Origin of the sequence: Streptomyces sp. Inha503 (genome assembly GCF_047215865.1) — a bacterium.
Taxonomy (GTDB): domain Bacteria; phylum Actinomycetota; class Actinomycetes; order Streptomycetales; family Streptomycetaceae; genus Streptomyces; species Streptomyces lycopersici.
The window spans coordinates 8,551,678-8,667,020 of the sequence record NZ_CP178360.1; the positions used below are offsets into that span (position 1 = coordinate 8,551,678).

The window sequence follows — 115,343 nt, forward strand, 5'->3', positions numbered from 1 at the left end:
CGGGCAACGTGGACCACGACGACGTCGTACGCCAGGTGCACGCCGCGTTCGACAGGGCGGGCGCCCTGTCCCGCGCCGACGCGGCCCCGGTCGCCCCGCGCGCCGGCACCCGTGCGATCCGTACGGCGGGCAGGGTCGGGCTGCTGAACCGCAAGACCGAGCAGGCCCATGTCGTCCTCGGCATGCCCGGCATCCCGCGCACCGACGACCGCCGCTGGGCGCTCGGGGTGCTCAACACCGCGCTCGGCGGCGGGATGAGCTCCCGGCTCTTCCAGGAGGTCCGGGAGAAGCGCGGCCTCGCCTACAGCGTCTACTCCTACACCTCCAGCTTCGCCGACTGCGGGCTCTTCGGCGTCTACGCCGGCTGCCGCCCGAACCAGGTGCACGACGTCCTCAAGATCTGCCGCGACGAGCTCGTCCAGGTCGCGGAGAACGGCCTGAGCGACGAGGAGCTGCGGCGCGCCGTCGGCCAGCTCTCCGGCTCCACCGTGCTGGGCCTGGAGGACACCGGCGCGCTGATGAACCGGATCGGCAAGAGCGAGCTGTGCTGGGGCGAGCAGATGTCGGTGGACGACATGCTCGAGCGGATCGCGGAGGTCACCCCGGACGAGGTGCGCGAGGTGGCGCGCGATGTACTGGGACGCCGTCCTTCGCTGTCCGTCATCGGCCCGCTGAAGGACAAGCAGGCGGCGCGTCTCGACGAGGCCGTCGCCTGACCCGTTGGTGCGTCAGTCCCCGCCTCCCGGATCGAAGGAAACAGGATCGATGAGCAAGCTGCGTGTGGCCGTCCTCGGAGCCAAGGGCCGGATCGGCTCCGAGGCCGTACGAGCCGTGGAGGGCGCCGAGGACCTGGAACTGGTCGCCGCGCTGGGCCGGGGCGACAAGCTCGATGCCCTGGTCGAGACGGGCGCCGAGGTGGCGGTCGAGCTGACCGAACCGGCCTCGGTGATGGACAACCTCGAGTTCTGCGTCCGCAACGGCATCCACGGCGTCGTCGGCACCACCGGCTGGACGGACGAGCGCCTGGCGCGGCTGCGCGGCTGGCTCGACGCCTCGCCGACCACCGGTGTGCTCATCGCGCCGAACTTCTCCATCGGCGCCGTGCTGACCATGCGGTTCGCCCGCCAGGCCGCCCGGTTCTTCGAGTCGGTCGAGGTCATCGAGCTGCACCACCCCAATAAGGTGGACGCCCCCTCCGGCACGGCCGCGCGCACCGCACAGCTGATCGCCGAGGCCCGGCGGGAGGCCGGCTGCGCCCCGCAGCCGGACGCCACCGCCACGGCGCTCGACGGGGCGCGGGGCGCGGACGTGGACGGGGTGCCGGTGCACTCGGTGCGGCTGCGCGGGCTCCTGGCCCATCAGGAGGTCCTGCTGGGCGCCGAGGGCGAGACGCTCACCATCCGCCATGACTCCACCCACCACAGCAGCTTCATGCCCGGCATCCTGCTCGGCGTCCGCCGCGTGGTGGCCACCCCCGGCCTGACCTTCGGTCTGGAACACTTCCTGGATCTGGACTGAGGGCACAGCGGTGCGCGCAAAGATCACATATTTCGTTCTCGCGGCCGTCCTGGTCGTCTACTTCGTACTGGTCGGCGACCGTGGGGTGCTACTGATCCGGGAGGGCACCCCGGTCACCGTCGTCTTCGGTGTGGCGGTGCTGGTGATGCCCCTCATCGGCGCCTGGTTCCTGTGGCAGACCACGCAGTTCGCGCGGAGCGCGGACCGGCTGGCCCGGGAGCTGGAGGCGGAGGGCGGCCTCCCGGTCGACGAACTGGTACGGACGCCCGGCGGGCGGATCGACCGGGACTCGGCGGACGCCGTGTTCGCCAAGCGCCGGGCCGAGACGGAGCAGTCGCCGGAGGACTGGCGGTCCTGGTTCCGGCTCGCCGTGGCGTACCACGACGCACGGGACACCGCGCGCGCCCGTAAGGCGATGCAGCGCGCCATCGCCCTGCACGACGGCAAGCCGGTGCGGGCGGCCGGGGGCTGACCCTGGTCGCCCGCGGTGCTGCGGGAGGCTCGGCGGCGGTACGGCTCAGCGGTGGGCGGCGGCCCAGCCCTCGATCGCGTCGGCGGCCCTGTCGAAGCTCTCCGCCTGGCCCAGGAAGTCGGCGTCATGGCTGGTGAACAGGGTGTCCGGCGTTCCGCCGCGCACCGGCTGGAGCAGCAGCGCCTGCCCTTGAACGGTGCGTGGCAGGCCCAGCCACCGGACCGGCTGCTGGGCCGTGCGTATCGCGCCGATGTCCTGCCAGCGCACCGTGGTGCTGCGCAGGAGGCCGATCCGGCGCAGCCCCTGGGCGTTCACCACGACACCGCTGCGCACCAGCCTTACGGCCGTCACGATCATCAGCGCCGCGACGCCGACGCAGACCCCCGCCGCGGACAGCGATCCCGCCATCGCGATGATCATCGCGGAGAACAGGACGTACGAGGCGAGCAGCAGCAGAAGAGCGGCGCCCCCGACCCTCCAGGGTCCCGGCCGGTAGGGACGGCGCCAGCGGTCCGGGTCCTCGTAGCCGAGCGGGTCCGCTCCGGCCGCCGCGTCGTTGTCACGGGCGCGGTCGGCGGTCAGGAAGGGCAGGGGCACGGGAGTTCCTCACTCACACACATGTCCGGATGGGCCTGTGCTGGGTGAGGCTATCCCAGCGGTGGTCAGCGTCCGTCGGACGCCTCTGACTGCTGGATCTGGTGGGTGGGGTGCGACTGGCTGTCGAGGGCGGGTATCCCGAACATCAACGAGCCGATGAACCCCGCGACGATCGTGAGCCCGATCAGGGTCCGTCCGGCGATCTGGGACGGTGTGGCGCGGGGTCGGGGCGGTGGGGTGACATTGCTGCGGAAACGGTCGGCTTCGGCGACGAAGGCGAACGGCACGGGCTCTCGCCGGCGGAACATTTGCGGGCTCTCCTTGGAACCTCGAACGTGAGTACTTCAATGTGTAGGACGTGTGAATGACCGATTGGGTGCCCGTATCCGGCGACTTCAGTCAAAAATTTCGGCTGAGCGGGACTGTCGGTGGTGCCCCGTAAGCTGGGCGCCGCCCTGAGCGACGCACCATGGAAGGACCCGCCCGGTGACCGAGACCCCCGCCGAGATCGAGAAGGCCAGTTTCCGCAGCGATGTGACCGTCGAACTGGTCAAGCACAGCGCTGCCGACTCCGACGTGTTGTGGGCCGCGCGGGTCTCCACCGCGGGTGAGCAGTCCCTCGAGGAGGTCACCAAGGACCCGGAGCGCTCCAAGGGGCTGATCAACTTCCTGATGCGGGACCGCCACGGCAGCCCGTTCGAGCACAACTCGATGACCTTCTTCATCAGCGCCCCGATCTTCGTCTTCCGCGAGTTCATGCGGCACCGCGTGGGCTGGTCGTACAACGAGGAGTCCGGTCGCTACCGCCGTCTGGAGCCGGTGTTCTACGTCCCGGGGGAGGCCCGCAAGCTGATCCAGCAGGGCCGCCCGGGGAAGTACGAGTTCGTCGAGGGCACCCCGGCGCAGCACGAGCTGACCGGCCGGGTCATGGAGGACGCCTACCGCCACGCCTATGAGGCGTACCAGGAGATGCTGGCCGCCGGAGTGGCCCGCGAGGTGGCCAGGGCCGTGCTCCCGGTCGGCCTGTTCTCCTCGATGTACGCCACCTGCAACGCCCGCTCGCTGATGCACTTTCTGGGCCTGCGCACCCAGCACGAGCAGGCCGCGGTGCCCTCCTTCCCACAGCGGGAGATCGAGATGGTGGGGGAGAAGATGGAGGCGCACTGGGCGGGGTTGATGCCGCTCACCCACGCCGCCTTCAACGCCAACGGCCGAGTGGCTCCGTAGCCGACCCCCGTAGCGCGGGGCCCGCGCCTCGGACGGATCATCGGGCGAAGTGTCCGTATTGCGGCGTTTCGAGAAGTTCATCTAGGCTGAACAAACGGGCCCGGCACTGCTTGAACCCCCGAGCAGGCAGTGCCGGGTCCCATCTCTTCGCTCCGTCCGCAGCCCCGAGCGAGCGCCGTGGGGCGCGCTACGAGTAGCGTGGAGCCCATGGCACCGACATCCACATCGCAGACCCCTTTCGGGCGGGTGCTGACCGCCATGGTCACGCCATTCACCACTGACGGCGCGCTCGACCTCGACGGCGCCCAGCGACTCGCTGCTCATCTGGTGGACGCCGGCAATGACGGACTGATCGTCAACGGCACCACCGGCGAGTCCCCCACCACCAGCGATGCGGAGAAAGCCCAGCTCGTACGCGCCGTGGTGGAGGCGGTCGGCGACCGCGCCCATGTCGTGGCCGGAGCGGGCACCAATGACACCCGGCACAGCGTGGAGCTCGCCCGCGCCGCCGAGCAGGCCGGTGCCCACGGGCTGCTGGCCGTCACGCCGTACTACAGCAAGCCGCCGCAGGAAGGCCTCCTCCGGCACTTCACCGCCATCGCCGACGCCACCGGCCTGCCGGTCATGCTCTACGACATCCCGGGCCGCAGCGGTGTCCCGATCGGCACCGAGACCATGGTCCGGCTCGCCGAGCACCCGCGCATCGTCGCCAACAAGGACGCCAAGGGCGACCTCGGACGCGCCAGCTGGGCCATCGCCCGCTCCCGCCTCGCCTGGTACTCCGGCGACGACATGCTGAACCTGCCGCTGCTGTCGGTCGGCGCGGTCGGCTTCGTCTCCGTGGTCGGCCATCTGGTCAGCCCCGAGCTACGGGCCATGCTCGAGGCTCATCTCGCGGGCGACGTCGCGAAGGCAACGGAGATCCACCAGAAGCTGCTGCCGGTCTTCACCGGCATGTTCCGCACCCAGGGTGTGATCACGACCAAGGCCGCGCTCGCCCTCCAGGGCCAGCCCGCGGGGCCGCTGCGCCTGCCGTTGGTCGAGCTGACCGCCGAGGAAACCGAACAGCTGAAGCGCGATCTCGCCGCCGGCGGGGTACAGCTCTAAGCAAAGAGGCGATTACTCGCACCTTCATACTTCACAACTGCATACAGACACATCAGCAAGTGCACGAATGTCACGCGCGCCATGTGCCCAGGGGGCATGTGGCGCGCGTGGTGAGGAGAGTCTTTTGAGTCATCCGCATCCTGAGCTCGGCCCTCCGCCGAAGCTCCCCGAGGGCGGTCTGCGCGTCACCCCGCTCGGCGGCCTCGGTGAGATCGGCCGGAACATGACGGTCTTCGAGTACGGCGGCCGGCTGCTGATCGTCGACTGCGGGGTGCTCTTCCCCGAGGAGGAGCAGCCCGGAGTCGACCTGATCCTGCCGGACTTCACATCCATCCGGGACCGTCTCGACGACATCGACGGCATCGTCCTCACCCACGGCCATGAGGACCACATCGGCGGCGTCCCCTTCCTGCTCCGCGAGAAGCCCGACATCCCGCTGATCGGCTCCAAGCTGACGCTCGCCCTGATCGAGGCGAAGCTTCAGGAGCACCGGATCCGTCCGTACACCCTCGAGGTCGAGGAGGGGCACCGCGAGCGGATCGGCCCCTTCGAGTGCGAGTTCATCGCGGTCAACCACTCCATCCCGGACGCCCTGGCGGTCGCCATCCGCACCCCGGCCGGCATGGCCGTGCACACCGGCGACTTCAAGATGGACCAGCTGCCGCTCGACGGTCGGCTCACGGATCTGCCCGCGTTCGCCAAGCTCGGCGAGGAGGGCATCGATCTGCTCCTGGTGGACTCCACCAACGCCGAGGTCCCCGGGTTCGTACCGCCCGAGCGCGATATCTCCGGTGTGCTGCGCCAGGTCTTCGGCAACGCGCAGAAGCGCATCATCGTCGCCAGCTTCGCCAGCCATGTGCACCGCATCCAGCAGATCCTCGACGCGGCGCATGAGTACGGGCGCAGGGTCGCCTTCGTCGGCCGCTCGATGGTCCGCAACATGGGCATCGCCCGTGACCTCGGCTATCTGCGGGTGCCCGCCGGTCTCGTGGTGGATGTGAAGACCCTCGACGACCTACGGGACGACGAGGTGGTGCTCGTCTGCACGGGCTCCCAGGGCGAGCCGATGGCCGCGCTCTCCCGGATGGCCAACCGCGATCACCAGATCCGGATCGTCGAGGGCGACACGGTGATCCTGGCCTCGTCGCTGATCCCCGGCAATGAGAACGCGGTCTACCGGGTCATCAACGGACTGACGCGATGGGGCGCCACGGTCGTCCACAAGGGGAACGCCAAGGTCCATGTCTCCGGCCATGCCTCGGCCGGCGAGCTGCTGTACTTCTACAACATCTGCAAGCCCAAGAACCTGATGCCGGTGCACGGCGAATGGCGCCATCTGCGCGCCAACGCCGAGTTGGGCGCGTTGACCGGGGTTCCGAAGAACCGTTGCGTCATCGCCGAGGACGGTGTCGTGGTGGACCTGGTCGACGGCATCGCGAAGATCGTCGGCAAGGTGCAGGCGGGATACGTGTACGTGGACGGCCTCTCGGTGGGCGATGTCACCGAGACCTCGCTCAAGGACCGCCGCATCCTCGGCGACGAGGGCATCATCTCGATCTTCGTGGTCGTCGACAGCACGACCGGCAAGATCGTGGGCGGTCCGCACATCCAGGCCAGGGGCTCCGGTATCGAGGACTCCGCCTTCTCCGCGGTCATCCCGAGGATCGAGGATGCCCTGGCCAAGTCGGCCTCCGACGGGGTCGTGGACCCGCATCAGCTCCAGCAGCTGGCGCGCCGCGCGGTCGGTAAGTGGGTCTCCGACAGCTACCGTCGCCGCCCGATGATCCTTCCCGTGGTGGTCGAGGTCTGACGTCATGCCTGACACACCCTCAGCCGCACACCGGCGCTGAACACCCGGCGGGGCTCCTCGATTTGCATCGAGGAGCCCCGCTCCAGTACGTTTACGGCTCCGCCAGAGGGGAACCCGGAGCACTCAACGGCCTTCGGGGGAGCCCACCGGCGGGGGTGAAAATCGACTCGGAGAAATTCTGATAAAGTCGATGAAGCCGAAAGGCAAGGCCCTCCAGCGGCCACCGGAAACGGAATTCGGATCGGAAACGACCGGAAATCGGGTCTGGTAAGGTTGGAAACACCGAAGGGAAGCGCCCGGAGAAGCCGGTGAAACGGTTTCGAAGGAAGCGTCCGTTCCTTGAGAACTCAACAGCGTGCCAAAAGTCAACGCCAGATATGTTGATACCCCGTCCACTCGTGGACGAGGTTCCTTTGAAGAAAAACACAGCGAGGACGCTGTGAACCATCGGACTATTCCTCCGGTGGTTCCGCTCTCGTGATGTGTTGCCGGGATAGCCCGGAAGCATTCACGGAGAGTTTGATCCTGGCTCAGGACGAACGCTGGCGGCGTGCTTAACACATGCAAGTCGAACGATGAACCGGTTTCGGCCGGGGATTAGTGGCGAACGGGTGAGTAACACGTGGGCAATCTGCCCTGCACTCTGGGACAAGCCCTGGAAACGGGGTCTAATACCGGATATGACTGCCGACCGCATGGTCTGGTGGTGGAAAGCTCCGGCGGTGCAGGATGAGCCCGCGGCCTATCAGCTTGTTGGTGGGGTGATGGCCTACCAAGGCGACGACGGGTAGCCGGCCTGAGAGGGCGACCGGCCACACTGGGACTGAGACACGGCCCAGACTCCTACGGGAGGCAGCAGTGGGGAATATTGCACAATGGGCGCAAGCCTGATGCAGCGACGCCGCGTGAGGGATGACGGCCTTCGGGTTGTAAACCTCTTTCAGCAGGGAAGAAGCGCAAGTGACGGTACCTGCAGAAGAAGCGCCGGCTAACTACGTGCCAGCAGCCGCGGTAATACGTAGGGCGCAAGCGTTGTCCGGAATTATTGGGCGTAAAGAGCTCGTAGGCGGCTTGTCGCGTCGGATGTGAAAGCCCGGGGCTTAACCCCGGGTCTGCATTCGATACGGGCAGGCTAGAGTTCGGTAGGGGAGATCGGAATTCCTGGTGTAGCGGTGAAATGCGCAGATATCAGGAGGAACACCGGTGGCGAAGGCGGATCTCTGGGCCGATACTGACGCTGAGGAGCGAAAGCGTGGGGAGCGAACAGGATTAGATACCCTGGTAGTCCACGCCGTAAACGTTGGGAACTAGGTGTGGGCGACATTCCACGTTGTCCGTGCCGCAGCTAACGCATTAAGTTCCCCGCCTGGGGAGTACGGCCGCAAGGCTAAAACTCAAAGGAATTGACGGGGGCCCGCACAAGCGGCGGAGCATGTGGCTTAATTCGACGCAACGCGAAGAACCTTACCAAGGCTTGACATACACCGGAAAACTCTGGAGACAGGGTCCCCCTTGTGGTCGGTGTACAGGTGGTGCATGGCTGTCGTCAGCTCGTGTCGTGAGATGTTGGGTTAAGTCCCGCAACGAGCGCAACCCTTGTTCTGTGTTGCCAGCATGCCTTTCGGGGTGATGGGGACTCACAGGAGACTGCCGGGGTCAACTCGGAGGAAGGTGGGGACGACGTCAAGTCATCATGCCCCTTATGTCTTGGGCTGCACACGTGCTACAATGGCCGGTACAATGAGCTGCGAAGCCGTGAGGTGGAGCGAATCTCAAAAAGCCGGTCTCAGTTCGGATTGGGGTCTGCAACTCGACCCCATGAAGTCGGAGTCGCTAGTAATCGCAGATCAGCATTGCTGCGGTGAATACGTTCCCGGGCCTTGTACACACCGCCCGTCACGTCACGAAAGTCGGTAACACCCGAAGCCGGTGGCCCAACCCTTGTGGAGGGAGCCGTCGAAGGTGGGACTGGCGATTGGGACGAAGTCGTAACAAGGTAGCCGTACCGGAAGGTGCGGCTGGATCACCTCCTTTCTAAGGAGCGCATAGCCGACTGTAGGCAAGTGTCCTGCACGGTTGCTCATGGGTGGAACGTTGACTACTCGGCATGGTTTCGGATGCTTTGTCTGTTAGTACTGCTTCGGCGTGGAACACAGAGCAAGCGGGCGGGATGATGTCGGGCACGCTGTTGGGTGTCTGAAGGTACGGGCAGGAACGCTCGTCTCTTCGGCCGGTCCCGGTGTACCACGCTGTAAGGGTGTGGGTGACGGGGTACGGGTCGTTGTTTGAGAACTGCACAGTGGACGCGAGCATCTGTGGCCAAGTTTTTAAGGGCGCACGGTGGATGCCTTGGCACCAGGAACCGATGAAGGACGTGGGAGGCCGCGATAGGCCCCGGGGAGCTGTCAACCGAGCTGTGATCCGGGGGTGTCCGAATGGGGAAACCCGGCAGTCGTCATGGGCTGTCACCCATACCTGAACACATAGGGTATGTGGAGGGAACGCGGGGAAGTGAAACATCTCAGTACCCGCAGGAAGAGAAAACAACCGTGATTCCGGGAGTAGTGGCGAGCGAAACTGGATGAGGCTAAACCGTATGTGTGTGATACCCGGCAGGGGTTGCGTATGCGGGGTTGTGGGAGTGAGCTTCAGTCGTCTGCCGGCGGCTGGGTGAGTCAGAAACCATTGCGATAGGCGAAGGACATGCGAAAGGTCCGGCGTAGAGGGTAAGACCCCCGTAGCCGAAATCGTGATGGCTTGCTTGCTCATTTCCCAAGTAGCACGGGGCCCGAGAAATCCCGTGTGAATCTGGCGGGACCACCCGCTAAGCCTAAATATTCCCTGGTGACCGATAGCGGATAGTACCGTGAGGGAATGGTGAAAAGTACCGCGGGAGCGGAGTGAAATAGTACCTGAAACCGTGTGCCTACAAGCCGTGGGAGCGTCGCCGTGTTCTTCGGAGCACGGTCGTGACTGCGTGCCTTTTGAAGAATGAGCCTGCGAGTTTGCGGTGTGTTGCGAGGTTAACCCGTGTGGGGAAGCCGTAGCGAAAGCGAGTCCGAATAGGGCGGTTGAGTAGCGCGCTCAAGACCCGAAGCGGAGTGATCTAGCCATGGGCAGGTTGAAGCGGAGGTAAGACTTCGTGGAGGACCGAACCCACCAGGGTTGAAAACCTGGGGGATGACCTGTGGTTAGGGGTGAAAGGCCAATCAAACTCCGTGATAGCTGGTTCTCCCCGAAATGCATTTAGGTGCAGCGTCGTGTGTTTCTTGCCGGAGGTAGAGCACTGGATAGGCGATGGGCCCTACCGGGTTACTGACCTTAGCCAAACTCCGAATGCCGGTAAGTGAGAGCGCGGCAGTGAGACTGTGGGGGATAAGCTCCATGGTCGAGAGGGAAACAGCCCAGAGCATCGACTAAGGCCCCTAAGCGTACGCTAAGTGGGAAAGGATGTGGAGTCGCAGAGACAACCAGGAGGTTGGCTTAGAAGCAGCCATCCTTGAAAGAGTGCGTAATAGCTCACTGGTCAAGTGATTCCGCGCCGACAATGTAGCGGGGCTCAAGCGTACCGCCGAAGTCGTGTCATTGCAGCATATGCCCCTAACGGGGGCTGTGATGGGTAGGGGAGCGTCGTGTGCCGGGTGAAGCAGCCGTGTAAGCGAGTTGTGGATGGTTCACGAGTGAGAATGCAGGCATGAGTAGCGATACACACGTGGGAAACGTGTGCGCCGATTGACTAAGGGTTCCTGGGTCAAGCTGATCTGCCCAGGGTAAGTCGGGACCTAAGGCGAGGCCGACAGGCGTAGTCGATGGACAACCGGTTGATATTCCGGTACCCGCTTTGAAACGCCCAGTATCGAATCCTCTGATGCTAAGTCCGTGAAGCCGCCCTGATCTCTTCGGAGTTGAGGGGAGTGGTGGAGCCGACGGTCCAAGGTGGTAGTAGGTAAGTGATGGGGTGACGCAGGAAGGTAGTCCAGCCCGGGCGGTGGTTGTCCCGGGGTAAGGGTGTAGGACGCTGGGTAGGTAAATCCGTCCAGTATGTGTCTGAGACCTGATGCCGAGCCGATTGTGGTGAAGTGGATGATCCTATGCTGTCGAGAAAAGCCTCTAGCGAGTTTCATGGCGGCCCGTACCCTAAACCGACTCAGGTGGTCAGGTAGAGAATACCGAGGCGTTCGGGTGAACTATGGTTAAGGAACTCGGCAAAATGCCCCCGTAACTTCGGGAGAAGGGGGGCCATTGCTGGTGATCACCCTTGCGGTGTGAGCTGGTGGTGGCCGCAGAGACCAGCGAGAAGCGACTGTTTACTAAAAACACAGGTCCGTGCGAAGCCGTAAGGCGATGTATACGGACTGACGCCTGCCCGGTGCTGGAACGTTAAGGGGACCGGTTAGCTCTGTTTCGATGGGGCGAGGCTGAGAACTTAAGCGCCAGTAAACGGCGGTGGTAACTATAACCATCCTAAGGTAGCGAAATTCCTTGTCGGGTAAGTTCCGACCTGCACGAATGGCGTAACGACTTCTCGACTGTCTCAACCATAGGCCCGGTGAAATTGCATTACGAGTAAAGATGCTCGTTTCGCGCAGCAGGACGGAAAGACCCCGGGACCTTTACTACAGCTTGATATTGGTGTTCGGTTCGGCTTGTGTAGGATAGGTGGGAGACTGTGATCTCTGGACGCCAGTTCAGGGGGAGTCGTTGTTGAAATACCACTCTGGTCGTGCTGGATGTCTAACCTGGGTCCGTGATCCGGATCAGGGACAGTGTCTGGTGGGTAGTTTAACTGGGGCGGTTGCCTCCTAAAGGGTAACGGAGGCGCCCAAAGGTTCCCTCAGCCTGGTTGGCAATCAGGTGTTGAGTGTAAGTGCACAAGGGAGCTTGACTGTGAGACCGACGGGTCGAGCAGGGACGAAAGTCGGGACTAGTGATCCGGCGGTGGCTTGTGGAAGCGCCGTCGCTCAACGGATAAAAGGTACCCCGGGGATAACAGGCTGATCTTCCCCAAGAGTCCATATCGACGGGATGGTTTGGCACCTCGATGTCGGCTCGTCGCATCCTGGGGCTGGAGTCGGTCCCAAGGGTTGGGCTGTTCGCCCATTAAAGCGGTACGCGAGCTGGGTTTAGAACGTCGTGAGACAGTTCGGTCCCTATCCGCTGTGCGCGTAGGAGTCTTGAGAAGGGCTGTCCCTAGTACGAGAGGACCGGGACGGACGAACCTCTGGTGTGCCAGTTGTTCTGCCAAGGGCATGGCTGGTTGGCTACGTTCGGGAGGGATAACCGCTGAAAGCATCTAAGCGGGAAGCCTGCTTCGAGATGAGGGCTCCCACCCACTTGATGGGTTAAGGCTCCCAGTAGACGACTGGGTTGATAGGCCAGATATGGAAGCCGGGTGACCGGTGGAGTTGACTGGTACTAATAGGCCGAGGGCTTGTCCTCAGGTGCTCGCGTCCACTGTGTTGGTTCTGAAGCAACGAACCGTCCGACCCCCACGCATATGTGTATGTGTGGGTCCGGTTTGAATCTTCATAGTGTTTCGGTGGTCATTGCGTTAGGGAAACGCCCGGTTACATTCCGAACCCGGAAGCTAAGCCTTTCAGCGCCGATGGTACTGCAGGGGGGACCCTGTGGGAGAGTAGGACGCCGCCGAACAAATTTTGCAGAGAGCCCTGCCGGGACTTCGGTCACCGGCAGGGCTCTTCTCTTGTTGTGTTGCGAGCCACTCGGTGTTCATGTTGCCTGGGCACGATGCCGCTCATGGGGACTCCTACGGATGAGCTGCTGCATGAGTTGACCCGGGCGCGTGTGCGACCGGGCGACGAGGTCATCGTGCCGTCCTACGGCACTCCCGCAGCCGCGGAAGCGGTACTGCTGGCCGGCGCCAGGCCGGTGTTCGCGGACATCGACGCCCATACCTACTGCATAGACCCGGCCGCGGTGGCCGGGGCGCTGACGCCCAGGACCGCGGCCATCGTGGCCATTCACACCTTCGGACATCCCGCCGACATGGCGGCCCTCACCGAGCTCGGCCAGCGGCACGGTGTGCTGGTGATCGGATACGGGGCTGCCTGCGAGCCCGCCGGGGAGATACTGCGGCGGCAGGCCAACGCGGCCTACCTGGACGGAAAGCTGCGTGGCGTCCTCACGCCGCCTGTCGCGCCCGGTGTTGAACACACCTACCAGCAATACGTCGTCCGGGTTCCCGGCAACGGCCGGCCGGACCGGGACGCCTTCGCCCGTACGCTGCGTTCTCGCGGCGTCGTATGCCATGTGCCCGTACAGACACCCGCGCACCGCACCGCGCGCTTCCGGCGCGATCTGTGGCTCGCGGAGACCGAGCGCGCGGCCGATGAGTGCCTGGCGCTGCCCGTCGATCCGACCATGTCGCGGCGGGAGTTGCAGCGCGTGGTCTCGGCCTGTAACGCGCTGGGCGGACTGCTGGAGTCAGCCGCCTGAGCCACGGGGCGAGTGGTCGGGAGCGCACCCGAGTTCGGGTATGATCGATCTCGTCGACGCGCCCCAATAGCTCAGTCGGCAGAGCGTCTCCATGGTAAGGAGAAGGTCTACGGTTCGATTCCGTATTGGGGCTCTCCTGCGAAGGCCCCCGCCAATTGGCGGGGGCCTTCGTCATGTCCGGGCGTCGCCGGAGGCCCGGCGACGCCCGGGCGCCTCAGGCGTCGGCGGGCTCGGGCTCCGGGACGCGCATCGCCAGGATCGCCATGTCGTCGGACGGCGGCTCCGCGGCGAAGCGCTCGACCGCCCGCAGCACCCGGGCGGCCACCGCGCCCGCCGTAAGGCCGGTGCAGGTCGTGAGGACGTCGATGAGGCCGTCGTCGCCGAGCATCCTGGTGCCCTCGCGCCGCTCCGTCACGCCGTCGGTGACGCACAGCAGCACATCGCCGGGGTCGAGCGTCACCGTCTGCTCGTACAGCTCCAGATCGTCCATGACGCCGAGCAGCGGCTGGGGCTCGGCCGCCGCCTCCACGCTGCCGTCCTGGCGCAGCCTGAGCGGCAGCGGGTGTCCGGCGCAGACGACCTTGAGCACCGCGCTGCCGTCGTGCTGCGGCCACAACTCGCCGTAGAGGAGGGTCAGGAAGCGGCTGCGGGCGCCCTCGTCGAGGATCGCCGCGTTGAGCCGCTCCAGGACCGCCGGGCCGCCGAAGCCCTCGCGGGCGAGCAGCCGCAGGGCGTGCCGGGCGAGCCCGGTGACCGCGGCGGCCTCCGGTCCCGTGCCGCAGACATCGCCGATGGCGAAGCCGTACGCCCCGTCGCGGATCGGGAAGAGGTCGTAGAAGTCGCCGCCGACCTCGTTGCCCTCGCCCGCCGCGCGGTAGATGACCTCGACCTCGACGCCGGGGACCTCGGGCTGCTCGGGCGGCAGCAGACTGCGCTGGAGGGACTGGCTGATCGCGGTGCGCTCCGAGTAGAGCCGCGCGTTGTCCAGCGCGAGCGCGGCCCGGCGGGAGAGGTCCTCGGCCAGCTCCAGGTTCTCCTGGCGGAAGTGCTCGTCGGTGGGCTTGCCGAGGATGAGCATGCCGATGACGCGGTTGCGGGCCACCAGGGGCAGTACGACCGTCTCCCCGCCGACCGCGGAGGCGGTCGCGAGCGAGGCGCCGGGGCCGGAGGAGGGGCGGGCGGAGTCGCCGAGGCTGAGGCTGCGCAGCGAGGTGCGCAGGGCGGCGGCGTGGGCCGCGTCATAGGGGCCGGACCAGCTGCGGGCGCCGCCGGTGGGGACCTGCTCCGGTGGGTCGATCTTCATCAGCAGGGCCTTGAGCCCGTCGATGCGGTCCTCGTCCTCATGCAGAACGTACGACAGCTCGGGTTCGGACACCTGGTCGGCGACCGTATAGACGGCACACCAACTGGCCAGCGTGGGCACCGTCATCTGGGCCATGAGGGCCAGTGTCTGATTGCGGTCCAGGGTGCCCGCGAGGAGGTCGGACGCCTCGACGAGGAAGGACAGGGAGCCGCGGCGCAGCCGCTCAAGCTCGGTGAGGCGGGCGCGCTCGACGGCGAGGGCGATGCGGTCGGCGGCGAACTGTAGCCGCAGGGCCTCTTCGTTGCTGTAGCGGGCGGGGGACTCGGCGGCGACGCCGAGTGAGCCGGTGAGCCGGCCCTCGACCTTGAGCGGGACGGTGACCACGGAGCGCATCCCCGTGTTCACCAGCAGGGGAACGGCGCCGGGCACCGCGGACAGATCCTCGTGGACGGCGGGCATCCGGGCCGAGCCGTAGCGCCCGGTGCCCGCTTCGACGGGGACGCGGGCGAAGCGCTGGCGGGCGGAGGGTAGCCCGGTGGAGGCGCGGACCTCCAGTTCGGTCTCGTCGTCGGTGGCGAGCAGCAGATAGGCGGCGTCGCCGTCGAGCATGTCGCGGGCCCGCTCGACGGTGCGCTGGAGCAGTCCGTCGAGGTCGTCGGGGGCCGGGGAGCCGATGAAGACCTCGAAGGCGTCGGTGGCCGGGCCCCGCTCGGCGGTTTCGGCGGTGTCCACGTTCGCACCGCGCATCGGGCTCTGGAGCACGGCGCGCTCGCGGTCGCGGACCAGCAGACAGACGGTGGACGGCTCGCCCTCGGCGTCGCGGATGCGCAGGTGGGAGGCGTAGACGGGGGAGACCCGGCCGTCGGCGCCGCGGATGCCGTAGGAGCCCTCCCAGCGGGAGAGCAGAAGCGCCTCGGCGACGCCGGTGCCGGTGCCGGGGGTGTGCGGCCAGGCCGCGAGGTCGGTCAGCGGCTTGCCGATGATCTGTTCCGGATGGTAACCGAACAGCTCCTGAGCGTCGTCGTTCCAGGCGCTGATCAGTCCGCCGCTGTCGACCTGGACGACGCCCACCCGGACCCGGGAGTCGGCGATGGGCAGGGCGCTGGAGGGCAGGGCGGGCCCGGCGGCCCGGGTGCCGGCCGGGCGGTCGGGGAAGTCGAGCTGGAACCAGACCTGCTTGTGGGTCGCGGTGTACTCGACGCCCCAGCGGGCGGCGAGCGCGGCGCACAGCAGCAGACCGCGGCCGCCCTCGCGGTCGGGGTGCCCGAAGTGGTGGCCGCCGTTGCTCTGGAGCGGGACCTCTCGCTCTGGGTAGCGGTCGGCGACCTCGACGCGCACTCCGGTGTCGGCGCGGATGCAGACCACATCGGCGGTGGTACCGGCGTGCACCACCGCGTTGGTGACGAGTTCGCTGGTCAGGACGACGGCGTCGTCCACGATGTCGGTGAGGCCCCACCCCTGAAGGGTGTCCCGGACAAAGGTGCGGGCGGCGGCGACCGAGCGTCCCACCGGCTCGAAGGTGGCGGCTGCCCGCGCGGTGATCACAGGTCTCCTCATAAATGTCTCGGCGAACTGCTCACCCATGTCGCAGCGCCCCTCCGATGCCCTGGCCGGTTGCCAGGTTACTTACCACCGATGCCTTCGCGAATGCCGGTCCGCTTCGATTCCACCCGGAGGTGCCTCGGCGGTGTGGGATGCTGCCGAACTGTTATGGCCTGGTTGGGGCATGGTGAAACACTGGGGAAGCTGGAAGAAGAACCCGACGAGGACGGTCAACCCTGCGGGAGGGACACGGTGGAGTCTGGCGCAGCGGCGCGGGGCACGAATACGCGCGCGAAAGGCGGACGGTCCCGGAGCAATGGGACGACTGAAGTGGAGACGGCGGCCCTGAACCGGCTGCTGACCGCGATGACGGCCATGCGGGACGGGAACTTCCGCAAGCGGCTCACGGTCTCGGGCGAGGGCGTGATGTCCGAGATCGCGGCCGTCTTCAACGAGGTCGCGGATCGCAATCTACAGCTCACGGGCGAGCTGACCCGGGTGCGGCGGGTGGTCGGCCGCGAGGGCAAGCTCACCGAGCGGCTGGAGACCGGCGCCTGTGAGGGGCAGTGGGCCGCGGCCATTGACGCGTCCAACGCCCTGGTGGACGATCTTGTACGGCCGGTGTCCGAGGTGGGCCGGGTGCTGTCGGCGGTCGCCGAGGGCGACCTGGAACAGCGGATGGACCTGCGGGCGCAGGGCTCCGACGGGTCGGCGCATCCCCTGCGGGGTGAGTTCCTGAAGGTGGGCCGTACGGTCAACGGCCTGGTGGATCAGCTTTCGGCGTTCACCGACGAGGTGACGCGGGTCGCGAGCGAGGTCGGCACCGAGGGCAAGCTGGGCGGCCAGGCCCGGGTCCGCGGAATGTCGGGTTCGTGGAAGGATCTCACGGAGTCCGTCAACACGATGGCTTCCCGGCTCACCGCTCAGGTCCGTGACATCGCTCTCGTGACCACGGCGGTGGCCAAGGGTGATCTCTCCCGGAAGGTCACGGTTCATGTGTCCGGGGAGATGCTCGAGCTGAAGGAAACCGTCAACACGATGGTGGACCAGCTCTCCTCCTTCGCCTCCGAGGTGACCCGGGTCGCCCGTGAGGTGGGCACCGAGGGTGAGCTCGGCGGCCAGGCGAAGGTGCCGGGCGTCGCGGGCGTCTGGAAGGACCTCACCGACTCCGTCAACCTCATGGCCGGGAACCTGACCGCGCAGGTGCGCGGGATCGCCCAGGTCACCACGGCGGTGGCCAATGGTGATCTGTCGCAGAAGGTGACGGTGAGCGCACGCGGCGAGGTCGCGCAGCTGGCCGACACGATCAACACCATGACCGAGACGCTGCGTACCTTCGCGGACGAGGTCACGCGGGTGGCCAGCGAGGTCGGCGCCGAGGGGCTGCTGGGCGGTCAGGCGCAGGTGCCGGGTGCGGCGGGGACGTGGAAGGATCTCACCGATTCGGTGAACACCGCGTTCCGGAACCTCACCGCTCAGGTGCGGGACATCGCCCAGGTGACGACGGCGGTGGCGAACGGTGATCTGTCGCAGAAGGTCACCGTCGATGTGGCCGGAGAGATGCTGGAGCTGAAGAACACCGTCAACACGATGGTGGACCAGCTCCAGTCGTTCGGCGCCGAGGTGACACGAGTCGCCCGGGAGATCGGCGTCGAGGGCGAGCTGGGCGGTCAGGCGCAGGTGCCGGGTGCGGCGGGGACGTGGAAGGATCTCACCGATTCGGTGAACACCGCGTTCCGGAACCTCACCGGACAGGTGCGCAACATCGCCCAGGTGACGACGGCCGTGGCGAACGGCGACCTGTCGCAGAAGGTCACCGTCGACGTCTCCGGTGAGATGCTCAAGCTGAAGAACACCGTGAACACCATGGTGGACCAGCTGTCCTCGTTCGCCGACCAGGTCACCAGGATGGCGCGGGACGTGGGCACCGAGGGCCGGCTGGGCGGTCAGGCCCGGGTGGACGGGGTCAGCGGCGTCTGGGCCGATCTGACCGACTCCGTGAACTCCATGGCCGGGAACCTGACGGCGCAGGTGCGCGGTATCGCCCAGGTGACGACCGCGGTCGCGCGCGGCGATCTGTCGCAGAAGATCGAGGTGGACGCGCGCGGCGAGATCCTGGAGCTGAAGAACACCATCAACACGATGGTCGACCAGCTCTCCGACTTCGCCGAGCAGGTGACCCGGGTCGCCCGCGAGGTGGGTACGGACGGCAGGCTGGGCGGTCAGGCGCAGGTGCCCGGTGTGGCGGGCGTCTGGCGCGATCTGACCGACTCGGTGAACGGCATGGCGGGCAACCTGACCGCCCAGGTGCGCAATATCGCGCAGGTGGCCACGGCGGTCGCGCGCGGTGACCTCTCCCAGAAGATCGACGTCGATGCGCGCGGCGAGATCCTGGAGCTGAAGAACACTCTGAACACGATGGTCGACCAGCTGTCGTCCTTCGCGGAGGAGGTCACCAGGGTCGCCCGCGAGGTGGGCACCGAGGGCCAGTTGGGCGGCCAGGCCGAGGTGCAGGGCGTCTCCGGGACGTGGAAGGACCTCACCCAGTCCGTCAACAGCATGGCCAACAACCTGACGTCCCAGGTGCGTTCGATCGCGGAGGTGACGACGGCGGTCGCCAAGGGCGATCTGTCGAAGAAGATCACCGTCGATGCCAAGGGCGAGATCCTGGAGCTGGTCACCACGGTGAACACGATGGTGGACCAGCTGTCGTCGTTCGCCGAGCAGGTGACCCGGGTGGCCCGTGAGGTGGGCACCGAGGGGCAGTTGGGCGGTCAGGCGCGGGTTCCGGGCGTGACCGGTATCTGGAAGGACCTGAGCAACAACGTCAACCTGATGGCCAACAACCTGACCATCCAGGTGCGGAACATCTCGCAGGTCTCGGCCGCGGTCGCCAACGGCGATCTGACGAAGAAGGTGACGGTCGAGGCGCGCGGCGAGGTCGCGGCGCTGGCCGACACCGTCAACACGATGGTGACGACGCTGTCGTCGTTCGCCGACGAGGTCACCCGCGTGGCCCGCGAGGTGGGCACGGACGGCATCCTGGGCGGCCAGGCCCGGGTGCCCGGCGTCTCGGGGACGTGGAAGGACCTCACCGAGTCCGTGAACTCGATGGCGTCCAACCTGACCGGCCAGGTCCGCAACATCGCCATGGTCACCACGGCCATCGCCCAGGGTGATCTGACCAAGAAGATCGACATCGAGGCGCGTGGCGAGATCCTCGAGCTGAAGACGACCATCAACACGATGGTGGACCAGCTCTCGTCGTTCGCCGACCAGGTGACCCGGGTGGCCCGTGAGGTGGGCACCGAAGGCCAGCTGGGCGGCCAGGCGCGGGTGCGGGACGTGGCCGGCACCTGGAAGGACCTGACCGAGTCGGTGAACGAGATGGCCGGGAACCTGACCCGTCAGGTGCGCGCCATCGCCGAGGTGGCCACCGCGGTGACCCGCGGCGATCTCAACCTCAAGATCGACGTGGACGCCTCCGGCGAGATCCAGGTCCTCCAGGACCACATCAACACCATGATCGCCAACCTGCGCGAGACCACGCTCGCCAACAAGGAGCAGGACTGGCTCAAGGGCAACCTGGCCCGGATCTCCGGTCTGATGCAGGGCCGTCGCGACCTGGAGGACGTCGCCCGGCTGATCATGAGCGAGCTGACCCCGGTGGTCTCCGCCCAGCACGGTGCGTTCTTCCTGGCCGTACCGCCCGGCGAGGGCACCGAGGTGGTCGCGGACAGCACCTCCGACGACGGCTACGAACTGCTGCTGGTCGGCTCCTACGGCTACACCCAGGGCTCGATGCCCAACCGCTTCAAGCCCGGTGAGACGCTGATCGGCACGGTCGCCGAGGAGAAGCGCCCGATCCTGGTGGAGAACGTGCCGCCGGGCTATCTCAAGATCGCCTCGGGGCTCGGCGAGGCGGCTCCGGCCCATGTGATCGTGTTGCCGGTGCTCTTCGAGGGGCAGCTGCTGGGCGTGATCGAGCTGGCGTCGTTCCAGCCGTTCGCCCAGATCCAGAAGGACTTCCTCAACCAGATCGCCGAGATGATCGGCACCAGCGTCAACACCATCAGCGTCAACACCAAGACCGAGGTGCTGCTGAAGCAGTCGCAGGAGCTGACCGAGCAGCTTCGGGAGCGGTCGGCCGAGCTGGAGAACCGGCAGAAGGCCCTCCAGTCGTCCAACGCGGAGCTGGAGGAGAAGTCCGAGCGGCTGGCCCGCCAGAACCGCGACATCGAGGTCAAGAACACCGAGATCGAGGAAGCCCGGCAGGTGCTGGAGGAGCGTGCCGAGCAGCTCGCCGTCTCGATGCGCTACAAGAGCGAGTTCCTGGCGAACATGTCGCACGAGCTGCGCACGCCGCTCAACTCGCTGCTGATCCTGGCCAAGTTGCTCGCCGACAACGCCGACGGCAACCTCTCGCCGAAGCAGGTGGAGTTCGCCGAGACCATCCACGGCGCGGGCTCCGACCTGCTTCAGCTGATCAACGACATCCTGGACCTGTCGAAGGTCGAGGCGGGCAAGATGGACGTCAGCCCGACCCGTATCGCCCTGGTCCAGCTCGTCGACTATGTGGAGGCCACCTTCCGGCCGCTGACCGCGGAGAAGGGCCTGGACTTCTCCGTAAGGGTGTCGCCGGAGCTCCCGGCGACGCTGCACACCGACGAGCAGCGGCTGCTACAGGTGCTGCGCAATCTGCTGTCCAACGCGGTGAAGTTCACCGACAGCGGCGCCGTGGAGCTGGTCATCCGGCCGGCGGGCGCGGATGTGCCGCACGCCATCCGGGAGCAGCTGCTGGAGCACGGTGCGCTGCGCGACGCGGACGCCGAGATGATCGCCTTCTCGGTGACCGACACCGGTATCGGCATCGCGGCGAGCAAGATGCGAGTGATCTTCGAGGCGTTCAAGCAGGCCGACGGCACCACCAGCCGTAAGTACGGCGGCACCGGACTTGGCCTGTCCATCAGCCGGGAGATCGCCCGGCTGCTGGGCGGCGAGATCCACGCGGCCAGCGAGCCGGGCCGCGGCTCGACGTTCACGCTCTACCTGCCGCTGCACCCCAGCGAGCTGCCGCCCCAGGGCTACCCGCAGCTCGCCCCGAGCAGCTCGGCTCCGCTGGCGCTCGAGGCGTTCCCCAGCGCCGCGGAGGAGACCGCGGAGAACGGTGCCGTGGCGGAGCGGGAGGAGGCCGCACAGGACGCCTCCGAGGGCTCTACGGCGGCGCGCGGCCGTGGCGGCTCCGGGCTGTTCCGGCGGCGTCAGCGGGCCGAGGAGGAGGCGTCGCGGACCGACGCGGAGCAGGCCCCGCCGCAGCCGGAGACGGAGTCGGGCGCCCGGTCGGCGGGCCGCCGGCCGGGACGGCAGGCTCAGGCCCCCGAGCCGTGGCTGCTGGGCGGCCAGGATCTGGTGGCCCCGGAGCCGGTGGGCGGCTTCCACGGCGAGAAGGTGTTGATCGTCGACGACGACATCCGTAATGTCTTCGCGCTGACCAGCGTGCTGGAGCAGCACGGGCTGCAAGTGCTGTACGCGGAGAACGGCCGGGAGGGCATCGAGGTCCTGGAGCAGCACGACGATGTCGTACTGGTCCTGATGGACATCATGATGCCGGAGATGGACGGATACGCCACGACGGCCGCGATCCGCAGGATGCCGCAGTTCGCCGGGCTGCCGATCATCGCCCTCACCGCGAAGGCGATGAAGGGCGACCGGGAGAAGAGCATCGAAGCGGGTGCGTCGGACTACGTCACCAAGCCGGTCGACACCGATCATCTTCTTACGGTGATGGAGCAGTGGATGTCGGTGGAGTGACCCGAGGTACGCGCGGGACAACCGTGGTGTTGACTGAGTGTCGCCGAACACGTGTGGGAACGCGGTATTCGGGGAACCTTCTGGTCTCCCACCGCGTTTCTGCTACGTGCACAGTGACATCGCGGTGACAGGGTGTGGCGAACAGCGGGGTGCGGCTACCATGACCGGCACAAGGACGGGCGGCGCAAGGGAGCCGTCCCCTGGGGCGGCGCCCGGTGCTTCCCCCAGCTCTGCGAGCTGGGGAGACCCCAAGCCGGGACGAGGAGGACGGGGCATGGTGCAGAAGGCCAAGATCCTCCTGGTCGATGACCGGCCGGAGAATCTGCTGGCGCTGGAGGCCATTCTCTCCGCGCTCGATCAGACCCTGGTGCGGGCATCGTCAGGGGAGGAAGCGCTCAAGGCGCTGCTGACGGACGACTTCGCGGTGATTCTGCTGGACGTCCAGATGCCGGGCATGGACGGATTCGAGACCGCGGCGCACATCAAGCGCCGGGAGCGGACCCGCGACATCCCGATCATTTTCCTCACGGCGATCAACCACGGCCCGCACCACACCTTCCGGGGCTATGCGGCCGGCGCGGTGGACTACATCTCCAAACCCTTCGACCCGTGGGTGCTCAGAGCCAAGGTCTCGGTCTTCGTGGATCTGTACATGAAGAACTGCCAGCTGCGGGAGCAGGCGTCGCTGCTGCGGCTTCAGTTGGAGGGCGGCCAGCCCGCCGCCGGGGAGGCCAAGGAGTCGGCGGGGCTGCTCGCCGAGCTGTCCGCGCGGCTCGCCGCCGTCGAGGAGCAGGCCGAGGCGCTGTCCAAGCAGCTGGACGAGTCGGCCGACGCCGCGGCCGTGGCCACCGCGGCCCATCTGGAGCGCAAGCTGACCGGTCTGCGGCGGGCGCTGGACGCGCTCGAGCCGGGTGCGGGCAGCGGCGCCGGCCAGGTCCCCTCGCAGAACTGATCCGCCCGCCCGCCCGACCGTCGCCGTCGGTCGGTCATCGCCGACCGGTCACCCGCACTTTGACGCGCCGTCACGGCCGTCTCACCGCCTCGTCGCCGTGGCGGCACCGGTGTGACGTCAGTGGTGCCTGATACCCCCGCCATGCGTGCTCCGTACGGCGGACGCGGGTAACCTCGCCTCCATGGCCTCTCGTACGTCCGGCAAGGGTTCCCAGAGCACGGCGGGCACCTCGAAGAAGCGCGCCGGGCAGTCCGGAGGCGCGGCGAAGAAGGCGGCCGCCAAGAAGGCGCCCGCGAAGAAGGCACCTGCCAAGAAGTCCGCCGCGCCCGCGAAGAAAGCGGCGTCGAAGAAGGCGGCGGCCAAGGCGGCGCCGGCACCCGCCCCGAATCCGACCAGCGGCGTGTTCCGCATCGTGCGCGCCGTGTGGATGGGCATGGCGCGCGGCCTCGCGGCGATGTTCCGCGGCATAGGACGCGGCGCCAAGGGACTCGACCCGGCCCACCGCAAGGACGGCAGCGCCCTGCTGCTGTTCGCGCTCGCCCTGATCGTCGCGGCGGGCACCTGGTCCAATCTGGACGGGCCGGTCGGCAGGCTGGTCGAGATGCTGATCACCGGCGCCTTCGGCCGGCTCGACCTGGTGGTGCCGATACTGCTGGGCACCATCGCGGTCCGGCTGATCCTCCACCCGGAGCGGCCGGAGGCCAACGGGCGGATCGTCATCGGGCTCTCGGCGCTCGTCATCGGCGTCCTGGGACAGGTGCACATCGCCTGTGGCGCCCCGGGGCGCGGCGAGGGCACCGAGGCGATGCAGGACGCGGGCGGTCTGATCGGCTGGGCCGTATCCCGGCCGCTGATCTACCTGATGGGCGACGTGCTGGCGGTGCCGCTGCTGGTGCTGCTCACCGTCTTCGGGCTGCTGGTGGTCACCGCGACGCCGGTCGCCGCGATTCCGCAGCGGCTGCGGCAGCTGGGCGTCCGGCTGGGCCTGGTGCGGGACCACGGGGACGCATACGCGTCGGAGGCCGGGTACGACGCGGCGGAGTACGCCGACGAATGGCGCGAGACGCCCGGCAGACGGCCTCGCGGGACCTCGCTCGCCAAAGAGGACCCGGACGGTGCCGGAGGCCCGGAGCGGGCCGAGGAGGAGGCGCTGCGCAAGCGCCGGCGCTCGCGCCGCTCGTCGTCCGCCCAACCGCCGCTCGACCGGCCCTTGGACGCGGTGGACGTGGCGGCCGCTGCCGCCGCCTCGCTGGACGGGGCCGTGCTCCACGGTGTGCAGCCCTCGCCGCTCGTCGCCGGGCTCAGCAACGGGCTTTCGGGTGACCGCGAGGACGGAGCCGCGAGCGGCGGGGTGCCGGGCGCGCGCGATGCCGACAAGGAGTCCGGGAAGGGCGGCGCCAAGGGTAAGGCGGCGGCCGGGAAGGGCCGTACGGACGGAGCCGGCGAGGCGGATCCGCAGCAGGTCCCCGATCTCACCCGGGCCGCGGTCGAGTCAGGCGCGCCGCTGCCGCCGCGCGCCGAGCAGCTTCAGCTCTCCGGTGACATCACCTACTCGCTGCCCTCGCTCGACCTGCTGGAGCGCGGCGGCCCCGGCAAGACCCGCAGCGCGGCCAACGACGCGGTCGTGGACTCGCTGACGAAGGTGTTCACGGAGTTCAAGGTGGACGCCGCCGTCACCGGCTTCACCCGCGGCCCGACGGTCACCCGTTACGAGGTGGAACTGGGCCCGGCCGTCAAGGTCGAGCGGATCACCGCGCTGACCAAGAACATCGCCTACGCGGTCGCCAGCCCCGATGTCCGTATCATCAGCCCGATCCCCGGCAAGTCGGCCGTCGGCATCGAAATCCCCAACAGCGACCGCGAGATGGTCAACCTGGGCGATGTGCTGCGCTCGGCGAATTCCGTCGGCGACGACCATCCGATGCTCGTCGGGCTGGGCAAGGACGTCGAGGGCGGCTATGTGGCGGCCAACCTGGCCACCATGCCGCATGTGCTGGTGGCGGGCGCGACCGGTTCCGGCAAGTCGTCCTGCATCAACTGCCTGATCACGTCGATCATGGTCCGGGCCACGCCGGACGATGTGCGGATGGTGCTGGTCGACCCCAAGCGGGTGGAGCTGACCGCCTACGAGGGCATCCCGCATCTGATCACACCGATCATCACCAACCCCAAGCGCGCCGCCGAGGCGCTCCAATGGGTCGTACGGGAGATGGATCTTCGCTATGACGACCTCGCGGCCTACGGCTTCCGCCATATCGACGACTTCAACGCGGCGGTCCGCAAGGGGAAGGTGAAGGAGCCCGAGGGGAGCGAGCGGGAGCTCAAGCCCTATCCGTATCTGCTGGTGATCGTCGACGAGCTGGCCGATTTGATGATGGTCGCACCGCGGGACGTCGAGGACTCGATCGTGCGGATCACACAGCTGGCGCGCGCGGCCGGGATCCACTTGGTGCTGGCCACCCAGCGCCCCTCCGTGGACGTCGTCACCGGTCTGATCAAGGCCAATGTGCCCTCACGACTCGCCTTCGCCACCTCCTCGCTGGCAGACAGCCGCGTCATCCTGGACCAGCCCGGCGCCGAGAAGCTGATCGGCAAGGGCGACGGCCTCTTCCTGCCGATGGGCGCGAACAAACCCACCCGGATGCAGGGCGCCTATGTCACCGAGTCCGAGGTCGAGGCGGTCGTCGCCCACTGCAAGGAGCAGATGGCGCCGGTCTTCCGCGACGACGTGACGGTCGGGACATCGAAGAAGAAGGAGATCGACGAGGAGATCGGCGATGATCTCGATCTGCTCTGCCAGGCCGCTGAGCTGGTGGTTTCCACTCAGTTCGGCTCCACGTCGATGCTTCAGCGCAAGCTGCGGGTGGGTTTCGCCAAGGCGGGGCGGCTGATGGATCTCATGGAGTCCCGGAACATCGTCGGCCCGAGCGAGGGATCGAAGGCGCGCGATGTGCTCGTCAAGCCGGATGAATTGGATGGCGTGCTCGACGTGATCCGCGGTAAGGCTCACTCATAAGGGTTTGGCGGGCAACCGTTTCCCCTACCGAAACGTCAAGTTGAGGGAGGTGGCGGAGTGAGATCCCAGAATCGTGATCGAACGGCAATCCCGATGGCGGACAAACTCCGTCCTCCCGCTTGCCCGACCCTTTCGCCCCACCCCTAGACTGAACCCCCAGCAGGTGGCTCACGCTCGAAAGGCGCCCCCGTGTCCATCGGCAACCTTCCCGAAGACGGCAACTCCCCCGAAGACGACCGGCCTTCCATCGGTCGCGCCCTCCAGCAGGCCCGTATCGCCGCGGGGCTGACCGTCGACGAGGTCAGTTCCTCGACCAGGGTGCGCACCCCCATCGTGCGGGGCATCGAGCAGGACGATTTCTCGCGCTGCGGCGGCGATGTCTACGCCCGGGGGCACATCCGGGTGCTCGCGCGCGCCGTGGGGCTCGATCCGGAGTCCCTGATCGCGCAGTTCGACGCCGAGCACGGCGGTCGGCCCGCGCCGACCGCGCCGGCGCCGCTGTTCGAGGCCGAGCGGATCCGCCCCGAGCCCCGGCGCCCCAACTGGACGGCCGCGATGGTCGCGGCGATCGTCGCCGTCGTCGGATTCGTGGGCTTCACCCTGTTCCGGGGCGGCGACGGCGACGGCTCGAGCGTCGCCGAGGACACTGCCTCGCCCAAGCCCAGCGCCTCCGCGCCCACCAACACCGCCGCCCCCTCCAAGCCCGCCACTCCGCACAAGCCCGACCCGTCCGACAGCGCCATCGCGGGCGTCCCGGCGGACAAGGTCACCGTCAAGCTGACCGCCGAGGGCGGCCAGAGCTGGATCTCCGCCCAGGACCACAACGGCCGGCTGATCCAGGAGGGCGTGCTGCGCGAGGGCGACTCCAAGACCTTCAGCGACAGCAGGCGCATCGACCTGGTGCTGGGCAACGCCGGGGCGATCAAGCTGTTCGTGAACGGCAAGGAAGTGAAGAACGTGGGCACCAGCGGGGCCGTCCAGCGGCTGAGCTACACCAAGGGGGACCCCGAGGCGGGCTGAGCCGCGCGAAGATCGGCAGCCCTGGCAGCGGGGGCTGTCGTGGGGACAAAGTAGTCTGAGCCCATGCCCGAACGCCGCACCGTCGCCCTTGTCACTCTTGGCTGCGCCCGTAACGAGGTGGACTCGGAGGAGCTCGCAGGCCGCTTGGCGGCGGACGGGTGGGAGCTCGTCGAGGAAGCCGCCGACGCGGACGTCGCCGTCGTCAACACCTGTGGCTTCGTCGAAGCCGCCAAGAAGGACTCGGTCGACGCCCTGCTGGAGGCGAACGATCTGAAGGACCACGGCCGCACCCAGGCCGTGGTGGCCGTCGGCTGCATGGCCGAGCGGTACGGCAAGGAGCTCGCCGAGGCGCTGCCCGAGGCCGACGGGGTGCTCGGCTTCGACGACTACGGCGATATCTCCGACCGCCTCCAGACCATCCTCTCCGGCGGCATCCACGCCTCCCACACCCCGCGCGACCGCCGCAAGCTGCTGCCGATCAGCCCCGCCGAGCGGCAGGACGCCACCTCGGTGGCGCTCCCCGGCCACGCCCAGGGCACCGCGCCCGAAGACCTGCCCGAGGGGGTGGCCCCGGCCTCCGGGCCGCGGGCCCCGCTGCGGCGCAGACTGGACAGCAGCCCGGTCGCCTCGGTGAAGCTGGCCTCCGGCTGCGACCGGCGGTGCTCGTTCTGCGCCATCCCGTCCTTCCGCGGCTCCTTCATCTCCCGCCGCCCCTCCGATGTGCTGGGCGAGACCCGCTGGCTGGCCGAGCAGGGGGTGAAGGAGATCATGCTGGTCTCGGAGAACAACACCTCGTACGGCAAGGACCTCGGGGACATCCGGCTGCTGGAGACGCTGCTGCCGGAGCTGGCCGCGGTGGACGGCATCGAGCGGATCCGGGTCAGCTACCTCCAGCCCGCCGAGATGCGTCCCGGGCTGATCGACGTGCTCACCTCGACCGAGAAGGTCGCGCCGTACTTCGATCTGTCCTTCCAGCACTCGGCGCCCGGGGTGCTGCGCGCCATGCGCCGCTTCGGCGACACCGACCGGTTCCTTGAGCTGCTGGAGACGATCAGAGGCAAGGCGCCGCAGGCCGGCGCCCGGTCCAACTTCATCGTCGGCTTCCCCGGCGAGACCGAGGAGGACCTGGCCGAGCTCGAGCGTTTCCTCGACGCGGCGCGGCTGGACGCGATCGGCGTCTTCGGGTACTCGGACGAGGACGGCACCGAGGCCGCCGGTTACGAGAACAAGGTCGACCCGGAGGTGGTCGCGGAGCGCCTGGAGCGCGTCTCGCGGCTCGCGGAGGAGCTGACCGCCCAGCGGGCGGAGGAGCGGCTCGGCGAGGTCGTGGAGGTCCTGGTGGAGGAGATCGACGACACCGGGGCGGTCCTGGGCCGTGGCGCCCACCAGGCGCCGGAGACCGATGGCCAGACGCTGCTGCGCACCGACGGGGAGCCGGAGGTGGGCCGTATGGTCGAAGCGAAGGTGATCGCGACGGAGGGAGTGGACCTCGTCGCGGAGCCGCTTGAACCGCTGGAGCGGCAGGGCGGCGGCGCGTCCACCGGAGAGGCGGGCAGATGACGGGTGTCCCGGCCTCCGCCGCGGGAGGTCACCGCCGACCGGCCGCCGCCACGGTCAGGCCCGCCGGTTTGTGGAACATCGCCAACATCCTCACCATGGTGCGGCTGCTGCTGGTGCCCGGGTTCGTGTTGTTGATGCTGCACAATGGCGGGTACGACCCGGCGTGGCGTTCCTTCGCGTGGGCGGCGTTCGCCATCGCCATGATCACCGACCTCTTCGACGGTCATCTGGCCCGCCGGTACAACCTGGTCACCGACTTCGGGAAGATCGCCGATCCGATCGCGGACAAGGCGATCATGGGCGCGGCGCTGATCTGTCTGTCGGCCTTGTCCGACCTCCCCTGGTGGGTGACGGGAGTGATCCTCTTCCGTGAGATCGGAATCACACTGATGCGGTTCTGGGTGATCCGGATCGGGGTCATCCCGGCCAGCCGGGGCGGAAAGATGAAGACGCTCGCGCAGGGCACCGCCGTCGGGATGTACATCCTGGCGCTGACCGGACCGCTGGCCTCGCTGCGGTTCTGGGTGATGGCCGTGGCCGTCGTCCTGACCGTGGTCACCGGCCTCGACTACGTCCGGCAGGCGATCGTGCTGCGCCGGGCGGGACGGACGACGGAGGAGGCCGCACAGTGAGCGACGGCGGGACGGCGGCCGATGTGCTGGCGCTGCTGGAGCGGCGCGGGCAGACCCTGGCCGCCGCCGAATCGCTCACCGGCGGTCTGGTGGCCGCCGAGCTGACCTCGGTGGACGGCGCCTCGCGCTCCTTCCGGGGCTCGGTGACGGCGTACGCCACCGACCTCAAGCACGATGTGCTGGGCGTGGACGGGGCCCTGCTGGCCGAGCGCGGCGCGGTCGACGCCGAGGTGGCCCGGCAGATGGCCCGGGGCGTACGGCGTGCGCTGGGCGCGGACTGGGGCGTGGCCACCACCGGTGTGGCGGGTCCCACACCGCAGGACGGCCAGCCCGTGGGCACCGTTCACGTGGCCGTCGCGGGGCCCTCGGACGCGGTGGCCGCGGCGGCGCTGCGGCTCGAAGGAGACCGCGCCGGAATCCGCGGCCAGACCGTTCATGCCGCCGTCAAGCTGCTGTTCAGCGAATTGATCGCGACGGCGGGGGCAAAGGATACGGAACAACACGACGAGATTTGATGTTTGCAGCCCTGAGTGAACACGACATCGCTCCCCGCACGGGCGCAGCCCGAGGCGGTACGGTGGGGCGTGAAGGATCCGGATCCGAGGTCCGAGGAGGGAGCCAGCGATGATTCTGCTCCGTCGCCTGCTGGGTGACGTGCTGCGCCGGCAGCGCCAGCGCCAGGGCCGTACTCTGCGCGAGGTTTCCTCCTCCGCCCGGGTGTCGCTCGGCTATCTGTCAGAGGTCGAGCGCGGCCAGAAGGAAGCCTCATCCGAGCTGCTGTCGGCCATCTGCGACGCCCTGGAGGTACGGATGTCGCAGGTCATGCGCGAGGTCAGCGACGAGCTGTCGCTCGCCGAACTGGCCGAGTCGGCCGCGTCCACCACCGAGAAGGTGCCGGCGCCCATGCGGCCCGTGCTCAACCCCGTGTCTGTGACGTCCGTTACGGGCGTCCCGGAGGAGCGGGTGACCATCAAGACGCCCAAGGAAGCCGTGGACGTGGTGGCGGCCTGAGAAGGCCCTCAGAAGTCGGCTCTCCGAGGCCCCGACCGGTAGTCATACCGGTCGGGGCCTCGATGTTTGTCCGACCGGATTCGGGTGACCCCAGAGGAAGAGAGGCAGTCAAGAGGGGCCAAACGGTCGAACAGGAGGAAGTGGATGTCTGTGGTGAAGAGCCCGCTGCCGGAGGAGCACCTCAAGATCGTCGCCGACGCGCTGCAAGGCGCCCTCGTCGACCTCGTCGACCTCCACCTGGTGGGCAAGCAGATCCACTGGACCGTCGTGGGCCCGCGATTCCGCACGGTTCATCTACAGCTCGACGACGTCGTGGCGTCGACCAGGGAGTATGCCGACACGGTGGCGGAGCGGGCCTCTGCGCTCGGGGTGCCGCCGGACGGGCGGGCCCAGACGGTCGCCGCGACCAGTGGTGTCGACACGGTCAAGGACGGCTGGACCGATGACGCGCAGGCCGTCCGGACGCTCGTGGACGCCCTCGGAGCGGTGATCGGACGGATGCGGGAGCGCATCAGGGCGACCGACGAGCCGGACCCGGTGACCCAGGACATTCTCATCGAGCTCACCCGTGACCTGGAGAAGCACCACTGGATGTTCCAGGCCGAGAACGGCGGCCATCGGGGCTAGAACGCGGCCGGTGCGGCTGAGAGGCGGACGTCGGGCCAGGTCGGGTGAGGCTGAGGCCGCCTCGCTCCGGCCCGGTGGCCCACTCTGGGTGCGCCGTATCGCCCGGCTGGGCAAACTGGGGGAGCACGAGTGTCCGACACGCGCCGATGTGCCACCTGTGCGCCCTCCCGCCGTGTGCGAACAGGCGTCTCAGCGGCCTCACTGAAGTCCGGTGCGGTTCGGCGCCCCGAAGGGGCGCGGGGCTGTGTCGATATGCGGCTCCGCCGCGGCTGTGTCGATATGCGGCTCCGCCGCGTGGGCGACCAGCCACGACGCAGCCGCGGATGAACGACCGCACCTCGCGCCACTTCCCGCGGAGCGGCTCAGCGTCGCCGAAGGAGGCAGTCATGGCAGCCGTCGGAAGGGCCGACACCCAGGGCCTCAGGCCGGTCCGATGGGTGCTCGCGCTCGCTCTGGGCGGCGTCTGGTGGTGGTCCGTGCTGCGGCTGGCGGTGCAGCCGGGGGAGGCCGGGCCGGTGGAGGGGGCGTTAGCGGTCGGCGGCTGGGGGCTGAGCCTGTTGCCGGTGCACTGCGGTCCCTCGCCCAGCAGGGGTGGCACCCGCCGCCGGGGAGGCCCTCCGCGCCGGGGAGGCCCTCCGCGTCAGGACGGGACGGGCCCCTGCGGTCCCGCCTGGCAGCTCGGGCACCAGAAGGTCGAGCGCTCCTGACCCGCGTTCCCCTGGTCGGCAGCGCGCACCGGTGTACCGCAGCGCAGACAGGGCCGCCCCGGGCGCCCGTACACCCACAGCCGACGGTCGCGGCGCGACTCGGCCGTGGTGACCCGGGCGCGCCGGTTCCTGTTGGCCTCCAGGAGCTTCTTGGCGTGGGCCACCAGGCGCTCGGGGGAGGACACCTCGCCGATCGGCAGCCAGGGTGACACGCGCAGCAGGAAGCACAGCTCGGACTTGTAGACATTGCCGATTCCGGCGAGGTTCCGCTGGTCGAGCAGCGCTTCGCCCACGGGCCGGGAGGGATCGGCGAGCAGTCGGCGCAGCGCCTCGTCCGGGTCCCAGCCGGGGCCGAGGAGATCGGGGCCCAGATGGCCGACGACACGGTCCTCGTCGCCGGTGCGGAGCAGTTCCAGGACGGGCAGGCGGTAGCCGACGGCGGTGTGGGCGGCGTTGGCGAGGATGGCCCGGATCTGGTGGTGCGGGCCGCCGCGCCAGCGTTCGTCCGGCCCGTACACCTGCCAGGAGCCGTCCATCCGCAGATGGGAGTGGAGGGTCAGTCCGCCCTCGACACGGGTCAGCAGATGCTTGCCGCGCGGGACGACCTCGAGGACTTGGCGGCCGGTGAGGTCGGCGGTCGCCAGACGGGGGACGCGCAGGTCGCTGCGGACGAGCGGGGATCCCGCGAGGGCCTGGTGCAGGCGCTGGGCGGTCTGCCAGACGGTGTCTCCTTCGGGCATGCCATCCATGATGCCGGTGGGCGAGGTCAGGTGGGAGCGCCCGGTGATCAGGGGGGCGGGGGCGGAGGCGGTTCTTCAAGGATGCGGGCGGAGGCGGTTGTTCAGGGATGCGGGCGGAGGCCGTTGTTCAGGTGCGCGGATGTCGGTTGTCGAGCAGAGGCGCAGAGGCGTAGGCGGCGGTGTTGATCACGGGCGCAGGCGGAGGCCCCGTGGGGTCGGATGGAAGCCCGCCGATTCCAGGAGCTTGCCGATCGGGGACGAGAGCGCTTGGGCGCCGTTGACGCGCTCGACGGTGACCGAGCCGAGCGCCCCCGCGCGGGCGGACTCGGCCAGCGCCTCCACCGCCGTCCACAGCCTGGTGTCGTCCTCCGGGGAGGCGGCCTCGGCCTCGCCCGAGGGCCAGGCGAGCAGGGTCTTGCCGCCCCGCTCCATGTAGAGCGTCAGCTCCCCGTCGACGAGCACCACCATCGCTCCCGCCTTACGGCCCGGCCGGTGGCTCGCGTCGGCGGGCGGATCGGGCCAGGGGAGGGCGGCGCCGAAGGCGTTGGCGGGGTCGGCCGAGGCGAGCACGAAGGCGCGCCGGGACTGCCCGCGCTGTCCGTCGAAGGCGGGGGCGGCCGCGCGGTCGCGGGCCGTGCTGACCGCGCGCAGCCGGTCCACCGCGCCGTCCATCGCGAACTGGGCGGCGCCGAGCCCCTCGACCACATAGCCGCGGCGCGCCTGGCCGGACTCCTCGAACGCGGACAGCACCCGATAGGCGGCGGAGAAGCCACCCTCGACCCCCTCGGCGGCGACCGCCCCGCGGGTGACCACGCCATGCCGGTCGAGCAGGGTGCGCGCCAGGGCGTGGGCGCGGTGGGTGGGCTCGGGCTCGCGCTCCGGCAGCAGGGACCAGCGCCCGGCGACGGTGGGCGGCCCGTTGCGCGACGCCGTGGGCCGGCCGGTGCGGCCGGTAAGGCCGCCATAGCGGCCCCGGGGGACCGTGCGCTTGGCGCGGTGGGCCGTGGAGCCCGCCGTACGGCCCGAGCCGAGCAGGGAGCGCAGCGGGGCGAGGGTGTCACCGGTGACCCGGCCCGCCCAGACCAGGTCCCACAGGGCCTCGGCGAGCTCGGGATCCAGGAACTCGTGCCCGGCGGCGCGGGCCTGCTCGGCGATCTGGCGGAAGAACAGCCCGTACCCCCCGGCCAGGGAGTCGAGGACGGCCTGGTGGAGCGGGCCCGCCTCGAGGGGGTGCGGGGTGTGCAGCAGCAGCGGGGCGGTGTCGGCCAGGTGCAGGGTGACCCAGCCGTCCTTGCCCGGCAGCGCGCCCGCACCGGCCCAGACGACCTCACCGGAGGCGCTGAGCTCGTCGAGCATCGTGGGGGTGTAGTCGCTCACCCGGGACGGCAGGACCAGCTTCTCCAGGGCGGAGGCGGGGACGGGCGCGCCCTGGAGCTGCTCGACCGCGCGCACCAGCCCGTCGATACCGCGCAGGCTGTGGGTGCCCAGATGCTGCCACTGCGGGAGGAAGGCGGCGAGCGCCGAGGGCGGCACGGGCTCCAGCTCATGGCGCAGCGCGGCCAGGGAGCGGCGCCGCAGGCGGCGCAGCACGGCCACGTCACACCACTCCTGGCCCAGCCCCGACGGGTGGAACTCGCCCTGGACGACGCGGCCGCTCGCCGCCAGCCGGTGCAGGGCGCCCTCGGTGACGGCCGCGCCCAGGCCGAACCGGGCGGCGGCCTGGGCGGAGGTGAACGGGCCGTGGGTGCGGGCGTAGCGGGCCAGCAGATCGCCGAGGGGGTCCTTGACCGGCTCGGTGAACGCCTCGGGGACGCCCACCGGCAGAGCCGTACCGAGCGCGTCCCGCAGCCGTCCCGCGTCCTCCACCGCGGCCCAGTGGTCCTCGCCCGCGATCCGGACCCGGATGGCGCGCCGGGCCCCGGCCAGATCGTCGGCCCAGCCGGGCTCGGCACCGCGCTCGGCCAGCTCGGCGGCGGTGAGCGGGCCGAGCACCCGCAGGGCGTCGGCCACGCCCTCGGCGTCCTTGATCCGGCGGTCCTCGGTGCGCCACTGGAGCTCCTGCTCCAGCTCGGCCAGGACGTCGGCGTCGAGCAGCTCGCGCAGTTCGGCCTGGCCCAGGAGCTCGGCCAGCAGCCGCGAGTCCAGGGAGAGCGCGGCGGCGCGGCGCTCGGCGAGCGGGGAGTCGCCCTCGTAGAGGAACTGCGCCACATAGCCGAAGAGCAGCGAGCGGGCGAAGGGGGACGGCTCGGGGGTGGTCACCTCCACCAGCCGGACCCGGCGGGCCTCGATGTCGCCCATCAGCTCGGTGAGGCCGGGGACGTCGAAGACGTCCTGGAGGCATTCGCGGACCGCTTCGAGGACGATCGGGAAGGAACCGAACTCGCTCGCCACCTGGAGGAGCTGCGCGGCGCGCTGGCGCTGCTGCCACAGCGGGGTGCGCTTGCCGGGGTCGCGGCGGGGCAGCAGCAACGCGCGGGCGGCGCATTCGCGGAACCGGGAGGCGAACAGCGCAGAGCCGCCGACCTGGTCGGTGACGATCTGGTTGATCTCGCCCTTGTCGAACGCGACATCGGCCGCGCCCACCGGGGACTGCTCGGTGTCGTACTCCACGCCCTGGCGCATCGGGTCCGCGTCGAGGAGGTCGAGGCCCATGAGGTCGGCGTCGGGCAGCCGCAGCACGATGCCGTCGTCGGCGTGCATGACCTGGGCGTCGATGCCGTACCGCTCGGAGAGGCGGGATCCCAGGGCGAGCGCCCAGGGGGCGTGGACCTGCGCGCCGAAGGGGGAGTGGACCACCACGCGCCAGTCGCCCAGCTCGTCGCGGAACCGCTCCACCACGATCGTGCGGTCGTCCGGCACATGCCCGCAGGCGCGGCGCTGCTCGTCCAGGTACCCGATGACGTTCTCGGCGGCCCAGGCGTCCAGACCGGCGGCCAGCAGCCGCAGTCGGGCGTCCTCCGGCGGCAGCGCGCCCACCTCGCGCAGGAACGCGCCCAGGGCGCGGCCCAGCTCCAGGGGGCGGCCGAGCTGGTCGCCCTTCCAGAAGGGCAGCCGGCCGGGGACGCCAGGGGCGGGGGAGACCAGGACCCGGTCGCGGGTGATGTCCTCGATCCGCCATGAGGTGGTGCCCAGGGTGAACACATCGCCCACCCGCGACTCGTAGACCATCTCCTCGTCGAGCTCCCCGACCCTGCCGCCGCCCTTCTTGGGGTCGGCGCCCGCCAGGAAGACGCCGAAGAGCCCGCGGTCGGGGATGGTGCCGCCGGAGGTCACGGCGAGCCGCTGCGCCCCCGGGCGGCCGGTGACCGTATGGGCGACGCGGTCCCAGACCAGGCGCGGCCGCAGCTCCGCGAAGGCGTCGGAGGGGTAGCGCCCGGCGAGCATGTCGAGGACCGAGGTGTACGCCGACTCCGGGAGCGAGGCGAACGGCGCGGCGCGGCGGATCAGGGCCAGCAGCTCGTCCACGTCCCAGGTGTCCATGGCGGTCATGGCGATCAGCTGCTGGGCGAGCACGTCCAGCGGGTTGGCGGGCACCCGCAGCGACTCGATGGCGCCCTCGCGCATCCGCTCGGTGACCACGGCGGCCTGCACCAGGTCGCCGCGGTACTTGGGGAAGACGACGCCGGTGGAGACCGCGCCCACCTGGTGGCCGGCCCGGCCCACCCGCTGTAGCCCGGAGGCCACCGAGGGCGGCGACTCGACCTGGACGACCAGGTCGACCGCGCCCATGTCGATGCCGAGTTCGAGGCTGGAGGTGGCGACGACGGCGGGCAGCCGGCCCGCCTTGAGGTCTTCCTCGACCAGCGCCCGCTGCTCCTTGGAGACCGAGCCGTGGTGCGCGCGTGCCAGCAGCGCGGGCGCGCCCCGGGCCGCACCGGCCTCGGCCATCACCTCGGCGGGGGAGTGGTCCTCGGGCAGGGCCTCGCCGGTGGCCCGCTCGTAGGCGATCTCGTTCAGCCGGTTGCACAGCCGCTCGGCCAGCCGGCGGGAGTTGGCGAAGACGATGGTGGAGCGGTGGGCCTGGACCAGATCGGTGATCCGCTCCTCCACATGGGGCCAGATCGACGGCCGCTCGCCCGCCTCACCCTCCTGGGCGGGGGCACCGCCCAGCTCGCCCAGGTCCTCCACGGGCACGACCACCGACAGGTCGAACTCCTTGCCCGACGGGGGCTGGACGATCTCCACCTTGCGCCGCGGCGACAGGAACCGCGCCACCTCGTCCACCGGCCGTACGGTCGCGGACAGGCCGATGCGCCGGGCGGGGCGCTCGAGCAGCTCGTCGAGGCGCTCCAGGGACAGCGCCAGATGGGCGCCCCGCTTCGTGCCCGCGACGGCGTGGACCTCGTCCAGGATCACGGTCTCCACCCCGCGCAGCGCCTCCCTGGTGGCGGAGGTGAGCATCAGGAACAGCGACTCGGGGGTGGTGATGAGGATGTCCGGTGGGCGGGTGGCCAGAGCGCGGCGCTCGGCGGCCGGGGTGTCGCCCGAGCGGGTGCCCACCCGGATCTCCGGCTCGGGCAGGCCCAGCCGCACCGCCTCCTGGCGGATACCGGTCAGCGGGCTGCGCAGATTGCGCTCGACGTCCACCGCCAAGGCCTTCAGCGGGGAGACATAGAGCACCCGGCAGCGCTTCTTCGTCTCGGCGGGCGGCAGCGCACCGGCGAGCTTGTCCAGGGCCGCCAGGAAGGCGGCCAGCGTCTTGCCCGAGCCGGTGGGGGCGACGACCAGGACGTCCGACCCCGCACCGATCGCCCGCCACGCGCCCTCCTGCGCGGGCGTGGGCGCGGTGAACGCACCCGTGAACCATCCGCGGGTGGCCGGGGAGAAACCGTCGAGCGCCGAGCCTGCCATGCCCTCCATCGTGCACCGCACCACTGACAATGGACGGAGCCGCAGGTCAGAGGGTGCCCGGGCGGGGCGCACAATGGTGCCATGGTCAACCGGGAGAGCGCGCGGCACTGGCGGTACCCCCAGCTTCCGGGCGTCGACCTGCTGCGTGCCCGCTACATCGACAAGACCTTCGTCTGGCACACCCACGAGACCTTCGTGATCGCCGCGATCACCGAGGGGGTCGAGGAGTTCCACCACCGCGGCGCCATCGAGCGCACCGGGCCCGGCGGGCTCGCGCTCATCAACCCGGAGGTGCCGCACACCGGACGGGCGGGGGCGCCCGAGGGATGGGCGTACAGCGTGCTGTACCCGGCCCCGGACCTGGTCGCCGGTATCGTCGCCGAGACGAGCACGCTCCGGGGCACGGCCGGGTTCCGGATCCCCACCGTCGACGATCCCCAGGGGGCACGGCTGGTCACCGCGGTGCACCGGGCCGCCGAGGAGGGCAACGCGCTCGCCGCCGACAGCCTGCTGCGCGTCGCGCTGGCCCGGCTGCTGCGCGACCACGGCGGCCCGCTCCCCGAGCGCACGGCGCGCACCGCGGGTGCCCGGACGGCGGCGCGCGCCCGCGCGATCCTCCAGGAGCGGATGGCGGACCCGCCGTCCCTGGAGCGGCTGGCGGCCGAGCTGGGCACCGGTCCCTTCGCACTCCTGCGTGCCTTCCGCGCGGTCTACGGGATGCCGCCGCACACCTGGCTCACCGACGCACGGGTCCGCCGGGCCCGGCGGCTGCTGGACGCCGGGAGCGCGCCCGCCGAGGTGGCCGTCGCCGTCGGCTTCACCGACCAGTCCCACCTGAACCGTCACTTCACCCGGATCGTGGGGGTGCCACCGGGCGCCTACCGGCGCGAGCGCGCAAGAACGTACAAGACCGGAGCCGAAGCGTTCTCCTAACGTGCACGCCGTGTCAGAACAGAACGTGCATGCGGCGTCAGAACAGACAGAGATACAAACCGATCCTGCCGCGCCCCCGGCGGACTCGGCCGTCGTCCGCGACGCCCTGGGCGTCGGCGTCGCGGTCGGACTCTCCGGCTTCGCCTTCGGGGTGACATCGGCGGGCGCCGGGCTCGGCCTGCTACAGACCTGCGCGCTCAGCCTGCTGGTCTTCACCGGGGCGTCGCAGTTCGCCCTCGTGGGCGCGCTGGCGGCGGGCGGCAACCCGTTCACCGCCGCCGCCGGGGCGTTCTTCCTCGGGGTGCGCAACGCCTTCTACGGACTGCGGTTGTCCGGACTCCTCGGGCTGCCGCGCGCGGTGCGCCCCCTGGCGGCCCAATGGGTCATCGACGAGACCTCGGCCGTCGCCCTCGCCCAGCCCGACCGGCGCACCGCGCGCCTCGGCTTCACCGTCACCGGGGTGACCCTGTACGTCCTGTGGAACCTCACCACGCTGATCGGCGCCCTGGGGGCGTCCGCCCTCGGCGACACCGACGCGTGGGGCCTGGACGCCGCCGGGCCGGCCGTCTTCCTCGCCCTGCTGGCCCCCATGCTCAGCGGCACCGTCGAACGGGCCGTGGCCGGTCTCGGCGTCCTGCTGGTCCTGCTGTGCCAGCCGGTGCTGCCCGCCGGGGTCCCGGTCCTGGTGGCTGCGCTCGCCGCTCCCGTCGTCCTTACGGTGCACGGACGCATGGCGCGCGGCGCGGAGCCGGGTGAGCGCCGATGACCACCTGGATCGCCATCGGCGTCACCGCGGCGGGCTGCTACCTGGTCAAGCTGCTGGGCCTCTCGGTGCCCGCGGGAGTCCTGGAGCGCCCCCTCGTCAGGCGTCTGGCCGCGCTGCTGCCCGTGGCCCTGCTGGCCGCCCTCACCGCCCAGCAGACTTTCGGCGACGGCCGGCACCTCCTCCTGGACGCGAGGGCGGCCGGGCTGGGGGCGGCGGCGCTCGCGCTGGTGCTCCGCGCCCCCTTCCTGGTCGTGGTCGCCGTGGCCGTCGCCGTCACGGCCGGCGTCCGGGCCCTGTGACCGCCCCGGACGCCCGCGCTCAGATCCGCCGCCCGTAGGCCCGCAGCGTCAGCAGCGCCTCGACGGTCGCCACGGACCGCCACTCCAGCGTGGCCCCCGGTGTCCAGGCACACCGGTGCGGGGGCCAGCCGCCGTCCTCCTGCTGCGCGGCCACGAGAGCGTCCAGGGACCGCTCCACCTCGGCGTCGGTGAACCACCGGCGCGCCGGTGAGCCGGGCGTACGGGCGATGTCGTGCACCTGGAGAGGCTGACACGGCCCCGGTGGCAGGGGGTTGTCCTCGGCGGGCTCGGCGGCCGGGGGCGGCCCGATCAGCCGCTCCTCCCGCACCCGGCGGCCGAGCCGCTCGGCCGCCGCCTCGGCGCGGGCCCGGTCCGGCACCCCGTCGAGGAAGGCGACGGCCGCGGCGACCTCGTACGGACTCACCGCCGAGCCGCCCTCCCCCAGGGCGGCCACCGCCGCCCAACAGAAGTCCGTGGCCCGGAAGAGCCACGCGTGCCACACCTCGTTGCGGTGCAGCAGCCCCACCACCGGCCCGGTGGTCCGCAGATCACCGCGCGGATCGTCCGCCGACGGGACCCAGGGGGCCGCCGGATAGCCATGCGGCGAGGGGCGGCAGACGGGCAGTGCGCCGTCCGGGGTGGACACGGACGTCAGATAGCGGCACAGGCGCTCCACCCGCTGCCCGCCGCACCGCCCGATCCCGTCGAGCACCCGTAAGGCGTGCACGGCATGAGGCGGCTGGCTCACCGGACCACGCAGATCCGGATCCAGCGCATGGCCGTAGCCCCCGTCGGTCCCCAGGTACGCGGTCAGCGCGGTCTCGACCGCCTCGGCGCCGCCGCCCAGGAAGTGATACGCGAATCTGCGCTGCTCCAGCACGCGGGCGGACAGCCAGACGAACCGCTCGGCGCGGGCGAGCGCGGAGGACCCGGCCGGCCGGGCCGGCTCGGCGGGTCCGGCGGGTCCGGGCGTGGGCAAGGGGGGCGATGACGGCGAGGAGGGGAGGCTTGCGGATCGATCCATGGACAGACCGTAGGCCGGAAGACACGGTCGGTAGGGGGCTCACGCACCGGTGCACCCCGGGAGCGCGATACTGGTCGCATGCGGTTGACGGACTTCTGGCAGCGAATGGCGAATCACTTCGGCGAGGCGTACGCCGACTCCTTCGCGCGCGATCATGTGATGTCGCAACTCGGCGGCCGGACGGTGCACGAGGCGCTGAGGGACGGCTGGGAGGCCAAGGACGTCTGGCGCGGGGTCTGCGCCGCGATGGAGATCCCCGAGGGCAGGCGCTGAGCGGTCGCCGGGTGCTCCGGGCGTATCAGCTTCCCGGGGTGGCCGGATTTCTTCGACCGGTGTACGCCACACTTGCTCCGTGGCCCCGACCGAAGAGACCCTCTCCTCCGACGCCGATGACAACCCGAGCGCCGCTCGGGCCTCCTCGGAATCCCCGCAACCCGCCGCGCGCATGCCGCGCTGGCTGCCGCGCGCCATGGTCCTCGCACTCGCGCTGGTGGCCTGTTACCGCCTTGCGACCTGGGCCTTCGACCAGCTGACCGGGCTGTTGCTGAACATCCTGATCGCGTTCTTCCTGGCGCTCGCGATCGAACCGGCCGTGGACCGGATGGCCGCCCGGGGCATGCGCCGGGGGCTGGCCACCGGGCTGGTCTTTCTCGCCATCCTCATCGGCGCCGCCGGCTTCTTCACCCTGCTCGGCTCGATGCTCGCCGACCAGATCATCACCATGGTCCAGGACTTCCCGAAGTACCTCGATGACGTGGTCAGCTGGATCAACGACACGTTCCATACGCATCTGTCGCGTCTGGAGATCCAGGACAGCCTGCTGCACTCCGACTGGCTCCAGAGCTACGTCAAGAACAGCGCCGACAATGTGCTGGACGTCTCCACACAGGTGCTCGGCGGGTTGTTCAAGACGCTGACGGTGACCCTGTTCGCCTTCTACTTCGCCGCCGACGGCCCCCGGCTGCGCCGCGCCCTGTGCTCGGTGCTGCCGCCGACCCGGCAGGTCGAGGTGTTGCGCGCCTGGGAGATCGCGGTCGCCAAGACCGGCGGCTACATCTACTCCCGCGGGCTGATGGCCCTGATCTCCGGTGTCGCCCACTACATCCTGCTGGAGGCCCTGGGTGTGCCCTACGCCCCGGCGCTCGCCGTCTGGGTGGGGCTGATCTCACAGTTCATCCCGACCATCGGCACCTACCTGGCCGGGGCCCTGCCGATGCTGATCGCGTTCACCGTCGAGCCCTGGTACGCGCTGTGGGTCCTGATCTTCGTCGTGATCTACCAGCAGTTCGAGAACTATCTGCTCCAGCCGAGGATCACCGCCAGGACGGTGGACATCCACCCGGCCGTGTCCTTCGGATCGGTGATAGCGGGCACCGCGCTGCTGGGCGCGGTGGGTGCGCTGATCGCGATTCCGGCGACCGCGACGCTCCAGGCGTTTCTCGGCGCGTACATCAAGCGCTACGACGTGACCGACGATCCGCGGGTGCACGGGCGCACGCGGCGGCGCGGAGTCTCGGCCCTCGCGCGGATGCGCGCCGCGCTGACGCGGCGTGGTTGACACAAAAATCGAACATCCATTCTCATGGTGGCCCCGGCAGTTATCCACAGGCCGAGGACGTCAGGGCCGCTTGTCAGTGGCAGGCGCTAGCGTCTTGGACGTGAAGCGATCGACTCAAGCAAACCGGGTGGGACCCATGGCAGGAACCGACCGCGAGAAGGCCCTCGACGCCGCGCTCGCACAGATTGAACGGCAATTCGGCAAGGGCGCCGTGATGCGCATGGGCGACCGGCCGAACGACCCCATTGAGGTCATCCCCACCGGGTCGACCGCTCTCGACGTCGCCCTCGGCGTGGGAGGGCTGCCACGCGGCCGAGTGGTGGAGGTCTACGGCCCGGAGTCCTCGGGTAAGACGACCCTGACCCTGCACGCGGTGGCCAACGCCCAGCGGGCGGGTGGCACGGTCGCCTTCGTGGACGCGGAGCACGCCCTCGACCCGGACTACGCGCAGAAGCTCGGCGTGGACACCGACTCGCTGATCCTGTCCCAGCCGGACAACGGCGAGCAGGCGCTCGAGATCGTGGACATGCTGGTCCGCTCCGGCGCTCTCGACCTCATCGTCATCGACTCCGTCGCCGCCCTGGTGCCGCGCGCGGAGATCGAGGGTGAGATGGGCGACTCCCATGTCGGTCTCCAGGCCCGGCTGATGAGCCAGGCGCTCCGCAAGATCACCAGCGCGCTGAACCAGTCCAAGACCACCGCGATCTTCATCAACCAGCTGCGCGAGAAGATCGGCGTCATGTTCGGCTCCCCGGAGACGACGACCGGTGGCCGGGCGCTGAAGTTCTATGCCTCGGTCCGCATCGACATCCGTCGCATCGAGACCCTCAAGGACGGCACCGACGCGGTCGGTAACCGCACCCGCTGCAAGGTCGTCAAGAACAAGGTCGCGCCGCCCTTCAAGCAGGCCGAGTTCGACATCCTCTACGGCCAGGGCATCAGCCGCGAGGGCGGTCTGATCGACATGGGTGTGGAGCACGGCTTCGTCCGCAAGTCAGGTGCCTGGTACACCTACGAGGGCGACCAGCTCGGCCAGGGCAAGGAGAACGCCCGCAACTTCCTGAAGGACAACCCCGATCTCGCCAATGAGATCGAGAAGAAGATCAAGGAAAAGCTCGGCATCGGAGTGAAGCCCCAGGACCCGGCCGCCGCGGAGCCCACCGCGGACGCGGCCGGTGCCGCGGGCGTGGCCACCGCCGCACCGGCGAAGGCCGTGGCCGCCCCGGCGGCCAAGTCCGGGGCGAAGGCGGCCAAGACCGCCGCGGCCAAGAGCTGATCCATGACACGGCGGACCGAATGGCCGGACGACCCAGGCCGTCCGGAGCGCCCGGACCGTCCGGACAGCGGCGTCCCCTCCTTGTCGAGGGCCGAGCAGGGGCCGCCGCCGGGCCCGGAGGAGCAGGCGCGGGCAATCTGCCTGCGCCTGCTCACCGGGACCCCGCGCACTCGTAAGCAGCTCGCGGACGCGCTGCGCACCCGGGGCATCCCCGATGAGGCGGCGCAGGAGGTGCTGTCCCGGTTCGAGGACGTCGGTCTGATCGACGACGCGGCGTTCGCGGAGGCGTGGGTGGAGTCCCGGCACCACAGCCGGGGGCTCGCCCGGCGGGCGCTCGCCCGTGAGCTGCGCACCAAGGGCGTGGACTCCACCCTGATCGACGACGCCGTGGGACAGCTCGACGCCGATCAGGAGGAGCAGACCGCGCGCGAGCTGGTCGAGCGCAAGTTGAGGGCCACCCGTGGCCTGGACCGGGACAAGCGGATACGCCGTCTCGCCGGGATGCTGGCCCGCAAGGGCTACTCCGAGGGTTTGGCGCTGCGGGTGGTGCGGCGTGCGCTGGAGGAGGAGGGGGAGGACACGGAGCTGCTGGAGTATCACCTTCCGGAGCTCTGAGCCTCGGTGGCCGACCTCCGAGCGCTCCGGGCCCGCCCCGGCCCGGCACCCGAGACGGGGCGTTAGTCGACCGGGAGGCCCGCCGCACGCCACGCCTGGAAGCCGCCCGTCAGATCGGTCGCCCGCGCCAGCCCCAGCCGGCGCAGCGAGACCGCGGCGAAGCTGGACGCGTAGCCCTCGTTGCACACCACCACGACCCGCAGGTCGTGGTGGGTGACCTCGGGCAGCCGGTGGTCGCACTGCGGGTCGAGCCGCCACTCCAGCTCGTTCCGCTCGACGATCAGCGCCCCCGGGATGGTGCCGTCGCGCTCCCGCAGCGCCGCGTACCGGATGTCCACCAGCAGCGCGCCCCCGACCTGCGCCGCGGCGGCGTCGAGGGGCTCCAGCCGGTCGAGCTCTTCGCGGGCCTCGGCCAGCAGCTCGTCCACGCTCCGCTTGGCCGTGTCGGTCGTGCCCATCGCGTTCATCCCCACTCCTCGGGCCGCTCGACCTGCTCCAGCCGCAGCGTCTGACCGGTGCGGCTGTAGCGCCGCATGAGCGGCAGCGGCGGATAGTAGGCGTGCACCGACACCGCATGCTCGGTGTCGGACGGGTTGATCACCTCATGCACATGATGCGGTCCGAAGGCCCGGCCCTGCCCGGCGGGCAGCCGCCGCTCGCGGTCCACACCGTCGGCCAGCTCCAGGGTCTTCCAGCCCTCGGTGGGCAGACGCGCGGCGAGTGACTGCTCGTTGAGCTCACCGGCCGCGGAGACGAAGGCGCCATGCGACCCGCCGTGGTCGTGCCAGCCGGTGCCGGTGCCCGGAGGCCAGCCGATCAGCCAGGCTTCGCTGCCGCCCGGCCCGTCGAGGCGCAGCCAGGTGCGGCCCTCCGGATCGAGTGGAAGGGAGGCGACGAGCTCGGCGTCGGCGGCGGTCCGGTGGGCGAAGTCGAGCAGTTCCGCGGCGCTGGGCGGGGCGACTGGGCCGGACGCGGGGTCCGTGATGAGGTCCGTGGCAGGGCGCACGGGACTGAAGGGGGAAGTGCGTACGTCGGGCACAGAGAACCGTCCTGAATGATCACGAAAGGGGCGCGGCCACGCCGCGCGGGAAAGAGGCGGATCAACAGGACGGACGACAGACACAGCCCGCGTAGCGGACCAGGTCCAGATGGACCCTCCGCCAGAAGCGAGGCAAGCAGGTGTCGGTCACGCTGCGAAGTGAATCATGTGCCGGAAAGGAAGGTCAACCTCACCGGCCCGGACCCTGGACGCACGCCCGGCTCACGCACGCCGGCAGACGACCACCCGCGCCCGGACACGCGACCAGCGCCCGAGTGTGCCCCAGCGCGCCCCGCTGACCCGCGCTTCCCGCACGCACTACCGCCGTGCGCTCGCCTCCGCCGGGGCGCCCCTGGCCGCGTTCCCGCCCCGGGCCGCGTCCGCGCACGCGTACAGCGCGCTCGGCCGCACCCCCGACAGCGCCGCGGCGAGATGGCCGTCCGGCCGCACCAGCAGCACGGTATGCGCCGGGGCGCCCGGGTACGCCTCGGTGACCAGCAGCTCGGTGCGCAGGGGCAGCGCCGCGACGGCCGCCGCCAGCCGCGGCATCAGCCCGGCGCGCATCCAGTGGCGGCGGTCCCACACCCCGGTGCCGGGGGCGACCAGCACCACCAGCAGCTCCCGGCCGAGCCGCTCCCGCAGCCGTACGACCGAACCGTCCGGTGCGGTCACCGGCACATCGGCGACCGGCGCCCCGAGCGCCGTGCCCACCGTGACCGAGCCGTCCGGCCGCGCGGCCGGGGCCAGCGGCGAACGGTCGTAGACCGGCGGCGCGCCCAGCGGACCCCGCCCGAGGTGACCCTCGGTGAGCAGCGCGTCGTGCCCGCGCGCCCCGCCGGGCCGCACGGTGCGCCGTACCGCGTGCCAGCCGCCGGCCGCCCGCACCAGCGGCAGCGCCTGGTCCGCCGCGCGCAGCCGGGCCCCGACGGCTCCGCGTCGCTCCGCCTGATAGCTGTCGAGCAGGGCGTCCGAGGCCCCGTGGTGCCAGGCGAGGGAGAGCTTCCAGGCGAGGTTGTCGACGTCCCGCAGCCCTTCCTCGAGTCCCTGGGTGCCGAGCGCGCCCAGCAGATGGGCGGCGTCCCCGGCCAGGAAGGCGCGCCCGACGCGCCAGCGCAGCGCGAGCCGGTGGTGCACGGTGTGCACGCCGGTGTCCAGCAGCTCATAGGGGGGCTCGGATTCGCCGCACCACCCCGCGAGGGTGTCGCGCACCCGCACCATCAGGGCGTCAGGGGTGACAAGGTCGCGGCCGGGCGGCAGCAGCCAGTCGATCCGCCACAGGCCGTGCGGCAGCGGCCTGGCGGTGACCTCGGCGTCGATGCTGCGCCAGGGCGGGGAGCGGTGCAGCAGGGCCTCGCCGGGCCAGGGGAGTTCGGCGCGCAGCGCCGCGACGGCGTGCCGCTCCACCGCCGTACGGCCCGGGAAGCGCACGCCCAGGAGCTTGCGGACGGTGGATCGCGGCCCGTCGCAGCCCACCAGATAGCTGCCCCGCCACCAGGTGGCCTGGGCGCCCCGGGTGCGCACCCCGACCCCGTGGTCGTCCTGCTCCAGGTCGTCGATCCGGGTTCCGGAGACGATCCGGACGAGGTCTTCGTCGCCCATGGCGGCCAGTGAGCCCCGCAGCGCCCGGGTGAGCTCGTGCTGGGGGATATGCAGGGGTGAGGGCGCCGACACCGGTGCCGACTCGTCCTCGGAGGAGGGCGCGTCACCGTCGGGAGCCCCCATGGCCTCCGTAAGGCCGCCGTCCCAGCCGCCGGCGCGCTCGGGCGACGGCGAACCGCCGAAGAGGCTGCCGGGAGTGAGGGGGACCTGCCGCACCAGCTGCCGCCGCCGCATCGTGCGCCATCCGGTCCACGGCCGGGTGCGGGCGGTGACCCGGCAGCCCAGCCGTTCCAGCAGGGCGGCGGCGTCCGGGCGCAGCACCACGGTGCGGGCCAGACGGCTCTCCTCGGCTTCCGTGGTCTCGTCCAGCAGGATGACGGGCACCTCGAGGCGCGCGAGGGCGAGGGCCAGGGTCAGGCCGACCGGGCCCGCCCCGGCGACGATCACCGGGTCCACGGTGCGGTTCCTGTGGCCCTGCGGGTCGTACGTGACGTACGGAAATTGGCAGTTGAAACCCGGTGAGCGATCACAGAAAGCATGCAACCCACTGCCGCTGCCCGCGTCAAGCGACGAAGGGCGGTGGCGCGTGCGCCACCGCCCTGGTACGGGTCTCGCTCATCCGTCCGGCCCGGACGGGCGTCCGGACGGTCCCCGGACGGCGTCCGGGCCGGACGCCGGGGGCGTCCCTCAGTTCGTCTTGCCCGCGGACGCGTCCGGAGCGGAGGTCGCGGACTGGTCGACGACGTCGAGCGCGTCGGCGGCCGCGAGCGGCTGTCCGGCGTCCGCGACCCGGATGCCGGTCTTGGCGCGCCGGCCGCGCCGCTCGATCCAGGTGGCGAGGGCGGAGAGGGCCAGACACATCGCGATGTAGATGACACCGCCGACGATGATCACCGGGACGTAGGGGTTCTCGTCGTTGACCACGATGTTGCCGGCCAGCTGCTGAAGCTGGAACAGCAGCTCCTGGTAGGTGATGACATAGCCGAGGGAGGTGTCCTTCAGCGTCACCACCAGCTGGCTGATGATGGTCGGCAGCATCGCCCTTACGGCCTGCGGCACCAGGACCGTCATCATGACCTGGGTCTTGCGCATGCCCAGGGCGTACGCGGCCTCGTGCTGGCCCCTGGGCACCGAGTTGATGCCCGCCCGCAAGACCTCGGCCTGGACCGAGCCGTTGTAGACGGTCAGGCCGATGACCAGGGCCCAGAAGCCGGTGTTGTCACCGCTGAAACCCAGGTCCGAGCGGTAGGTCAGGAACAGCACCCACAGCACGTAGATGGTGATCAGCAGCGGGACGGCCCGGAACAGCTCGATGAAGCCGGTCGCGAACCAGCGGACGGGCTTGTGGTCCGAGAGCCGGCCCACGGCCAGCAGCACACCGAGGGCGAGGGAGAGGACCGCCGCGACCGCGAACACCTTCAGGGTGGTGACCACACCGTCGCGGATGCTGGTCCGCACCCCCGCGTAGTTGAAGATGTCCCACATCTCGGGCTCGAATTGACCCTTGGCGTTCAGCCGCACCACCGCGAAGACGATCAGCCCGAGGACGGCCAGGCCGCCGACCACGGAGAAGATGCGGTTCCGGACGCGGGCCTTGGGGCCGGGGGCGTCGTACAGGACGCTCGAGCTCATCGGGCCACCTCCAGGCGGTTCTCCAGCAGCCGGAAGAGACCGCTGATGGCGAAGGTGATGACCAGGTAGCACAGCGCGATCCACAGGAAGATCCAGCCGATCGCGAAGCCCTTGTCACTCAGCAGCTTCGAGACATTGAACAGTTCGGTGTTGCTGAATGCCCCGGCGATGGCCGAGTTCTTGGTGAGCGCGATGAAGATGCTGCTCATGGGGGGAATCACGGACCGGGTGGCCTGGGGGAGGACGATCAGCCGCAGGGTCTGGAAGAAGGTCATCCCCAGGCTGCGGGCGGCCTCCGCCTGGCCGAGCGGCACGGTGTTGATACCGGACCGCACGGCCTCGCAGACGAAGGACGACGTGTAGCAGCCCAGCGCCATCATGGCGAGGACGAAGGGGCTCGTCCCCGGGAAGAAGATCTGCGGGATCACGAAGAACGAGATCAGGAACAGCAGGGTCAGCGGGGTGTTGCGCAGCAGGGTGACCCAGGCCGTCCCGAACGCCCGCAGCGGCGGTATGGGCGACACCCGGAAGCCGGCTATGACGACGCCCAGCACGAGGGCCAGCGCCGCACTGGCCGCCGTGATGGAGAGGGTTCCCAGGAACCCCTCCCGGAACTGGGGCAAATGATCGAGAAGTACGTTCATCGATTCTCCGCGGTAGCGGTCAGGTCAGCGGCGTGCGGAGCGCACCGGCTTCGAGGTGAACAGGCGAACGGGTGAACGAGCGGACGGAGAGCCCTGCTCAGTAGCGCGGCAGCGGCGTCTTCGGCGCGACGTAGGAGGAGCCGGACTTGCCGAGCGTGCCCTCGTACGCCTTCTTGTAGTCGCCGTTCTTGATGTGCTTCTCGAGCGAGTCGGTGATCGCGTCGCGGAGCGCCTTGTCGTTCTTGTTCATGCCGACGCCGTACGGCTCCTCGGTGAACGGCTTGCCGACCACGTACAGCTTGCTCGGGCGCTGGGCGGCGTAGCCCTTGAGGATCGCGTCGTCGGTGGTGACCGCGTCGACCTGGCCGTCGAGCAGCTGCTTGACGCAGAGCGAGTACTTGCTCAGCTCGGTGGTCTTGGCGCCGTACTTCGGCTTCTTGATCTCCTGGAGCGGGGTGGAGCCGACGATCGAGCAGACCTTCTTGCCCTTGATGCTGTCCGGGCCGGTGATCTTGCCCTTGTCCTCCTTGCGGACCAGCAGGTCGGCACCGGCCGTGAGGTACGGGCCCGCGAAGCCGACCTGCTTCTTGCGCTCGTCGTTGATGGTGTAGGTGCCGACGTAGTAGTCGACCTGGCCCTTGGAGATCGAGGTCTCACGGACGTTGGAGTCCACCGTCTTGAAGGTGATCTTGTCTGCGGAGAAGCCGAGGTCGGCGGCGACCATCTTGGCGATCTCGATGTCGAAGCCGGAGCGCTTGCCCTCGGTGTCCTGGAACCCGAGGAAGGGCTGGTCGGCCTTGGCGCCGATGACGATCTTGCCGCGCTTCTGCGCCGCCTTCAGGGTCGGCGAGTCGATCTTCACATCCTTCGCGACCGTGTAGTCGCCGCTGAAGACCTCGCCGCCCTTCGGCTTGTCCCCGGCGGTGCCCTTCTCGCCGCCACAGGCGGTCGCCGTCGCGGCCAGCGCGAGAACCACCGTGGCCGCCGCGGCCGTCTTACGAATTCTCATGGTGCCCATCCCTCTGTGTTCAGTACGTGGTTCACATACGCAGTGGCGAACGTGGAGCGGTCTGCCGGACCGAGTGCGGCCCGGCGGGCTCAGCTGGCTCAGCTGGCTCAGTGGTGAAGGATCTTCGACAGGAAGTCCTTGGCCCGGTCGCTGCGGGGGTTGTTGAAGAACTGCTCCGGCTCGGCCTCTTCGACGATCCGGCCGTCGGCCATGAAGACCACCCGGTTCGCCGCGGAGCGGGCGAAGCCCATCTCATGGGTGACGACGACCATCGTCATGCCGTCCCGGGCGAGCTGCTGCATGACCTCCAGCACCTCGTTGATCATCTCCGGGTCCAGCGCCGAGGTCGGCTCGTCGAAGAGCATCACCTTCGGGTCCATGGCCAGGGCGCGCGCGATCGCCACGCGCTGCTGCTGGCCACCGGACAGCTGGGCGGGGTACTTGTCCGCCTGGGCGCCGACGCCGACCCGGTCCAGCAGCGTGCGCGCCTTCTCCTCGGCGGCCTTCTTGTCCGACTTACGGACCTTGATCTGGCCCAGCATCACGTTCTCGAGCACCGTCTTGTGCGCGAAGAGGTTGAAGGACTGGAAGACCATGCCGACGTCGGCACGCAGCCGGGCGAGCTCCCTGCCCTCCTGGGGCAGCGGCTTGCCGTCGATCGTGATGGAGCCGGAGTCAATCGTCTCCAGCCGGTTGACCGTGCGGCACAGCGTCGACTTCCCGGACCCGGACGGCCCGATGACGACGACCACTTCGCCGCGGCTGATGGTCAGGTCGATGTCCTGGAGCACATGCAGCGCGCCGAAGTGCTTGTTGACTCCTGACAACGCAACCAACGCGTTCGCCACCGGTGCGGCGTCCTTGGTCACCGATACTTCGCTCATCGGCGTCTCGCTCCGTCCTCCTCGGTTGGGAGGACACTAATGAGCGCCCGCGACCAGCGTCATTACATCTGAGCTGAAATTGAGGATAACGATATGGCCGCGATACGACACTCTACGTGAACGGGACGACGCGCGCCGTACCGGCTGCGTAACGGAAACCAGTGTGTGACCCAATGCGTCTTGACGGCTGCCCGTCGATCGGGGTGGATGCCCTGTGGCCATGTTCGTGGCCGCATTCGAAGACATGGTGACGGGGACGCGTACGGGGCGCGTCTCCCCTGATACGGAAAGGTGGCGGAGGGGCCGGTGAGACTGCTGCTCGTCGAGGACGACAACCATGTCGCCGCGGCCCTGTCCGCCATCCTCTCCAAGCACGGTTTCGAGATCACCCACGCCCGCAGCGGCGAGGAGGCCCTCCAGGCGCTGCTGCCGGACTCCGGCGCCCCCTTCGGCGTTGTCCTCCTCGACCTCGGCCTGCCCGACCAGGACGGTTTCGAGGTGTGCGGCAAGATCCGCAAGCGCACCGCCACCCCCGTGATCATGGTGACGGCGCGCGCCGATGTGCGCTCCCGCATACACGGGCTCAACCTCGGCGCCGACGACTACGTGGTCAAGCCGTACGACACCATGGAACTGCTCGCCCGGATCCACGCCGTCAGCCGCCGCACCGCCGCCCACGACCCGGGCCATGGCACCGAGGAGAGCCCGGACGGCTCCCATCCGCCGCTGCGGCTCGGCCCCGTGACCATCGAGCTGCCCACCCGCCAGGTCTCCGTCAACGGAACGACCGTTTCGCTCACCCGTAAGGAGTTCGATCTGCTCGCCCTGCTCGCCCAGCGCCCCGGTGTGGTCTTCCGCCGGGAGCAGATCATCAGCGAGGTCTGGCGCACCAGTTGGGAGGGGACGGGGCGCACCCTGGAGGTCCACATCGCCTCCCTGCGCTCCAAGCTGCGGATGCCCGCCCTGATCGAGACGGTGCGCGGGGTGGGCTATCGCCTCGTCGCCCCGGCCGGCTGAGCGACCGGGGCTCCCTCGGTGCGCACCCGGCTCCTCCCGCTCCTCATCGTCCTCATGGCGGGCGTGCTGCTCGCGCTCGGCTTCCCGCTCGCCGGGAGCCTGGCCGCCCGTGAGCAGCAGCGCGTGGTCGTCGACCGGATCGACGACACCGCGCGCTTCGCCGCGCTCGCCCAGTTCGTCAGCGCCGGGCCCACGGGAGCGGTCGGCGCCGAGGGGAACGAGCGGCTGAACACCCTGCGCGCCGAACTCAGGCGCTACCACGACCTGTACGGCATCCGGGCCGGGGTCTTCTACCGGGACCGGGACGCACCGCCCATGGCCGAGGCGCCCGGCGACTGGAGGCTGCCGGACACGGGCGAGAGCGCCCAGGCGTTCGACGAGGCCCTCGCCGGGCGCCGCAGCCACGATCCGCCCCAGGTATGGCCCTGGCAGCGGGGCAGGCTGACCGTGGCCTCTCCCGTCGTCCGCGACGGCGATGTGGTGGCCGTCGTCGTCACCGACTCGCCCACCGGCCAGATGCGGTCGCGGATCCTGCACGGCTGGCTGGTCATCGGCGCGGGCGAATGCGCCGCGATGCTGCTGGCCGTCGGCGCCGCCTTCCGGCTCACCGGATGGGTGCTGCGGCCCGTGCGCGTCCTGGACACCGCGACCCATGACATCGCGACCGGGCGCATGCAGTCACGCGTCGCGGCCGCCTCCGGCCCCCCGGAACTGCGGCGGCTGGCCCGCTCGTTCAATGAGATGGCCGACAACGTCGAGCAAGTCCTGGAGCAGCAGCGGGCGTTCGTCGCCGACGCCTCCCACCAGCTGCGCAATCCGCTCTCCGCGCTGTTGCTGCGCATCGAGCTGCTGGCGCTGGAACTGCCGGACGGCCATGAGGAGATCGCCTCGGTGCGCGCGGAGGGCAAGCGCCTGGCCAGCGTCCTGGACGATCTGCTCGATCTCGCCCTGGCCGAGCACTCGGCCGCGGATCTGCGGCTCACCGATATCGCGGAGCTGGCGACCGACCGGGTGGACGCCTGGCTTCCGGTGGCCGAGCGGAAGGATGTCGGGCTCGCCTACACCGGCCCCGCGGCCATCACCGGCTGGGCCGATCCGGTGGCCCTGTCCAGCGCGCTGGACGCCGTCGTCGACAACGCCCTGAAGTTCACGCCCGAAGGGGCGCATGTGGAGGTCTCCGCGCGGACGGAGGCCGACACCGTGGCGATCGTCGTCGCCGACGGCGGCCCGGGCCTCACCGAGGACGAACTCGCCCGCATCGGCGACCGGTTCTGGCGCAGCAGCCGCCACCAGAACGTCTCGGGCTCGGGCCTGGGCCTGTCCATCACCCGCGCGCTGCTCACGGCGGGCGGGGGCACGATCGACTACGCGCCCAACGAGCCCTGTGGTCTGCGCGTGACCATTACGGTGCCGCGGACGGGGCCCGGTGAGACCGTGACGACCGTAAGGACGTGACGCGGGCGTGAGGGCGTGAGGCGTGCTGTGAGGACCGTGACGCGGGCGTGTAAGGACGTGACGCGGGCCGTAAGGACGTGACGCGGACCGTAAGGCCCGCTCGCCGCTCAGTCCCGCGGCTTGCGCCAGACGATGCTGTAGCGCCACAGGACGTGGCGGCGGTACCGCGAGCCGGGCAGGAGCTCGGCGGCCAGCGCCCGCATCTCCGGATAGGTCACCGGCGGCGGCCATACGACGGGGGACGGGTGCTGCCAGTGCCCTTTCCTCGCGCGGTGGACCTTACCGACGGCCACGGCGGCGAGGACGTGCGGCAGGTCCCTGGGCATGGTGTTCCGGGCGAGACCGACGACGGCCAGGACCCCGCCGGGCCGCAGCAGCTCGCGCATGCGGGTCAGCCCGGTGGCGGCGTCCATGTGGTGCAGCGTGGCCACCGACGCGATGACGTCGAACGAGGCGGGCTCGAAGGGATGGCTCAGGAAGTCGCCGAGGACGTAGTCGACGTCGTCCCCGTACGCACGTCCCTGATCGATACTGGCCGCGTCGAGGTCGATCCCGGTGACGTGCGGCACGGTCCGCCGGAGCGCGCGGGCGAGCATGCCCTCGCCGCAGCCGACGTCGAGGGCGCGCTGGGCGCCGTCGGGGACCGCGTGGAGGATGCGGGGGTGGTAGTGGATGTTGTGGTTCCACCGCCTGCCGTTCTTCACTGTCATGTGAAGATCCTGCCGGACCCGGTCCCGGTCGTCGGCCGGATCACGGCGGCAGCGGTGCCGGGTTACGGCTTGACCGAGCGGTAATAGCGCGCCGCGCCCTTGTGGAGGGCGAGCGGATCGGTGAAGACGGCGGTTCGCAGGTCCACCTTCTGGGCGGCGTGCACCTTCGCCCCGATGCGGTCCCGGTTCTCTATCACCGTGCGGGTCACGCCCTCCGCCAGATCGGGGGCCACCCGGTCCGTGGTGACCAGGAGGTTCGGTACGGCGATCGTCTTGACCGGCTCCGGCCTGCGTATCTCCTCGTACGCGTCGGCGGGCACGGTCGCCGCCCGGTAGTAGCGCGTCACCCCGCCCTGTCGGTGCAGTGGGCCGGTGAGGTCGCCGAGCTGGACGAGCCGGATCGGGTAGGCGTGGGCCAGGGTGCGCACCGCGGTGGTCGGCAGCCCGCCCGACCAGAAGAAGGCATCGAGCTTGCCTTGCCGCAGCAGCCTCGGCATGGCGTCGATGCCGACCCGCTTCGCCCGGATGTCCCGGTCGAAGTCGAGCCCGGCGGCCTTGATCAGCGCCCGGGTGATCAGCTGCACTCCGGAGCCGTCGTCGCCCACCCCCACCCGCAGATGCTTCAGATCGCGGGCCGACCGTACGGACGAGCCCCTCGGCACGACCAGCTGCATGTAGTCGTCGTACAGCCGGGCGCAGGCCCGCAGCCGCCCCGCTCCCTCGCCCTGGTAGGCGGCGACGGCGTCGGTGGCGGCGATGGCGAAGGTGGCCCTGCCCCGGGCCAGCCGCTCGACGTTGTCCGGGGACCCCCTGGACTGCTCCAGCCGCACATCGACATCGGGGAGGTCCCGGGCGAGGTCCTGCTCGAGCATCCGGCCGTAGGTGTCGTAGACCCCGGTGGAGACCCCCGTCGCGAACGTCACCCGGCCGCTGGGCGAGGGGCCACCGCCCGACGCCAGCAGCCACCACACCAGCAGCCCGAGGGCGACGACGCCCGCGGCGGCGGACTGCACGGCACGGCGCCGGTCCAGGCGCGGAAGGGTGAGGGCCATGACGAGGATCCTGCCAGGCCCGCTGGCGGGAGGGGAGGGGCGGAGCCGCTACGGGAGCGCTACAGGAGGGTAGGGGCGAGCCGCCCGCGGATCCGGTCATACGGGCCGCCACCCGCTCATCTGCCGGAGCGCAGGGCCCTCGACAGGCCGAGGGCCGCGGTCCGCACCGCCGGTGCCAGCTGCGCCGGCCGGAAGCGGCCGCGGGGTACGGCCACCGACAGCGCCGCCACCGAGGTCGGTCCGTCGAAGACCGGAGCGGCGATGCAGCTGACCCCCGGAGCCGCCTCTTCCTCCTCGTAGGCCAGGCCCGCGACCTGGGCCTGCTCGACGGCCGTGCGCAGCCGGTCCGGGTCGGTGATCGAGTGGGGAGTGAGGGCGGGCAGAGGCGCGGCCAGGATCTCCTCGACCAGTTCGGAGCCCGAGAACGCCAGAAGCGCCTTGCCCACGCCGGTGCAGGTCAGCGGCAGTCGGCCGCCGATGCGGGACGGCAGCCGAAGGGCGTCGTGGCCGTGGATGCGCTCGACGTAGACCACCTCGTGGCCCTCGCGCACCCCGAGGTGCACGGTCTCGTGCGTGGCCTCGAAGAGGTCCTGGAGGAACGGCAGCGCCGCCTCCCGCAGATCGCGTCGGCGCGGGACGAGCGAGCCCAGTTCGAAGAGGGCGCCCCCGAGCCGGTAGCTCTCGGCATCGCGTTCCAGCAGGCCGAGACGGACCAGATCGGCGCAGAGCCGGAACACGGTGGTCTTGGCCAGCCCGGTACGCGCGGACAGTTCTGTGAGACGGAACGCGCCGCCATCAGGACGGAAGCAGTCGAGGACGGCCATCGCCTTGTCGAGCATGTTGCCCTGTGCGCTGTTCCGTGTCATGGAACACAGTGTGCCGGTGCCCGGCCGTCGGCCCATACCCGGGGGCGGGCCGGTGGCCTGGTCCACCGCCCGGCAGAGGGGCTTCGGTGAGCGCCTACCCTTGTTGGGTGACCATCAGCAGCGACCGGAGCCCGGCAGTGGACGTTCAAGCACCCAAGAGCTACGAGATCCGCACCTACGGGTGCCAGATGAATGTCCATGACTCCGAGCGGCTCTCGGGCCTCCTGGAAGAGGCGGGCTATGTCCGCGCGCCCGAGGGCACCGGCGAGGGCGAGGCCGACATCGTCGTCTTCAACACCTGCGCGGTGCGGGAGAACGCCGACAACCGGCTGTACGGCAACCTCGGCCGGCTCGCGCCGATCAAGGCGCGGCGGCCGGGCATGCAGATCGCCGTCGGCGGCTGTCTGGCCCAGAAGGACCGCGACACCATCGTCAACAAGGCCCCCTGGGTCGACGTGGTCTTCGGCACCCACAACATCGGCAGTCTGCCGGTGCTGCTGGAGCGCGCCCGCGTCCAGGAGGAGGCCCAGGTCGAGATCGCCGAGTCCCTGGAGGCCTTCCCCTCCACCCTGCCGACGCGGCGCGAGTCCGCGTACGCCGCATGGGTCTCCATCTCCGTGGGCTGCAACAACACCTGCACCTTCTGTATCGTCCCGGCGCTGCGCGGCAAGGAGAAGGACCGCCGCCCCGGTGACATCCTCGCCGAGGTGGAGACCCTGGTCGCCGAGGGCGTCACCGAGATCACCCTGCTCGGCCAGAACGTGAACGCGTACGGCTCCGACATCGGCGACCGCGAGGCGTTCAGCAAGCTGCTGCGCGCCTGCGGGAAGGTCGAGGGCCTGGAGCGGGTCCGGTTCACCTCGCCGCATCCGCGTGACTTCACCGACGACGTCATCGCCGCCATGGCGGAGACGGAGAACGTGATGCCGCAGTTGCACATGCCGTTGCAGTCCGGCTCGGACACCGTGCTCAAGGCGATGCGCCGCTCGTACCGGCAGGAGCGCTACCTGGGCATCATCGAGAAGGTGCGCGCCGCGATGCCGGACGCCGCCATCTCGACCGACATCATCGTCGGCTTCCCCGGTGAGACGGAGGAGGACTTCGAGCAGACGCTGCACGTGGTGCGCGAGGCGCGCTTCGCCCAGGCGTTCACCTTCCAGTACTCCAAGCGGCCCGGGACACCGGCCGCCGAGATGGACGGCCAAGTGCCCAAGGGGGTCGTCCAGGAGCGCTACGAGCGGCTGGTCGCGCTCCAGGAGCAGATCTCCTGGGAGGAGAACAAGAAGCAGGTCGGGCGCACGCTGGAGGTGCTGGTCGCCGAGGGCGAGGGCCGTAAGGACGACGCCACGCGGCGGCTGTCCGGCCGTGCCCCCGACAACCGCCTGGTGCACTTCGCGCGGCCCGAGGAGCCGGTTCGCCCCGGCGACGTCGTCACCGTCGACATCACCTACGCGGCCCCCCACCATCTGCTGGCCGAGGGCCCGGCCCGGGGCGTGCGGCGCACCCGCGCCGGGGACGCCTGGGAACGGCGGAACGCGCCCGAGGAGAAGAAGCCCGCGGGTGTGATGCTGGGCCTGCCGACGGTGGGCGCCCCGCCGCCGCAGCCGGCCGCGCCCACCGCGGGCTGCGGCTGCGACTGAGCGCACGGCTAGGCTGACGATCATGCTGATCGCCGCCGCCGTCTGCCCGTGTCCGCCGCTGCTGGTGCCCGAGGTCGCCGCCGGAGCCGCCCCCGAGCTGGACGGGCTGCGCGCGGAGTGCTTCGAGGTCATCCACGCCCTCGCGGCGGCGCGTCCGGAGCGCCTGATCGTGGTGGGGCCCGCCGATCGCGCCGGGCGCGGGCCGCATGCGCAGGGCGCGGCCGGGACGTTCCGCGGCTTCGGCGTGGAGGTGGATGTGCGCCTCGCCGCGCCGGTGATGGAACGGCGAGCCGCGCCTACGACGGAACGGCGAGCCGCACTTGCGACGGAACGGCGAGCCGCGCCTGCGACGGAGGACCGGGCGTCCGGCGGCGAGGACGCCCCGGACGGCGGGCCCTCGCGCTCGCTGCCGACGTCGCTGGCGGTCGGCGCCTGGCTGCTGGAGCACGCGGGGTGGGACCCGGCGGTGCCCGTCGAGGGGCTGGGTGTGGGGGAACCTCTCGCGGCCGAGCGGTGTATTGAAGTCGGAAGGGAGCTCGCCGGGCGGGCGGAGCGGGTCGCGCTACTGGTGATGGGCGACGGCACCGCATGCCGCACGCTGAAGGCGCCGGGCTATCTCGACGAGCGGGCGGCCGCGTTCGACGCCGAGGTGGCTCGGGCGCTGGCGGCCGCCGACACCGGGGCGCTGGCCGCGCTCGACGAGGAGTTGGCGTATGAGCTCAAGGCGGCAGGTCGCGCGCCGCTTCAGGTGCTCGCGGGGGCGGGCGAGGGGGCGCGCCTGAAGGGGGAGTTGCGGTATGACGAAGCGCCGTACGGCGTGGGGTATTTCGTGGCGAGCTGGTCGTCCTAGCCGGCTCGCGGCCGTGGAGCCTGCGCTCCACGGCCGCGTACCGGCGGGGCGGGCCGGTCCGGGCCCGGCATCGCCCGCCCCCGTCTTCTGTGTCTTGTTCGCTGGGCCGGTCTTATGCGTCGCCCTTGTGCTTGGGCTTGCGCTCGTCCATCTGCGAGAGGCGGTTGAGAGCGTCCTTCGCCTTGCCCGTGCCAGTCTCGATCTTGGCGCTGTACTTGCCCTTGGTCCTGGTGTCGACCGACTTGGCCGCCTTCTCCAGGCCCCGCCCGATCCTGGCCTCGTGCTGCTGCGCGAAGCTGCCGGCCTTGCCCTTCATCTGACCGGCCTTGGCCTTGAGATTGTCCATCAGGCCCATGTGCCACCTACTCTCGTCGGTTGCCTATGTGCGGGCGCTCTCACCGGTCTCGCTGTCGGCCGCCTCGGCCGCGGACTGCTGTTTGGGGATCCCGGCGCCTTCACCCGCCGGGTTCTCCTTCCCGCTCCGCGCGGCCTCAGCCCCATCGGCGGTCCCGGATCCGGTCTCCGCCGTCATGGCGTCGGCCGTGGCCTGGGACTCCCGCACGGACGGCGCCTCCTCGGACGAACGGCTCGCCTCCTTCGACGCACGACGAAACCTGGAAAACACGCCCATATCTACTCCATACCTTACTCGTGTGGGCGAAACTCGCGTGGGCGGAATCCCGTGCCGCCCGGAGTGCCCCCTTGTGCGGTGCGCGGCGATTGCGCGGCGCTGGGCGGCCGATTCCCCGAACCGGCCCTCGGAACCTCCCAACAGGCAACGAACCCGGCCGTGCCCCGTCACGTCGCTCATTCGAGGAGTCGCCGGGGCATTTGCGGGACTGGCCCGGTGAATACTGCAGGCCATCCGCCGCGAGTCATCGCCGTCGTCGGCCCCACAGCGGCCGGGAAGTCCGATCTGGGCGTCGCACTCGCCAGACACCTCGACGGCGAGGTCGTCAACGCCGACTCCATGCAGCTGTACCGGGGCATGGACATCGGCACCGCCAAGCTGACGGAGGACGAGCGGCAGGGGGTGCCGCACCGGCTGCTGGACATCTGGGACGTCACCCAGACCGCGAGCGTCGCCGAGTACCAGCGGCTGGCCCGCGCCGAGATGGACCGCCTGCTCGCCGAGGGCCGTACCCCCGTCCTGGTCGGCGGTTCCGGGCTGTACATCCGCGGGGCCATCGACGCCCTCGAGTTCCCGGGCACCGACCCCGCCGTCCGGGCCCGGCTCGAGGCCGAGCTGGAGGAGCGGGGCTCCGGGGTCCTGCACGCCCGGCTCGCCGACGCCGACCCCGAGGCGGCGCGCGCGATCCTGCCCAGCAACGGCCGCAGGGTGGTCCGGGCGCTGGAGGTCATCGAGATCACCGGCCGACCGTTCACCGCCAATCTGCCCGGGCACGAGGCGGTCTACGACACGCTCCAGATCGGCGTGGACGTCGAGCGGCCCGAGCTGGATGAGCGGATTGCCCTGCGGGTGGACCGGATGTGGGACGCCGGGCTGGTCACGGAGGTCCGCCGGTTGGAGGACGCCGGGCTGCGCTCCGGCCGTACCGCCTCCCGTGCGCTGGGCTATCAGCAAGTGCTCGCCGCCCTCGCGGGGGAGTGCGCCGAAGAGGAGGCGAGGGCCGAAACCGTGCGCGCCACCAAGCGGTTCGCACGCCGTCAGGACTCCTGGTTCCGGCGCGACCCCAGGGTCCACTGGCTCAGCGGAGCAGCCGACCACAGAGGGGAACTCCTGGCGAGCGCGCTCGCGTTGGTTGAACGGGCGGTCACAGCCTGATCACGTCATGGCATCGGGAAGCTCAGCTCGTCATTCGGGCCCCGGCGGGCATGCCATCATCAAGCTCCGATCGTGCCGTGGTGTCTGGAGTTGGGAGGGCGTGTGGCGATGGAGGCCGGCCCTCGCGACACATCGCAGCAATCGCCGCACGGAGACGCGCGGCCGCTGACCCCGGACGGCCCCGACGAGGCCGGAGGGCTCCATGACTCCGGCGCGCCAGTGCTCGAGGACGGTTCCGAGGACGAGGCCGGCGCGGGCTCGGTCTCCGAGGAGTCCTTCCGGGAGCTGCGCCCGCCGCGACGGCTGCGGATCTGGCAGATCGCGCCGATCGTCGCCCTGGCCATCCTCGGTTCGCTGATGTTCGCCTTCCCACTCGCCTTCGAGTTCGGCGATGGAGGGGCCGTCGTGGCCATGCTCGGCCTGCTGCTGAGCAGCTGTGCGGCGGGCTGGGGCCTGATGGCCGCCCGCCGGGTGGGCTACACCTGGCCGGGCCTGCCCCCCAGAGGCTCCGGGCGCCGCCCGGACTGGCGCTTCGTCGTGCTCTACGTGGCGATCGTGGCGTTGCTGGCCGCCCTCACCTTCTGGCGGGTGGCCCGTCTGCGCTAGGCCCTCCGTCCGGCGGTTCCCCCGGGGCCACCGGGCGCCGGGGGCCGGTGCGGGCGGAGCCCCGTAGGATCGAGGAATGAGCACCGCACCACGGCTGGCCTTCCTGAAGGGGCACGGCACCGAGAACGACTTCGTCATCGTCCCCGACCCGGACGGTCGTCTGGAGCTGTCCGCGGCCACCGTCGCCCGGATCTGCGACCGCCGGGCCGGTATCGGCGGTGACGGCCTGATCCGCGTCGTGCGGTCCTCGGCACACCCCGAGGCGCGGGCCATGGCCGACCAGGCCGAATGGTTCATGGACTACCGCAACAGCGACGGCAGCGTCGCCGAGATGTGCGGCAACGGAGTCCGCGTCTTCGCCCGGTACCTTCAGCGCGCCGGGCTGGTCGAGGCGGGCGATCTCGCGATCGCCACCCGGGCCGGGGTGCGCCGGGCCCACATCGCCAAGGACGCCGGTGACGCCGCCCGGCCGGGCGAGGCCACGGCCGGGCCCGACGGCCCGATCACCGTGGTGATGGGCGAGGCCGCGCTGCCCGAGCCCGGCCCCGAGGGGGAGATCACGGTCACGGTCGGTGACCACAGCTGGCCCGCGCGCAACGTGAACATGGGCAATCCGCACGCGGTCGCCTTCGTCGACGACCTCGCCCAGGCCGGTGATCTGTACTCGGCCCCCGCCGTGCGCCCCGCCGCCGCGTACCCGCACGGCACCAACGTTGAATTCGTCGTCGATCGCGGCCCGCGCCATGTCGCGATGCGGGTGCATGAGCGCGGCTCCGGAGAGACCCGCTCCTGCGGCACCGGCGCCTGCGCCGTGATGGTCGCCGCCGCACGCCGTGACGGAGCCGATCCGGCCGTCACCGGGCACCCCGTCACGTACACCGTGGACGTTCCCGGAGGGCGGCTTGTCATCAGCGAACGGCCGGACGGTACGGTGGAGATGACCGGCCCTGCCGTGATCGTGGCCGAGGGGGAGATCGATCCCTCTTGGCTGGGCACGGACCTCGGCTGACACTTCCCTCGAATGGGTGATCCGTTTCACTCTGGGCGAGAGCCGGTCGGCCGTGCGTGATGGGCTCGATAGCATCAAGCACCGGCCCCGGGGGAGTACCCACGCCGGTTGACGCTCGACGCCGCCGGAGGTGCCCATGAGCGCAGAGGCCACCGACCAGGCCCCGTTCGGTCGCAGGCGCGGCCTCCCCCGCATCGACCTGCGCAATCTCCGCAGGTTCAGCCGGGCCGCCCTGCTGGGGTCCGCCTCCCGCGGTCGGTTGCCCGACGCGATCGAGCATGTGGCCAAAGTCCACCGCGCGTACCACCCCGGAGCCGATCTGGACGTGCTCCGCAAGGCGTATGTCCTGGCCGAGTCCTCCCACCGCGGTCAGATGCGCAAGAGCGGTGAGCCGTACATCACCCATCCGCTGGCCGTCACGCTGATCCTCGCCGAACTGGGTGCCGAGACCACGACGTTGACCGCCTCGCTGCTCCACGACACGGTCGAGGACACTGATGTGACCCTGAATCAGGTGGGGGAGCAGTTCGGCGAGGAGGTCCGCTTCCTCGTCGACGGCGTCACCAAGCTGGAGAAGGTCGACTATGGCGCGGCGGCCGAGCCCGAGACGTTCCGCAAGATGCTCGTCGCCACCGGCAACGACGTCCGGGTGATGTCGATCAAACTCGCCGACCGGCTGCACAACATGCGCACCCTCGGCGTGATGCGCCCCGAGAAACAGGCGCGCATCGCCAAGGTCACCCGCGATGTGCTGATCCCGCTCGCCGAGCGGCTCGGGGTGCAGGCGCTCAAGACCGAGTTGGAGGACCTGGTCTTCGCCATCCTCCACCCCGAGGAGTACGCGCGGACCCGCGAGCTCCTCCAGGCCCACGCCGGCCGCCCCGACCCGCTGGCCCAGGCCGCCGAGGACGTACGGGGCGTGCTGCACGAGGCGGGCATCACCGCCGAAGTCCTGGTCCGGCCGCGGCACTTCGTCTCCGTCCACCGGGTCGGGCTCAAGCGCGGCGAGCTGACCGGCACCGACCTCGGCCGCCTTCTCGTACTGGTCTCCGACGACGCGGACTGTTACGCGGTCCTCGGCGAACTGCACACCTGCTTCACCCCGGTGATCTCGGAGTTCAAGGACTTCATCGCGGTCCCCAAGTTCAACCTCTACCAGTCGCTGCACACCGCCGTGGCCGGGCGCGACGGCGAGGTCACCGAAGTCCTCATCCGCACCCACCAGATGCACCGGGTCGCGGAGGCCGGAGTGATCGCCCTCGGCAACCCGTACGCTCCGACGGAGGGCGCCGACGCCCCCGAGGGCGAGCGGGCCGACCCCACCCGTCCCGGCTGGCTGTCCCGGCTGCTCGACTGGCAGAGCGCCACCCCCGACCCCGACATCTTCTGGACCTCGCTCCGCGACGACCTCGCCCAGGACCGGGAGATCACCGTCTTCCGCTCCGACGGCGGGACGCTCGGCCTGCCAGCGGGCGCGAGCTGTGTGGACGCCGCGTACGCCCTGTACGGCGAGGACGCGCACTCCTGTATCGGCGCCCGGGTCAACGGCAGGATCGCGACCCTGAGCACGGTGCTGCGCGACGGCGACACCCTCCAGCTGCTGATGGCGAGCGACACCCGGGACACCGCCTCCCACGGCCCCTCGCCGGAGTGGCTCGACCACGCCCGCACCCCGGCCGCCCGCATCGCCATCAACCGCTGGCTGGCCGCCCATCCGGCGTCGCAGCACGAGTCCCGGGAGGCCGCCGAGGAGCCTGAGTCCGCCCCCGAGCCCACCGGCCAGGACGGGCGGGAAGGACAGGACGCCCACGACCCGCAGGGCGGTCAGGACCCGCAGGCCGCGCGGGGCCCGCGGACTTCGCAGGGCGGCCAGACCGTCGCCCCCGCGTCGCCCGGTGCGGGCCGCCCCGAGGCGGGCATCGTCGTCGACCTGCCCGGCGCGATCGTACGGCTCGCCCGCTGCTGCACCCCCGTACCGCCCGACGCGATCACCGGCTTCGCGGTCCGCGGCGGTGCCGTCACCGTGCACCGCGAGCAGTGCCCCGGAGTGGCGCGGATGACCTCGGCCGGGCGCACGGCCGTCGGGGTGCGCTGGGCGGACGAGGACGACGGGGACGGGGGCGGCGACTATCGCGTGACCCTCTTCGCGGAGGCGTTCAGCAGGCCGCATCTGCTCGCGGATCTCACCGAGGCCATCGCCGCCGAGGGCGCGGAGGTGGTGGCGGCCGCCGTCGAACCGCCGCGTGAGCAGCGGGTCCGGCACACTTACACGCTCCAGCTGCCCGACGCGGGCAGACTGCCGACGCTGATGCGGGCCATGCGGAACGTCCCCGGGGTCTACGACGTGACGCGCGAGGGCCGCAGCATGGCCGCGGCGCACTGACGGGCGGGCGCGCTCCCGAGCGGCCCGTTCCTGATCATTTTCGGGCGTCCGAACTCTTTCGGGTGGATCGAGACTCCTTCGGGTGGATCAAGGCCGGGACCGACTGCGCGGGCGCCGGGGCGCTGGTAGCCGTAGGGCATGACGCTTTCTTCGGGGCGCCGCCCCTGGCCGCCGCGCACCGGGCGCCGCAGGACCGCGTCGGTGGCCGCCGCCATGGCCGCCGTCTTCCTCGCGGTCGGCCCCTCCTCCGCCGCGGGGCCGGTGTCCCCCGCGCACCCGACTCCCCTGGGCATCGGAGACCCCCTCTTCCCGGAGCTCGGGAACCCCGGGTACGACGTCACGGCGTACGACATCGCGTTCGCCTACCACCGTCAGGACCGGCCGCTCGACGCCGTCACCACCATCGAGGCCCGCGCGACCGCCCCGCTGCGCACCGTCAACCTCGACTTCGCGCAGGGTGTCGTGGACTCGGTGCGGGTCGACGGAGCGCGGGCCCGGTTCGCGACGGCCGGTGAGGATCTGGTGATCACCCCGTCCGCCGCCCTCCGTAAGGGCGCCGCCTTCCGGGTCACCGTGCGCCACACCAGCGATCCGCGGAGCGGCACGAACGGCGGCTGGGTCCGCACCAGCGACGGGCTGGCCATGGCCAACCAGGCCAACGCCGCCCACCGGGTCTTCCCGTGCAACGACCACCCCGCCGACAAGGCCCGCTTCACCTTCCGGATCACCGCTCCGAAGAGCCTTACGGTCGTCGCGGGTGGTCTGCCCGGACAGCACGTCCGCAAGGGATCGCGCACCACCTGGACGTACCGCCTCGCCCACCCCATGGCCACCGAGCTGGCGCAGATCTCCATCGGCCGCTCCGCCGTGCCGCGCCGCACCGGGCCCCATGGGCTGCCGGTGCGCGACGTCGTCCCCGCGGCGGACCGCGCACGGCTGGAGAAGTGGCTCGCGCGCACCCCCGGGCAGCTGGCCTGGATGGAGAAGAAGGCCGGGCGCTACCCCTTCGAGACCTACGGCGTTCTGATCGCCCACGCCACCACCGGCTTCGAGCTGGAGACCCAGACGCTCTCCCTCTTCGAGCGCGATCTGTTCACCAGCGGTCAGCTGCCCCGGTGGTACATCGAGTCGATCATGGTGCATGAGCTGGCGCATCAGTGGTTCGGTGACAGCGTCAGTCCGCGCCGCTGGTCCGATCTGTGGCTCAACGAGGGCCACGCCACCTGGTACGAGGCGCTGTACGCCGATGAGCGCGGTAAGGCGAGCCTGGAGCGGCGGATGCGCAAGGCGTACGGGCAGTCCGACGCCTGGCGGGCCGAGGGAGGGCCGCCCGCGGCCCCCGAGCCCGCCGACCCCGGCCAGCCGATCGGCATCTTCCGCCCGGTGGTCTACGACGGCAGCGCGCTGGTGCTGTACGCGCTGCGGCAGCGGATCGGCCGGGCCGCCTTCGAACGGCTGGAGCGGCGATGGGTGCTCCGCCACCGCGACGGTGTGGCCTCGACCGCCGACTTCGTCCGGCTGGCCTCCACGGTGGCGGGGCGCGATCTGAGCGGATTCCTCCATCCGTGGCTGTACGGCAGGAAGACTCCGCCGATGCCGGGACACCCCGACTGGAAGCCCACGGAGAAGGAGACCACGATGGGCGCCGCGCTGCCCGGCGCGCGAGCGGGGCGGCACGCGGTGCGTTACGCGGTGCCATGGGCCGTGAAACCCGGGTGACGGCCCGCCCGCCGCGTGCGACCATCAAGGGGTCGGCGTTCGTGACCGGCCCCGGCGGGGGAATCCCGCGGGCCCCCCACGCGTTGTCGACAGTGACGGTATTCCACGACGTAAGGATTCCTTTGACCCACTCCTCTTCCCTTCCGCAGGACCGGCAGCGCCCCGCCGAGAGCCTTCGGGCCGACGCCCTGATGGAAGAGGACGTCGCCTGGAGTCACGAGATCGACGAGGAGCGTGACGGCGACCAGTACGACCGCTCCGACCGTGCCGCGCTGCGGCGTGTGGTGGGGCTGTCCACCGAACTCGAGGACGTCACCGAGGTCGAGTACCGGCAGCTGCGCCTGGAGCGCGTGGTGCTGGTCGGCGTATGGACCTCCGGCACGGTGCGGGACGCGGAGAACTCCCTGGCGGAGCTCGCCGCACTCGCCGAGACCGCCGGCGCCCTGGTGCTCGACGGTGTGATCCAGCGGCGCAACAAGCCGGATCCCGCCACGTACATCGGCTCCGGCAAGGCCGAGGAACTGCGTGACATCGTGATCGAGTCCGGTGCCGACACCGTGGTCTGCGACGGTGAGCTGAGCCCCGGACAGCTGATCCACCTCGAGGACGTCGTCAAGGTCAAGGTGGTCGACCGCACCGCCCTGATCCTCGACATCTTCGCTCAGCACGCCAAGTCCCGAGAGGGCAAGGCGCAGGTCTCGCTCGCCCAGATGCAGTACATGCTGCCGCGGCTGCGAGGCTGGGGTCAGTCGCTGTCCCGTCAGATGGGTGGCGGTGGCTCCGGATCCTCGGGCGGCGGTATGGCCACCCGTGGTCCCGGTGAGACCAAGATCGAGACCGACCGGCGCCGCATCCGCGAGAAGATGGCGAAGATGCGCCGCGAGATCGCCGAGATGAAGACCGGCCGCGACATCAAGCGGCAGGAGCGCCGGCGCCACAAGGTCCCCTCGGTCGCCATCGCCGGATACACCAACGCGGGCAAGTCCTCGCTGCTCAATCGGCTCACCGGCGCGGGCGTCCTGGTGGAGAACGCGTTGTTCGCCACCCTCGACCCGACCGTGCGCCGGGCCGAGACCCCCAGCGGGCGGCTCTACACGCTGGCGGACACCGTCGGATTCGTCCGGCATCTGCCGCATCACCTGGTGGAGGCGTTCCGCTCGACAATGGAGGAGGTCGGCGACGCCGATCTGATCCTCCATGTGGTGGATGGCTCGCACCCGACGCCGGAGGAGCAGCTGGCCGCCGTGCGCGAGGTGATCCGCGATGTGGGCGCGGTCGACGTGCCCGAGATCGTCGTGATCAACAAGGCGGACATGGCCGATCCGCTCGTCGTGCAGCGGCTGCTGCGCATGGAGCGGCGCGCCATGGCGGTGTCGGCCCGCAGCGGGCTGGGCATCGACGAGCTGCTCGCGGTGATCGACGAGGAGCTGCCCCGGCCCCAGGTCGAGATCGAGGTGCTGCTGCCGTACACCCACGGCAAGCTCGTCGCGCGCACCCACGTCGAGGGTGAGGTGCTCTCCGAGGAGCACACCCCCGAGGGCACGCTGCTCAAGGCGCGTGTGCACGAGGAACTCGCGGCGGAGCTGCGGCGCTTCATCCCTGCCACGGCCGCCGGACAGCGCTAACCAGCTGGTCACGCCGGCCGCATCGGATCGGCCACGATGCCTGCGCCTGCACGACGAGGGCCCGCCCCCGGAAATCCGGGGGCGGGCCCTCGCCATGGGATGGCCGGCCGCCTGACGGCTACCGGCTCAGCCGGTCACTGGTTCGCGAACTTCTTGCTGACCGCGCTGTAGACGCCCTTCGCCTCGGGGCCCAGATGCGGGCCCGCCAGCCAGGTCGCGTTGGACGGGCCGATCGAGGTGTTGGACACCAGCGCCGGCTTGCCGTCCGAGCCGTTGGCGACCCAGCCACCGCCGGAGGAGCCCGCGGTCATGGTGCAGCCGATGCGGTACATCGTCGGCTGCTTGGCGTCCAGGGAGAGCCGGCCCGGCTTGTCCGCGCACTGGTTCATCTTCTGGCCGTCGAACGGCGGGGCGGCCGGGTAGCCGGTGGCCGTGATCTCGTCGATGGACTTCACCGCCGGGGCGTTGAAGTCGACCGGCAGCGCGCCGCCCACCGTCTCCTCGAGCGACTTGCCGCCGCTGGCCTCCGGCTTCACATGCATCACCGCGAAGTCGTACGGAGCGCCCTTACCGCCCACGGCCGCGCCGTTGTCGATCCACTGCGAGGAGGTCTGCGCCCAGTCGGCCCACCAGACGCCCTTGGGGGCCAGCTCCTCCTTGGTGGCGTTCTCCAGCTCCGCCTGCGACTTGCCCGCGTCGTTGTAGGAGGGCACGAACATCAGGTTCTTGTACCAGCCGCCGCCCTTGCCCGCGTGGACGCAGTGACCCGCCGTCCACACCAGGTTGGACTTGCCGGGGTGCGCCGGGTCCTCGACCACCGTCGCGGAGCAGACCATCGAGCCCTCGGGGCCGTCGAAGAAGACCTTGCCCGCGTAGGGGACCTTGGAGCTGTACGGGCTGGCGACCTCCTTGGCCGGGACGGGCTGCGGATCGGGGTCGGTCACACCCTGGTCGTCGGCGATGTCGCCGTCGTCGACCGGCTTGTCGGGCTCCTGCGCCTCGCGCATCCGGTCCGGCTTCCACAGGCCCTTGATGATCGGGTTGATGAAGTCACCGGCCTCGCGCAGCCAGTCGTCCTTGTCCCACTTGTTCCAGGCACCGTTCTTCCACTGGTCCAGATCGATGCCGAGGTTCTTCAACTTGTCGTTGAGGTTGTCGGGCAGCTTGATGTCGTCCACACCCCGCTGTTCCGACGACGCGGTCGGCTTGGCGTCGGCGTTGTCGTCCGAGGAGTCGCACGCGGTGGCGGTGAGCGCCAGAACCGAGGCTATGGCGGCCACGGCCAGTGCGGGTCGGCGTTTGGATGGCATGGGTGGGACTCCCCCTGAGGTTCTGAGCTGCTCTACGGCCTGTATGGAATTGTCATGCACCGCCCCGGCAATGGGGTGGTACCCCACTATGCCGGTGCCGCCTACGACGGCTGCGAGCGGGTCCTTGGTTCCCGGCCGCAAGGATCTTCGCCCAGCCCGTGATCCAGAGCGCCACGCGTCGTTGGTACGTACGGGGGACAGCCGGAGGGTGTTCAGCAGCAGGAGGACCGAGACGCGTGGCCGTGACCCAGCTCCCGCCGATGGCCCTGGCCGCCGTCTCCGACGACGGCGGCGCCGCCCAGGGCATTCTGCGGCGCCAGGCGCTGCGTGAGTCCGCCGCTCGCACCTACGCCCGGGCGCTGCCCATCGTTCCGGTGCGCGCCCGGGGGATGACGGTCGAAGGGGCCGACGGCCGCCGCTATCTCGACTGTCTCTCCGGGGCCGGGGCGCTGGCCCTGGGGCACAACCACCCGGTGGTACTGGACGCGATCCGGGCCGTCCTGGACGCGGAGGCGCCGCTACAGATCCTGGACCTGGCCACACCGGTCAAGGACGCCTTCACGGACGAGCTGTTCGCCACCCTGCCGCCCGGACTAGCCGCACGCGCGCGGGTGCAATTCTGCGGACCGGCGGGCACGGACGCGGTCGAGGCCGCGCTCAAGCTGGTGCGGATGGCCACCGGGCGCGACGGCCTGCTCGCCTTCTCCGGGGCCTACCACGGCATGACGGCCGGAGCCCTGGCCGCATCCGGCGGCGCCCCTGCCGCCGGTGTGACCCGGCTGCCCTTTCCGTACGACTACCGCTGCCCCTTCGGGGTCGGCGGGGAGCTCGGCGCCGAACTCTCCGCGCGCTGGACCGAGAAGCTGCTCGACGACCCGAAGGGCGGGGTGCCCGACCCGGCCGGGATGATCCTCGAACCGGTGCAGGGCGAGGGCGGGGTGATCCCGGCCCCGGACGGCTGGCTGCGCCGGATGCGCGACATCACCGCGGCCCGCTCCATCCCGCTCATCGCGGACGAGGTCCAGACCGGCGTCGGGCGCACCGGGGCCTTCTGGGCGGTCGACCACAGCGGGGTGCAGCCCGATGTGATGGTGCTGTCGAAGGCCATCGGCGGTGGCCTGCCGCTCGCCGTCGTGGTCTACCGCGAGGACCTCGACATCTGGCCCCCCGGAGCCCACGCGGGCACCTTCCGCGGCAACCAACTGGCCATGGCCGCGGGCGCCGCGACCCTCGCCTACGTCCGCGAGAACGACCTCGCCGAACGCGCGGCAACCGTCGGCGCCCGGATGCTGGACCGGCTCCGCCAATTCGCCACTGGGCGTGCGTGGATCGGAGACGTACGCGGCCGCGGCCTCATGATCGGCCTGGAACTGGTGAACCAGAACGCTGGGCCTGTCGAGGAGGCCGGGAACGCGGCGCCGGATGGGCACGCGGCGGGGGCCGGGCATGCCGCAGGGGCCGGGCATACCGCAGGGGCCGGAACCGCAACGAACGCCACCCGTGAGGAAACCCCGGGCTTCGCGTCCCCGGACCAGGCGTCCCTGTACCAGGCATCACCGAGCGAGGCGGCCGCCTGCGAGATGACTCCGCGCGAGGGAGCTCGACAGGAGGGAGCCCGATGGGTGGGAGCCCGACGGGTGGGCACTCAAGGCGACGGTAGGGGCAGGGCGTTGGACGGGGGAGCGCCGTACGCCGGTGACGCGCGTACGGGGGCTCCGCCCGCCGATCCCGCGCTCGCGGCGACCGTTCAGCAGGAGTGCCTGCGGCGCGGGCTCATCGTCGAACTCGGTGGGCGCCACGGCGCGGTGATCCGCCTTCTCCCCCCACTCACCATCACCGATGAGCAGACAGAGGCGGTCCTGGACCGGCTCACCGACGCCCTGGACGCGGCGATCCACACCGTCGGATCCCGCTCCCACGACCTCCCTCCCACCGCTGCCCCATTCGCCCCGCCGCTCGCCGGAGACCACCGGTGACGCGTTCCGCACCGTACGACCGCACCGCCATCGCACCACCGAAGGAGGCAGGCGCCGGGCCCAGGACATGAACGCCGTGACGCCCGCGCCGCACCCACCATGCCGCACATCCCCGGGGGAGCCCCTTTGCCTCCCCAACCGCAGCCCGTGCCCGGCGCCCTGACCGACCCCGACGACTCCGCCCGCCCCGGCCCCCCGCGGCCCCTCCCGCACCCGCCCCACACAGCGCCTCCCCCGTCCGAGGCGGCAAGACCGCCCGCCCCACCTGCGGCGGTCCCGACGGTCAGGGCACCGTCCACCGGCACGACGGCCGCCGACGACCAGACGGCGCCCCAAGGACCCCCAGCACCCCAAGCACCGCCATCGCCTCCAACGGTGGCATCGCCCGCCACGGCGCCGAGCGCCAGCGCGGCGGGAGCGGGAGCACCCCAGCCGCCCGCCCCGGAGCCGCCACTTGCTCCGGAGCCGCCGCCCGCCCCGGAGCCGTCGGCGGAGGAGCCGCCCTCGCTGCGGCTGCCCTCCCAGGGACCGCCCCCAGCCACGACGGCCGTGCCCCGGCAGAACCACGACGGCGATGAAGCGTCGTCAGACAACGGCACCCGCGAGCCCGGCACCCGCGCGCTCTGCGCGGATCCGCTCGACGACCCCGACTCGCAGATCGCGGCCGACGCCGCAGCCGTCGAGAACCTGCTGCGCTGCTGGGTGCGCGAGCGCGGCCTTGTGCGCACCGACGGGGACACCCTGCGCATTCCCCTCGCCGCCAGCGGAACCGTCCTCCTCGTCCCGGTGCGTTATTGGTCGCCCACCGGCTGGCACCGCTTCGGCCCGCCGCTGCTGGAGCACGGCCCCCATGACGCGCCCGCTGTCGGCGCCGTCACCCTCGCGGCCCTGCTCAGCCGCGAGGCGACGTACAGCGCGCGGCGGGACGACCCCGACGCGGACGCCACCGAGCTCGTCGGCCGTGTCGCGGACTCCGTACGGCGCACAGCCCTCTTTCTCACCCTCCGCCGGGCCACACCCGCCGATCCGAGCACGAGCACCCCGTTCCTCAGCGCCGAACAGTCCCTCCTCTTCGGTCACCCCCTGCATCCCACGCCGAAGAGCCGCGAAGGCCTCTCCGACTCCGAATCCACCGTCTGCTCACCGGAAACGCGTGGCTCCTTCCCCCTTCACTGGATCGCGGTCGGCCGGTCCGCGCTGGCCTGCGAGTCGGCCTGGACGGAGCGCGGCCGGACCGTGCCCGCCGAACGGCTCACCCTCTCCCTGGCGGGCAGCGACCTCCAACTGCCCACCGGTACCGTGCCCTTGCCCCTGCATCCCTGGCAGGCTCGCGAGATCCGGCACCGCCCGGAGGTCGCCGCGCTCTTCGACGCCGGCCTGCTGCACGACCTCGGGCCGTCCGGCGGGCCCTGGTACCCCACCTCCTCGGTCCGCACCGTCTACCGGCCCGGCGCTCCGGCCATGCTGAAACTCTCCCTCGGTCTGCGGATCACCAACTCCCGTCGTGAGAACCTCCGTAAGGAACTCCGCCGTGGTGTCGAGGTGCACCGGCTGCTCCGCAGCGGACTGGCCGAGCAGTGGCGGGCGGCCTTCCCCGGCTTCCCAGGCTTCGACATCGTCCGGGATCCGGCCTGGCTCGCCGTCGACGGACCGGATGGCGAGCCCCTGACCGGACTTGACGTCGTCATCCGGCATAACCCGTTCGGCCCCGGCGACGACGCCGTCTGCCTCGCCGGACTCCTCGCGCCGCGCCCCTGGCCGGGACAGCCGGTGATGCGCTCCCGGCTCGCCCGCCTCGTCGCCCGGCTCGCCGCTCGAACCGGCCGTTCCACCGCGGCCGTCGGCACGGAGTGGTTCCTGCGCTATCTGCACACGGTCGTACGCCCCCTGCTCTGGCTGGATGGAGAGGCCGGTATCGCGCTCGAGGCGCACCAGCAGAACACTCTGGTGCTGCTGGGCCCCGACGGCTGGCCGGTCGGTGGCCGCTACCGGGACAACCAGGGCTACTACTTCCGCGCGTCCCGGCACGCCGAACTCCAGCGCCGACTGCCCGGTATCGGTGGCCGCAGCGACACCTTCGTCTCCGACGACGTCACCGACGAACGGTTCGCCTACTACCTGGGTGTCAACAACGTCCTCGGGCTGATCGGCGCCATCGGGTCCCAGCGACTCGTCGACGAGCGCGTTCTGCTGGCGGCGTTCCGCCGCTTTCTCGCCGAGGCCGCGTCCGGCCCCGGCAGAACCCGCTCACCGCTTCCCGCCCGGCTCCTGGAGACACCCACCCTGCGCTGCAAGGCCAATCTGCTCACGCGGCTGTGCGGCCTGGACGAGCTCGTGGGACCGGTGGACACCCAGTCCGTCTATGTGACCATCCCCAACCCCCTTTCCATGTCCGTCTCGCCCTCCGGCTCCACCGCTGTCACTCCCATGGCTTGACTCCGCGACCCGCGATCACGCCCCTCACCGCCCCACGTCCCTCCCGACGTGCCCAGACCCCTGAGAGGAGAGCATCGCCGTGCCGCACACCGACTCCAGTACGAGCTCCAGCACCGACGACACCATCGACATGCGGCTGCGCCAGGAACAGGAAGAGGACATCGCACGACTCATCGACCTGGGCTCCGCCCGGCCGGAGGCCGACGCCCGGCCGGATCTGCTCGACCACATCGTCGAATGGGGGCCCACCGATACCCCGTTGGGCACCTTCCAGCTCGTCCCCGTCCGCATCGGGCGCGATCTGCGGCTCATCGCCCAATGGATGAACGACCCGTCCGTGGCCGCCTTCTGGGAGCTCGGCGGCCCCGAGGAAGCGACCGCGAGCCACCTCAGGGACCAGCTCGACGGCGATGGGCGCAGCGTGCCCTGTTTGGGCGTCCTGGACGGCGTCCCGATGAGCTATTGGGAGGTGTACCGCGCCGATCTGGACCCGCTCGCGCGGTACTACCCGGCCCGGCCGCATGACACGGGTATCCACCTGCTCATCGGCCGGGTCAGCGATCGCGGCCGCGGCCTGGGGACCACGCTGCTCCGCGCGGCCGCCGACCTCGTCCTCGAACACCGTCCGTCCTGCACCCGGGTCGTGGCCGAACCGGATCTCCGCAACACCCCCTCCGTGGCCGCCTTCCTCGGCGCCGGCTTCCGCTTCTCCGCGGAAGTCGAACTTCCCGGCAAACGCGCCGCGCTGATGCTGCGCGACCGTGCCCTGCGACACGTCCTGTGAACCTCCGCAACCATCCGTGCCCCCCGGTGATCCATCTGCCTCGATGCGAGATTCCACTGTTGATACACCGCTCGCCCGGTCCCGGTTCCCACGCGGCGCGGACCCGCCCGTGCCACCGAGCGAAGATCCGTCCGAACCCGCCCCGGCCGAAACCGTCCGTCACCGACTACGCCGACGGGAGTGATGTCGGTGCCGCCCCTTAGGCTGGCAGCCCTATGACTGAATCGTCCTCGCCTCCACTCGAAGATCTGCTGCACGCCGCCGTAACCGCCGTCGGCGGCACCGAGCGCCCTGGCCAGACCGCCATGGCCCAAGCGGTGGCGGAGGCGATCGACGACAGCTCACACCTGCTGGTCCAGGCCGGCACCGGCACCGGGAAGTCCCTGGGCTACCTGGTGCCCGCGCTCGCCCACGGCGAGCGCGTCGTCGTCGCCACGGCGACCCTCGCCCTACAGCGGCAGCTCGTCGAGCGCGACCTTCCCCGCACCGTGGAGGCGCTGCATCCGCTGCTGCGCCGCCGCCCCGAGTTCGCCATGCTCAAGGGCCGCTCCAACTATCTGTGTCTGCACCGGCTCCACGAGGGCGTCCCGCAGGAGGACGCGGATGAGGCCGGGCTCTTCGACCCGTTCGAGGCCGCCGCGCCCACCAGCAAGCTCGGCAAGGACCTGCTGCGGCTGCGCGACTGGTCGGACGATACCGAGACGGGCGACCGGGACGATCTGACCCCCGGTGTCTCGGACCGCGCCTGGTCCCAGGTGTCGGTCACCTCCCGGGAGTGCCTCGGCGCGTCCAAATGCGCCTATGGTGCGGAGTGCTTCGCCGAGGCCGCCCGTGAGCGGGCCAAGCTCGCCGACGTCGTCGTCACCAATCACGCGCTGCTCGCCATCGACGCGATCGAGGGCGCCCCCGTGCTGCCCAGCCATGAGGTGCTGATCGTCGACGAGGCCCATGAGCTGGTCTCCCGGGTCACCGGCGTCGCCAGCGGAGAGCTCACCCCGGGCCAGGTCAACCGCGCTGTGCGGCGTGCCGCGAAGCTGGTCAACGAACAGGCGGCGGATGCTCTACAGACCGCCTCCGAGGGCTTCGAGCGGCTGATGGAGCTCGCCCTGCCCGGCCGCCTCGAGAAGATCCCCGAGGATCTCGGCTATGTGCTGATGGCGCTGCGCGACGCGGCCCGCACGGTGATCTCGGCGCTCGGCGCCACACGGGACGCCTCGGTCAAGGACGAGGACGCGGTCCGCAAGCAGGCGCTGGGCGCCGTGGAGAACATCCACCAGGTGGCCGAGCGGATTGTCGAAGCCTCCGAGTACGACGTGGTCTGGTACGAGCGGCACGACCGCTTCGGCGCCTCGCTGCGCGTCGCCCCGCTCTCCGTGTCGGGTCTCCTGCGCGAGAAGTTGTTCGAGGACCGGTCCGTCGTCCTCACCTCCGCCACGCTCAAGCTGGGCGGGGACTTCAACGGGGTGGCGGCCTCACTCGGTCTCGCCCCCGAGAGTCCGCAGGATCCGGAGGGCGGCGAGGAGGCCGCGCCGCACTGGCAGGGTCTCGACGTCGGCTCGCCCTTCGACTACTCCAAGCAGGGGATTCTCTACGTCGCCAAGCATCTCGCCCAGCCCGGCCGCGAGGGCAGCCGCGCCGATATGCTCGATGAGCTCGCCGAGCTGGTCGAGGCCGCGGGGGGTCGCACGCTCGGGCTGTTCTCGTCCATGCGCGCCGCCCAGGCGGCCGCGGAGGGGTTGCGTGGGCGCCTGGACATGCCCATCCTCCTCCAGGGCGAGGAGACGCTGGGCGAGCTGATCCGCTCCTTCTCCGCCGACGCCAGGACCTGCCTGTTCGGCACGCTGTCCCTCTGGCAGGGCGTCGATGTGCCGGGGCCCAGCTGTCAGTTGGTGGTGATGGACCGGGTGCCCTTCCCCCGCCCCGACGACCCTCTGATGAGTGCCCGGCAGAAGGCGGTGGAGGAGGCCGGAGGCAATGGCTTCATGGCCGTCGCCGCGACCCATGCCGCGCTGCTGATGGCCCAGGGCGCGGGCCGACTGGTGCGGGCCTCCGGCGACCGGGGCATCGTCGCCGTCCTCGATCCGCGGGTCGAGCGGGCCCGCTACGGTTCGTTCCTCCGCAAGTCCATGCCGGAATTCTGGTACACCACCGACCGCAACCAGGTGCGCCGCTCGCTGGCCGCCATCGACGCGGCGGCCAAGGAACAGGAGGCCTAGCGGGGGCGCGGGTCGCCTCAGCGGTCGTCTCGTACGACAGTGCCTCGACGGTTACGACAGGGCCTCGACGGTCGCGCGACACAGCAGGGCCCCGGAACCGGCGCAGTGGTCCCGGGGCCCGGTCGTGGGGCACGCTAAGGGCGTACCTCGATCCGGCGCGCTCAGACGCGCCGCAGCACTGCGACCACCTTGCCCAGAATGGTCGCCTCGTCGCCGGGGATCGGCTGGTAGGCGGCGTTGTGCGGGAGGAGCCACACATGGCCGTCCTCACGCTTGAAACGCTTCACCGTGGCCTCGCCGTCGAGCATCGCGGCGACGATGTCGCCGTTCTCAGCGACGGGCTGGCGGCGCACCGTCACCCAGTCGCCGTCGCAGATGGCGGCCTCGATCATGGAGTCGCCGACCACCTTCAGCACGAAGAGCTCACCGTCGCCGACCAGCTGCCGGGGGAGCGGGAAGACATCCTCGACCGACTCCTCGGCGAGGATCGGGCCACCGGCCGCGATCCGGCCGACCAGCGGCACATAAGAGGCGGCGGGCTTGCCGGTGGTGTCCGGGGGCTGGGTGCTGGGCTGGTCGGAGCCGCGGACCTCGTAGGCCCGGGGCCGATGGGGGTCGCGCCGCAGAAAGCCCTTCCGCTCCAGGGCCATCAGCTGATGGGCGACGGATGAGGTGCTGGAGAGGCCCACCGCCTGACCGATCTCCCGCATGGACGGCGGGTAGCCACGCCGCTGCACAGAGTCGCGAATGACCTCGATGACGCGCCGCTGCCGGTCGGTCAGCCCCGAGCTGTCCGCCCGGATGCCTGGAGGTCGCCCTGGTAGCGAGCGCGCTGGCTTCTGCCCCTCCGGCGTCGTGGCGTCGTCGTTCATCGGGTGGGTCTGGTTCATCGCGTGTGTCTGTTCGAGTCGGCTCTGGGAGCGCTCCTGGGCGGTAACAGTGGCGCTCTCTGCGGTGGTGGTCACGACGGCCCCTCTCGAGATGTTCTCCCTAGTTGGACAACGGTAGTTGCTTTCGAAAGGTTGCGCCAAACACACGTTCGAGTGAAATATCGCAGATGGACTGACGTGATCACAGGGTTGGGTGTATAGGCCGTTTGTTCCGGTCGCCGTGCGGCGGCCCCAGTCTTGCATCCCGACCCCTGTGAATCCGGGACGCACGGGGTTCGCGTAGTCTCGTGCCTGCTCCCGACCCGTGACACGCCATCCGGCTCGGTTGAGTGCCGGACACCAGATCTAGTGGTTTGATGGATGCAAGCCACCCACAGGTTGTGGTCCCTGGTGGATCCGTCGACAGGGTTTTGGCCTATGCTTGTGGCCGCCTCGGAGGGCCTCACGGCCCGGACGGGGCTCATCAGGCATGTCCAGGCATGTTCAGTCATGCGCCGTTTTTGAGGGTGAGGGAGGGATCGGAGTCATGCACTGCCCCTTCTGTAGGCACCCCGACAGCCGCGTCGTCGACAGCCGCACCACGGATGACGGCTGCTCGATCCGCAGGCGCCGCCAGTGCCCCGACTGCTCGCGCCGCTTCACGACCGTGGAGACCGCGTCACTCATGGTGATCAAGCGGAGCGGGGTCACCGAGCCCTTCAGCCGCGACAAGGTCATCTCGGGGGTTCGCAAGGCGTGCCAGGGCCGTCCCGTCACCGAGGACGCCCTCGCCAAGCTCGGTCAGCAGGTGGAGGAGGCGGTCCGGGCCACCGGCAGTGCCGAGCTGTCCACCCATGACGTCGGGCTCGCCATACTCGGCCCGCTCCAGAAGCTCGACCTCGTCGCCTACCTCCGCTTCGCCTCCGTCTACCGCGCCTTCGACTCCCTCGAGGACTTCGAGGCCGCCGTGGCGGAGTTGCGTGACCAGCAACGGCCTCCCGCGCACGACCGCGGGCCCGGCGCCGAAGGGGCCGCGGAGGCCCCCGCGCCGGCCATCGCCGCCGACTGACCGGCGGCCCACACACCCGCCCGGGGCGCTTGCCGCGTCCGGGTGAAAGACAGACACACCGTGCCCGGGGAAGAAATGGGCACATCAGGGCGTTTTCGCCCGTACAGGGAGGCGGAATGACAGAGACGACGAGCGGCCCGGCACGAGGCTCCCGCTCCAAGGGCAGCAAGGCGAACAAGGGTCTGCGCATCGAGCGCATCCACACCACCCCCGGCGTGCATCCGTACGACGAGGTGGTCTGGGAGCGCCGTGACGTCGTCATGACCAACTGGCGCGACGGTTCGGTCAACTTCGAGCAGCGCGGCGTGGAGTTCCCCGACTTCTGGTCGGTGAACGCGGTCAACATCGTCACAAGCAAGTACTTCCGTGGCGCGGTGGGCTCCCCGGACCGCGAGGCGAGCCTGAAGCAGCTCATCGACCGCGTGGTGCACACCTACCGCAAGGCAGGTGAGGACAATGGCTACTTCGCCTCGCCCGCGGACGCCGAGATCTTCGACCACGAGCTCACCTACGCGCTGCTGCACCAGGTCTTCAGCTTCAACTCGCCTGTCTGGTTCAACGTCGGCACCAAGCAGCCGCAGCAGGTCAGCGCCTGCTTCATCCTCTCCGTGGACGACTCCATGGAGTCGATCCTGGACTGGTACAAGGAAGAGGGGATGATCTTCAAGGGCGGCTCCGGCGCCGGCCTGAACCTCTCCCGCATCCGCTCCTCCAAGGAGCTCCTCTCCTCTGGCGGCAACGCCTCCGGCCCCGTCTCCTTCATGCGCGGCGCCGACGCCTCCGCCGGAACGATCAAGTCGGGGGGCGCCACCCGCCGGGCCGCCAAGATGGTCGTGCTCGATGTCGATCACCCGGACATCGAGGCGTTCATCGAGACCAAGGTCAAGGAGGAGGAGAAGATCCGCGCCCTGCGCGACGCGGGCTTCGACATGGATCTGGGCGGCGACGACATCACGTCCGTCCAGTACCAGAACGCCAACAATTCCGTCCGCGTGAACGACGCGTTCATGAAGGCGGTGGAGTCCGGCTCCTCGTTCGGGCTGCGCAGCCGGCTGACCGGTGAGCCCATCGAGGAGATCGACGCCAAGGCGCTCTTCCGCAAGATGGCCGAGGCCGCCTGGGCCTGCGCCGACCCGGGCATCCAGTACGACGACACCATCAACCACTGGCACACCTCGCCGGAGTCGGGCCGGATCACCGCCTCCAACCCGTGCAGCGAGTACATGCACCTGGACAACTCCTCGTGCAACCTCGCCTCGCTCAACCTGATGAAGTTCCTCCAGGACGACGACGCGGGCAACCAGCGTTTCGACGCCGAGCGCTTCGCCAAGGTCGTCGAGCTGGTCATCACTGCGATGGACATCTCCATCTGCTTCGCGGACTTCCCGACCGAGAAGATCGGCGAGACCACCCGTGCCTTCCGCCAGCTGGGCATCGGCTACGCCAACCTGGGTGCCCTGCTGATGGCCACCGGCCACGCCTACGACAGCGACGGCGGCCGGGCCCTGGCCGGGGCCATCACCTCCCTGATGACCGGCACCTCGTACAAGCGCTCCGCTGAGCTCGCCGCCGTGGTCGGCACGTACGACGGCTACGCCCGGAACGCGGACGCCCACAAGCGCGTCATGAAGCAGCACTCGGACGCCAACGCCGCCGCCAAGCGCATGGACGACCTGGACACCCCGGTCTGGGCCGCGGCCACCGAGGCCTGGCAGGACGTGCTGCGCCTCGGCGAGAAGAGCGGCTACCGCAACGCCCAGGCGTCGGTGCTCGCGCCCACCGGGACCATCGGCCTGATGATGGACTGCGACACCACGGGCGTCGAGCCGGACCTGGCCCTGGTCAAGTTCAAGAAGCTGGTCGGCGGCGGCTCCATGCAGATCGTGAACAACACGGTCCCCAAGGCGCTCAAGCGGCTCGGCTACCAGGAGGAGCAGGTCGAGGCGATCGTCGCCCACATCGCCGAGCACGGCAATGTGATCGACGCGCCGGGGCTGAAGCCCGCGCACTACGAGGTCTTCGACTGCGCGATGGGCGAGCGCTCCATCTCGCCGATGGGCCATGTGCGGATGATGGCGGCCGCCCAGCCGTTCCTGTCCGGCGCGATCTCCAAGACGGTCAACATGCCGGAGTCGGCCACCGTCGAGGAGATCGAGGAGATCTACTTCGAGGGCTGGAAGCTCGGTATCAAGGCGCTGGCGATCTACCGCGACAACTGCAAGGTCGGTCAGCCGCTCTCCGCCAAGAAGAAGGAGGAGAAGGAGCAGGCCGAGCCCGAGGTCGAGAAGGTCGTCGAGTACCGCCCGGTCCGCAGGCGCCTCCCCAAGGGCCGTCCCGGCATCACCACCTCCTTCACGGTGGGCGGTGCCGAGGGCTACATGACCGCCAACTCCTACCCGGACGACGGTCTCGGTGAGGTCTTCCTGAAGATGTCCAAGCAGGGCTCGACCCTGGCGGGCATGATGGACGCCTTCTCGATCGCCGTGTCGGTCGGCTTGCAGTACGGCGTGCCGCTGGAGACCTACGTCTCGAAGTTCACCAATATGCGCTTCGAGCCGGCCGGTATGACGGACGACCCGGACGTGCGGATGGCGCAGTCGATCGTCGACTACATCTTCCGTCGGCTGGCGCTGGACTTCCTGCCCTTCGAGACCCGCTCGGCGCTCGGCATCCACTCCGCCGAGGAGCGCCAGCGCCACCTGGAGACCGGGTCCTACGAGGCCGCCGACGACGAGGTGGACGTCGAGGGCCTGGCCCAGTCGGCGCCGCGCCATGTGGCCGCCCCGAAGAGCAGTGGGTCGTCGTCGCAGTCGCGGAGCGGGTCCGAGTCGGCGAAGGAGGCTCACAGCTCGACCGAACTGGTCGAGATCCAGCTGGGGCTGAACGCGGACGCGCCGCTCTGCTTCTCCTGCGGCACCAAGATGCGCCGTGCGGGCAGCTGCTACCTGTGCGAGGGCTGCGGTTCGACGAGCGGGTGCAGCTGATCGCGAGCCCTTACGGATGACGTCCGAGGGATGACATCCCAGGGCTGACATCCCAGGCGGGGCGCGGACCTTCGGGCCCGCGCCCCGCCGCTGTTGTCCCCGGCGCCGTACGCCGCGATGGCGAACCGGGGGCGGACTCTCCGGTATGTGATGAGGGCCACCGTACGGCCGTAGGATGGCGCGGTGCTGGTCAAGTGGATTCGCTGCACCGTGGTGGACCGCCCGGGTTTCGAGCGGGGGCAGCGGAAGTGGGCGGGGTTGCCCGGCGAACCGGGATTCCGGGGGCAGGGCGGTGGCTGGAGCCGGGGGCGGCCGAATGTGGCGCATGTCTTCTCGTTCTGGGAGAGCCGGGCGTTCTACGACTCCTTCATGGCGCGCTCGCACGACCGGCTGGCGGCCTCGCAGTCGGGCACGTACCGGGATATGCAAGTCCGGCTGTTCGAGCACCGATTCGATGTGAAGGTCGGCTTCGAGCCGCGGTTCTCGGACGCGGACGTGGTGCGCGTCGCGCACTGCCGGGTGCGCCCCGACCGGGTGGATCACTTCACGTTGGTGCAGGAGAAGGTGTGGAATCCGGCCATGGCCGGGTCGCCCGGGATGCTGCGAGGGGTGTTCGGGGAGGCGCCGGGGAACGAGTTCCTGGTGCTGTCGATGTGGGACTCGGCGGCCGAGCACGGGAAGTACCGGGTGGAGCGGGTCGAACGGCTCGGCCTGCGCGCGCAGACGGAAGCGGATGTGGCGGCGATCGCCGGTGATGTCGTACGGGTCGAGTCCGCCTGGACGGTGTGAGGCGGGGCCCTCTGCCGGTCGAGGAACGGTCCTGATCAGTGGCGGTCGGGGAGGTAGGCCCCGGCCCGGACCGCGGCGGCGACGGCGGCCGCCGTCTGGTCGGCGAGCGGGGTGTCGATGGGCTCGCGGGTGATGAGCGCCCGGAAGAACAAGGGCGCGGAGACGGCGCGTACGACCGCCGCGGCGTCGGTGCCGGAGGGGGCCTCACCTCGGTCGACGGCCCGCCGCACCACGGATTCGCAGCGCGCGAAGCGCTCGGTGTAGAAGTCGCGCAGCGCCCGCGCCGCGCGCTCGGACTGGAACGCGGCCGCGATGAAGGCGGTCGGCGCGGCGGCGGCCGACGCGCTGCCGAAGGTCTCGATCACCTCGCGGGCGAGGGCGCGCAGATCGCCCTCCAGATTCCCGGTGTCGGGCGGGGCCCAGGCGTCCTCTCCCGCCAGGTCCAGCGCGTCCGCCACGAGCCCTTCGACGCTGCCCCAGCGCCGGTAGACCGTCGTCTTGTGGATGCCTGAGCGCTCGGCGACGTACTCCACGGTCAGACCGGGGTAGCCGTGCTCGGCGAGGCCGGTGAGCACTGCGTCGCGCACCGCCGAGCGGGTGCGCGCGGTGCGACCGCCGGGGCGGACGGTGCCCGGTGTCGGGGCGGCGCTCTCTGCGGACAAGTGCAACTCCAGTTGTGTTAGTGGGTTCGCTGTGCCATGCTGAGGGTAACGCAACTTTAGTTGTGTTTGGAGTGTGCGGTCCGGGTGGCCGCTCGCGTGCTCGGAGGTGTGCCCTTGCCCACTCAGATCTCGCTGCGAGGCGTCACGCTGTCCCGGGGTGACCGGCTGCTGCTCGACGACGTGTCCTTCGCGGTGCGGCCCGGGGAGCGGATCGGCGTCGTGGGGGAGAACGGGGCCGGTAAGTCCACGCTGCTGCGGCTGCTGGCCGGGCGCGAGGCACCGGACGACGGCGCCGTGGTGACGGTGGCCGACGGTGGCGTCGCACACCTCGGCCAGACCCCCGAGCTGCCGCCGGACCATACGGTGCGCGACGCGGTGGACACCGCCCTCGCCGAGATGCGCGCCATGGAGCGCGGGCTGCGCGAGCTGGAGGCGGAGCTCGGCGGCGACGCCCCTGACGCCCCCGACGCGCTCGTCGCGTACGGCGATCTGCTCACCGCGTTCGAGGCCCGCGGCGGCTATGAGGCGGATGCCCGGGTGGAGAAGGCCCTGCACGGCCTGGGGCTCGGCGGCATCGGGTACGAGCGGCGGCTGGGCAGCCTGTCGGGCGGTGAGCAGGCCCGGCTCGGGCTCGCCTGGCTGATCGCGGCCGCCCCCGAGGTGATGCTGCTGGACGAGCCGACGAACCACCTCGACGGCACGGCGCTCGGCTGGCTGGAGGAGGCGCTCCGGGCGCATCACGGCACCGTCCTCGCGGTCTCCCACGACCGGGTCTTCCTGGAGCGGGTGGCGACCGCGATCGTCGAGGTGGACGCCGACCGGCGCACCCTGGCGCGGTACGGCGGGGGGTACGGCGGATTCGTCGCCGAGCAGACCGCCGCGCGCCGCCGCTGGGAGCAGGCGTACGAGGAGTGGTGCGCGGAGACGGCCGCGCTCGCCGAGGCCGCCACCACCGTCGCCCGGCGGGTCGCCCCCGGCCGCGGCATGAAGGACGGCAACAAGATGGCCTACGACCGGGACCGGGGGCGTGTGCAGTCCTCGGTGTCCAGCAGGGTGCGGAACGCGCGGGAGAGGCTGCGCAGACTCCAGGAGGATCCGGTGCCGCGCCCACCGGCGCCGCTGCGGTTCTCGGCGCTCCCCGCCGCGGGCACGACGGACGGTCCGCTCATCGATCTTCACGATGTCCGCGTGGGGGAGCGGCTGGCGGTCGACCGGCTCACGGTGGCGGCCGGAGACAGGCTCCTCGTCCACGGTGCCAACGGCGCGGGAAAATCCACGTTGCTGCGGGTCATGGCCGGGGTGGAGAAACCCGAGGCCGGCCGGGTGGCCCGCCGGGGCAGGATCGGCTACCTCGCCCAGGAGATACCGGTTGCCCGGCCCCGGGAGCGACTGCTGTCGGCCTTCGGCCGGGGGCTGCCGGGGACACCGGAGGAGCAGGCCGACCTGCTGCTGTCGTACGGGCTGTTCCGCCCGGATGCCCTCCACGTCCCGGTGGGGTCGCTCTCCGCGGGCCAGCGCCGTCGGCTTGCCCTCGCCCGGCTGCTGGCCCGCCCCGCCGATCTGCTGCTGCTCGACGAGCCGACCAACCATCTCGCCCTCGGCCTGGTGGAGGAACTGGAGGAGGCGCTGGCCCAGTGGACCGGGGCGCTGGTGGTGGTCTCGCACGACCGGCTGCTGCGCAGTCGCTTCACCGGGCGGCGCCGTGAGATACGAGGAGGCCGGCCCCTGGCCGAGGAGGGGCGCGAGGCGTCGGCCACGGGCTCGATCTAGGGTGGCGCCATGGCACGACCCCGGCGCATCGTCCTCCTACGGCACGGAGAATCGGAGGGGAATGTCGATGACTCGGTGTACGAAACCGTGCCCGACCATGCTCTGAAGTTGACCGAGACCGGCCGTCGGCAGGCCCAGGAGGCAGGTGAGCGGCTGCGCGCCGCCTTCGGCGACGAGCACGTGTCGATCTATGTGTCGCCGTACCGCCGCACCCACCAGACCCTGAAACTGCTCGATCTCGACCCCTCCCGCACCCGGATCAGGGAGGAGCCGCGGCTGCGGGAGCAGGACTGGGGGAACTGGCAGGACCGCGAGGACGTGCGGAAGCAGAAGGCGTACCGCGACGCCTACGGGCACTTCTTCTACCGGTTCGCACAGGGTGAGTCGGGCGCCGACGTCTACGACCGGGTGGACGCCTTCCTGGACAGCCTGTGGCGCAGTTTCCAGGACCCGGCACATCCGCCGAACGTCCTGCTGGTGACCCATGGAATGACCATGCGGCTGTTCTGCATGCGGTGGCTGCACTGGAGCGTCGCCGAATTCGAGTCGCTGTCGAACCCCGGCAACGGCGAGATGCGGACGCTGCTGCTCGGCTCCGACGGGCGTTACCACCTCGACCGGCCCTTCGAGCACTGGTGCGCCCCCAAGCCCTACGGCCATACCGGTTAGAGTGCGCAGCGATGACCGCTGACCGTTTCCACCGGGCTCTGCGGAGCCTGCGCGGGCTGGCCGTGGGCGACGCCCTCGGCTCCCAGTTCTTCGTCCCTGCCAACTATCCCCACCTCAAGCGCCGCGAGCTGCCGCCCACCCCCTGGCAGTGGACCGACGACTCCGAGATGGCCTGTTCGATCCTGGCCGTCCTGGTGACCCACGGCCGGATCGACCAGGACGATCTCGCCCGGTCCTTCGCCGACCACCATGACTTCGACCGGGGCTACGGCCCCGCCGTGAACCGGATGCTCCGCCTGATCAGGGAGGGCGGCGACTGGCGTGACCTGGCCGCCGGACTGTTCCAGGGGCAGGGTTCGTGGGGCAACGGCGCCGCCATGCGGATCGCCCCGCTGGGCGCCTGGTACGCGGGCGATGTGGAGCAGGCCACGCATCAGGCGGAGATCTCGGCGTACACCACGCATCAGCACCGCGAGGCGGTGGCGGGAGCCATGGCGGTGGCCGCGGCCGCGGCGCTGGTGGCCGATCCGGCGGGCCACGGCGGGCCCGGGGAACTGCTGGACCGGGTGGTCGACGTGGTGCCGCGCAGCGCCGTCCAGGCCGGGCTGCGCCGCGCCCGCGACATGCTCGACTACGCGGACGCCGGGACCGTCGCCGCGGTGCTCGGCTGCGGCCGCCGCACCAGCGCCCACGACACGGTGCCGTTCGCCCTGTGGGCGGCCGCTCGCCACCTGGGTTCCTTCGAGGAGGCGTTCTGGAGGACGGCCTCGGCCGGCGGAGATGTGGACACCACCTGCGCCATCGTCGGGGGAGTGATCGCGTCCGAGGCCGCCGGTGCGCCGCCCGCCGACTGGCTGGATCGCACCGAGGCGTTGCCGGAGTGGGTCCCGGCGGGTGCCGACTGACCTTTCGTATGGGCGTGATGCGGTGCGCCGTCCGGTTTGCCCCATCCTTCGAACCGCCCTTGTGCCGAGCCATGTTGGGTGGAAACGGACCCGGAGCCCCAGGGCGGCGACCGTCGGCGGCGGCCGGTGATCACTGCTGGGGATCCGGGTTCCGAACGCAGGTAAGACCGGCGTAAGGTTGTCCTCGCCATGGCCTATGAACCGCCCACCCACAGTGTCGAGCGCTCGCTCCGAGCCACGACGGGAGCCAAGATCGTCGTTGGTATCGACGAAGTCGGGCGCGGGGCATGGGCCGGTCCGGTGACGGTCTGCGCGGCGGTCACCGGTCTGCGCCGTCCGCCGACCGGGCTCACCGACTCCAAGCTGCTGAGTCCCAAGAAGCGCACGGCCCTGGCCCTGGAGTTGGACTCCTGGGTCACCGCACACGCCCTGGGTCACTCCTCTCCCGAGGAGATCGACGACCTGGGGATGACGGCCGCCCTCCGGCTCGCCGCCACGCGTGCGCTGGACGCGCTGCCGGTCCGGCCGGATGCGGTGATCCTGGACGGGAAGTACGACTACCTCGGCGGTCCCTGGACGGTTCGTACGGTCATCAAGGGCGATCAGTCCTGTGTGTCCGTCGCCGCCGCCTCGGTGATCGCCAAGGTTCACCGGGATGCGATGATGGCCGAACTGGGAGTCGAGCACACGGACTTCTGCTTCGGGGACAACGCCGGATATCCGTCCCCCACACACCGTGCCGCCCTGCGGGAACTGGGGCCCACGCCCCACCACCGGCTGTCCTGGGCCTATATGGACGGGCTGCCCCGCTGGCGGCACCTGAAGCGGTTCCGCAGCACATCCGAACCGGTCGGGCTGGAGGACGAAGGCCAACTCGGCTTCGACTTCTGAGCAGACCAAGCGGTCGAAACCGCCACCCGCCGATGCGACTCGCACCGACGTTTGATAGACATCAGCCCATGCCTCTCATCCCCGAGGAGCCTCAGATTCACGAGAGTGTCCCGGGTCCCCGCGCGACACCGGCCGCAGGCCGTACCGCGCCGACCCCTCGTCCTGTCCCTGGTCCCGGCCCCCGGCCCGCACCGCGGCGGCCCGGAAGCCCCGGTCCCAACCGTGGCTCCGCCGGAACCTCGTCGGCTCAGTCGCAGCGCACCACGAGTGATGCGACGAAGCCCGTGCCGACCGCTCCGGCGGCTTCGGCTGCCAAGACCGCACCCGCCGCCACGAAGGCCACGCCCCAGATCCAGCTGATCCCCGCCACGGTGGACGGCGCCCTGGACGCGGCGGACGAGGCGGTCGACCTGCTGCTGGATTCCGGTCGGCCCCCTGGTGAGATCCTGGTGCTGACCACCGGGGAGCAGCATCCGTGGGCGGCACATGAGTTGTCCTTCGGCGAGGCGTCCTACTGGGCGCAGCACGACGCCGGAGACGATGTCTTCTACGCCGGCGCGGACGCCGACCGTCTCAAGGACCGTCCGGTCGTGGTCGTCGCCGTCAACGGTGGTGTGGACGACGCCGTGGCCCGCGCGCTGCCCAAGGCGATGGGCCGTGCCGGGACGCTGTTGATCGTCTGCGGCGATCCGGAGCGCATCAACACCCTCATCGGTTCGGGCGCCTGAGGCCGCACGTCCCCGAACGCCCGGTGTCCGGCGGTCTCTGTCCCCCGTGGCGGAGCTGTCCGGCGTCCGGACGGCCGGTGGCCGTGCGGCCCGCGACCGGTCAGACGGCGGCGGGGTGGCTCAGTGCCTTGCGCCGCCCTCCCAGGTGGGGCCGCGGCAGCGCCTTGGCGTCGCCGTCGCCCTCGACGGCCACGCCCAGTTCGGCAGGCAGCGAAGCGGAGTGCGGCCGACGGCCGCCCCGCCCCTCACCGAGGACCCGCCATCCGTCGTGGGTCAGCGTGATGTACGCACCGCAGCGCAGGCCGTGCAGGGTGCAGGCGTCGCGCAGCCCCCACATCCAGGCGCCGTCCTCCTCCGTCCACCGGCTCTCGCCCTCGCGGCAGTAGAGCAGCACGGCGGTGCGGATCGGTGTGCGGCGTCGCAGATCGTGCGGGATCACCCGGCGCAACTGCGCCAGCAGCGCGTTCCGGAAGTCCCAGCCGTCGACGGCGGCAGCGCCGCGGCGGACGAACGAGGCGCTCGCCGCGAGCCGTTCCTCCGGATCGAGGACCGCGACGACGGCGGTCGAGGGCGTCGGCAGATGGCGGATGTGCAGTCCGGTGACCACCTCGCGCGGATTGCGCAGCAACGGGATTCCCGCTGCCGCCCACTCGGCGGGCTGGAGCATCCGGCCGGCTCGGGAAGCGGAATCGGCGGCCGGTGGCGGAACGAAGCCGAAGGTCACGGTCCTCCCTTCGTCTGCGCCCACGGTCCGTGCGAAGGGTCGGGCACGGGCGCAGGCCACGACACAGCCCCGTCGGTACCACGGCCGGACCGGGGGCGGGGGAGCTGCTCACAATTCTCGCGGTACTGCCCGCGTGCGGCAATGCACAGTCGGCACCGCTGACCGTTTTAGCGGGATGTGCGTTCTATATTCCTCGCCGCTTCGCGCCCCGTCGCAACCGCGGCCGCCTCTATCCCTGCACGGCCAGGACCAGCGGAAACACCCCGGCCGCCCCGGCCCGGCGGAGCAGCCGGGAGGCGACGGCCAAGGTCCAGCCGGTGTCCGCCAGGTCGTCCACCAGCAGCACCGGTCCACCCGCCTCGGCAAGGGCCGCGGCCAGCGGGGGCGGCACGGTCAGCGCGCCGTGCAGCGCCCGCAGCCGTTGGGCGCTGTTGGTGCGCGGCACCCGGGTGTCGATCTCGCCGTCGTGGTACGCGACGCTTCCGAGTAGGGGCAACCGGCCAACGGTGGCGATCCGTTCGCCGAGTGACCCGATCAGCTGTGGGCGGGTGCGCGAGGCGATCGTGACCACGCCCACCGGGCGGTCCGGGGCGTCCGGCGCGCCCGAGGCCCAGCCGCCGGGGCCCTTGGCCCAGTCGGCGAGCACGGTCACCACCGCACCGGCCACATCGTCGGGCACCGGGGCGTCCGGGTTCTGGGGGGCCAGCAGCGGCCGCAGCCGGTTTCCCCAGCCGATGTCGGACAGACGGCCCAGGGCCCGGCCCGGAGCGGCCTGCTCACCCGCCGGAATGCGGCCCTTGAGCTCGACGCCCACCGCGGGCAGCCCGGTCGGCCACATACGGCGCGGCTCCACCTCGACACCGGGCCGCCCCAGCTCACCGCGCGCCGCGTCCAGCGCGGCGGCGGACACCTCGGTGGTGAACCGCGCCCCCGCGCAGTTGTCACAGCGGCCACAGGGCGCCGCCTTCTCGTCGTCCAGCTGCCGCCGCAGGAACTCCATCCGGCAGTCGGCCGTGGTGGCGTACTCCCGCATGGCCTGCTGCTCGGTCTCCCGCTGGCGCGCCACCCACGCATACCGCTCCGCGTCATACGCCCAGGCCTGCCCGGTGGCGGTCCAGCCGCCGCGCACCCGCCGCACCGCGCCGTCCACGTCGAGCACCTTGAGCATGATCTCCAGACGCGACCGCCGCAGCTCGACCTGGGGCTCGAGCGCGGGCAGCGACACCGGCCGGTCCGACGACGCGAGCACGTCGAGCGTGCGGCGCACCTGCTCCTCGGGCGGGAAGGCGAGCGAGGCGAAATACCGCCAGATCGCCTCGTCCTCACGACCGGGCAGGAGCAGCACCTCGGCGTGTTCCACACCGCGCCCGGCGCGCCCGACCTGCTGGTAGTAGGCGATGGGGGAGGACGGCGAACCGAGATGCACCACGAAGCCGAGGTCCGGCTTGTCGAAACCCATGCCCAGCGCTGAGGTGGCGACCAGCGCCTTGACCCGGTTGGCCAGCAGATCCTCCTCGGCCTGCTGGCGATCCGCGTTCTCCGTCTTGCCGGTGTAGGAGGCGACGGTGTGGCCGCGCTGTCGCAGGAACGCGGTCACCTCCTCGGCCGCGGCCACGGTGAGGGTGTAGATGATCCCGGAGCCCGGCAGCTCATCGAGGTGGTCGGCGAGCCAGGCGAGCCGATGCGCGGCGTCCGGCAGCGGCAGCACGCCCAGCCGCAGGCTCTCCCGGTCCAGCGGGCCGCGCAGCACCAGCGCCCGCCCAGCTCCTTCGCCCGTGCCCAGTTGCTCGGCCACATCCGCGGTGACCCGCGCGTTCGCAGTCGCGGTGGTGGCGAGCACGGGCACACCCTGGGGCAGATCGGTGAGCATGGTGCGCAGCCTGCGGTAGTCGGGCCGGAAGTCATGGCCCCAGTCGGAGATGCAGTGTGCCTCGTCGACGACCAGCAGGCCGGTGGCGGCGGCGAGCTGGGGCAGCACCTGGTCGCGGAAGTCGGGGTTGTTGAGCCGCTCCGGGCTCACCAGCAGCACATCCACCTCGCCCGCGGCCACCTCCGCCTGGATGGTGTCCCACTCCTCGGTGTTCGCGGAATTGATCGTTCGAGCCTGGATACCGGCGCGCGCGGCGGCCTCGACCTGGTTGCGCATCAGCGCGAGCAGCGGGGAGACGATCACGGTCGGACCGCTGCCGCGCTCGCGCAGCAGCGCGGTGGCGACGAAATACACCGCCGACTTGCCCCAGCCGGTGCGCTGCACGACCAGCGCCCGGCGGCGCTCGGCGACGAGCGCCTCGATCGCCCGCCATTGATCCTCCCGGAGCCGGGCGGAGCCGGTGGTGTCCCCGACGAGGCGGGCCAGGACGCGGTCGGCCGAGAGGCGCAGTTCTTCGTCGCTCATGCCCCCATGCAACCCGATCCCGCCGACATCGCGCCAACACCCCCGGCAGCCTGTGGATAACGTTATCCACAGGGGTGGCGGGGTCGGCTGGGCTGAGGGACCGTCGGGCCATGACTCGACACAACGAAGCGGCCGGTCTGCCCGGCGAAGAGCAGGTCACCCTCCGCAGTCCGGCCGAGCTCGCCGATGCCCTCCCCTATGTCCTGGGCTTCCAGCCGGACGACAGCATCGTGATGATCGCGCTGCACGGCGCACGCGGTCGGTTCGGCGGCAGGCTGAGGCTCGGCATTCCCCGGGTCCCGGAGGAGTGGCCCGAGGTCTGCGACCAGCTCGCCGAATGCCTGATCAACGGCAGCGAGCGGCGGGGCGTGCGGCCGGACGGAGTCGTTCTGTTCCTGTGCCAGGAGCCGGCCGAGGGCGAGTCCGCGCTGGAGGTGATGGAGCGGCTGCGGCCCCTCTCTCAGCGGCTGCGCGTCGCATGCGGCGGGTTGGAGGTGCCGGTGTTCGAGGCGCTGTGCATCTCCGGCGGCCGGTTCTGGTCGTATGTCTGCCCCGACCGGCGCTGCTGTCCGCCCGAAGGCGTTCCGCTCGCACTGCCCGGCACGTCGGTCATGGCCGCGGCGGCGACGTTCGCGGGAGTCCAGGTGCGCGGCTCGCTGCGCGAGATGGAGGCCAGGCTCGCCCCGCTCGGGGCGCCTCGGGCCGATGGGCAGGAGCGGGCGCTGGATACGGCCGGGGCCGATCTTGTGCCGAGGATTCTGGACGGCGCCGGCTCCGTGACGGTGCGTGCGCAAACCCTCGGTCTGGTGGGCCGGATGCTGGATACGTTCCAGGCCGCGCCGCCGGTCGCCGACGCCTGTGCGGCTGACCTCCGCGATGACGGCCTGCTCGACGACCAGGAGGCGGCCGCGATGATCATTGGGTTGCAGGACCGGCGGACCCGGGACCGGGTGGCCGGCTGGATGGAGGAAGCGGACGCCGACGCGGCGCTCCGGCTGTGGCGCGCGCTGGCCCGGCGCTGTGTCGGCTCCTACGGGGAGCATGCGGCGGCGCCGCTGACCCTGGCGGGGTGGGTTGCCTGGTCGGCGGGTGATGAGCTGATGGCACGGGTGGCGCTCGGGCGTGCCCTGCGAGTCGATCCCGACTACCTCTTCGCGAGGTTGTTGCACCAGGCGTGCAATGAGGGGGTCCATCCGAAGCTGCTGCGGCAATGTCTGCGCCGGGAGGACTCCGAGCGCTCCGACCCGGCCGACCGCGCCGACCGTGCCCTGCACGCCGCGGTGCACGCGGAACTGGAGCGCCGCGGCGACTTGGCTGCCGCCGAGTCGCCGGGGGTGGCCGGAGCCCCGGCCGAAACGGGCATGGAGACGGCCGGAGCGGTCAGGTCGGCTGAGTCCGCCGAATCGGCCGCCCGCGCGGAGGCGGAGGAGTCGGACGAGGCGGAGGAACCGGGAGAGGCGGAAGACCAGAGGGGGCAGTCGGCGCGGGAGCGGTCGAGCGGGGCGGCGGGCCCGGGCGACGGGAGCGGCTCGGCGGGGTCGAGCACCCCGGGTGGCAGGCGCCGCCCGGAAGGGCGGCCACGCACCCGGCGCCGCATCGGCGGCCGGAGCACGCGCAGCCGCCGCTGACCCGGCCGGGCCGGGGGAGCCCTGGGCGGGGGCCTGGGGCGGTTGCGGGGGCGGGGGTACCGATCCGCTGGACGGCTCCGGCCTACGACACACGGCGGCCCGGGGGCGGCCGGTGGGCGGCAGGGGTGTGCTGAGGTCCGGCGCCAGGGGCGGACAGTGGACGGTGAGAGGAGCTGCCGAGGCGCGGCGGTCCGGGTGGCCGGTGGGTTGGGGGTGGTGGTCCGCCCGCGTGGGCGGCTCGGAGATTCGGAAGGGGGTGTGGGAATCGCGCAGGCGAGCGCTTGAGAGAGCGATTTCACGAACATCGGTGATCATGCTCAAGAGCCTGATTATCGTCAGGCAGACGACTATGATCGCGTCATGCCCTACGACCCGTCGGCTTTCCCGGCATTCGCCGTCACCGTTGATCTGGTCGTGCTCACCGTGCGGCGGCATTCACTGTGTGCGCTGGCCGTTCGCCGCGGGGAGCCGCCCTTCAAGGGTCGGTGGGCGCTGCCCGGCGGTTTCGTGCGACCCGATGAGGATCTCTCTGCCGCCGCTGCCAGGGAGTTGGCCGAGGAGACCGGGCTGCTCGCCCATGACCCCACGCTTCCGGTTCCGCCCAACGCGGCCCACCTCGAGCAGCTCGCCACCTACGGCGATCCGAAGCGGGACCCCCGGATGCGCGTGGTCAGCGTGGCGCATCTCGCGCTGGCGCCCGATCTGCCCGCTCCCCGGGCCGGGGGTGACGCGCACAGCGTGCGCTGGGCGCCGGTCGAGTCGCTGCTCGAACAGGACGGGGCCTTCGGGCGGGACAGCGATCTGGCCGCCCCGCTCGCCTTCGACCATGCCCGCATCCTCGCGGACGGGGTCGAGCGCGCCCGCTCCAAGATCGAGTACTCCTCGCTGGCCACCGCCTTCTGCCCGCAGGAGTTCACGGTCGGCGAGCTGCGCCGGGTGTACGAGGCGGTGTGGGGCGTGGCCCTGGACCCGCGCAACTTCCATCGCAAGGTCACCGGCACCCCGGGCTTCCTGGTGCCCACCGGTGGTACGACGACCCGTCAGGGCGGCCGCCCCGCCCAGCTGTTCCGGGCCGGAGGTGCGACGCTGCTCAATCCGCCCATGCTTCGTCCCGAGGTGTGACGGGCCATGACACGACGACTCCCCGGGAATGCTATGTCCTGACGAAATAGGACATAGCGGGTTACCGTTCTCCGGTACGCCACCAGTCCCCACGTGCCATCGAGCGGTTCCATGCCCCGCGGGAGAAGCCATGATCCAGGCCACCGGACTGACCAGCACCCCCCGCCGCAACCATCCGCCCGTTGTCGACGACCTCACCTTCGAGGCCCCGGCGGGCCGGGTCACCGCACTGCTCGGCGGCCCCGGCGCGGGCAAGACCACCGCGCTGCGGCTTCTGCTACAGCTCGACCGGGGCCATGGCTCCGCCTTCTTCCGGGGCCGCCCCCTGCACCGCATCCGGCGCCCGGCTCATGAGATCGGCGTTCTCCTCGAGGACGTCCCCGGTCACCCGGGCCGCACCGTGCGGGGGCATCTGAGGATGCTCGGTGCCGCGGCCGGGGTGGCTGCCGCACGCGCCGATGTCGTGCTCGATGTGGTTGGCCTCACCGATCTGGCGGACGAGCGTCTCGGCGATCTGTCCACCGGGGCGGAGCGTCGTCTCGGGATCGCCACCGCGCTGCTCGGGGACCCGCACACCCTGGTCCTCGACGAGCCCGCACGGGGTCTGTCGGCGCGGGAGACCGCCTGGCTGTACGGGCTGCTGCGTCAATTCGCCGCTCAAGGCGGCGCCGTCCTCGTCGCCACCGAGGACGCCGAGGGCGTGATCCGCCTCGCGGACCAGGTGCTCACCCTGGAATCGGGGCGGCTGGTGGCCGATCAGCCGGTGGACGAGTTCGCCCGCACCCGGCTGCGCCCCCGTGTCGTCGTCCACTCGCCGCTCGTCGGCCGTCTCGCCGCCGTCCTGGAGGAGGAGGTCGAGGCCGCCCGGCAGTTGGCCGAGGCCCAGGCGGCGGAGGAGGCGCGGGCGGCAGCCGAGCTCGCGGCCAAGACCGAGATCGCCGAGGCCGACACGGCCCAGCCCGACATGACGGACGGGGGCGACGTCGTCAAGGCCGAGAGCGCCGGGCCCAAGGCCAGGAAGAGGGCGCTCTGGCGCAAGGTCAGGATGGCCCAGTTCGCCGCTCGGGGCTCCGCCGCGGCCGTGGCGAAGAAGGCCACCGCGGAAGCCGCGGCCAGCGACACAGCGGCCAACGATGCGGCGGCCAGCGGCATGGCGGCCAGCGGCACGGCGGACAAAGCAGACGCGGCGAACCCGGCGGACAAGGCTGCCTCCGCCCCTGCCCCCGCTCCCGCCTCCATCCCCGCCCGCGCTGCCGAAGCGGTCGGTGCCGAAGCGGTCCAGGCGCGGGTCGGGGCCGGGGCCGCCGCCGGGACCGGGATCGGAGCCGGGACCGAGCCCGAGGAGGAGCCGGTCGCCGCGCCCGCCGACCCGTTCTCCGTGGTGCGGGACGACGACACCCACATCTCCGTCTACGGTCTGTCCCCCGCATCGGTCGGGGAGACCGCCTACCGCCACGGCATCGTGGTCCACCGGCTGGTCGAGGAGACCGCCGACCTGGGCCCCGGGACTCCCGCGGCCGTCCGCGCCCGCGACCCGGAGGCGCCCCCGCTGCGGCTGCTCCCCAAGCTCCGCTTCCCCGGCCCCGCCTGGCCGATGCGCTACGAGGCGCGCCGCGCCACCGGAGTGAGGACCGGCTGGCTGATCGGCGTCGCCTCCATCGTGGCCTCGCTCCTCGCCTCCGTGCTGCTCGCCCGCGCCGGTGACACCGGGGAGCTGCACCGGCTCACCGGCTGGCCCGCCGATCTCCCGCTGCCGCCCGTCGCCATCGCGGCCGGTCTTCTGGGCGCCCTCGCCTTCGGCGACGAGTTCCGCTTTCCGGCACTGGCCGCGGCCCGGGACGCCGTGCCCCGCCGACTCGGGCTGCTGGCCGCCAAATTCGCGGTCTGCGCGGCCGGTGCCGTCCTGCTGTCGCTCGGCGTCATCGTGCTCGACAGCGCGGCGCTCCTGCTGCTTGTGGGCGGCAACGCGGTACCGCTGCCGGGCGACTGGCCCGCGCTGGTGGTCGGCGTCTTCGGCCTGACCATCGGCTCGTCATGGGCCGGGCTGCTCGCCGCCGGAGTCTTCCGTTCCACCGCGCTCGGGCTGGCCACCCTGCTCGCCGTGCCGATCCTCGCGGTGCCCGTCGTCCAGCGCGCGGCGCAGGACCCGTCGCTGCGTTCGCTGGTCATGCTGCCGCACCGGCTGCGCGCGACGACGCTGGACCGGTCGCCCTCCATGATCGACCGAGGGCTTGCGGTCGTGCTGCGGCTCGCGTCCCAACCGGTCGGACAGGCGCTGATGTTGTCGGTGGCCGTCCTGCTGTGCGCCTACGCCCTCACCGGTCTGCGCGGCAAGAGCACCCGCCAGTAGCACCTGCCAGTAGCACCCGCCAAGCACCCACCAGTAGCGCTCGCCCCGCGCCGGGCGCGCCCGCCCGCCCCGTCGACCACCAGCCCGCCCGCTCCGACGCACCCCCCACCTCGCAGCCCGCTCGGTCCGGAAGCCGCCCAGCCACCGCCCCCGGGCCAGTGGATCAGGCCAGTGGGTCAAGCCAGTGGATCAGGCCCGAAGCGGATTCGCACAGCCATCGCGCGAACTGCTCGCAACTCCCCGAAGGGTGCTTCTTTCTGTCCGATTGAGCGTCAATTATGAGGTAATGGGCGATCACCCTTTCGTGTGCTTTTCACCAAAGACCTCAAGGGCTTCCGAGGCGTCGCCGACAAAGGATGCGTGAGTACCCTTGCGCACACCACGATGACCGCGGCTCGCCCCGCCGACTCCGGCCTGGCCGGTTCGGGCGAGCTTGACCGCTACTCCTACGCCGAAGCCCCCGGCGCCGACCGCGGCAGCGCCCCCTCCTCCTGGGACGGAACCGAGGCGGAGATCGGCCGGGTGGGCCGACGCGCGGCCGGCAACCGGGGCCGCGGGCTGCACGGCCAACTCGTTCAGCAGCTGGGCCAGATGATCGTCTCCGGCGACCTGGGCGCGGACCGTCCGCTCGTCCCCGAGGAGATCGGGCAGCGCTTCGAGGTCTCCCGCACCGTCGTACGGGAATCGCTGCGCGTCCTCGAGGCCAAGGGCCTGGTCAGCGCCCGCCCCAATGTGGGCACCCGGGTCCGCCCGGTCAGCGACTGGAACCTGCTCGATCCGGACATCATCGAGTGGCGCGCCTTCGGTCCGCAGCGCGACGACCAGCGCCGTGAGCTGTGCGAGCTGCGCTGGACCATCGAGCCGCTGGCCGCCCGCCTCGCCGCCGGGCACGGCCGCGAGGAGGTGCAGCAGCGGCTCGGCGACATGGTCGAGATCATGGGCCATGCGCTGACCCAGGGTGACGCCCTCACCTTCTCCCGCGCCGACGCCGAGTTCCACGCGCTGCTGCTCCAGGTCGGGGGCAACCGGATGCTGGAGCACCTGGCGGGCATCGTCGCCGCCGCGCTCCATGTCTCCGGGGCCCCGGTCTCCGGCTGCGACCGCCTCACCGAGGCGGGGGTCGCCCACCACCGCAGGATCATCGAGGCGGTCGGCGAGGGTGACGCCGTGGCGGCCGAGGCGGCGATGCGCCAGCTGCTGACCGTCCACCCGGATCTCGATCACGCCGAGGTCGGGGTGCCCGCGCCGCGCGAGCACTGAGCCGCGGCGCGTCCGGTCGCCCGGATCGCCGGGCTTCCGGAGCGTGCGGTGTACGACGTACGGCAAGGCGGAGTCAACAGGCGCGAATTCCGGCCCGATGAATGCCGTACGGCGTACGAGAGGGCGTCGCCGGATCCCGTGTCGCGGGTTCGGCGGCGCGGCGCGATCTGATCGATCGGCGCCGTGTGGCTCCCATAGGTGCGCGACTGGGAGTTTTCTGTCCCGTTGGATGGGCATTAAGACCGTTATGGGGTGTGACTCGGGCCACGAGTATTGGGCGTAACGCTCTTTGGGGCAGCGCGATGATTAAAGAGGTGGCAGCCGCGGAGGGAATACGGATGTCGCTCAAAACGCTGTACTCCTCCGCACTCCGCCCGCGCCGTCGGTTCATCCTTGCCGGCGGTCGTCGGCTCCGGTCCCCAGCGGACTGAGCCGGAAGCCGTTTCCAACGTTCCGAGAGGTTGTTCGTGTCGGCCAGCACATCCCGTACGCTCCCGCCGGAGATCGCCGAGTCGGAGTCTGTCATGGCGCTCATCGAGCGGGGAAAGGCTGAGGGGCAGATCGCCGGCGACGATGTGCGCCGGGCCTTCGAGGCTGACCAGATTCCGCCAACCCAGTGGAAGAACGTACTGCGCAGCCTCAACCAGATCCTCGACGAGGAGGGTGTGACGCTGATGGTCAGTGCCGCAGAGGCGCCCAAGCGCACCCGTAAGAGCGTCGCAGCGAAGAGCCCGGCGAAGCGCACCGCCACCAAGACTGTCGCGGCCAAGACGGTCGCCGCCAAGAAGACCCCCGCCGCCCCGGCCGCCCCCACCGCGGACCCGGGCGCTGCCCCGGTCGGCGAGGCCGCGGCCGCCCCCGCGAAGAAGGCCGCCGCCAAGAAGACCGTGGCCAAGAAGACGGTCGCCAAGAAGACCGCCGCCGCCGCGAAGAAGACGGTCGCGAAGAAGACCACCGCCAAGAAGGACGTCACCGACGAGCTCCTCGAGGGCGAGGAGGTCATCGAGGAGGCGCCGGGCAAGCCCGGCCCCGAGGGCGCCGAGGCCGAGCCGGAGAACGCGGGCTTCGTGCTCTCCGACGAGGACGAGGACGACGCCCCCGCGCAGCAGGTCGCCGCGGCCGGTGCCACCGCCGACCCGGTCAAGGACTACCTCAAGCAAATCGGCAAGGTCCCGCTGCTCAACGCCGAGCAGGAGGTCGAGCTCGCCAAGCGCATCGAGGCCGGTCTGTTCGCCGAGGACAAGCTCGCCAACTCCGACAAGCTGGCCCCCAAGCTCAAGCGTGAGCTGGAGATCATCGCCGAGGACGGCCGCCGCGCCAAGAACCACCTCCTGGAGGCCAACCTCCGTCTGGTGGTCTCGCTGGCCAAGCGCTACACGGGCCGCGGCATGCTCTTCCTGGACCTCATCCAGGAGGGCAACCTCGGTCTGATCCGCGCGGTCGAGAAGTTCGACTACACCAAGGGCTACAAGTTCTCCACGTATGCCACCTGGTGGATCCGTCAGGCGATCACCCGAGCCATGGCCGACCAGGCCCGCACCATCCGTATTCCGGTGCACATGGTCGAGGTCATCAACAAGCTGGCGCGCGTCCAGCGCCAGATGCTCCAGGACCTGGGCCGTGAGCCCACGCCGGAGGAGCTGGCCAAGGAGCTCGACATGACCCCCGAGAAGGTCATCGAGGTCCAGAAGTACGGCCGTGAGCCGATCTCGCTGCACACCCCGCTGGGCGAGGACGGCGACAGCGAGTTCGGTGACCTCATCGAGGACTCCGAGGCGGTCGTCCCGGCCGACGCGGTCAGCTTCACCCTGCTCCAGGAGCAGCTGCACTCCGTGCTCGACACGCTCAGCGAGCGCGAGGCGGGCGTGGTCTCGATGCGCTTCGGCCTCACCGACGGTCAGCCGAAGACCCTCGACGAGATCGGCAAGGTCTACGGCGTGACGCGTGAGCGCATCCGTCAGATCGAGTCCAAGACGATGTCGAAGCTGCGCCACCCGTCCCGCTCCCAGGTTCTCCGCGACTACCTGGACTGATGCGGACCGCCGCTTCATAGCCGCCTTACGGCGGAAGCGATACGGCGCGAAGGCCGGGCCCCCTCCCAGGGAGCCCGGCCTTCGCGCTGCTGTCGCCAGGTGCGGTGCCAAGTCCTCCGGCGCCGTGTTCCCCGCTTGGCCCACTCGGGATGCGCTTCGCGACAGAGGGGGTAACGCTGAGTGTGCGTCTTGCTCCGTATGGTCAGGAGGCCGCATGCCTAGGTCGTCCCGCTCGCTCCTCGTCGCCCTGGCGGTGCCGCTGGCCGCCGCGCTCGCGATAGTGATCACCGCGCCCGCCCCGGCGACGGCCGATCGGGTGGTGATCGGCGGGCATCCGGCCCGTACGGTCGAGGCGCCCTGGGCGGTGGCCGTGGCCAGCCGTGCGCTCTTCGGGGAGCAGAGGTCGGGCCAGTTCTGCGGCGGGGCGATGGTAGGCCCCACAACGGTCGTCACGGCGGCCCACTGTCTGAGCCGTGGGGTGCTCGGCAAGGACTGGCGGGAGGTGCGGGACCTGAAAGTGATCATCGGCCGTAACGACCTGCGGAAGAAGGACGGGATGGAGTACCCGCTCGCGCGGGTGTGGGTCAATCCGGCGTACGAGGGCGACAACCGGGCCGGGGACATCGCGGTGCTCACCCTAGGGGTCGCGGTGCCCGCGGCCTACACCGTCCGCATGGCGGGCGCCGGTGACCAGGCGTACCGGCCGGGTGAACGGGCCGCGGTGTACGGCTGGGGCGATACGGAGGGCGATGGCACCTATGCCTCGTCGCTGCGCACCGCCACGGTCCGGGTGCTGGCCGACAGCGTCTGTGAGAGCGCCTATCCGGGCAATGCCGAGGGGGACTACGACCCGCGCTCCATGGTCTGCGCGGGGCTGCCGGACGGGGGCCGGGACGCCTGTCAGGGGGACAGCGGAGGGCCTCTGGTGGTCCGGGGGCGGCTGGTGGGGCTGGTGTCCTGGGGGAGTGGATGCGCCGTGGCCGGGCGGCCCGGCGTCTACACGAGGATCTCTTCGGTGGCCGGGCTGGTGGCCGCCCATGACTGACGCGGAGCCCGGGGACGCCTGTGGAAGGGCCCGGAAGGGGCCCCGGAGCGAGCTCCGCAGGGCCCTTGGGCCATGCCCGAAGACTACCCCTGGATCAAGTCGAAGGACTCCTGGGCCATGCCGAAAGTGCGGAAGGACCCACGATACGAGCGTGGGCGGCCGCCCCGCTGAGGGGGCAGACCGCCCGGAATCCGGCCCTGGGCCGGCGTCGCTCGTCGTCGTGGGTATGAGGCGTCAGCGTTCGTCTTCGGACGCGGACGCCGGAACGGCCGTGAGTCGCTCGGTCTCGTCCTGTATTTCCGCGGCGATCTTCTTGAGTTCCGGCTCGAACTTGCGCCCGTGGTGGGCACAGAAGAGCAGTTCACCACCGCTGATCAGCACGACGCGCAGGTACGCCTGGGCGCCGCAGCGATCGCAGCGGTCAGCGGCCGTCAACGGGCTCGCGGGGGTCAGAACAGTAGTCACGTCGCCTCTTCTCTAGCTCGACGAGCTGTCGTACCAGGGTCAACATCCAACCAGCCTGAAATCGTTCCCGCTCGTGGCTTTTTCCCAAAAGTTGCTTCTGAGTAGGCCGGATGGTGACGTTTGGCGGCGAATGAGCCGTATTGCCTAGCTTTGATGCTTCGCGTCGATTGTCTGGTTTGCCCTCCCGGCCGGGTTGCCGGTTGTGAATGAGGACGTGCCCGGAGCCTAAATGGTTCATGCCTGAAAGGGAACGTGATGTGTGCGGCACCGCCGTGAAGTATCGAACGTACGAGCGAAACGGTGCCCGGTGCGACTAGCATGGACGTTTCAACGGGTGGCGGCACAAAGGCTCTATCAAGCCTCGGTACGCTCTGACGGGCGACCATGCCACCATCGTGCCCACAGTTGGGCCAACCAGAAATTCAGCGAGGAGCGAACCGCGTGACCGCCGACACGTCCGTGCCGTCCACTGCGCTGCTGACCGGAGCAGACCGGGGCGGCGGTAACTACACCGCGCGGCACCTTCTCGTCCTCGAGGGGCTCGAGGCGGTGCGCAAGCGCCCCGGCATGTACATCGGCTCCACCGACAGCCGTGGTCTCATGCACTGCCTCTGGGAGATCATCGACAACTCGGTGGACGAGGCCCTGGGGGGCTTCTGCGATCACATCGAGGTGATCCTCCACGAGGACGGGTCCGTGGAGGTGCGGGACAACGGCCGGGGAATCCCGGTGGACGTCGAGCCCAAGACGGGGCTGTCCGGCGTCGAGGTCGTGATGACCAAGCTGCACGCCGGCGGAAAGTTCGGCGGCGGCGCGTACGCGGCCTCCGGCGGTCTGCACGGCGTCGGCGCCTCCGTGGTGAACGCGCTGTCCGCCCGTCTCGACGTGGAGGTGGACCTCCACGGCAAGACCCACTCGATCAGCTTCCGCCGCGGCGTCCCCGGGATCTTCACCGAATCCGGGCCGGACGCCCCGTTCGACCCGTCCAGTGGCGTCCTCAAGGGCAAGAGGGTCCCCAAGACCCGCACCGGCACCCGCATCCGCTACTGGGCGGACCGCCAGATCTTCCTCAAGGACGCCAAGCTCTCCGTGGAGACGCTGTACGCGCGCGCCCGGCAGACCGCGTTCCTGGTGCCGGGGCTCACCCTGGTGGTCCGGGACGAGCGGGGCCTGGAGGGGCAGGAGGGGCCGGTCGAGGAGACCTTCCGCTACGACGGGGGGATCAGCGAGTTCTGTGAGTACCTCGCCCAGGACAAGGCCGTCTGCGATGTGCTGCGGCTGTCCGGGCAGGGCACCTTCAAGGAGACCGTGCCGGTCCTCGACGAGCGCGGCCATATGACCCCGACCGAGGTCACGCGTGACTTGGGCGTCGACATCGCGCTGCGCTGGGGCACCGGCTACGACGCGACGGTCAAGTCCTTCGTCAACATCATCGCCACCCCCAAGGGCGGCACCCATGTCTCCGGCTTCGAGCGCTCGATCACCAGGACCGTGAACGAGGCGCTGCGCGCCGCCAAGCTGCTGCGGGTCGCCGAGGACGACGTCGTCAAGGACGACGCCATGGAGGGCCTGACGGCGGTGGTGACCGTAAGGCTGGCGGAGCCGCAGTTCGAGGGTCAGACCAAGGAGGTGCTGGGCACCTCGGCCGCCTCCCGCGTCGTGGCCAATGTGGTCTCCAAGGAGCTCAAGGCGTTCCTGACCTCCTCCAAGCGGGATGCCAAGCAGCAGGCCCGCGCCGTCCTGGAGAAGGTCGTGGCCGCGGCCCGTACGCGTATCGCGGCCCGTCAGCACAAGGAGGCGCAGCGCCGTAAGACCGCGCTGGAGTCCTCCTCGCTGCCCGCGAAGCTGGCCGACTGCCGCAGCGACGACGTGGCCCGCAGCGAGCTGTTCATCGTCGAGGGAGACTCGGCGCTGGGCACGGCCAAGCTGGCCCGGAACTCCGAGTTCCAGGCGCTGCTGCCGATCCGCGGCAAGATCCTCAATGTGCAGAAGTCGTCGATCTCCGACATGCTCAAGAACGCCGAGTGCGGCGCGATCATCCAGGTGATAGGGGCCGGATCGGGCCGGACCTTCGACATCGACCAGGCGCGCTACGGCAAGGTGATCTTCCTCGCCGACGCCGATGTCGACGGCGCCCACATCCGCTGTCTGCTGCTGACCCTCTTCCAGCGTTATATGCGGCCGATGGTCGAGCAGGGACGGGTCTTCTCGGCGGTGCCGCCGCTGCACCGGGTGGAGCTGGTGAACCCCAAGCGGGGGCAGAGCAAGTACCTCTACACCTACTCCGACCAGGAGCTCCAGGAGACCCTGCTGGACCTCCAGCGCCGGGAGGTCCGCTACAAGGACGGCATCCAGCGCTACAAGGGTCTCGGCGAGATGGACGCCGACCAGCTCGCGGAGACCACGATGGACCCGCGCCACCGCACCCTACGGCGCATCAACATCAGCGACCTGGAGGCGGCCGAGCGCGCTTTCGACCTGCTCATGGGCAATGAGGTCGCGCCCCGTAAGGAGTTCATCACCAACTCGGCGGCGACCCTGGACCGGTCGCGCATCGACGTCTGACGCCCGGCCCCTCGGCAGGGGCCGGTCCGGCGGGGTCTCCCACCCGGGGACCCCGCTCGGCGTTTCCCCGCGCTGCCCGCTCCCGTAGCGCCGTTTCCGGGCCGTTCATCACCTGAGTCACCTGATGGGGTGAAGGTCCGGTATTGAAGGGCTCTGGATCTTTCTGATCTGCACATCCTTGGTCACGCGGCGAATGCCGCAGTGAACAAGGAGTGTTCGGGGTGGACATGCACAAGGCGCGCGACACGGGAGCGGCGCGGCTGGAGGACCCGTGGTACGACGCGCTCGCGTCCGGCTGGGGTGAGGCGGACGACACGGACGGCGAACCCAGGCGCGCGCGTCCGCCCGCCGCCCAGGCGGTCTACACGGAGGTGCACGGCAGCGCCGCCTTCCAGGAGGTGCGCCGCCGCTATCGCCGGTTCGTGTTCCCGGTGACCGCCGCGTTCCTCATCTGGTACCTCGCGTATGTCGTCGCGGCCACCACCGCACCCCGGCTGATGGCCCGCCCGGTCGTGGGCACGCTCAATGTGGCGATGGTCGCGGGGCTCGCGCAGTTCGCCACCACCTTCCTGCTGACCTGGGCGTACGCCCGGCACGCACGGCTGCGCCGGGACCGCGTCGCGCTCGAACTGCGCTGGGTGACGCAGGAGATGATGCGGGGGCACGGGCGGTGACCGGCGAACAGCGGAGCCTGGCGCTGCTGCTCTTCGGCGTCTTCGTGGCGGCCACCTTGACCATCACCACCTGGGCGGGGCGCCGGCGGCACGGCTCGCCGGAGGAGTTCTACGCGGGCGGGCGGCTGTTCTCCCCGATGGAGAACGGCTTCGCCATCGCCGGTGACTACATGTCCGCGGCGTCCTTCCTCGGGATCTCCGGCCTGATCGCGCTCTTCGGCTATGACGGGGTGCTCTACTGCGTGGGCTTCTTCGTGGCCTGGCTGGTGGTCCTGTTGCTGGTGGCCGAACTGGTCCGCAACTGCGGCCGGTTCACGTTGGCCGATGTGCTGGCCGCGCGGATGCGGGAGCGCCGGGTCCGGATCGCCGCGGGCATCTCCTCGGTCACGGTCTGTGTGCTCTATCTGGTGGCCCAGATGGTCGGCGCGGGCAGTCTGGTCGCCCTGCTGCTCGGGGAGACCGGCGGCCGTGCCCGCGCATGGGCGGTGATCGGCGTGGGGACCCTGATGGTGGTCTTCGTGGCGCTCGGCGGGATGCGCGCCACGACCTGGATCCAGATCGTGAAGGCCGTGCTGCTGATGGGCGCGGCGATCGCGCTGACCGCCTTGGTCCTCGTCCGCTTCCGCGGCGATCTCGACGCCCTGCTCAGCGCTGCCGCGCGCAACAGCGGCCACGGCGTGGACTTCCTCGCCCCAGGGCTCAAGTACGGCGGCGACTGGACCGCTCGGCTGGACTTCGTGAGCCTCGGCCTCGCCCTGGTGCTGGGCACCGCCGGGCTGCCGCACATCCTCTCGCGCTTCTACACCGTGCCCACCGCCCGTGCCGCCCGCCGCTCGGTGATCTGGTCCATCGGACTGATCGGCGGCTTCTACCTGATGACGATCGTGCTCGGCTTCGGCGCGGCCGCCGTGCTGGGCACAGATGCCGTACGGACCTCCAACGCGGCCGGGAACACGGCAGTTCCGCTGCTCGCGCTCGACCTCGGCGGCGGCGCCGGATCGACCGGCGGCACGGTGCTGTTCGCGGTCGTCGCCGCGATCGCCTTCGCCACCATCCTGGCCGTGGTCGCCGGGATCACCCTCGCCTCCTCGGCCTCGGTCGCCCATGACCTCTGCACCTCGCTGAGCAGGCGGGCGGGCCGCACCCCGCGCGGCGAGGTGGCGGTCGCGCGGATCGCGGCGGTCGGGATCGGGGCGGCCGCGATCGGTCTTGGGCTGCTCGCCGAGGACCTCAATGTGGCGTTCCTGGTGGGGCTCGCGTTCGCCGCCGCCGCGTCGGCGAACCTTCCGGTGCTGCTGTACTCGCTGTTCTGGCGGCGGTTCACCGCGCGCGGCGCGGTCTGGTCGGTCTACGGGGGGCTGCTTCCGGCGGTGGCGCTGGTGGTGCTGTCCCCGGTGGTCTCCGGCGGCCCGGACGCGATCTTCTCCGGGGTGGACTTCCACCTCTTCCCGCTCCAGAACCCGGGGCTGGTCTCGGTGCCCCTGGGGTTCCTCGCGGGCTGGCTCGGGACGGTCACCTCACCCGACCCCGCGGACGCCCCCGCCCATGTCGCCAGGCACGCCGAGACGGAGGTGCGGGCCCTCACCGGGGCGGGCGCGGCCTGAGGCGGGGAAGGGCTCAGACCCAGTCGTAGCGGTGCTCGGGGCGGCCGGTCTCGCCGTATTTGAGGCTGAGCCGCACCCGGCCCGTGCGCTCCAGCAGCTTCAGATAGCGCTGTGCGGTCTGTCTGCTGAGCGAGGAGCGCTCGGCCACCTCCTGCGCCGACAGCGGGCCCTCGGCGCCCCGCAGCACCTCCCGTACGAGATCGGCGGTGAGCGCCGAATGGCCCTTGGGCAGCTCGGCGGGGCCGGCCGAGGCGCCGCCCAGGGCGCCGAAGATCCGGTCCACCTGGTCCTGCCCGGCCTCGCCGTCGCCCACCAGGGCGCGGCGCAGCGCCGCGTACCCCTCCAGCTTGGCCCGCAGCCCCGCGAAGGTGAACGGCTTGACCAGGTACTGGAGCGCGCCATGGCGCATCGCCGCCTGGACGGTCGCGATGTCGCGGGCCGCGGTCACCATGATGATGTCGGTGTGGTGGCCGAGCTGCCGCAGCCGCCGCACCAGCGACAGCCCCGTCTCATCCGGCAGATAGTGGTCGAGCAGCACCAGGTCGACGTGGGCGCCCTGGGCGTCCTCCAGGAAGGCCAGCGCCTCGGCGGCGGTGTGCGCCTGCCCGGCGACGCGGAATCCGGCCACCTTGCCGACGTAGGCGGCGTTGACCCGGGCCACCCGGACGTCGTCGTCCACGACCAGCACCTCCAGGGGCCCGCCCGGTCCGGTTCCAAGGGTCATCGTGGCTCTCCTGTCGCGGTCAGCGGCGCCCCGGCCGGCTGTTCGGCCAGCGCCTCGGGGAGGACGACGGTGAACTCCGCGCCCCCGCCCTCGCGGTCGGATACGCGGACGCTGCCGCCCTGGCGTTCGGCGAGCCGGCGGACCAGCGCGAGCCCTATGCCGCGCTTGCCGTGCGCGGGCGGCTCCTTGGTCGACCAGCCCTCGGTGAAGACCACGTCGCGCCGGTCGGCGGGGATCCCGGGGCCGGTGTCGGAGACCCGCAGCAGCACCGTACGGTCGTCGGCACACAGCTCCACCTCGACCCGAGGCTCCGGCGAACCGACCGCCGCGTCCAGGGCGTTGTCGATGAGATTGCCGACGATCGTCACCACCCCCGGAGGGTCCACCAGCCGGTCGGGCAGCAGGCTGTCCTCGGCGACGGACAGCGAGACGCCGCGTTCGGTGGCGACCGTGGCCTTGCCGACCAGCAGGGAGGCCAGCAGCGGATCGTGCACCCGCTCGGTGACCTGCTCGGCGGTGGCCCGGTGCACCCCGATCGCCTCGGTGATGAACTCCATCGCCTCGTCGTGCAGTTCGAGTTCGATCAGGCCGAGGAGAGTGTGCATCCGGTTGGCGTGCTCATGATCTTGGGCCCGCAGGGCATCGATCAGCCCCCGGGTGCCGTCCAGCTCGCGGCCCAGTCGCTCCAGCTCGGTGCGGTCACGCAGGGTGACCACCGCTCCGCCGTCGTCCGTCGGCATCCGGTTGGCGACCAGCACCCGGCCACCGCTGACGGCCAGCAGATCGGCGCCGGTGACCCGCCCGGACAGCACATCGGTCGTACGGCCCGGGGACAGCACCGCCTCCAGGGGCTGCCCGGTGTCCTCGGGGCGCAGATCCAGCAGCCGCTGGGCCTCGTCGTTGATCAGGCGGATGCGGCCGTGGGCGTCGAGGGCGACGACACCCTCCCGGATCCCGTGCAGCATCGCCTCGCGTTCGGCCAGCAGCGCCGAGATATCGGAGAAGGCCAGGTCATGGGTGCGTCGCTGGAGCCGGCGGGAGACCACGTACGCGGCCAGGGCGCCGACCGCGAGCGCGCCGCCCGCGTAGGCGAGCATCTCCGGGACCGCGGCGACGAGCCGGGCGCGCACGCTCTCGTAGGAGATGCCCACGGAGACGGCGCCCACGATGTGGCCGTCCCCGGCGCGCAGGGGCACCTTGCCGCGGGCCGACCGGCCGAGGGTGCCGTCGTCGATCTCCATGACCTCCCGGCCCTCGAGGGCCTCGGTGGGGTCGGTGGAGACATGCTTCCCGATCTCGTCCGGGGAGGTGTGGGACCAGCGCACCCCGCGCCGATCCATGATCACGACATACTCGGCGCCGGTCGCCCGGCGGATGCGTTCCGCCTCGGTCTGCACCGGCCCGCCGGGGGTGGGCCGGGTGTGCTGGAGCGCGTCGGCCATCCGGGGCTCGGCAGCCGTGGTCTGGGCGATGGCGAGGGCACGGCGCATGGCCTGGTCGTCGAGGTGGTCGCTGAGCGGTGCGAGGAAGAGGCCGGTCGCGAGCACGGTGACACCCGTGGCGATGGCCAGCTGCATCAGCAGGACCTGGGAGAAGACGCGTCGGGGCCAGCCGATGCGCCACCTGGTGGCCGTGGCTGCCGGCCCCGGCGGTATCGCGACGCTCATGGCAACGAAGGGTAACCAAGGGCGGGCGGGAGGGGCCGGGGCAGGATCTGGGGAGGTGTCCGCGGAGGGGTCTGGGGAGGGGGCTGGGAGCGGCGGTCCCGGGGTGCCGCGGGGGTGGGTGCGGGCTTACGGGGGCGGGCTTGGGCGGTCAGGGGCGCCGTGGCTTACGAGAGCGGGGCCTGGGCGTCAGAGGCGCCCGGCGGCCATCGCCCGTACGCCGTGTGCGGGCCGCCGGGCGGTCCGGATTCCGACAACCTCCATCCGGGCCGGGGAGCCCAGGGGGAAGCCGCAGCTCTCCGGCCGCGGCGGCGCCGCGGCGAGCTGCGCGACGCTCACCCGCCAGGCCCGCCCGTCGCGGTGCTCGACGGTCACGGACCAGACCGGGGCCCCGCCCTCGGTCCGTACGACGGTCAGCGCGTCGGCCCCGTCCTCGCGGGTCAGCTCGCGGACGGCCAGCTCCGCCGCCTGGCCGGGGCGCTCCCAGGCGGAGCGGCCGCGGCAGCCGTCGGTGACCACCCGGCCGTTCCGCAGCGCCTCGATGACGTCCTTGACGCCCTGCGAGGTGGCCCTGCCGTAGGCGTAGCCGTGCGGCAGCACGACGAGGGTGGGGGAGAAGCGATGGCCGCCGATATGGGTGATCTCCCAGGTGCTGTGGACCCCGGAGGCGGCCAGCTCACCGGCCAGTGGGCGGCCGAGGAGGGCGCAGCAGCGGTCGCGCTTGCCGTTGGTGCACACCAGCACCAGCGGGTCGCCGGTGTACTCCTCCCAGGCGGCGGGATCAGCGGCGGGGCTGTGGGGCTCGTGGAGTTCGTGGGGCGCGTGGGGTCGCAGGGTGAGCCCGCCGGGGTCGCCCGCGCCCAGTGCGGTGAAGTCCAGGCCGAGCAGCCGTGCCGGATCGTCCAGGGCGGTGGTGCGGATCCAGGGGTGGCCGGGCCGGGTGTGGGCCACGAACACCCGGTGCCTGGCGCCGGTGTGCAGATCGGCGTGGCGGCCGGGGCGGCGGATCAGCGCGACCCGTACGCCGGTGCCCTCGGCGGCGCGCTCCAGGGCGCGCCCCACGGCCGGGTCGAGGCGGCTGGCGGTGAGGGCCTCGGTGCCCCAGGGCCCGGGCTGTTCCACCAGCAGCCAGGTGGAGGCGGTGGCCGCCGTCCCGGCGAGCGGCTCGGACAGGTCGCGGGAGGCGGTCGCGCACGTGCTCACGAAGGTAAGCCTAACCTCTCTTGATCGAGAGCGCTCCCCGGGTCTTGCGTTCGCGCCGGAGCCGTGGTGGAGACCGGAAGTTGGGCGACGAACGACCGGAGCCGAACGGCGCCTCATCGGCCAGGCGGCGGAGCGCGGCGGTCCGTATTCCGCCGCGTACTCGCCGTTCCGTGGGGTGGGAGCAGGCGGGAAAATGGCACCCAGGGGGCGGAGGGGGTGGAGGGGGCGGATATGGGTGGCTTATGGGCGCGGTGGCGCAGCCGTCGGGGGAGACGCGGGGCGCACTCGCTGGATCCCGGGCTGAGGGCCATGGTGAGGGCGGCCTACGACGAGGGGCGGCCGATTCCCGAATCGCTCGCCCGTAAGGCGGCCGAGGCCGGTGATCCGCGGGGGATGACCGTCTACGGCATCGGGCTGGGGCAGCGGGGCGCGTACGCCGAGGCGGTCCACTGGCTCGGTAAGGCCGCCGGGACGGGGGATCTCTCGGCCATGGTGGTGCTCGGCACCGTCCACCTGGACCGCGGCGAGCTGGGTGAGGACGGAGCGGCACTTCCAGCGGGCGGCCGACCGCGGCCACGACGGCGCGCGCCTCGCCCTCCGGCAGATGCGCGCCCGGCGCAACGGCAGCGGCCACTGAGCGGCCACTGAATCGTTTGCCGTGGCCGCGTCGGCTGTCCGGGGCCAGCTTCACCGTGGCGCCCGGCCGCGAAGAGGGGGCTTCTCCCGGCGGCAGCCGGGGGAGCCTGGTGCGGTCGCCCGCACGGCGGAGGACCGCCCCGTCCTGGGCCGGGCGGGCGTACTCGGGCCCCTGCGGCACCGCGGCGAGGGGCCTTGCTGGGTGGTGGGACCGGGGTAGCCGTCACATCGGGTCATGCCGGGCCCCGGCGGGCCGTGCCGCCGGTCGGGGAGCGGGGCGGGCCGTGTGCGGACGGGGCCGAGGGCGTGAGCGGCGCGATGCCAAGAAACGGCGCGATGCCCGTGAGCGGCGGGGCTCGGGAGCGGCGAGAGGCCCCGGAACGGCGGGGGACCCGGAACGGCGGGGGACCCGGAACGGCGAGGGGCGCGGCACCCTCGCGGTGCCGCGCCCCTCCGCGCTCGTCCTGCTCGCCCGGGCTGGGCCCGGCTCGCCGCGGGCCAGGCCGGATCGGACCCGGCTCGGATCGGACTCTGCCCGCTGCGGGCCGGACCTGGCTCGCCGTGGGCCAGACGCTGCTAGTCCGGGCCGGACCTGGTTCGCCGCGCGCCAGACCCTGCTCGCCCGGCCCAGACGCTGCTCGCCGGATCGGACCTGGTTCGCCGTGGACCAGACGCTGCTCGTCCGGATCGGACTCTGCTCGCCGTGGCCCAGACGCTGCTCGTCCGGATCGGACCTGGTTCGCCGCGCGCCAGACCCTGCTCGCCCGGCCCAGACGCTGCTCGCCGGATCGGACTCTGCTCGCCGTGGGCCAGACCCTGCTCGTCCGGATCGGACCTGGCTCGCCGTGGGCCAGACGCTGCTAGTCCGGGCCAGACCCGGCTCGCCGCAGGCCAGCCCCGGCTCAGCCGGGCCAGCCCTGGCCCGTCCGGCCAGGCCCGCCTGTCCGGCCAGGGGGTCCGTCCGCCCGCCTGTCCGCCTGTCCGTCTGCCAGGCCCGTCCGTCCGGCCAGGCCCGTCCGTCCGGCCAGGCCCGTCCGTCCGTCTGCCAGGCTCGCCCGTCCGGGCTACACCGGTCCGGCCACCACCGTCACCGGCTTGGCGAGTGGCTCGCCCGAGCCGTCGCGGCGCGGGTCGATCTCCGGCAGGGCCGCCGGGGAGCCGTTCGGCCCCGCCGCGCGGGCCGGGACCGTGCCCGCCCAGGCCATGACCAGGCAGTCCTCGCCCTTCAGGAACCGCTGACAGCGCACCCCGCCCGTGGCCCGGCCCTTGCGCGGGTACTGGTCGAAGGGGGTGAGCTTGGCCGACTGCTGCACCGAGTCGTCGAGGGTGCCGCTCGCGCCCGCGACCGTGAAGACCACCGCGTCGCTCGCCGGGTCGACGGCCGTGAACGAGATCACCTTGGCGCCGGAGGTGAGCTTGATGCCCGCCATACCGCCCGCGGCGCGGCCCTGTGGCCGCACCTGGCCGGCCGCGTAGCGCAGCAACTGGGCGTCGTCGGTGATGAAGACCAGGTCTTCCTCGCCGGTGGACAGCTCCACCGCGCCCACGATCCGGTCGCCCTCCTTGAGGCCGATGACCTCCAACTCGTCCTTGTTGGCGGGGTAGTCGGGGACCACGCGCTTGACGACGCCCTGCTCCGTGCCGATCGCGAGCCCCGGTGAGGACTCGTCCAGGGTGGTGAGGCAGATCAGCTCCTCGTCGTCCTCCAGCGAGAGGAACTCGGCGATGGGCGCCCCGCCAGACAGATTCGGGGGTGCGGCCGACTCCGGGAGGATCGGGAGGTCGATCACCGAGAGCCGCAGCAGCCGCCCGGCGGAGGTCACCGCCCCCACCGAGCCGCGGGCCGTGGCCGGGACCGCGGAGACGATCACATCGTGCTTGGCGCGCTTGGCCTTCCCCTCGACCGGGAACGGCTCGCCGTTGGCGGTACGGGCCAGCAGCCCGGTGGAGGACAGCAGCACCCGGCAGGGGTCGTCCGCGACCTCCAGCGGCACCGCGGTCACCGGCGCGTTCGACGACTCCAGCAGCACCGTGCGGCGCGGGGTGCCGAACTTCTTGGCCACCGCGGCCAGTTCGGAGGAGACCAGCTTGCGCAGCTCGGCGTCGGAGTCGAGGATCCGGGTCAGCTCCTCGATCTCGGCGTTGAGCCGGTCGCGCTCCGACTCCAGCTCCAGCCGGTCGAACTTGGTCAGCCGGCGCAGCGGGGTGTCCAGGATGTACTGCGTCTGGACGTCGGAGAGGCCGAAGCGCTCGATGAGGGACCGCTTGGCCTCCGCCGCGTTCTCGCTCTGCCGGATGAGGCGGATGACCTCGTCGATGTCGAGCAGGGCCACCAGCAGACCCTCGACCAGGTGCAGCCGGTTCCGCCGCTTGGTGCGCCGGAACTCGCTGCGCCGCCGGACCACGTCGAAGCGGTGGTCGAGGTAGACCTCCAGCAGCTCCTTCAGGCCCAGCGTGAGCGGCTGGCCGTCCACCAGCGCCACGTTGTTGATGCCGAAGGACTCCTCCATCGGCGTGAGCTTGTAGAGCTGCTCCAGCACGGCCTCGGGGTTGAAGCCGTTCTTGATCTCGATGACCAGCCGCAGCCCGTGCTCACGGTCGGTGAGGTCCTTGACGTCCGCGATGCCCTGGAGCCTCTTCGCGCCGACCAGGTCCTTGATCTTGGAGATGACCTTCTCGGGCCCCACCGCGAAGGGGAGCTCGGTGACGACGAGGCCCTTACGGCGGGCCGTCACGTCCTCCACGGCCACCGTGGCGCGGATCTTGAAGGTGCCGCGGCCCGTCTCGTACGCGTCCCGGATGCCGCTCATGCCCACGATCCGGCCGCCGGTGGGCAGGTCGGGCCCCGGCACATGCCGCATCAGCGTGTCGAGGTCCGCGCCCGGGTGCCTGATCAGATGGCGGGCGGCGGCGATGACCTCGCCCAGGTTGTGCGGCGGCATATTGGTGGCCATGCCGACCGCGATCCCGGACGTGCCGTTGACCAGCAGGTTCGGATAGGCGGCGGGGAGGGTGACCGGCTCCTGCTCACTGCCGTCGTAGTTCGGGGAGAAGTCGACCGTGTCCTCGTCGATCGACTCGGTCATCAGCGAGGTCGCCGACGCCATCCGGCACTCGGTGTACCGCATCGCGGCCGGCGGGTCGTCATTGCCCAGCGAGCCGAAGTTCCCGTGGCCGTCGACCATCGGCAGGCGCATGGAGAACGGCTGCGCCATGCGCACCAGCGCGTCGTAGATCGACGCGTCGCCGTGCGGGTGGAGCTTTCCCATCACCTCGCCGACGACGCGGGCGCACTTCACATAGGAGCGCTCGGGGCGCAGGCCCATGTCGTTCATCTGGTAGAGGATGCGGCGGTGTACGGGCTTGAGCCCGTCTCGTGCGTCGGGCAGCGCGCGCGAGTAGATGACCGAATAGGCGTACTCGAGGTAGGAGCCCTGCATCTCGTCGACGACGTCGATGTCGAGGATGCGCTCCTCGAAGTCGTCCGGCGGCGGGGTCTTCGTGCGGCGGCGGGCCATCGCGCTTGGGGCTCCTTCAACTGCCGATGCGGGATCTGACGCGGACCATTGTGGCCCGGTCCACCGACAAGTGTGGAACGGCCCGGGGCGCTCGCGGCCGGGGCGGGCCCCGGAACCGTGCCCGGCGGCACCGTACGAAGCCCCCTCGAAGGGGTCCGGATCCGGCGCCGGAGGGCCCGCCGAAACGGTTCGGGACAGCTCGGCGGGACGGGAGTGGACCGGAACTTCGCCAGATGTCCGTCCCCTTGCATACAGTGACAGAAGCGCTGCGCAAGCGGCTGGCACGCGCTCCATCACGCGATCGAAGGGACGTACATGCCCATGGGTCACACGGCCACGCAGCAGGCCGGCTCCGGCGGCTTGAAAGCGACTGAGCACCGCCTGGCCAATGGCCTGCGCGTGGTGCTCTCCGAGGACCATCTGACCCCGGTCGCCGCGGTCTGTCTGTGGTACGACGTCGGCTCGCGCCATGAGGTCAAGGGGCGCACCGGCCTGGCGCACCTCTTCGAGCACCTGATGTTCCAGGGCTCGGCGCAGGTCACCGGCAACGGCCACTTCGAGCTGGTGCAGGGGGCCGGCGGCTCGCTCAACGGCACGACCAGCTTCGAGCGCACCAACTACTTCGAGACCATGCCCGCCCACCAGGTCGAGCTCGCCCTGTGGCTGGAGGCCGACCGGATGGGGTCCCTCCTGACCGCGCTGGACGAGGAGAGCCTGGAGAACCAGCGCGACGTCGTCAAGAACGAGCGCCGCCAGCGGTACGACAACGTCCCGTACGGCACCGCCTTCGAGAAGCTCGTCGCCATGGCGTACCCCGAGGGCCACCCGTACCACCACACCCCGATCGGCTCCATGGCCGACCTGGACGCGGCCTCCCTGGAGGACGCGCGGGAGTTCTTCCGCACCTACTACGCCCCCAACAACGCCGTGCTGTCGATCGTCGGCGACATCGACCCCGAGCAGACGCTCGCCTGGATCGAGAAGTACTTCGGCTCCATCCCCTTCCACGAGGGCAAGCGGCCGCCCCGCGACGGCACGCTCCCGGAGGTGATCGGCGGTCAGCTGCGCGAGGTCGTGGAGGAGGAGGTCCCGGCCCGCGCCCTGATGGCCGCCTACCGGCTGCCGCACGACGGCACCCGTGAGGCCGACGCCGCCGACCTGGCGCTGACCGTCCTCGGCGGCGGCGAGTCCTCCCGGCTCCACAACCGCCTGGTGCGCCGCGACCGCACCGCCGTGGCCGCCGGGTTCGGCCTGCTGCGGCTGTCGGGCGCCCCCTCGCTGGGCTGGCTGGACGTGAAGACCTCAGGCGGGGTCGAGGTGCCCGCCATCGAGACCGCCGTCGACGAGGAGCTGGCCCGCTTCGCCGAGGAGGGGCCGACCCCGCAGGAGATGGAGCGCGCCCAGGCGCAGATCGAGCGCGAGTGGCTGGACCGGCTGGCCACGGTCGGCGGTCGGGCCGACGAGCTCTGCCGTTACGCGGTGCTCTTCGGCGACCCGCAGCTGGCGCTGACCGCCGTGGAGCGGGTGCTCGACATCAGCCCCGAGGAGGTGCGGGCCGTGGCCGCGGCGCGGCTGCGCCCCGACAACCGCGCCGTGCTGGTCTACGAGCCCGTCCAGGGCGCCGACGACGCAGCAGACACCGCCGAAGCCGCCGAGACCGACGCAGAAGGGGAGGCGGCCCAGTGAGCGACGCCGTCACCGCGACCATGACCTTCCACCCGCAGCCCAAGGGCGGCGCCCCCAGGCCGTGGGCGTTCCCCGCCCCCGAGCGCGGTGAGCTGCCCAATGGCCTCACCGTGCTGCGCTGCCACCGCCCCGGCCAGCAGGTCGTCGCCGTCGAGATCAACCTGGAGGCGCCGCTGGACGCCGAGCCGGCCGGGCTCGAAGGCGTCGCCACGATCATGGCGCGCGCCCTGTCGGAGGGCACCGACAAGCACGACGCCGAGGAGTTCGCCGCCGAGCTCGAGCGCTGCGGTGCCACGCTGGACGCCCACGCCGACCACGCCGGCGTCCGCGTCTCCCTGGAGGTCCCGGCCTCCCGGCTGCCCAAGGCGCTCGGCCTGCTGGCCGACGCGCTGCGCGCCCCCGCCTTCCCGGACGGCGAGGTCGAGCGGCTGGTGCGCAACCGGCTGGACGAGATCCCCCATGAGCTGGCCAACCCGGCCCGCCGCGCCTCCATGGCCCTCTCGGCGGAGCTCTTCCCGGCCGAGTCGCGGATGTCCCGGCCGCGCCAGGGCACCCAGGAGACCATCGAGGGCATCGACGCCGCGGCCGTGCGGGCCTTCTACGAGGCACATCTCCGCCCCTCCACCGCCACCGCCGTCGTCGTGGGCGACCTCGGCGGCGTCGACCTGGACCGGGCGCTCGCCGACACCCTCGGCGCCTGGACGGGCGGGGCGGGCGCGCCGCGCACGGCTCCCCCGATCGTCGCGGACGACACCGGCCGTGTGGTGATCGTCGACCGGCCGGGCGCGGTGCAGACCCAGCTGCTCATCGGGCGGGTGGGCGCCGACCGTCACGACCGGGTCTGGCCCGCGCAGGTGCTCGGCACGTACTGCCTGGGCGGCACCCTCACCTCCCGCCTCGACCGCGTGCTGCGCGAGGAGAAGGGCTACACCTACGGGGTGCGCGCCTTCGGCCAGGTGCTGCGCTCCGGGCCCCCGTCGCCCGCGGGCGGCTCCTCGGGCGCCTCGATGCTGGCGATCAGCGGCTCGGTGGCC

Annotated in this window: 86 protein-coding genes, 1 tRNA gene and 3 rRNA genes (2 of these 90 only partly in view); 61 read left to right on the top strand and 29 right to left on the bottom strand. The window is 70.9% G+C overall.

From position 1 onward, the window contains the following. The 3 genes in view from ACJX2R_RS36360 to ACJX2R_RS36370 are tightly spaced (at most 49 nt apart) and all read left to right on the top strand, a layout consistent with a single transcriptional unit that may run on beyond the window. On the top strand, positions 1 to 716 hold the 3' portion of the coding sequence (locus tag ACJX2R_RS36360) for a M16 family metallopeptidase (RefSeq protein WP_413103545.1). Its footprint begins 664 nt before the window's first position; 716 of the gene's 1,380 nt are visible here — the last part of the coding sequence; its start codon lies off the left edge, out of view; it ends in the stop codon at positions 714 to 716. 49 nt (positions 717 to 765) lie between these two features. Continuing rightward, positions 766 to 1,518, top strand: a complete 753-nt coding sequence (gene dapB / locus ACJX2R_RS36365) for a 4-hydroxy-tetrahydrodipicolinate reductase (RefSeq protein WP_413103546.1) — start codon at positions 766 to 768, stop codon at positions 1,516 to 1,518. A 10-nt stretch (positions 1,519 to 1,528) separates the two neighbouring features. Continuing rightward, positions 1,529 to 1,990 carry a hypothetical protein gene (locus ACJX2R_RS36370; protein ID WP_413103547.1) on the top strand — a complete coding sequence of 154 codons (462 nt, stop codon included), beginning with the start codon at positions 1,529 to 1,531 and terminating at the stop codon, positions 1,988 to 1,990. Positions 1,991 to 2,035: 45 nt separating this feature from the next. Here the strand turns inward: ACJX2R_RS36370 and ACJX2R_RS36375 are convergent, their stop codons facing one another. Both ACJX2R_RS36375 and ACJX2R_RS36380 read right to left on the bottom strand, forming a co-directional pair. Beyond that, positions 2,036 to 2,587 carry a hypothetical protein gene (locus tag ACJX2R_RS36375; protein ID WP_413103548.1) on the bottom strand — a complete coding sequence of 184 codons (552 nt, stop codon included), beginning with the start codon at positions 2,585 to 2,587 and terminating at the stop codon, positions 2,036 to 2,038. Positions 2,588 to 2,652: 65 nt separating this feature from the next. Next, complete coding sequence (locus ACJX2R_RS36380) at positions 2,653 to 2,895, bottom strand: hypothetical protein (protein WP_020868047.1); 243 nt, start codon at positions 2,893 to 2,895, stop codon at positions 2,653 to 2,655. A gap of 178 nt (positions 2,896 to 3,073) precedes the next feature. Between ACJX2R_RS36380 and thyX the strand changes: the two genes are divergently transcribed. From thyX to ACJX2R_RS36420, 8 genes are all read left to right on the top strand, one after another. After that, positions 3,074 to 3,814, top strand: a complete 741-nt coding sequence (thyX, locus tag ACJX2R_RS36385; RefSeq protein WP_262705677.1) for an FAD-dependent thymidylate synthase — start codon at positions 3,074 to 3,076, stop codon at positions 3,812 to 3,814. Positions 3,815 to 4,021: 207 nt separating this feature from the next. Continuing rightward, a complete protein-coding gene (gene dapA, locus ACJX2R_RS36390; protein ID WP_210946273.1) occupies positions 4,022 to 4,921 on the top strand; it encodes a 4-hydroxy-tetrahydrodipicolinate synthase in 900 nt (299 codons plus the stop codon). Between the two features lie 124 nt (positions 4,922 to 5,045). After that, positions 5,046 to 6,731, top strand: a complete 1,686-nt coding sequence (locus tag ACJX2R_RS36395) for a ribonuclease J (RefSeq protein ID WP_262705678.1) — start codon at positions 5,046 to 5,048, stop codon at positions 6,729 to 6,731. A gap of 507 nt (positions 6,732 to 7,238) precedes the next feature. Then, positions 7,239 to 8,765 (top strand): 16S ribosomal RNA (locus tag ACJX2R_RS36400). Positions 8,766 to 9,048: 283 nt separating this feature from the next. Then, a 23S ribosomal RNA gene (locus ACJX2R_RS36405) occupies positions 9,049 to 12,170 on the top strand. Between the two features lie 96 nt (positions 12,171 to 12,266). Then, a 5S ribosomal RNA gene (gene rrf, locus ACJX2R_RS36410) occupies positions 12,267 to 12,383 on the top strand. Together the 16S, 23S and 5S rRNA genes form the textbook arrangement of a ribosomal RNA operon. 105 nt (positions 12,384 to 12,488) lie before the next feature. Continuing rightward, positions 12,489 to 13,187, top strand: a complete 699-nt coding sequence (locus ACJX2R_RS36415; RefSeq protein ID WP_413103549.1) for a DegT/DnrJ/EryC1/StrS family aminotransferase — start codon at positions 12,489 to 12,491, stop codon at positions 13,185 to 13,187. Between the two features lie 60 nt (positions 13,188 to 13,247). After that, a tRNA-Thr gene (locus ACJX2R_RS36420) sits at positions 13,248 to 13,320 on the top strand. Positions 13,321 to 13,401: 81 nt separating this feature from the next. On the opposite strand, the gene ACJX2R_RS36425 is transcribed toward ACJX2R_RS36420, so the two are convergent. Continuing rightward, positions 13,402 to 16,035, bottom strand: a complete 2,634-nt coding sequence (locus ACJX2R_RS36425; RefSeq protein ID WP_413103550.1) for a SpoIIE family protein phosphatase — start codon at positions 16,033 to 16,035, stop codon at positions 13,402 to 13,404. Between the two features lie 249 nt (positions 16,036 to 16,284). Here ACJX2R_RS36425 and ACJX2R_RS36430 point away from each other — a divergent pair, with 249 nt between their 5' ends. From ACJX2R_RS36430 to ACJX2R_RS36470, 9 genes are all read left to right on the top strand, one after another. Continuing rightward, positions 16,285 to 21,843 carry a HAMP domain-containing protein gene (locus ACJX2R_RS36430; RefSeq protein WP_413103551.1) on the top strand — a complete coding sequence of 1,853 codons (5,559 nt, stop codon included), beginning with the start codon at positions 16,285 to 16,287 and terminating at the stop codon, positions 21,841 to 21,843. A gap of 274 nt (positions 21,844 to 22,117) precedes the next feature. Next, on the top strand, positions 22,118 to 22,795 hold the full coding sequence (locus ACJX2R_RS36435) for a two-component system response regulator (RefSeq protein ID WP_020868040.1): 678 nt from the start codon (positions 22,118 to 22,120) through the stop codon (positions 22,793 to 22,795). Between the two features lie 181 nt (positions 22,796 to 22,976). Then, positions 22,977 to 25,811 (top strand): DNA translocase FtsK, encoded by a 2,835-nt coding sequence (locus tag ACJX2R_RS36440; RefSeq protein WP_413103552.1) that lies wholly within the window; start codon positions 22,977 to 22,979, stop codon positions 25,809 to 25,811. Between the two features lie 189 nt (positions 25,812 to 26,000). Then, the gene (locus ACJX2R_RS36445) at positions 26,001 to 26,831 is read left to right on the top strand and encodes a helix-turn-helix domain-containing protein (protein WP_413103553.1); all 831 of its coding nucleotides are present in this window, start codon (positions 26,001 to 26,003) and stop codon (positions 26,829 to 26,831) included. A 63-nt stretch (positions 26,832 to 26,894) separates the two neighbouring features. Further along, positions 26,895 to 28,391 (top strand): 30S ribosomal protein S12 methylthiotransferase RimO, encoded by a 1,497-nt coding sequence (gene rimO / locus ACJX2R_RS36450; protein ID WP_262702854.1) that lies wholly within the window; start codon positions 26,895 to 26,897, stop codon positions 28,389 to 28,391. After that, entirely contained in the window at positions 28,388 to 29,023 is a 636-nt protein-coding gene (gene pgsA / locus ACJX2R_RS36455; protein ID WP_262702853.1) for a CDP-diacylglycerol--glycerol-3-phosphate 3-phosphatidyltransferase, read from the top strand. The genes rimO and pgsA overlap by 4 nt, the downstream gene beginning before the upstream one ends. Further along, a complete protein-coding gene (locus tag ACJX2R_RS36460; RefSeq protein WP_413103554.1) occupies positions 29,020 to 29,538 on the top strand; it encodes a CinA family protein in 519 nt (172 codons plus the stop codon). The genes pgsA and ACJX2R_RS36460 overlap by 4 nt, the downstream gene beginning before the upstream one ends. A gap of 109 nt (positions 29,539 to 29,647) precedes the next feature. Then, a complete protein-coding gene (locus tag ACJX2R_RS36465; RefSeq protein WP_020868033.1) occupies positions 29,648 to 30,034 on the top strand; it encodes a helix-turn-helix domain-containing protein in 387 nt (128 codons plus the stop codon). A gap of 144 nt (positions 30,035 to 30,178) precedes the next feature. Further along, a complete protein-coding gene (locus ACJX2R_RS36470; RefSeq protein WP_262702851.1) occupies positions 30,179 to 30,661 on the top strand; it encodes a Dps family protein in 483 nt (160 codons plus the stop codon). Between the two features lie 640 nt (positions 30,662 to 31,301). On the opposite strand, the gene ACJX2R_RS36475 is transcribed toward ACJX2R_RS36470, so the two are convergent. Beyond that, the gene (locus ACJX2R_RS36475; protein WP_413103555.1) at positions 31,302 to 32,108 is read right to left on the bottom strand and encodes an Fpg/Nei family DNA glycosylase; all 807 of its coding nucleotides are present in this window, start codon (positions 32,106 to 32,108) and stop codon (positions 31,302 to 31,304) included. 186 nt (positions 32,109 to 32,294) lie between these two features. Further along, complete coding sequence (locus ACJX2R_RS36480; protein ID WP_413103556.1) at positions 32,295 to 36,959, bottom strand: ATP-dependent helicase; 4,665 nt, start codon at positions 36,957 to 36,959, stop codon at positions 32,295 to 32,297. An 81-nt stretch (positions 36,960 to 37,040) separates the two neighbouring features. Between ACJX2R_RS36480 and ACJX2R_RS36485 the strand changes: the two genes are divergently transcribed. From ACJX2R_RS36485 to ACJX2R_RS36495, 3 genes are read left to right on the top strand one after another with little or no spacing between them, the layout of a single operon-like run. Then, positions 37,041 to 37,892 (top strand): AraC family transcriptional regulator, encoded by an 852-nt coding sequence (locus tag ACJX2R_RS36485; protein WP_413103557.1) that lies wholly within the window; start codon positions 37,041 to 37,043, stop codon positions 37,890 to 37,892. Between the two features lie 25 nt (positions 37,893 to 37,917). Beyond that, positions 37,918 to 38,658 carry an AzlC family ABC transporter permease gene (locus tag ACJX2R_RS36490; protein ID WP_371106080.1) on the top strand — a complete coding sequence of 247 codons (741 nt, stop codon included), beginning with the start codon at positions 37,918 to 37,920 and terminating at the stop codon, positions 38,656 to 38,658. Beyond that, positions 38,655 to 38,957, top strand: coding sequence for an AzlD domain-containing protein (locus ACJX2R_RS36495; RefSeq protein WP_262702846.1), 303 nt, complete (start codon positions 38,655 to 38,657; stop codon positions 38,955 to 38,957). Before ACJX2R_RS36490 ends, ACJX2R_RS36495 begins: the two co-directional genes overlap by 4 nt. Before the next feature lie 19 nt (positions 38,958 to 38,976). Here the strand turns inward: ACJX2R_RS36495 and ACJX2R_RS36500 are convergent, their stop codons facing one another. Beyond that, a complete protein-coding gene (locus tag ACJX2R_RS36500) occupies positions 38,977 to 39,981 on the bottom strand; it encodes a hypothetical protein (RefSeq protein ID WP_413103558.1) in 1,005 nt (334 codons plus the stop codon). A gap of 78 nt (positions 39,982 to 40,059) precedes the next feature. Here ACJX2R_RS36500 and ACJX2R_RS36505 point away from each other — a divergent pair, with 78 nt between their 5' ends. From ACJX2R_RS36505 to recX, 4 genes are all read left to right on the top strand, one after another. Then, positions 40,060 to 40,254, top strand: coding sequence for a DUF3046 domain-containing protein (locus ACJX2R_RS36505; protein ID WP_262702844.1), 195 nt, complete (start codon positions 40,060 to 40,062; stop codon positions 40,252 to 40,254). 79 nt (positions 40,255 to 40,333) lie between these two features. Next, positions 40,334 to 41,539, top strand: a complete 1,206-nt coding sequence (locus ACJX2R_RS36510) for an AI-2E family transporter (protein WP_413103559.1) — start codon at positions 40,334 to 40,336, stop codon at positions 41,537 to 41,539. A 136-nt stretch (positions 41,540 to 41,675) separates the two neighbouring features. Next, positions 41,676 to 42,815, top strand: a complete 1,140-nt coding sequence (gene recA / locus ACJX2R_RS36515) for a recombinase RecA (protein WP_262702842.1) — start codon at positions 41,676 to 41,678, stop codon at positions 42,813 to 42,815. A gap of 3 nt (positions 42,816 to 42,818) precedes the next feature. Next, a complete protein-coding gene (gene recX, locus ACJX2R_RS36520; RefSeq protein ID WP_413103560.1) occupies positions 42,819 to 43,430 on the top strand; it encodes a recombination regulator RecX in 612 nt (203 codons plus the stop codon). 62 nt (positions 43,431 to 43,492) lie between these two features. On the opposite strand, the gene ACJX2R_RS36525 is transcribed toward recX, so the two are convergent. The 8 genes from ACJX2R_RS36525 to ACJX2R_RS36560 all read right to left on the bottom strand — a co-directional run bounded on the left by ACJX2R_RS36525 (position 43,493) and on the right by ACJX2R_RS36560 (position 50,237). After that, positions 43,493 to 43,897: a rhodanese-like domain-containing protein gene (locus tag ACJX2R_RS36525; RefSeq protein WP_413103561.1), complete on the bottom strand. Its 405-nt coding sequence runs from the start codon at positions 43,895 to 43,897 to the stop codon at positions 43,493 to 43,495. Next, on the bottom strand, positions 43,894 to 44,436 hold the full coding sequence (locus ACJX2R_RS36530; protein WP_413103562.1) for a cysteine dioxygenase: 543 nt from the start codon (positions 44,434 to 44,436) through the stop codon (positions 43,894 to 43,896). The genes ACJX2R_RS36525 and ACJX2R_RS36530 overlap by 4 nt, the downstream gene beginning before the upstream one ends. 94 nt (positions 44,437 to 44,530) lie before the next feature. Beyond that, complete coding sequence (locus ACJX2R_RS36535) at positions 44,531 to 44,620, bottom strand: putative leader peptide (protein WP_309471148.1); 90 nt, start codon at positions 44,618 to 44,620, stop codon at positions 44,531 to 44,533. A gap of 167 nt (positions 44,621 to 44,787) precedes the next feature. Then, positions 44,788 to 46,524 carry an FAD-dependent monooxygenase gene (locus ACJX2R_RS36540; RefSeq protein ID WP_413103563.1) on the bottom strand — a complete coding sequence of 579 codons (1,737 nt, stop codon included), beginning with the start codon at positions 46,522 to 46,524 and terminating at the stop codon, positions 44,788 to 44,790. 231 nt (positions 46,525 to 46,755) lie between these two features. Next, the gene (locus tag ACJX2R_RS36545) at positions 46,756 to 47,700 is read right to left on the bottom strand and encodes an amino acid ABC transporter permease (RefSeq protein ID WP_262702836.1); all 945 of its coding nucleotides are present in this window, start codon (positions 47,698 to 47,700) and stop codon (positions 46,756 to 46,758) included. Beyond that, the gene (locus ACJX2R_RS36550; RefSeq protein WP_020868017.1) at positions 47,697 to 48,344 is read right to left on the bottom strand and encodes an amino acid ABC transporter permease; all 648 of its coding nucleotides are present in this window, start codon (positions 48,342 to 48,344) and stop codon (positions 47,697 to 47,699) included. Before ACJX2R_RS36550 ends, ACJX2R_RS36545 begins: the two co-directional genes overlap by 4 nt. Positions 48,345 to 48,441: 97 nt before the next feature. Beyond that, the gene (locus ACJX2R_RS36555; protein ID WP_262702835.1) at positions 48,442 to 49,353 is read right to left on the bottom strand and encodes a glutamate ABC transporter substrate-binding protein; all 912 of its coding nucleotides are present in this window, start codon (positions 49,351 to 49,353) and stop codon (positions 48,442 to 48,444) included. Between the two features lie 107 nt (positions 49,354 to 49,460). Continuing rightward, on the bottom strand, positions 49,461 to 50,237 hold the full coding sequence (locus tag ACJX2R_RS36560; protein ID WP_020868015.1) for an amino acid ABC transporter ATP-binding protein: 777 nt from the start codon (positions 50,235 to 50,237) through the stop codon (positions 49,461 to 49,463). Between the two features lie 306 nt (positions 50,238 to 50,543). Between ACJX2R_RS36560 and ACJX2R_RS36565 the strand changes: the two genes are divergently transcribed. Together ACJX2R_RS36565 and ACJX2R_RS36570 are read left to right on the top strand one after the other, a co-directional pair. Then, positions 50,544 to 51,254 (top strand): response regulator transcription factor, encoded by a 711-nt coding sequence (locus ACJX2R_RS36565; RefSeq protein WP_413103564.1) that lies wholly within the window; start codon positions 50,544 to 50,546, stop codon positions 51,252 to 51,254. Positions 51,255 to 51,272: 18 nt separating this feature from the next. Next, positions 51,273 to 52,709 (top strand): ATP-binding protein, encoded by a 1,437-nt coding sequence (locus tag ACJX2R_RS36570; protein ID WP_413103565.1) that lies wholly within the window; start codon positions 51,273 to 51,275, stop codon positions 52,707 to 52,709. A gap of 107 nt (positions 52,710 to 52,816) precedes the next feature. Here ACJX2R_RS36570 and ACJX2R_RS36575 read toward each other — a convergent pair whose 3' ends face one another. The 3 genes from ACJX2R_RS36575 to ACJX2R_RS36585 form a co-directional block, all read right to left on the bottom strand. Next, entirely contained in the window at positions 52,817 to 53,419 is a 603-nt protein-coding gene (locus tag ACJX2R_RS36575) for a class I SAM-dependent methyltransferase (RefSeq protein WP_413103566.1), read from the bottom strand. Positions 53,420 to 53,481: 62 nt separating this feature from the next. Then, positions 53,482 to 54,471, bottom strand: a complete 990-nt coding sequence (locus ACJX2R_RS36580; RefSeq protein ID WP_413103567.1) for a TAXI family TRAP transporter solute-binding subunit — start codon at positions 54,469 to 54,471, stop codon at positions 53,482 to 53,484. Between the two features lie 116 nt (positions 54,472 to 54,587). Continuing rightward, on the bottom strand, positions 54,588 to 55,310 hold the full coding sequence (locus ACJX2R_RS36585; RefSeq protein ID WP_262702865.1) for an IclR family transcriptional regulator: 723 nt from the start codon (positions 55,308 to 55,310) through the stop codon (positions 54,588 to 54,590). Between the two features lie 134 nt (positions 55,311 to 55,444). Between ACJX2R_RS36585 and miaB the strand changes: the two genes are divergently transcribed. Both miaB and ACJX2R_RS36595 read left to right on the top strand, forming a co-directional pair. Continuing rightward, on the top strand, positions 55,445 to 56,977 hold the full coding sequence (gene miaB, locus ACJX2R_RS36590) for a tRNA (N6-isopentenyl adenosine(37)-C2)-methylthiotransferase MiaB (protein ID WP_413103568.1): 1,533 nt from the start codon (positions 55,445 to 55,447) through the stop codon (positions 56,975 to 56,977). A gap of 22 nt (positions 56,978 to 56,999) precedes the next feature. Next, entirely contained in the window at positions 57,000 to 57,827 is an 828-nt protein-coding gene (locus tag ACJX2R_RS36595) for a class III extradiol dioxygenase subunit B-like domain-containing protein (protein WP_413103569.1), read from the top strand. A gap of 112 nt (positions 57,828 to 57,939) precedes the next feature. On the opposite strand, the gene ACJX2R_RS36600 is transcribed toward ACJX2R_RS36595, so the two are convergent. Both ACJX2R_RS36600 and ACJX2R_RS36605 read right to left on the bottom strand, forming a co-directional pair. Beyond that, positions 57,940 to 58,182 carry an antitoxin gene (locus ACJX2R_RS36600; protein ID WP_020868007.1) on the bottom strand — a complete coding sequence of 81 codons (243 nt, stop codon included), beginning with the start codon at positions 58,180 to 58,182 and terminating at the stop codon, positions 57,940 to 57,942. A 24-nt stretch (positions 58,183 to 58,206) separates the two neighbouring features. After that, positions 58,207 to 58,389, bottom strand: coding sequence for a gliding motility protein (locus tag ACJX2R_RS36605; RefSeq protein ID WP_413103570.1), 183 nt, complete (start codon positions 58,387 to 58,389; stop codon positions 58,207 to 58,209). 285 nt (positions 58,390 to 58,674) lie between these two features. On the opposite strand from ACJX2R_RS36605, the gene miaA reads away from it, so the two are divergent. The 6 genes from miaA to hflX all read left to right on the top strand — a co-directional run bounded on the left by miaA (position 58,675) and on the right by hflX (position 66,955). After that, positions 58,675 to 59,613 (top strand): tRNA (adenosine(37)-N6)-dimethylallyltransferase MiaA, encoded by a 939-nt coding sequence (miaA, locus tag ACJX2R_RS36610; RefSeq protein ID WP_262702827.1) that lies wholly within the window; start codon positions 58,675 to 58,677, stop codon positions 59,611 to 59,613. 108 nt (positions 59,614 to 59,721) lie between these two features. Beyond that, the gene (locus ACJX2R_RS36615; RefSeq protein WP_413103571.1) at positions 59,722 to 60,219 is read left to right on the top strand and encodes a hypothetical protein; all 498 of its coding nucleotides are present in this window, start codon (positions 59,722 to 59,724) and stop codon (positions 60,217 to 60,219) included. 76 nt (positions 60,220 to 60,295) lie between these two features. Further along, positions 60,296 to 61,228 (top strand): diaminopimelate epimerase, encoded by a 933-nt coding sequence (gene dapF / locus ACJX2R_RS36620; RefSeq protein WP_413103572.1) that lies wholly within the window; start codon positions 60,296 to 60,298, stop codon positions 61,226 to 61,228. A 136-nt stretch (positions 61,229 to 61,364) separates the two neighbouring features. Next, on the top strand, positions 61,365 to 63,611 hold the full coding sequence (locus ACJX2R_RS36625; protein WP_413103573.1) for a RelA/SpoT family protein: 2,247 nt from the start codon (positions 61,365 to 61,367) through the stop codon (positions 63,609 to 63,611). Positions 63,612 to 63,749: 138 nt separating this feature from the next. Next, complete coding sequence (locus tag ACJX2R_RS36630) at positions 63,750 to 65,330, top strand: M1 family metallopeptidase (RefSeq protein WP_413103574.1); 1,581 nt, start codon at positions 63,750 to 63,752, stop codon at positions 65,328 to 65,330. A gap of 122 nt (positions 65,331 to 65,452) precedes the next feature. Then, a complete protein-coding gene (gene hflX / locus ACJX2R_RS36635; protein ID WP_262702824.1) occupies positions 65,453 to 66,955 on the top strand; it encodes a GTPase HflX in 1,503 nt (500 codons plus the stop codon). A 134-nt stretch (positions 66,956 to 67,089) separates the two neighbouring features. Here the strand turns inward: hflX and ACJX2R_RS36640 are convergent, their stop codons facing one another. Beyond that, entirely contained in the window at positions 67,090 to 68,265 is a 1,176-nt protein-coding gene (locus ACJX2R_RS36640) for a trypsin-like serine peptidase (protein ID WP_413103575.1), read from the bottom strand. A gap of 260 nt (positions 68,266 to 68,525) precedes the next feature. On the opposite strand from ACJX2R_RS36640, the gene ACJX2R_RS36645 reads away from it, so the two are divergent. From ACJX2R_RS36645 to ACJX2R_RS36660, 4 genes are all read left to right on the top strand, one after another. Continuing rightward, a complete protein-coding gene (locus tag ACJX2R_RS36645) occupies positions 68,526 to 70,241 on the top strand; it encodes a diaminobutyrate--2-oxoglutarate transaminase family protein (RefSeq protein WP_413106025.1) in 1,716 nt (571 codons plus the stop codon). Positions 70,242 to 70,616: 375 nt separating this feature from the next. Then, positions 70,617 to 72,677 (top strand): IucA/IucC family protein, encoded by a 2,061-nt coding sequence (locus ACJX2R_RS36650; protein WP_413103576.1) that lies wholly within the window; start codon positions 70,617 to 70,619, stop codon positions 72,675 to 72,677. A gap of 79 nt (positions 72,678 to 72,756) precedes the next feature. Continuing rightward, on the top strand, positions 72,757 to 73,461 hold the full coding sequence (locus ACJX2R_RS36655; protein ID WP_413103577.1) for a GNAT family N-acetyltransferase: 705 nt from the start codon (positions 72,757 to 72,759) through the stop codon (positions 73,459 to 73,461). A gap of 215 nt (positions 73,462 to 73,676) precedes the next feature. Next, positions 73,677 to 75,677 (top strand): ATP-dependent DNA helicase, encoded by a 2,001-nt coding sequence (locus ACJX2R_RS36660; protein WP_413103578.1) that lies wholly within the window; start codon positions 73,677 to 73,679, stop codon positions 75,675 to 75,677. Positions 75,678 to 75,838: 161 nt separating this feature from the next. Here the strand turns inward: ACJX2R_RS36660 and lexA are convergent, their stop codons facing one another. After that, positions 75,839 to 76,642 (bottom strand): transcriptional repressor LexA, encoded by an 804-nt coding sequence (gene lexA / locus ACJX2R_RS36665; RefSeq protein ID WP_037958216.1) that lies wholly within the window; start codon positions 76,640 to 76,642, stop codon positions 75,839 to 75,841. 451 nt (positions 76,643 to 77,093) lie between these two features. On the opposite strand from lexA, the gene nrdR reads away from it, so the two are divergent. The 3 genes from nrdR (at position 77,094) to ACJX2R_RS36680 (ending at position 81,388) form a co-directional block, all read left to right on the top strand. Next, entirely contained in the window at positions 77,094 to 77,615 is a 522-nt protein-coding gene (gene nrdR / locus ACJX2R_RS36670; protein ID WP_020867993.1) for a transcriptional regulator NrdR, read from the top strand. Positions 77,616 to 77,731: 116 nt separating this feature from the next. Then, complete coding sequence (locus ACJX2R_RS36675; protein ID WP_413103579.1) at positions 77,732 to 80,599, top strand: vitamin B12-dependent ribonucleotide reductase; 2,868 nt, start codon at positions 77,732 to 77,734, stop codon at positions 80,597 to 80,599. 183 nt (positions 80,600 to 80,782) lie between these two features. Further along, positions 80,783 to 81,388, top strand: a complete 606-nt coding sequence (locus ACJX2R_RS36680; protein ID WP_044569357.1) for a YdbC family protein — start codon at positions 80,783 to 80,785, stop codon at positions 81,386 to 81,388. Positions 81,389 to 81,423: 35 nt separating this feature from the next. On the opposite strand, the gene ACJX2R_RS36685 is transcribed toward ACJX2R_RS36680, so the two are convergent. After that, positions 81,424 to 82,050 (bottom strand): TetR/AcrR family transcriptional regulator, encoded by a 627-nt coding sequence (locus ACJX2R_RS36685; protein WP_413103580.1) that lies wholly within the window; start codon positions 82,048 to 82,050, stop codon positions 81,424 to 81,426. A 114-nt stretch (positions 82,051 to 82,164) separates the two neighbouring features. On the opposite strand from ACJX2R_RS36685, the gene abc-f reads away from it, so the two are divergent. The 5 genes from abc-f to ACJX2R_RS36710 all read left to right on the top strand — a co-directional run bounded on the left by abc-f (position 82,165) and on the right by ACJX2R_RS36710 (position 87,013). Then, positions 82,165 to 83,820: a ribosomal protection-like ABC-F family protein gene (gene abc-f / locus ACJX2R_RS36690; protein ID WP_413103581.1), complete on the top strand. Its 1,656-nt coding sequence runs from the start codon at positions 82,165 to 82,167 to the stop codon at positions 83,818 to 83,820. 9 nt (positions 83,821 to 83,829) lie between these two features. Next, entirely contained in the window at positions 83,830 to 84,489 is a 660-nt protein-coding gene (locus tag ACJX2R_RS36695) for a histidine phosphatase family protein (RefSeq protein ID WP_413103582.1), read from the top strand. 11 nt (positions 84,490 to 84,500) lie between these two features. Continuing rightward, positions 84,501 to 85,394, top strand: coding sequence for an ADP-ribosylglycohydrolase family protein (locus ACJX2R_RS36700; RefSeq protein ID WP_413103583.1), 894 nt, complete (start codon positions 84,501 to 84,503; stop codon positions 85,392 to 85,394). A 189-nt stretch (positions 85,395 to 85,583) separates the two neighbouring features. Further along, positions 85,584 to 86,285 (top strand): ribonuclease HII, encoded by a 702-nt coding sequence (locus ACJX2R_RS36705; RefSeq protein WP_262702812.1) that lies wholly within the window; start codon positions 85,584 to 85,586, stop codon positions 86,283 to 86,285. A 68-nt stretch (positions 86,286 to 86,353) separates the two neighbouring features. Continuing rightward, the gene (locus ACJX2R_RS36710) at positions 86,354 to 87,013 is read left to right on the top strand and encodes a hypothetical protein (RefSeq protein ID WP_413103584.1); all 660 of its coding nucleotides are present in this window, start codon (positions 86,354 to 86,356) and stop codon (positions 87,011 to 87,013) included. A 100-nt stretch (positions 87,014 to 87,113) separates the two neighbouring features. Here the strand turns inward: ACJX2R_RS36710 and ACJX2R_RS36715 are convergent, their stop codons facing one another. Next, positions 87,114 to 87,737, bottom strand: coding sequence for a hypothetical protein (locus ACJX2R_RS36715; RefSeq protein ID WP_262702810.1), 624 nt, complete (start codon positions 87,735 to 87,737; stop codon positions 87,114 to 87,116). Positions 87,738 to 87,966: 229 nt separating this feature from the next. Then, the gene (locus tag ACJX2R_RS36720) at positions 87,967 to 90,132 is read right to left on the bottom strand and encodes a RecQ family ATP-dependent DNA helicase (RefSeq protein WP_413103585.1); all 2,166 of its coding nucleotides are present in this window, start codon (positions 90,130 to 90,132) and stop codon (positions 87,967 to 87,969) included. 110 nt (positions 90,133 to 90,242) lie between these two features. Here ACJX2R_RS36720 and ACJX2R_RS36725 point away from each other — a divergent pair, with 110 nt between their 5' ends. From ACJX2R_RS36725 to ACJX2R_RS36750, 6 genes are all read left to right on the top strand, one after another. Further along, complete coding sequence (locus tag ACJX2R_RS36725; protein WP_413103586.1) at positions 90,243 to 91,760, top strand: DUF4192 domain-containing protein; 1,518 nt, start codon at positions 90,243 to 90,245, stop codon at positions 91,758 to 91,760. A 360-nt stretch (positions 91,761 to 92,120) separates the two neighbouring features. Beyond that, positions 92,121 to 92,882, top strand: coding sequence for an NUDIX hydrolase (locus ACJX2R_RS36730; RefSeq protein ID WP_413103587.1), 762 nt, complete (start codon positions 92,121 to 92,123; stop codon positions 92,880 to 92,882). Positions 92,883 to 93,012: 130 nt separating this feature from the next. Next, positions 93,013 to 95,232, top strand: a complete 2,220-nt coding sequence (locus tag ACJX2R_RS36735) for an ATP-binding cassette domain-containing protein (RefSeq protein ID WP_413103588.1) — start codon at positions 93,013 to 93,015, stop codon at positions 95,230 to 95,232. 306 nt (positions 95,233 to 95,538) lie between these two features. Then, on the top strand, positions 95,539 to 96,492 hold the full coding sequence (locus ACJX2R_RS36740) for a FadR/GntR family transcriptional regulator (RefSeq protein ID WP_413103589.1): 954 nt from the start codon (positions 95,539 to 95,541) through the stop codon (positions 96,490 to 96,492). A 467-nt stretch (positions 96,493 to 96,959) separates the two neighbouring features. Continuing rightward, positions 96,960 to 98,525: an RNA polymerase sigma factor gene (locus tag ACJX2R_RS36745; protein ID WP_413103590.1), complete on the top strand. Its 1,566-nt coding sequence runs from the start codon at positions 96,960 to 96,962 to the stop codon at positions 98,523 to 98,525. A gap of 214 nt (positions 98,526 to 98,739) precedes the next feature. After that, on the top strand, positions 98,740 to 99,570 hold the full coding sequence (locus ACJX2R_RS36750; protein ID WP_413103591.1) for a S1 family peptidase: 831 nt from the start codon (positions 98,740 to 98,742) through the stop codon (positions 99,568 to 99,570). Between the two features lie 234 nt (positions 99,571 to 99,804). On the opposite strand, the gene ACJX2R_RS36755 is transcribed toward ACJX2R_RS36750, so the two are convergent. Then, positions 99,805 to 100,035, bottom strand: coding sequence for a hypothetical protein (locus ACJX2R_RS36755; protein WP_037964812.1), 231 nt, complete (start codon positions 100,033 to 100,035; stop codon positions 99,805 to 99,807). A gap of 441 nt (positions 100,036 to 100,476) precedes the next feature. Here ACJX2R_RS36755 and ACJX2R_RS36760 point away from each other — a divergent pair, with 441 nt between their 5' ends. The 3 genes from ACJX2R_RS36760 (at position 100,477) to ACJX2R_RS36770 (ending at position 104,878) form a co-directional block, all read left to right on the top strand. After that, on the top strand, positions 100,477 to 102,600 hold the full coding sequence (locus ACJX2R_RS36760) for a DNA gyrase/topoisomerase IV subunit B (RefSeq protein ID WP_413103592.1): 2,124 nt from the start codon (positions 100,477 to 100,479) through the stop codon (positions 102,598 to 102,600). 221 nt (positions 102,601 to 102,821) lie between these two features. After that, entirely contained in the window at positions 102,822 to 103,274 is a 453-nt protein-coding gene (locus tag ACJX2R_RS36765; protein ID WP_262702801.1) for a DUF485 domain-containing protein, read from the top strand. Further along, the gene (locus ACJX2R_RS36770) at positions 103,271 to 104,878 is read left to right on the top strand and encodes a cation acetate symporter (RefSeq protein ID WP_413103593.1); all 1,608 of its coding nucleotides are present in this window, start codon (positions 103,271 to 103,273) and stop codon (positions 104,876 to 104,878) included. Before ACJX2R_RS36765 ends, ACJX2R_RS36770 begins: the two co-directional genes overlap by 4 nt. Positions 104,879 to 104,891: 13 nt before the next feature. Here the strand turns inward: ACJX2R_RS36770 and ACJX2R_RS36775 are convergent, their stop codons facing one another. From ACJX2R_RS36775 to ACJX2R_RS36785, 3 genes are all read right to left on the bottom strand, one after another. After that, positions 104,892 to 105,602, bottom strand: a complete 711-nt coding sequence (locus ACJX2R_RS36775; protein ID WP_413103594.1) for a response regulator — start codon at positions 105,600 to 105,602, stop codon at positions 104,892 to 104,894. Then, a complete protein-coding gene (locus ACJX2R_RS36780) occupies positions 105,599 to 107,269 on the bottom strand; it encodes an ATP-binding protein (RefSeq protein ID WP_413103595.1) in 1,671 nt (556 codons plus the stop codon). The genes ACJX2R_RS36775 and ACJX2R_RS36780 overlap by 4 nt, the downstream gene beginning before the upstream one ends. Before the next feature lie 186 nt (positions 107,270 to 107,455). Further along, a complete protein-coding gene (locus ACJX2R_RS36785) occupies positions 107,456 to 108,469 on the bottom strand; it encodes a sucrase ferredoxin (RefSeq protein ID WP_413103596.1) in 1,014 nt (337 codons plus the stop codon). A gap of 309 nt (positions 108,470 to 108,778) precedes the next feature. On the opposite strand from ACJX2R_RS36785, the gene ACJX2R_RS36790 reads away from it, so the two are divergent. Then, positions 108,779 to 109,117 carry a sel1 repeat family protein gene (locus ACJX2R_RS36790; protein ID WP_413103597.1) on the top strand — a complete coding sequence of 113 codons (339 nt, stop codon included), beginning with the start codon at positions 108,779 to 108,781 and terminating at the stop codon, positions 109,115 to 109,117. A gap of 1,052 nt (positions 109,118 to 110,169) precedes the next feature. Here the strand turns inward: ACJX2R_RS36790 and ACJX2R_RS36795 are convergent. After that, positions 110,170 to 112,623, bottom strand: a complete 2,454-nt coding sequence (locus tag ACJX2R_RS36795) for a DNA gyrase/topoisomerase IV subunit A (protein WP_413103598.1) — start codon at positions 112,621 to 112,623, stop codon at positions 110,170 to 110,172. Positions 112,624 to 112,938: 315 nt separating this feature from the next. Between ACJX2R_RS36795 and ACJX2R_RS36800 the strand changes: the two genes are divergently transcribed. Next, positions 112,939 to 114,309 (top strand): M16 family metallopeptidase, encoded by a 1,371-nt coding sequence (locus tag ACJX2R_RS36800; RefSeq protein WP_413103599.1) that lies wholly within the window; start codon positions 112,939 to 112,941, stop codon positions 114,307 to 114,309. A gap of 20 nt (positions 114,310 to 114,329) precedes the next feature. Next, a protein-coding gene (locus tag ACJX2R_RS36805) for a M16 family metallopeptidase (protein WP_262702861.1) crosses the window boundary here: on the top strand, positions 114,330 to 115,343 show its 5' portion. 369 nt of this gene lie beyond the right edge of the window; the window shows 1,014 of its 1,383 coding nt (coding positions 1-1,014); its start codon is at positions 114,330 to 114,332; the stop codon falls past the right edge of the window.

Bases quoted from the DNA above. Each gene is read 5' to 3' on its own strand.
- dapB (WP_413103546.1), top strand. From the start codon at position 766: ATGAGCAAGCTGCGTGTGGCCGTCCTCGGAGCCAAGGGCCGGATCGGC.
- ACJX2R_RS36380 (WP_020868047.1), bottom strand. From the start codon at position 2,895: ATGTTCCGCCGGCGAGAGCCCGTGCCGTTCGCCTTCGTCGCCGAAGCC.
- dapA (WP_210946273.1), top strand. From the start codon at position 4,022: ATGGCACCGACATCCACATCGCAGACCCCTTTCGGGCGGGTGCTGACC.
- ACJX2R_RS36415 (WP_413103549.1), top strand. From the start codon at position 12,489: ATGGGGACTCCTACGGATGAGCTGCTGCATGAGTTGACCCGGGCGCGT.
- ACJX2R_RS36435 (WP_020868040.1), top strand. From the start codon at position 22,118: ATGGTGCAGAAGGCCAAGATCCTCCTGGTCGATGACCGGCCGGAGAAT.
- ACJX2R_RS36440 (WP_413103552.1), top strand. From the start codon at position 22,977: ATGGCCTCTCGTACGTCCGGCAAGGGTTCCCAGAGCACGGCGGGCACC.
- rimO (WP_262702854.1), top strand. From the start codon at position 26,895: ATGCCCGAACGCCGCACCGTCGCCCTTGTCACTCTTGGCTGCGCCCGT.
- pgsA (WP_262702853.1), top strand. From the start codon at position 28,388: ATGACGGGTGTCCCGGCCTCCGCCGCGGGAGGTCACCGCCGACCGGCC.
- ACJX2R_RS36465 (WP_020868033.1), top strand. From the start codon at position 29,648: ATGATTCTGCTCCGTCGCCTGCTGGGTGACGTGCTGCGCCGGCAGCGC.
- ACJX2R_RS36470 (WP_262702851.1), top strand. From the start codon at position 30,179: ATGTCTGTGGTGAAGAGCCCGCTGCCGGAGGAGCACCTCAAGATCGTC.
- ACJX2R_RS36475 (WP_413103555.1), bottom strand. From the start codon at position 32,108: ATGCCCGAAGGAGACACCGTCTGGCAGACCGCCCAGCGCCTGCACCAG.
- ACJX2R_RS36480 (WP_413103556.1), bottom strand. From the start codon at position 36,959: ATGGCAGGCTCGGCGCTCGACGGTTTCTCCCCGGCCACCCGCGGATGG.
- ACJX2R_RS36485 (WP_413103557.1), top strand. From the start codon at position 37,041: ATGGTCAACCGGGAGAGCGCGCGGCACTGGCGGTACCCCCAGCTTCCG.
- ACJX2R_RS36495 (WP_262702846.1), top strand. From the start codon at position 38,655: ATGACCACCTGGATCGCCATCGGCGTCACCGCGGCGGGCTGCTACCTG.
- ACJX2R_RS36500 (WP_413103558.1), bottom strand. From the start codon at position 39,981: ATGGATCGATCCGCAAGCCTCCCCTCCTCGCCGTCATCGCCCCCCTTG.
- ACJX2R_RS36505 (WP_262702844.1), top strand. From the start codon at position 40,060: ATGCGGTTGACGGACTTCTGGCAGCGAATGGCGAATCACTTCGGCGAG.
- recA (WP_262702842.1), top strand. From the start codon at position 41,676: ATGGCAGGAACCGACCGCGAGAAGGCCCTCGACGCCGCGCTCGCACAG.
- recX (WP_413103560.1), top strand. From the start codon at position 42,819: ATGACACGGCGGACCGAATGGCCGGACGACCCAGGCCGTCCGGAGCGC.
- ACJX2R_RS36525 (WP_413103561.1), bottom strand. From the start codon at position 43,897: ATGAACGCGATGGGCACGACCGACACGGCCAAGCGGAGCGTGGACGAG.
- ACJX2R_RS36545 (WP_262702836.1), bottom strand. From the start codon at position 47,700: ATGAGCTCGAGCGTCCTGTACGACGCCCCCGGCCCCAAGGCCCGCGTC.
- ACJX2R_RS36550 (WP_020868017.1), bottom strand. From the start codon at position 48,344: ATGAACGTACTTCTCGATCATTTGCCCCAGTTCCGGGAGGGGTTCCTG.
- ACJX2R_RS36555 (WP_262702835.1), bottom strand. From the start codon at position 49,353: ATGAGAATTCGTAAGACGGCCGCGGCGGCCACGGTGGTTCTCGCGCTG.
- ACJX2R_RS36560 (WP_020868015.1), bottom strand. From the start codon at position 50,237: ATGAGCGAAGTATCGGTGACCAAGGACGCCGCACCGGTGGCGAACGCG.
- ACJX2R_RS36575 (WP_413103566.1), bottom strand. From the start codon at position 53,419: ATGACAGTGAAGAACGGCAGGCGGTGGAACCACAACATCCACTACCAC.
- ACJX2R_RS36580 (WP_413103567.1), bottom strand. From the start codon at position 54,471: ATGGCCCTCACCCTTCCGCGCCTGGACCGGCGCCGTGCCGTGCAGTCC.
- ACJX2R_RS36585 (WP_262702865.1), bottom strand. From the start codon at position 55,310: ATGCTCGACAAGGCGATGGCCGTCCTCGACTGCTTCCGTCCTGATGGC.
- ACJX2R_RS36595 (WP_413103569.1), top strand. From the start codon at position 57,000: ATGCTGATCGCCGCCGCCGTCTGCCCGTGTCCGCCGCTGCTGGTGCCC.
- ACJX2R_RS36600 (WP_020868007.1), bottom strand. From the start codon at position 58,182: ATGGGCCTGATGGACAATCTCAAGGCCAAGGCCGGTCAGATGAAGGGC.
- ACJX2R_RS36615 (WP_413103571.1), top strand. From the start codon at position 59,722: ATGGAGGCCGGCCCTCGCGACACATCGCAGCAATCGCCGCACGGAGAC.
- dapF (WP_413103572.1), top strand. From the start codon at position 60,296: ATGAGCACCGCACCACGGCTGGCCTTCCTGAAGGGGCACGGCACCGAG.
- ACJX2R_RS36625 (WP_413103573.1), top strand. From the start codon at position 61,365: ATGAGCGCAGAGGCCACCGACCAGGCCCCGTTCGGTCGCAGGCGCGGC.
- ACJX2R_RS36630 (WP_413103574.1), top strand. From the start codon at position 63,750: ATGACGCTTTCTTCGGGGCGCCGCCCCTGGCCGCCGCGCACCGGGCGC.
- ACJX2R_RS36640 (WP_413103575.1), bottom strand. From the start codon at position 68,265: ATGCCATCCAAACGCCGACCCGCACTGGCCGTGGCCGCCATAGCCTCG.
- ACJX2R_RS36645 (WP_413106025.1), top strand. From the start codon at position 68,526: ATGGCCCTGGCCGCCGTCTCCGACGACGGCGGCGCCGCCCAGGGCATT.
- ACJX2R_RS36660 (WP_413103578.1), top strand. From the start codon at position 73,677: ATGACTGAATCGTCCTCGCCTCCACTCGAAGATCTGCTGCACGCCGCC.
- nrdR (WP_020867993.1), top strand. From the start codon at position 77,094: ATGCACTGCCCCTTCTGTAGGCACCCCGACAGCCGCGTCGTCGACAGC.
- ACJX2R_RS36675 (WP_413103579.1), top strand. From the start codon at position 77,732: ATGACAGAGACGACGAGCGGCCCGGCACGAGGCTCCCGCTCCAAGGGC.
- ACJX2R_RS36695 (WP_413103582.1), top strand. From the start codon at position 83,830: ATGGCACGACCCCGGCGCATCGTCCTCCTACGGCACGGAGAATCGGAG.
- ACJX2R_RS36700 (WP_413103583.1), top strand. From the start codon at position 84,501: ATGACCGCTGACCGTTTCCACCGGGCTCTGCGGAGCCTGCGCGGGCTG.
- ACJX2R_RS36705 (WP_262702812.1), top strand. From the start codon at position 85,584: ATGGCCTATGAACCGCCCACCCACAGTGTCGAGCGCTCGCTCCGAGCC.
- ACJX2R_RS36710 (WP_413103584.1), top strand. From the start codon at position 86,354: ATGCCTCTCATCCCCGAGGAGCCTCAGATTCACGAGAGTGTCCCGGGT.
- ACJX2R_RS36720 (WP_413103585.1), bottom strand. From the start codon at position 90,132: ATGAGCGACGAAGAACTGCGCCTCTCGGCCGACCGCGTCCTGGCCCGC.
- ACJX2R_RS36725 (WP_413103586.1), top strand. From the start codon at position 90,243: ATGACTCGACACAACGAAGCGGCCGGTCTGCCCGGCGAAGAGCAGGTC.
- ACJX2R_RS36730 (WP_413103587.1), top strand. From the start codon at position 92,121: ATGCCCTACGACCCGTCGGCTTTCCCGGCATTCGCCGTCACCGTTGAT.
- ACJX2R_RS36735 (WP_413103588.1), top strand. From the start codon at position 93,013: ATGATCCAGGCCACCGGACTGACCAGCACCCCCCGCCGCAACCATCCG.
- ACJX2R_RS36750 (WP_413103591.1), top strand. From the start codon at position 98,740: ATGCCTAGGTCGTCCCGCTCGCTCCTCGTCGCCCTGGCGGTGCCGCTG.
- ACJX2R_RS36775 (WP_413103594.1), bottom strand. From the start codon at position 105,602: ATGACCCTTGGAACCGGACCGGGCGGGCCCCTGGAGGTGCTGGTCGTG.
- ACJX2R_RS36780 (WP_413103595.1), bottom strand. From the start codon at position 107,269: ATGAGCGTCGCGATACCGCCGGGGCCGGCAGCCACGGCCACCAGGTGG.
- ACJX2R_RS36790 (WP_413103597.1), top strand. From the start codon at position 108,779: ATGGTGAGGGCGGCCTACGACGAGGGGCGGCCGATTCCCGAATCGCTC.
- ACJX2R_RS36795 (WP_413103598.1), bottom strand. From the start codon at position 112,623: ATGGCCCGCCGCCGCACGAAGACCCCGCCGCCGGACGACTTCGAGGAG.
- ACJX2R_RS36800 (WP_413103599.1), top strand. From the start codon at position 112,939: ATGCCCATGGGTCACACGGCCACGCAGCAGGCCGGCTCCGGCGGCTTG.